This is a genomic window from Immundisolibacter sp. (assembly GCF_050250495.1).
Lineage (GTDB): Bacteria > Pseudomonadota > Gammaproteobacteria > Immundisolibacterales > Immundisolibacteraceae > Immundisolibacter.
Genome location: NZ_JBFWOM010000004.1, coordinates 1 through 114,494 on the forward strand (window position 1 = coordinate 1; position 114,494 = coordinate 114,494).

The 114,494-nt window shown below is 68.8% G+C and carries 97 protein-coding genes and 3 tRNA genes (1 of these 100 running past the window's edge); 40 read left to right on the forward strand and 60 right to left on the reverse strand.

The features are described from left to right. On the reverse strand, nt 1-701 hold a 701-nt coding region (locus tag AB7F93_RS04360), incomplete at its 3' end, for an aromatic ring-hydroxylating oxygenase subunit alpha (protein ID WP_428301664.1). Nucleotides 702-739: 38 nt separating this feature from the next. Continuing rightward, entirely contained in the window at nt 740-2,098 is a 1,359-nt protein-coding gene (locus tag AB7F93_RS04365; RefSeq protein ID WP_428301665.1) for an aromatic ring-hydroxylating oxygenase subunit alpha, read from the reverse strand. 363 nt (nt 2,099-2,461) lie between these two features. Here AB7F93_RS04365 and egtB point away from each other — a divergent pair, with 363 nt between their 5' ends. Next, nucleotides 2,462-3,676, forward strand: coding sequence for an ergothioneine biosynthesis protein EgtB (egtB, locus tag AB7F93_RS04370; RefSeq protein ID WP_428301666.1), 1,215 nt, complete (start codon nt 2,462-2,464; stop codon nt 3,674-3,676). Then, the gene (gene egtD / locus AB7F93_RS04375; RefSeq protein WP_428301667.1) at nt 3,673-4,638 is read left to right on the forward strand and encodes an L-histidine N(alpha)-methyltransferase; all 966 of its coding nucleotides are present in this window, start codon (nt 3,673-3,675) and stop codon (nt 4,636-4,638) included. Before egtB ends, egtD begins: the two co-directional genes overlap by 4 nt. 3 nt (nt 4,639-4,641) lie before the next feature. Here egtD and AB7F93_RS04380 read toward each other — a convergent pair whose 3' ends face one another. From AB7F93_RS04380 to AB7F93_RS04395, 4 genes are all read right to left on the reverse strand, one after another. Next, nucleotides 4,642-6,063: a Y-family DNA polymerase gene (locus AB7F93_RS04380; protein ID WP_428301668.1), complete on the reverse strand. Its 1,422-nt coding sequence runs from the start codon at nt 6,061-6,063 to the stop codon at nt 4,642-4,644. Further along, entirely contained in the window at nt 6,002-6,679 is a 678-nt protein-coding gene (gene imuA, locus AB7F93_RS04385; RefSeq protein ID WP_428301669.1) for a translesion DNA synthesis-associated protein ImuA, read from the reverse strand. The genes AB7F93_RS04380 and imuA overlap by 62 nt, the downstream gene beginning before the upstream one ends. Then, nucleotides 6,676-7,269, reverse strand: a complete 594-nt coding sequence (lexA, locus tag AB7F93_RS04390; RefSeq protein WP_428301670.1) for a transcriptional repressor LexA — start codon at nt 7,267-7,269, stop codon at nt 6,676-6,678. Before lexA ends, imuA begins: the two co-directional genes overlap by 4 nt. A 358-nt stretch (nt 7,270-7,627) precedes the next feature. After that, nucleotides 7,628-9,409 carry a lysophospholipid acyltransferase family protein gene (locus AB7F93_RS04395; protein ID WP_428301671.1) on the reverse strand — a complete coding sequence of 594 codons (1,782 nt, stop codon included), beginning with the start codon at nt 9,407-9,409 and terminating at the stop codon, nt 7,628-7,630. Nucleotides 9,410-9,581: 172 nt separating this feature from the next. On the opposite strand from AB7F93_RS04395, the gene AB7F93_RS04400 reads away from it, so the two are divergent. The 6 genes from AB7F93_RS04400 (at nt 9,582) to mtgA (ending at nt 16,676) form a co-directional block, all read left to right on the forward strand. Further along, the gene (locus AB7F93_RS04400; protein ID WP_428301672.1) at nt 9,582-10,274 is read left to right on the forward strand and encodes a queuosine precursor transporter; all 693 of its coding nucleotides are present in this window, start codon (nt 9,582-9,584) and stop codon (nt 10,272-10,274) included. A 104-nt stretch (nt 10,275-10,378) separates the two neighbouring features. Beyond that, the gene (locus tag AB7F93_RS04405; RefSeq protein ID WP_428301673.1) at nt 10,379-11,404 is read left to right on the forward strand and encodes an efflux RND transporter periplasmic adaptor subunit; all 1,026 of its coding nucleotides are present in this window, start codon (nt 10,379-10,381) and stop codon (nt 11,402-11,404) included. A gap of 7 nt (nt 11,405-11,411) precedes the next feature. Next, the gene (locus AB7F93_RS04410; protein ID WP_428301674.1) at nt 11,412-14,480 is read left to right on the forward strand and encodes an efflux RND transporter permease subunit; all 3,069 of its coding nucleotides are present in this window, start codon (nt 11,412-11,414) and stop codon (nt 14,478-14,480) included. 47 nt (nt 14,481-14,527) lie between these two features. Further along, nucleotides 14,528-15,511, forward strand: coding sequence for an NADPH:quinone oxidoreductase family protein (locus AB7F93_RS04415; RefSeq protein WP_428301675.1), 984 nt, complete (start codon nt 14,528-14,530; stop codon nt 15,509-15,511). Then, the gene (locus AB7F93_RS04420; protein WP_428301676.1) at nt 15,508-15,969 is read left to right on the forward strand and encodes a methyltransferase family protein; all 462 of its coding nucleotides are present in this window, start codon (nt 15,508-15,510) and stop codon (nt 15,967-15,969) included. Before AB7F93_RS04415 ends, AB7F93_RS04420 begins: the two co-directional genes overlap by 4 nt. Then, a complete protein-coding gene (gene mtgA / locus AB7F93_RS04425; RefSeq protein WP_428301677.1) occupies nt 15,966-16,676 on the forward strand; it encodes a monofunctional biosynthetic peptidoglycan transglycosylase in 711 nt (236 codons plus the stop codon). Before AB7F93_RS04420 ends, mtgA begins: the two co-directional genes overlap by 4 nt. A 122-nt stretch (nt 16,677-16,798) precedes the next feature. On the opposite strand, the gene AB7F93_RS04430 is transcribed toward mtgA, so the two are convergent. The 6 genes from AB7F93_RS04430 to AB7F93_RS04455 form a co-directional block, all read right to left on the reverse strand. Beyond that, nucleotides 16,799-17,989, reverse strand: coding sequence for an LLM class flavin-dependent oxidoreductase (locus AB7F93_RS04430; RefSeq protein WP_428301678.1), 1,191 nt, complete (start codon nt 17,987-17,989; stop codon nt 16,799-16,801). A 51-nt stretch (nt 17,990-18,040) separates the two neighbouring features. Then, a complete protein-coding gene (locus AB7F93_RS04435) occupies nt 18,041-18,874 on the reverse strand; it encodes an N-acyl homoserine lactonase family protein (RefSeq protein WP_428301679.1) in 834 nt (277 codons plus the stop codon). 35 nt (nt 18,875-18,909) lie between these two features. Continuing rightward, nucleotides 18,910-20,511, reverse strand: a complete 1,602-nt coding sequence (locus AB7F93_RS04440) for a long-chain fatty acid--CoA ligase (protein WP_428301680.1) — start codon at nt 20,509-20,511, stop codon at nt 18,910-18,912. Between the two features lie 70 nt (nt 20,512-20,581). After that, complete coding sequence (locus AB7F93_RS04445; protein ID WP_428301681.1) at nt 20,582-21,637, reverse strand: acyl-CoA dehydrogenase family protein; 1,056 nt, start codon at nt 21,635-21,637, stop codon at nt 20,582-20,584. 7 nt (nt 21,638-21,644) lie between these two features. Beyond that, the gene (locus AB7F93_RS04450; protein WP_428301682.1) at nt 21,645-22,802 is read right to left on the reverse strand and encodes an acyl-CoA dehydrogenase family protein; all 1,158 of its coding nucleotides are present in this window, start codon (nt 22,800-22,802) and stop codon (nt 21,645-21,647) included. 83 nt (nt 22,803-22,885) lie between these two features. Further along, nucleotides 22,886-23,134, reverse strand: coding sequence for a SemiSWEET transporter (locus tag AB7F93_RS04455; protein WP_428301683.1), 249 nt, complete (start codon nt 23,132-23,134; stop codon nt 22,886-22,888). Nucleotides 23,135-23,220: 86 nt separating this feature from the next. Here AB7F93_RS04455 and bphC point away from each other — a divergent pair, with 86 nt between their 5' ends. The 3 genes from bphC to AB7F93_RS04470 all read left to right on the forward strand — a co-directional run bounded on the left by bphC (nt 23,221) and on the right by AB7F93_RS04470 (nt 25,574). Next, on the forward strand, nt 23,221-24,132 hold the full coding sequence (gene bphC / locus AB7F93_RS04460; RefSeq protein ID WP_428301684.1) for a biphenyl-2,3-diol 1,2-dioxygenase: 912 nt from the start codon (nt 23,221-23,223) through the stop codon (nt 24,130-24,132). A gap of 83 nt (nt 24,133-24,215) precedes the next feature. Next, nucleotides 24,216-24,572 carry a diacylglycerol kinase gene (locus AB7F93_RS04465; RefSeq protein ID WP_428301685.1) on the forward strand — a complete coding sequence of 119 codons (357 nt, stop codon included), beginning with the start codon at nt 24,216-24,218 and terminating at the stop codon, nt 24,570-24,572. A gap of 114 nt (nt 24,573-24,686) precedes the next feature. Then, nucleotides 24,687-25,574: an NAD(P)-dependent oxidoreductase gene (locus tag AB7F93_RS04470; protein WP_428301686.1), complete on the forward strand. Its 888-nt coding sequence runs from the start codon at nt 24,687-24,689 to the stop codon at nt 25,572-25,574. Nucleotides 25,575-25,602: 28 nt separating this feature from the next. On the opposite strand, the gene AB7F93_RS04475 is transcribed toward AB7F93_RS04470, so the two are convergent. After that, nucleotides 25,603-27,171: a class I adenylate-forming enzyme family protein gene (locus AB7F93_RS04475; protein WP_428301687.1), complete on the reverse strand. Its 1,569-nt coding sequence runs from the start codon at nt 27,169-27,171 to the stop codon at nt 25,603-25,605. Between the two features lie 172 nt (nt 27,172-27,343). Next, entirely contained in the window at nt 27,344-28,366 is a 1,023-nt protein-coding gene (locus tag AB7F93_RS04480) for an LLM class flavin-dependent oxidoreductase (protein WP_428301688.1), read from the reverse strand. Nucleotides 28,367-28,420: 54 nt separating this feature from the next. Between AB7F93_RS04480 and AB7F93_RS04485 the strand changes: the two genes are divergently transcribed. Beyond that, nucleotides 28,421-28,861 carry a GNAT family N-acetyltransferase gene (locus AB7F93_RS04485; protein ID WP_428301689.1) on the forward strand — a complete coding sequence of 147 codons (441 nt, stop codon included), beginning with the start codon at nt 28,421-28,423 and terminating at the stop codon, nt 28,859-28,861. A gap of 236 nt (nt 28,862-29,097) precedes the next feature. Here the strand turns inward: AB7F93_RS04485 and AB7F93_RS04490 are convergent, their stop codons facing one another. Next, nucleotides 29,098-30,576 carry a class I adenylate-forming enzyme family protein gene (locus tag AB7F93_RS04490; RefSeq protein ID WP_428301690.1) on the reverse strand — a complete coding sequence of 493 codons (1,479 nt, stop codon included), beginning with the start codon at nt 30,574-30,576 and terminating at the stop codon, nt 29,098-29,100. Beyond that, the gene (locus AB7F93_RS04495; protein ID WP_428301691.1) at nt 30,573-31,487 is read right to left on the reverse strand and encodes a lysophospholipid acyltransferase family protein; all 915 of its coding nucleotides are present in this window, start codon (nt 31,485-31,487) and stop codon (nt 30,573-30,575) included. Before AB7F93_RS04495 ends, AB7F93_RS04490 begins: the two co-directional genes overlap by 4 nt. A gap of 80 nt (nt 31,488-31,567) precedes the next feature. Here AB7F93_RS04495 and AB7F93_RS04500 point away from each other — a divergent pair, with 80 nt between their 5' ends. The 4 genes from AB7F93_RS04500 (at nt 31,568) to AB7F93_RS04515 (ending at nt 35,763) form a co-directional block, all read left to right on the forward strand. Further along, nucleotides 31,568-32,470 carry an SMP-30/gluconolactonase/LRE family protein gene (locus AB7F93_RS04500; RefSeq protein ID WP_428301692.1) on the forward strand — a complete coding sequence of 301 codons (903 nt, stop codon included), beginning with the start codon at nt 31,568-31,570 and terminating at the stop codon, nt 32,468-32,470. Between the two features lie 45 nt (nt 32,471-32,515). Further along, nucleotides 32,516-33,313 (forward strand): CBS domain-containing protein, encoded by a 798-nt coding sequence (locus AB7F93_RS04505; protein WP_428301693.1) that lies wholly within the window; start codon nt 32,516-32,518, stop codon nt 33,311-33,313. Nucleotides 33,314-33,410: 97 nt separating this feature from the next. Continuing rightward, nucleotides 33,411-34,493: an amidohydrolase family protein gene (locus AB7F93_RS04510; protein ID WP_428301694.1), complete on the forward strand. Its 1,083-nt coding sequence runs from the start codon at nt 33,411-33,413 to the stop codon at nt 34,491-34,493. A gap of 52 nt (nt 34,494-34,545) precedes the next feature. After that, a complete protein-coding gene (locus AB7F93_RS04515) occupies nt 34,546-35,763 on the forward strand; it encodes an aromatic ring-hydroxylating oxygenase subunit alpha (RefSeq protein ID WP_428301695.1) in 1,218 nt (405 codons plus the stop codon). A gap of 37 nt (nt 35,764-35,800) precedes the next feature. Here AB7F93_RS04515 and mgtA read toward each other — a convergent pair whose 3' ends face one another. Beyond that, a complete protein-coding gene (mgtA, locus tag AB7F93_RS04520) occupies nt 35,801-38,338 on the reverse strand; it encodes a magnesium-translocating P-type ATPase (RefSeq protein ID WP_428301696.1) in 2,538 nt (845 codons plus the stop codon). A 107-nt stretch (nt 38,339-38,445) separates the two neighbouring features. Here mgtA and AB7F93_RS04525 point away from each other — a divergent pair, with 107 nt between their 5' ends. The 3 genes from AB7F93_RS04525 to AB7F93_RS04535 all read left to right on the forward strand — a co-directional run bounded on the left by AB7F93_RS04525 (nt 38,446) and on the right by AB7F93_RS04535 (nt 41,327). Further along, the gene (locus tag AB7F93_RS04525) at nt 38,446-39,438 is read left to right on the forward strand and encodes a lysylphosphatidylglycerol synthase transmembrane domain-containing protein (protein ID WP_428301697.1); all 993 of its coding nucleotides are present in this window, start codon (nt 38,446-38,448) and stop codon (nt 39,436-39,438) included. Nucleotides 39,439-39,558: 120 nt separating this feature from the next. Then, the gene (locus tag AB7F93_RS04530; RefSeq protein ID WP_428301814.1) at nt 39,559-40,464 is read left to right on the forward strand and encodes an SDR family oxidoreductase; all 906 of its coding nucleotides are present in this window, start codon (nt 39,559-39,561) and stop codon (nt 40,462-40,464) included. After that, complete coding sequence (locus AB7F93_RS04535; RefSeq protein ID WP_428301698.1) at nt 40,464-41,327, forward strand: MaoC/PaaZ C-terminal domain-containing protein; 864 nt, start codon at nt 40,464-40,466, stop codon at nt 41,325-41,327. The genes AB7F93_RS04530 and AB7F93_RS04535 overlap by 1 nt, the downstream gene beginning before the upstream one ends. Nucleotides 41,328-41,336: 9 nt before the next feature. On the opposite strand, the gene nadA is transcribed toward AB7F93_RS04535, so the two are convergent. From nadA to AB7F93_RS04625, 18 genes are all read right to left on the reverse strand, one after another. After that, nucleotides 41,337-42,404 carry a quinolinate synthase NadA gene (gene nadA, locus AB7F93_RS04540; protein ID WP_428301699.1) on the reverse strand — a complete coding sequence of 356 codons (1,068 nt, stop codon included), beginning with the start codon at nt 42,402-42,404 and terminating at the stop codon, nt 41,337-41,339. Between the two features lie 219 nt (nt 42,405-42,623). Beyond that, the gene (gene glcF / locus AB7F93_RS04545; protein WP_428301700.1) at nt 42,624-43,844 is read right to left on the reverse strand and encodes a glycolate oxidase subunit GlcF; all 1,221 of its coding nucleotides are present in this window, start codon (nt 43,842-43,844) and stop codon (nt 42,624-42,626) included. Between the two features lie 70 nt (nt 43,845-43,914). Beyond that, nucleotides 43,915-44,946, reverse strand: coding sequence for a flagellar motor protein MotD (gene motD, locus AB7F93_RS04550; protein WP_428301701.1), 1,032 nt, complete (start codon nt 44,944-44,946; stop codon nt 43,915-43,917). A gap of 10 nt (nt 44,947-44,956) precedes the next feature. Next, a complete protein-coding gene (locus AB7F93_RS04555) occupies nt 44,957-45,697 on the reverse strand; it encodes a flagellar motor protein (protein WP_428301702.1) in 741 nt (246 codons plus the stop codon). A 26-nt stretch (nt 45,698-45,723) separates the two neighbouring features. Beyond that, nucleotides 45,724-46,464 (reverse strand): RNA polymerase sigma factor FliA, encoded by a 741-nt coding sequence (locus tag AB7F93_RS04560; protein ID WP_428301703.1) that lies wholly within the window; start codon nt 46,462-46,464, stop codon nt 45,724-45,726. Then, the gene (locus AB7F93_RS04565) at nt 46,461-47,342 is read right to left on the reverse strand and encodes a MinD/ParA family protein (RefSeq protein ID WP_428301704.1); all 882 of its coding nucleotides are present in this window, start codon (nt 47,340-47,342) and stop codon (nt 46,461-46,463) included. The genes AB7F93_RS04560 and AB7F93_RS04565 overlap by 4 nt, the downstream gene beginning before the upstream one ends. Next, on the reverse strand, nt 47,335-48,537 hold the full coding sequence (gene flhF / locus AB7F93_RS04570; protein WP_428301705.1) for a flagellar biosynthesis protein FlhF: 1,203 nt from the start codon (nt 48,535-48,537) through the stop codon (nt 47,335-47,337). The genes AB7F93_RS04565 and flhF overlap by 8 nt, the downstream gene beginning before the upstream one ends. Before the next feature lie 28 nt (nt 48,538-48,565). Next, a complete protein-coding gene (gene flhA / locus AB7F93_RS04575) occupies nt 48,566-50,632 on the reverse strand; it encodes a flagellar biosynthesis protein FlhA (RefSeq protein WP_428301815.1) in 2,067 nt (688 codons plus the stop codon). A gap of 42 nt (nt 50,633-50,674) precedes the next feature. Next, entirely contained in the window at nt 50,675-51,811 is a 1,137-nt protein-coding gene (gene flhB, locus AB7F93_RS04580) for a flagellar biosynthesis protein FlhB (protein WP_428301706.1), read from the reverse strand. Nucleotide 51,812: 1 nt separating this feature from the next. After that, on the reverse strand, nt 51,813-52,589 hold the full coding sequence (gene fliR, locus AB7F93_RS04585; RefSeq protein ID WP_428301707.1) for a flagellar biosynthetic protein FliR: 777 nt from the start codon (nt 52,587-52,589) through the stop codon (nt 51,813-51,815). Further along, nucleotides 52,589-52,858 carry a flagellar biosynthesis protein FliQ gene (gene fliQ, locus AB7F93_RS04590; protein ID WP_428301708.1) on the reverse strand — a complete coding sequence of 90 codons (270 nt, stop codon included), beginning with the start codon at nt 52,856-52,858 and terminating at the stop codon, nt 52,589-52,591. Before fliQ ends, fliR begins: the two co-directional genes overlap by 1 nt. 7 nt (nt 52,859-52,865) lie before the next feature. Then, nucleotides 52,866-53,603 (reverse strand): flagellar type III secretion system pore protein FliP, encoded by a 738-nt coding sequence (gene fliP, locus AB7F93_RS04595; protein WP_428301709.1) that lies wholly within the window; start codon nt 53,601-53,603, stop codon nt 52,866-52,868. Further along, entirely contained in the window at nt 53,600-53,974 is a 375-nt protein-coding gene (locus tag AB7F93_RS04600) for a FliO/MopB family protein (protein ID WP_428301710.1), read from the reverse strand. The genes fliP and AB7F93_RS04600 overlap by 4 nt, the downstream gene beginning before the upstream one ends. After that, entirely contained in the window at nt 53,974-54,294 is a 321-nt protein-coding gene (gene fliN / locus AB7F93_RS04605) for a flagellar motor switch protein FliN (RefSeq protein ID WP_428301711.1), read from the reverse strand. The genes AB7F93_RS04600 and fliN overlap by 1 nt, the downstream gene beginning before the upstream one ends. After that, nucleotides 54,294-55,286 carry a flagellar motor switch protein FliM gene (locus AB7F93_RS04610; protein ID WP_428301712.1) on the reverse strand — a complete coding sequence of 331 codons (993 nt, stop codon included), beginning with the start codon at nt 55,284-55,286 and terminating at the stop codon, nt 54,294-54,296. Before AB7F93_RS04610 ends, fliN begins: the two co-directional genes overlap by 1 nt. Next, nucleotides 55,286-55,795: a flagellar basal body-associated FliL family protein gene (locus AB7F93_RS04615; protein ID WP_428301713.1), complete on the reverse strand. Its 510-nt coding sequence runs from the start codon at nt 55,793-55,795 to the stop codon at nt 55,286-55,288. The genes AB7F93_RS04610 and AB7F93_RS04615 overlap by 1 nt, the downstream gene beginning before the upstream one ends. A 182-nt stretch (nt 55,796-55,977) precedes the next feature. Continuing rightward, on the reverse strand, nt 55,978-57,933 hold the full coding sequence (locus AB7F93_RS04620; protein ID WP_428301714.1) for an acetoacetate--CoA ligase: 1,956 nt from the start codon (nt 57,931-57,933) through the stop codon (nt 55,978-55,980). A 72-nt stretch (nt 57,934-58,005) separates the two neighbouring features. Then, a complete protein-coding gene (locus AB7F93_RS04625; RefSeq protein WP_428301715.1) occupies nt 58,006-58,242 on the reverse strand; it encodes a CDGSH iron-sulfur domain-containing protein in 237 nt (78 codons plus the stop codon). Between the two features lie 136 nt (nt 58,243-58,378). Here AB7F93_RS04625 and AB7F93_RS04630 point away from each other — a divergent pair, with 136 nt between their 5' ends. The 6 genes from AB7F93_RS04630 (at nt 58,379) to dusA (ending at nt 68,612) form a co-directional block, all read left to right on the forward strand. Continuing rightward, nucleotides 58,379-59,992: a type I restriction-modification system subunit M gene (locus AB7F93_RS04630; protein WP_428301716.1), complete on the forward strand. Its 1,614-nt coding sequence runs from the start codon at nt 58,379-58,381 to the stop codon at nt 59,990-59,992. After that, nucleotides 59,982-61,730, forward strand: coding sequence for a DUF559 domain-containing protein (locus tag AB7F93_RS04635; protein ID WP_428301717.1), 1,749 nt, complete (start codon nt 59,982-59,984; stop codon nt 61,728-61,730). Before AB7F93_RS04630 ends, AB7F93_RS04635 begins: the two co-directional genes overlap by 11 nt. After that, the gene (locus AB7F93_RS04640; protein ID WP_428301718.1) at nt 61,730-63,139 is read left to right on the forward strand and encodes an ATP-binding protein; all 1,410 of its coding nucleotides are present in this window, start codon (nt 61,730-61,732) and stop codon (nt 63,137-63,139) included. The genes AB7F93_RS04635 and AB7F93_RS04640 overlap by 1 nt, the downstream gene beginning before the upstream one ends. Before the next feature lie 244 nt (nt 63,140-63,383). Then, on the forward strand, nt 63,384-64,385 hold the full coding sequence (gene rhuM, locus AB7F93_RS04645) for a RhuM family protein (RefSeq protein ID WP_428301719.1): 1,002 nt from the start codon (nt 63,384-63,386) through the stop codon (nt 64,383-64,385). Continuing rightward, nucleotides 64,382-67,561 carry a type I restriction endonuclease subunit R gene (locus AB7F93_RS04650; protein WP_428301720.1) on the forward strand — a complete coding sequence of 1,060 codons (3,180 nt, stop codon included), beginning with the start codon at nt 64,382-64,384 and terminating at the stop codon, nt 67,559-67,561. The genes rhuM and AB7F93_RS04650 overlap by 4 nt, the downstream gene beginning before the upstream one ends. A 28-nt stretch (nt 67,562-67,589) precedes the next feature. Continuing rightward, nucleotides 67,590-68,612 carry a tRNA dihydrouridine(20/20a) synthase DusA gene (gene dusA / locus AB7F93_RS04655; protein ID WP_428301721.1) on the forward strand — a complete coding sequence of 341 codons (1,023 nt, stop codon included), beginning with the start codon at nt 67,590-67,592 and terminating at the stop codon, nt 68,610-68,612. Between the two features lie 154 nt (nt 68,613-68,766). Here dusA and AB7F93_RS04660 read toward each other — a convergent pair whose 3' ends face one another. From AB7F93_RS04660 to AB7F93_RS04685, 6 genes are all read right to left on the reverse strand, one after another. Continuing rightward, nucleotides 68,767-69,960 (reverse strand): acyl-CoA dehydrogenase family protein, encoded by a 1,194-nt coding sequence (locus AB7F93_RS04660; RefSeq protein WP_428301722.1) that lies wholly within the window; start codon nt 69,958-69,960, stop codon nt 68,767-68,769. A 71-nt stretch (nt 69,961-70,031) separates the two neighbouring features. Then, nucleotides 70,032-71,537 carry a 4-hydroxyphenylacetate 3-hydroxylase family protein gene (locus tag AB7F93_RS04665; protein ID WP_428301723.1) on the reverse strand — a complete coding sequence of 502 codons (1,506 nt, stop codon included), beginning with the start codon at nt 71,535-71,537 and terminating at the stop codon, nt 70,032-70,034. A 91-nt stretch (nt 71,538-71,628) separates the two neighbouring features. Further along, entirely contained in the window at nt 71,629-73,515 is a 1,887-nt protein-coding gene (gene feoB, locus AB7F93_RS04670; protein WP_428301724.1) for a ferrous iron transporter B, read from the reverse strand. Next, entirely contained in the window at nt 73,512-73,781 is a 270-nt protein-coding gene (locus AB7F93_RS04675; RefSeq protein ID WP_428301725.1) for a FeoA family protein, read from the reverse strand. Before AB7F93_RS04675 ends, feoB begins: the two co-directional genes overlap by 4 nt. A gap of 203 nt (nt 73,782-73,984) precedes the next feature. After that, nucleotides 73,985-75,055 carry a 3-deoxy-7-phosphoheptulonate synthase gene (locus tag AB7F93_RS04680; RefSeq protein WP_428301816.1) on the reverse strand — a complete coding sequence of 357 codons (1,071 nt, stop codon included), beginning with the start codon at nt 75,053-75,055 and terminating at the stop codon, nt 73,985-73,987. Nucleotides 75,056-75,177: 122 nt separating this feature from the next. Next, nucleotides 75,178-75,252, reverse strand: a tRNA-Val gene (locus tag AB7F93_RS04685). Between the two features lie 146 nt (nt 75,253-75,398). On the opposite strand from AB7F93_RS04685, the gene gltX reads away from it, so the two are divergent. The 9 genes from gltX (at nt 75,399) to AB7F93_RS04730 (ending at nt 88,613) form a co-directional block, all read left to right on the forward strand. Then, nucleotides 75,399-76,814, forward strand: coding sequence for a glutamate--tRNA ligase (gene gltX / locus AB7F93_RS04690; RefSeq protein ID WP_428301726.1), 1,416 nt, complete (start codon nt 75,399-75,401; stop codon nt 76,812-76,814). A 41-nt stretch (nt 76,815-76,855) separates the two neighbouring features. Continuing rightward, nucleotides 76,856-76,931, forward strand: a tRNA-Ala gene (locus tag AB7F93_RS04695). Between the two features lie 44 nt (nt 76,932-76,975). After that, a tRNA-Glu gene (locus tag AB7F93_RS04700) sits at nt 76,976-77,051 on the forward strand. Nucleotides 77,052-77,842: 791 nt separating this feature from the next. After that, a complete protein-coding gene (locus tag AB7F93_RS04705; protein ID WP_428301727.1) occupies nt 77,843-79,738 on the forward strand; it encodes a thiamine pyrophosphate-binding protein in 1,896 nt (631 codons plus the stop codon). Next, the gene (locus AB7F93_RS04710) at nt 79,735-80,544 is read left to right on the forward strand and encodes a citryl-CoA lyase (RefSeq protein WP_428301728.1); all 810 of its coding nucleotides are present in this window, start codon (nt 79,735-79,737) and stop codon (nt 80,542-80,544) included. The genes AB7F93_RS04705 and AB7F93_RS04710 overlap by 4 nt, the downstream gene beginning before the upstream one ends. A gap of 13 nt (nt 80,545-80,557) precedes the next feature. Next, nucleotides 80,558-81,352 carry a hypothetical protein gene (locus tag AB7F93_RS04715; RefSeq protein ID WP_428301729.1) on the forward strand — a complete coding sequence of 265 codons (795 nt, stop codon included), beginning with the start codon at nt 80,558-80,560 and terminating at the stop codon, nt 81,350-81,352. Between the two features lie 29 nt (nt 81,353-81,381). Then, nucleotides 81,382-83,523, forward strand: coding sequence for a TonB-dependent receptor plug domain-containing protein (locus AB7F93_RS04720; RefSeq protein WP_428301730.1), 2,142 nt, complete (start codon nt 81,382-81,384; stop codon nt 83,521-83,523). A gap of 33 nt (nt 83,524-83,556) precedes the next feature. Continuing rightward, on the forward strand, nt 83,557-84,495 hold the full coding sequence (locus AB7F93_RS04725; protein ID WP_428301731.1) for an ABC transporter substrate binding protein: 939 nt from the start codon (nt 83,557-83,559) through the stop codon (nt 84,493-84,495). 23 nt (nt 84,496-84,518) lie between these two features. After that, nucleotides 84,519-88,613 (forward strand): EAL domain-containing protein, encoded by a 4,095-nt coding sequence (locus tag AB7F93_RS04730; protein ID WP_428301732.1) that lies wholly within the window; start codon nt 84,519-84,521, stop codon nt 88,611-88,613. Between the two features lie 45 nt (nt 88,614-88,658). Here the strand turns inward: AB7F93_RS04730 and AB7F93_RS04735 are convergent, their stop codons facing one another. Both AB7F93_RS04735 and AB7F93_RS04740 read right to left on the reverse strand, forming a co-directional pair. Continuing rightward, the gene (locus tag AB7F93_RS04735; protein ID WP_428301733.1) at nt 88,659-88,988 is read right to left on the reverse strand and encodes a hypothetical protein; all 330 of its coding nucleotides are present in this window, start codon (nt 88,986-88,988) and stop codon (nt 88,659-88,661) included. Continuing rightward, nucleotides 88,988-90,184, reverse strand: a complete 1,197-nt coding sequence (locus AB7F93_RS04740) for an aromatic ring-hydroxylating oxygenase subunit alpha (RefSeq protein ID WP_428301734.1) — start codon at nt 90,182-90,184, stop codon at nt 88,988-88,990. Before AB7F93_RS04740 ends, AB7F93_RS04735 begins: the two co-directional genes overlap by 1 nt. A 285-nt stretch (nt 90,185-90,469) precedes the next feature. Between AB7F93_RS04740 and aqpZ the strand changes: the two genes are divergently transcribed. Continuing rightward, nucleotides 90,470-91,159 (forward strand): aquaporin Z, encoded by a 690-nt coding sequence (gene aqpZ / locus AB7F93_RS04745; RefSeq protein ID WP_428301817.1) that lies wholly within the window; start codon nt 90,470-90,472, stop codon nt 91,157-91,159. Between the two features lie 90 nt (nt 91,160-91,249). Here the strand turns inward: aqpZ and AB7F93_RS04750 are convergent, their stop codons facing one another. After that, entirely contained in the window at nt 91,250-91,858 is a 609-nt protein-coding gene (locus tag AB7F93_RS04750) for a DUF2058 domain-containing protein (protein ID WP_428301735.1), read from the reverse strand. Nucleotides 91,859-91,948: 90 nt separating this feature from the next. Beyond that, complete coding sequence (locus tag AB7F93_RS04755) at nt 91,949-92,461, reverse strand: Rrf2 family transcriptional regulator (RefSeq protein ID WP_428301736.1); 513 nt, start codon at nt 92,459-92,461, stop codon at nt 91,949-91,951. A gap of 127 nt (nt 92,462-92,588) precedes the next feature. On the opposite strand from AB7F93_RS04755, the gene hcp reads away from it, so the two are divergent. Further along, nucleotides 92,589-94,250, forward strand: coding sequence for a hydroxylamine reductase (gene hcp / locus AB7F93_RS04760; RefSeq protein ID WP_428301737.1), 1,662 nt, complete (start codon nt 92,589-92,591; stop codon nt 94,248-94,250). Nucleotides 94,251-94,424: 174 nt separating this feature from the next. On the opposite strand, the gene AB7F93_RS04765 is transcribed toward hcp, so the two are convergent. From AB7F93_RS04765 to AB7F93_RS04825, 13 genes are read right to left on the reverse strand one after another with little or no spacing between them, the layout of a single operon-like run. Then, nucleotides 94,425-94,967 carry an aromatic-ring-hydroxylating dioxygenase subunit beta gene (locus AB7F93_RS04765; protein WP_428301738.1) on the reverse strand — a complete coding sequence of 181 codons (543 nt, stop codon included), beginning with the start codon at nt 94,965-94,967 and terminating at the stop codon, nt 94,425-94,427. Then, nucleotides 94,964-96,289: an aromatic ring-hydroxylating oxygenase subunit alpha gene (locus AB7F93_RS04770; protein WP_428301739.1), complete on the reverse strand. Its 1,326-nt coding sequence runs from the start codon at nt 96,287-96,289 to the stop codon at nt 94,964-94,966. Before AB7F93_RS04770 ends, AB7F93_RS04765 begins: the two co-directional genes overlap by 4 nt. A gap of 11 nt (nt 96,290-96,300) precedes the next feature. Next, a complete protein-coding gene (locus AB7F93_RS04775; RefSeq protein WP_428301740.1) occupies nt 96,301-96,777 on the reverse strand; it encodes an aromatic-ring-hydroxylating dioxygenase subunit beta in 477 nt (158 codons plus the stop codon). Beyond that, nucleotides 96,777-98,054 carry an aromatic ring-hydroxylating oxygenase subunit alpha gene (locus AB7F93_RS04780; protein ID WP_428301741.1) on the reverse strand — a complete coding sequence of 426 codons (1,278 nt, stop codon included), beginning with the start codon at nt 98,052-98,054 and terminating at the stop codon, nt 96,777-96,779. The genes AB7F93_RS04775 and AB7F93_RS04780 overlap by 1 nt, the downstream gene beginning before the upstream one ends. Before the next feature lie 58 nt (nt 98,055-98,112). Next, nucleotides 98,113-98,937: an alpha/beta fold hydrolase gene (locus AB7F93_RS04785; protein ID WP_428301742.1), complete on the reverse strand. Its 825-nt coding sequence runs from the start codon at nt 98,935-98,937 to the stop codon at nt 98,113-98,115. A gap of 35 nt (nt 98,938-98,972) precedes the next feature. Next, nucleotides 98,973-99,788 carry an AmmeMemoRadiSam system protein B gene (locus AB7F93_RS04790; RefSeq protein WP_428301743.1) on the reverse strand — a complete coding sequence of 272 codons (816 nt, stop codon included), beginning with the start codon at nt 99,786-99,788 and terminating at the stop codon, nt 98,973-98,975. 1 nt (nt 99,789) lies between these two features. Then, a complete protein-coding gene (locus AB7F93_RS04795) occupies nt 99,790-100,068 on the reverse strand; it encodes a subunit of meta cleavage enzyme (protein ID WP_428301744.1) in 279 nt (92 codons plus the stop codon). Next, the gene (locus AB7F93_RS04800) at nt 100,065-101,243 is read right to left on the reverse strand and encodes a Rieske 2Fe-2S domain-containing protein (RefSeq protein WP_428301745.1); all 1,179 of its coding nucleotides are present in this window, start codon (nt 101,241-101,243) and stop codon (nt 100,065-100,067) included. Before AB7F93_RS04800 ends, AB7F93_RS04795 begins: the two co-directional genes overlap by 4 nt. A 15-nt stretch (nt 101,244-101,258) precedes the next feature. Further along, entirely contained in the window at nt 101,259-101,762 is a 504-nt protein-coding gene (locus AB7F93_RS04805; RefSeq protein ID WP_428301746.1) for an aromatic-ring-hydroxylating dioxygenase subunit beta, read from the reverse strand. Then, a complete protein-coding gene (locus AB7F93_RS04810) occupies nt 101,759-103,114 on the reverse strand; it encodes an aromatic ring-hydroxylating oxygenase subunit alpha (RefSeq protein ID WP_428301747.1) in 1,356 nt (451 codons plus the stop codon). The genes AB7F93_RS04805 and AB7F93_RS04810 overlap by 4 nt, the downstream gene beginning before the upstream one ends. A gap of 28 nt (nt 103,115-103,142) precedes the next feature. Beyond that, entirely contained in the window at nt 103,143-104,312 is a 1,170-nt protein-coding gene (locus AB7F93_RS04815) for a Rieske 2Fe-2S domain-containing protein (protein WP_428301748.1), read from the reverse strand. A gap of 29 nt (nt 104,313-104,341) precedes the next feature. Continuing rightward, a complete protein-coding gene (locus tag AB7F93_RS04820; RefSeq protein WP_428301749.1) occupies nt 104,342-105,589 on the reverse strand; it encodes an aromatic ring-hydroxylating dioxygenase subunit alpha in 1,248 nt (415 codons plus the stop codon). Between the two features lie 18 nt (nt 105,590-105,607). Continuing rightward, nucleotides 105,608-106,228, reverse strand: coding sequence for a TetR/AcrR family transcriptional regulator (locus tag AB7F93_RS04825; protein ID WP_428301750.1), 621 nt, complete (start codon nt 106,226-106,228; stop codon nt 105,608-105,610). A gap of 146 nt (nt 106,229-106,374) precedes the next feature. Between AB7F93_RS04825 and AB7F93_RS04830 the strand changes: the two genes are divergently transcribed. The 3 genes from AB7F93_RS04830 to AB7F93_RS04840 are packed head-to-tail and all read left to right on the forward strand — an operon-like array spanning nt 106,375 to nt 109,299. Then, the gene (locus AB7F93_RS04830; protein ID WP_428301751.1) at nt 106,375-107,487 is read left to right on the forward strand and encodes a fatty acid desaturase; all 1,113 of its coding nucleotides are present in this window, start codon (nt 106,375-106,377) and stop codon (nt 107,485-107,487) included. Between the two features lie 37 nt (nt 107,488-107,524). Then, entirely contained in the window at nt 107,525-108,814 is a 1,290-nt protein-coding gene (locus AB7F93_RS04835) for an aromatic ring-hydroxylating oxygenase subunit alpha (RefSeq protein WP_428301752.1), read from the forward strand. Then, nucleotides 108,811-109,299 (forward strand): aromatic-ring-hydroxylating dioxygenase subunit beta, encoded by a 489-nt coding sequence (locus tag AB7F93_RS04840; RefSeq protein WP_428301753.1) that lies wholly within the window; start codon nt 108,811-108,813, stop codon nt 109,297-109,299. The genes AB7F93_RS04835 and AB7F93_RS04840 overlap by 4 nt, the downstream gene beginning before the upstream one ends. A 22-nt stretch (nt 109,300-109,321) precedes the next feature. Here AB7F93_RS04840 and ilvA read toward each other — a convergent pair whose 3' ends face one another. Together ilvA and smc are read right to left on the reverse strand one after the other, a co-directional pair. After that, complete coding sequence (gene ilvA / locus AB7F93_RS04845; protein WP_428301754.1) at nt 109,322-110,827, reverse strand: threonine ammonia-lyase, biosynthetic; 1,506 nt, start codon at nt 110,825-110,827, stop codon at nt 109,322-109,324. Between the two features lie 20 nt (nt 110,828-110,847). Further along, nucleotides 110,848-114,327 carry a chromosome segregation protein SMC gene (gene smc / locus AB7F93_RS04850; RefSeq protein ID WP_428301755.1) on the reverse strand — a complete coding sequence of 1,160 codons (3,480 nt, stop codon included), beginning with the start codon at nt 114,325-114,327 and terminating at the stop codon, nt 110,848-110,850. Nucleotides 114,328-114,419: 92 nt separating this feature from the next. On the opposite strand from smc, the gene queF reads away from it, so the two are divergent. Continuing rightward, nucleotides 114,420-114,494, forward strand: partial view of a preQ(1) synthase gene (gene queF, locus AB7F93_RS04855; protein WP_428301756.1) — the 5' end (the start) only. Its footprint extends 348 nt past the window's final position; the window shows 75 of its 423 coding nt (coding positions 1-75); it begins with the start codon at nt 114,420-114,422; its stop codon lies off the right edge, out of view.

Here is a 114,494-nt window from a genome sequence, read left to right on the forward strand (position 1 = left end):
TTGCGGCGGCTGACGATGTTCATGAAGCTCGGGTGGCAGGACGTCAGGTGATAGGCATCGATGCAGTTCTCGACCTGCATCTTCCAGTTGGCGTCGTAGGTGTAGGTCGACACGCCCGGGATGGCCTCAACACCGTCCGGCCCCTGGTCCCACACCAGATCCAGCAGCTTCTTCGCCTCGCCCAGATGCTCGTCCAGCGTCGGCACGTCGTCCGACAGGCTCGCGAACAGGAAACCCCGGTACTGGCCGAATTTGATGGTCTTCAGGTTGTGATCCAGCCGGTTGAACGGCTCGGCGTAGCAGCCGGCGTCCTGGTCCTTGATGTAGATGCACTGACCGGCCGTGTCGAACGCCCAGCCGTGGTACGAGCACACCCACTGCTTGGTGTTGCCGGACCGGTGGTGGGCAATGCGCGCGCCCTTGTGCGCGCAGGAGTTGACGAAGGCCGACAGCTTGCCCGCCTTGTCGCGCGCCACGATGATCGGCTGGCGGCCAATCCAGGTGGTGTAGTAGTCGTTCGGGTTCGGGGCCTGGCTCTCCAGACCCACGAACACCCAGTTGCGCTCGAAGATGTATTTCATCTCCAGCTCGAACACCGCCGGGTCGCGGTACAGGTCCCGGTGCACCCAGAATTCGCCCTGGTCGATGTTGTCGACGATCAGCCGGTCGATGTCACTGAACTTCAACTCTTCCGCTTTCATGTGCTGGCTCCTGCTCGTCCGCAATCCTTGTTGATGACTCAGCCCCGGCCTTCGGCCTTGAGCCCGTCCTTGATGAACTGCTTCCACGCCCGGTAGCCGCCGAACATGACCGTCTCGTCCTGCATGGCGAACGGCCCGGTGGAACTGGTGGCCGGCGTGAAACCGATCTCGGCCGCCCGTTCGTCGGCGCCGTTCACCACGTTGGTCACGCCGCGGTAGTAGCCCTGCATGGCGTCGAGCGCGAGCGCGCGGTAACCGATCTGGCAATCCTCGTAGGCGATGGTGTCATCCGGCGTCGCCATGCCCGAGGTGTTGAAGAAGTCCTCGTACTGGCGGATGCGGATTTCCCGCGCCGCGTCGCTCTCGCCCTTGGCGCCGAGGCAATAGATGGTCATCTCGGTCTTGTCCACCGACAATGGCCGGATCACGCGCATCTGCAACGACGCGTTCTCGGCGAACTGCACGTTGGGATAGATGGTGAGGTTGCGGCCCCCGTACATCCACTTCGCCTTGTTCGCGCCAACGCGGGCAACCAGTTCGTCGTGGTGCTGGTGCAGACCGCGCTCCTCGGGCGCCGGATTGTCGAAGATGCCGACCGCGTGCCCGCGTGGGAAGGTGTAGCCGCCGCCCTTCACCGCCGCCATGGCGGCAAAGTCGATCGACTTCACCTGCTTGTTACCGCTCTCGCCGGCCTTGCGACGGCTGACGATGTTCATGAAGCTCGGGTGGCAGGACGTCAGGTGGTAACCATCGATGCAGTTCTCGATCTGCATCTTCCAGTTGGCGTCGTAGGTGTAGGTAGACACGCCCGGGATGGCCTCGACGCCGTCCGGGCCCTGGTCCCACACCAGATCCAGCAGCTTCTTCGCCTCGCCGAGATGCTCGTCCAGCGTCGGCACGTCGTCCGACAGGCTCGCGAACAGGAACCCCCGGTACTGGCCGAATTTGATGGTCTTCAGGTTGTGATCAAGCCGGTTGAACGGCTCGGCGTAGCAGCCGGCGTCCTGGTCCTTGATGTAGATGCACTGGCCGGCGGTGTCGTAGGCCCAGCCGTGGTACGAGCACACCCACTGCTTGGTGTTGCCGGACCGGTGGTGGGCGATGCGCGCACCCTTGTGCGCGCACGAGTTCACGAACGCGCCGAGCTTGCCCGCCTTGTCGCGCGCCACGATGATCGGCTGGCGGCCAATCCACGTCGTGTAGTAGTCGTTCGGGTTCGGGGCCTGGCTCTCAAGACCTACGAAAATCCAGTTGCGCTCGAAGATGTATTTCATCTCCAGCTCGAACACCGCGGGGTCACGGAACACGTCGCGGTGCACCAGAAACTCGCCCGTGTCCGCGACCCGGTCAACGACCAGCCGGTCAATGTCGGGCGTCGTCAGGTCGTTCGGCTTCATCGTCGTTCATCCCCTTGCATGAAAGGCACTGGCACCAGACAGCACCGGATCCAGCGCTGCGGACAGGAGGTCGACGACCACAAGGCGCCATCGGCCAACCTCGGCATCCATGCCGGGACATCGTCTTAAACGGCCGCTTAGTCTAACCGCGCATGGCCGCTGCCGCCATGTCGGCACCCGTCCCGGCGGGGCGTGCGATTTGCGCCGGCCAGGCCTTTCAGGGTACTTAAGCCTGCCGTCAACGACGACCGCGCAGCCACACCACGAGGGGGATGACCCATGGCGAGCGTCGCTCGCGAACGCACCGGCATGGCGCCGGGTTCAAACTGCAGCGCAGCCGACCGATACCGATCGGTCCGCACCTTGAGCACGCAGCTGGTGGCGCCCCTCACGGCCGAGGACATGGTGATTCAGGCCATGCCCGATGTGAGCCCGCCGAAATGGCATCTGGCGCACACGGCGTGGTTCTTCGAGACCTTCGTGCTGGCGCCGCAAGCGCCGGGCTACCGTGTTTTCGATCCGCGCTTCGGCTTTCTGTTCAACTCCTACTACAACCAGATCGGCACGTTTCACGCGCGCGCCCGACGCGGACTGCTGTCGCGGCCCACCACGGCCGAGGTGCTGGCCTACCGCGCCCACGTCGATCGGCACCTGCTGGCGTTGCTGGATGAAGCGCCGCCCGCTGTTCTCGCGAACGTGTTGCCACTCATCGAGCTTGGCCTGCACCACGAACAGCAGCACCAGGAACTGCTGCTGATGGACGTGAAGTACAACCTTCACTGCAACCCGCTGTTCCCCGCCTACCGCGACGACCTTGTCGCCCATCCGGCCGCGGCGAGCGACCCGGCCGAGTTTTTGCGCCAGGCCGGGGGCGTGGTCGCGATCGGCCATGATGGTGAGGGCTTCGCCTTCGACAACGAGTCCCCGCGCCACCGGGTACTGCTGGATCCCTACCGCCTCGCCGACCGATTGGTGACCTGCGGGGAGTACCTCAAGTTCGTCCAGGCCGGCGGCTACCGCACGCCGGAACTGTGGCTGTCCGACGGCTGGGCCACCGTACAGGCGCAGGGCTGGCAGGCGCCGCTGTACTGGCATGCGGACGGCGATGTCTGGCAGGTGTTTACGCTCGGCGGCCTGCGGCCGCTCGATCCCGCCACACCGGTGAGCCACCTCAGCTTCTACGAGGCCGACGCCTTCGCCCGCTTCGCCGGCCGCCGGCTGCCGACCGAGTTCGAGTGGGAAGCCGCGGCGGTGCGGGCTGGCGCGGACCCGGCCATCGGCAACTTTCTGGACGGCGCACCGGTCGAACCGACAGCGCCGCCGACTGGCGCGGGATTGAGGCAACTGTTCGGAGACGTCTGGGAATGGACCGCCAGTGCCTACCTGCCCTACCCGCGCTACCGCCCTGCGGCAGGCGCGGTCGGCGAGTACAACGGCAAGTTCATGTCCGGACAAATGGTGCTGCGCGGCGGATCGTGCCTGACGCCGAGAGGACACGCGCGCGCCACCTATCGCAACTTTTTTCCGCCGGATGCGCGCTGGGCGTGCGCCGGCCTTCGACTGGCGGATGACGCATGAATACGCTCGCCAAACTGCGCCTGCACGATCTGGCGCCGCCACAGGATGATTTTCTCGCCGCCGTGCTGGACGGCCTCGGCCGCGCCCGCAAGACGCTGCCGTGCAAGTTCTTCTACGACGAGGCCGGCTCGGCACTGTTCGACGCCATCTGCGACACGCCCGAGTACTACCCGACGCGCACCGAGCTTGGCATCCTCACGGCAGCGGCGGGCGACATCGCGGATCTCGCCGGCCGCGGCGGCGTGCTGGTCGAGTACGGCAGCGGCAGCAGCCGCAAGACGCGGCTATTGCTGGATGCCCTCGCGCCGGCGCTGTACATGCCGATCGACATCTCCCGCGAGCACATGCTGGGCGCCTGCCACACGCTGGTGCAGGACTACCCTGCCCTGCACCTGATGGCGGTGTGCGCCGACTACACCCGCCCGCTGCGCCTGCCCGCGGTGGCGCGCGGCGGCCAAAGGCGACTCGCGTTCTTTCCGGGCTCCAGCATCGGCAACTTCGCGCCGCTGGAGGCGCTGCGGTTCCTGAAGAACGTCGCCCAGCAACTGGCGACGGACGACGGCTTCCTGATCGGGGTCGATCTCAAGAAAGACCCGGCCATCCTGAACGCCGCCTACAACGACGCGGCCGGCGTGACGGCGGCCTTCAACCTGAACTTGCTGGCGCGCTGCAACCGCGAGCTGGGGGCCGATTTCGACCTCGACGCGTTCGCCCATCGGGCCTTCTACAACGAAGCCGCCGGCCGCATCGAAATGCACCTTGAAAGCACCCGCGAGCAGCGCGTCGAGATCGCCGGGCAGCGTTTCGGCTTCGCGGCCGGCGAGACCATCCACACCGAGAATTCGTACAAGTACCGGCCGGACGAGTTCCGCCATCTGGCCGTGCAGGCCGGCTTCGAGCCGCAGCAGCTGTGGACGGACGTCGACACGCTGTTCGGCGTGCTGTACTTGCGAAGGCGCTGAGCCTCAACCAAACAGGCCGTGCAGGTACCAGCCGCCGCCCGGCCGGCGCTCCTGATAAATCCACAGCCGCCGGCCGCTGCGCTGCGCCGCAACGTAGTAATCGCGCGCCACGTCGGCGCTGTCCCACCAGCCACCCTCGATGCGCTCGGGGCCGCTGAGCAGCGTGAGCCGCCCGTCGAGACACGGCCGACCGGCCACCACCCGCAGGCGCTGCGGCGCGCGCAGCAGCCACGCCGGGCGGCCGGCCATGGGCGTCGCGGCCTCGCCCTCGCCAACCGCGCAGCGGCGCCAGGCGCGCTCCGGGCGGTGATCGGCGGTGGCGCTCATGCCGGTAACGGCCGCGTCACCGAGCCGCGCGCGCAGGCGGTCCAGCAACTGTGGCAGCGGCTCGCCAACCTGGGCATCGAACAGATCCTGCCCGCCCGCGCGGGCCTCGACCAGCACGTCGGTGGACAGCGTCAGCCGCTCGACCGCCGCGGGCAACGCGGTCTGCGCGAGACGCTCCGCGAGCAGCGCCTGCAGCACGGCAACGCCACGGGCGGGCTCGGTCAGGCGCAGCGGCAAGGCCACCGCTGGCGCGTCGGCGAAGGCCAATTCAAGCGTCAGTGCCTGCACCCAGCGCTGCCGGGCGTGCAGAAAACCGCGCAGTTCAAGCAGCAGCCGCGCCACCGCAGGCAGCAACTGCGCGGCGCAGTCCGCGGGTGCCGGCAGATCCAGCGTGCGCACAAAGGTGGGCGGGGCACAAAACGGCGCGATCGGCTGGGGGACAAGACCCAACAAGCGGTCGAGCGCCGCCAGCAGCGCCGGCCCCAACCGTCGGCCCAAACCCGCCCGCGGCAAGCGCCGGCAGTCGCCGATGCTGCGAAGGCCAAGCCCGTGCAGGCGCTCGATGAGTCGCGCGTCGACGTCCAGCCAGCGCAGCGGCAGCGGGCCCAGCGCCGCCGGCAGCGCGTCTAGCGTGAGCACCTGCGCACCCGGCCGATGCCGCGCCAGCAGCGCGGCCGCGCCCGGCGTCGGCGCGCAGGCCAGATTCACCGTGTGGCCGAACGCCGCAAGCTCACGCCGCAGCCGGTCGAGCAGCGCGTCGAGGCCGCCGAACAGACGCCGGCTGGCGCCGATTTCGAGCACCAGGCAGTCGTCGGCAAGCGCTGCGGCGTGGGATGTGAACTGCCCGGCCCAGACCAGCAGCGCGTCGCGCGCCGCCGCCTCGGCCGCGGGCGAACGGGCGACAAGTTCAATGTCAGGGCACAGCGCCTGCGCCGCCTGGGCGCGCAAGCCGGGCCGCACGCCGGCCTCGGCGGCCGGCGCGTTGACGGCGTGCAGCACATCGCCGCGCGCGCCGCCCACCACGGCGCGCGGACCCTCAGCCGCGGACGGCAGCGCCTCCAGTGGCAGATTCGGCACTACCAGGGCCAGCCACAGCATCGGTGGGGCACTCCAGGATGACAGTTGCGCCGGGCCGGCCGCCGCGTCGCTTGCGCACGCTGACAGCCACGCCCTGCGGCGCGGGCGTGATCTGTAAACGCAGCGCCGCCGGCGACTGCGCCGGGCTGCCGGCCTGCGGCAGCAGCAGCGCCATGAAGGCGCCGCCCGCCTGCGCCGCCAGTTGCAGCCGCCGTACCGCGCGCGTGGCTATGCACGGCAGCCACAGCAGCACCGCCGCACACGCGCCACTGCGCAGCGTCTGCTCGGCGGCCCACAATGCCTGGGCGGCGTCGGGCGGGTCGACGACCAGCAGATCGGCCAGTGCAACACCCCCGGCGGCGAACGCGGGGGGATACGGCACGTGCGGCGGGGCGATCAACGCGATCGTCCCCTTCAGTTGCCGCAGCACTGGCAGTAACAACGCCAGTTCCCCGCAGCCGGTGTCGGCCAGGCCGAGCTCGCACACCACGCCGCGCGGCCAGCCGCCGCCGAGTGCCGCGTCGAGCTGCGGATGACCGCTCGCGATGCAGTCCTGCGCCAGGCGCCCGGCACTGCCGCGCCACAGGCGTGGGTCGGCCAGCAGCGCGGCCAGGCCATCGCCCGGCGCGGCACTCACCCGATGGCGCGGATCACGCCAACGCCGAGGCCTTCGATCACGAAATCCTGCTTGCGGGTGTCGACCTCGATCGGCGCGAAATCGGGGTTTGCCGCCAGCAGCGTCACCTTGCCGCCCTTGCGCTGAAAGCGCTTGACCGTGACCTCGCCGTCGATGCGCGCCACCACCAGATCGCCGTTGTTGGCCTTGGGCGTGGCGTGCACGGCCAGCAGGTCGCCGTCGAGAATGCCGGCATCGCGCATGCTGAGGCCGCTCACGCGCAGCAGATAGTCGGCCTTGGGCTTGAACAGCGCACCGCTGACCGGCTGACTGCCCTGCAGGTGCTCCTCGGCGAGCAACGGGCTGCCCGCCGCCACCTGGCCCACCACCGGCAAACCGGTGGCGCGTTTCAAGCGGATGCCACGCGAGGTGCCAGCCATGAGATCGATGGCGCCCTTGCGGGCCAGCGCGCGCAGGTGCTGCTCGGCGGCGTTGATGGAGCGAAACCCGAACTGGCGGGCGATCTCCACCCGCGTCGGCGGCATGCCGGCGTCCGCCACCGAGGTGGAGATGTAGTCGAACACCTGCTGCTGCCGTGTGGTCAATTTCATGTCTTTATCTCCATTCCCGTGCGCGCTTCGGATATTAGATAACGCTAATGAATTTTTCCACAAGCGCGCTGCGGACCCTTGGCCGCAAGTCCAGTTCTTTGACTGTTTCAGGGCAGTTCGGCGAAGGCGTCGGACATCGGCACTAGGCTTGAACCTGCTTTGACCCGCGCAATGATCGAATGGCAGCAGCAACCCGCCGCCCCGACAAGGAGTGCAGGGGACTGCGGCCAAGGGATGAGATCAGCCTCGCACTGCGGCGAGTTCAACGGACGCAGGGATCATGCGGTGCCAAGCTCGGCCGCCGTGCCAGCACCGCGGCAGGCAGCGTCCGGACCGGCCTATCGCAGGGGCGGGCGTCTTACGCCGCCGCGGCAGGCGCGTGCAGTGCCAGGAAGGCCGCCGCGCCGTCTGCGCCCATGTAGCGGCGCAACAGCCGCGGGTCGGTGCGACGCAGGTCCACCAGCAGCAGGGCATCCAGCACGTCGCCGAAATCGCGGTCCACGTTCCAGGCCAGCACCTCGCCGTTCAGCTTGAGGTAGTGACGTAACAACACCGGCAGGCTCTTGCCGTCGTCCTCGATGGCCGACACCAGGCTGGCTACCGCGTCCATGTCGCGCAGCAGGCGCTCACCGATGGAAGCCGGCAGGACACCCTTCGGCCGTGGGCGGAAATTGCCGCGCACCGCGCCGCCGAATGGCGAATCCGCCCCATCGCGCCCCAGGTACTGCGCCATGACGCTGCGCGAGGCATCGCAATAACTGCGCGCCACGCTGACCGGCCCCAGCAGCCGCGTGTAGTGCGGATTGGCAATGAGATAGCGCCCGATGCCCTGCCACAGCAGCAGCAGCGGCTGGAAATCGCGCTGATAGTCGGCCGCCACGAACGACCGGCCGAGCTCCAGCGCCGCGCCGAGCGACCCCAGCACGCCGCGCTGGAAACGGAACAGGCTCGCGATATACAGCCCGCGCGGCCCATGCGTCGCCAGCACGCGGTCGATCGGCGCCAGCCGGTAGGCGCCCACCACGCGCTGCCGCCGCTGATCCCACAGCCACAGGTGCAGGTAGTGCGCGTCGTAGCGGTCAATGTCCGTCGCCTTGCCGGTGCCCTCGCCCGCCGCTCGGAACGTCAGCTCCCGCAGGCGGCCGATTTCCTGCAGCAGATGCGGAATCTGCTCGGCCGTTGCCAGGTAAACCGCGAAGTCACCGTGAACAAGCAGGCGGCTTTCAGACGGCAGACCTGCCACCTCGGCCGCCAGCTGCTGGGCGGGAAGCCCGGCGACGACGGTCTGGACACGTCGAGCCCTGATGCGCCGCCGCGCTGGCTCGGCCTGCCGCCGCGCCAGCGCGTAGACCTTGAGGCGCAGAAAGGCCGTGCACGCGGCGTCATCACCCAGGCTGCCGAGCGCGTCGGCGACGATCGGGCGGCCGAATTCCACGTGCAGCGGACGGCGGTGACTGTTCAGCAGCTCGCGGACCAGCAGCGCCGTGCGCAGCTGCGCCGAGACCAACCCGGCGAGCTGGAACAGCGTGCTGTTGCGGCCGCCAATGAACACCGGCAGCACGGTCGCCTGACTGCGGCGGGCGAGCCACGCCGCGGCGGGCTGCCAGGGTGGATCGGTCACTGCGCGCTGGGTCAGATGCCAGTGCGACACGGCGCCGGCCGGAAACACCAGCAGCGCGCCACCCGTGTCGAGCCACGCCAGGGCCTGGCGCAGCGGCTGGCGATTGCGCCGCGCCGCGGCCGCGCCGCCGAACGGGTCGACGTGAATCATGAGCGGGTCCAGTTCCGGGATGCGACCCAGCAGGTGGTTTGCCAGGATGCGCAAATCCGGCCGGCGCCGGCGCAGCACCTGAGCGAGCGCCATACCCTCCACCCCGCCGAACGGGTGGTTCGCCACGATCACCAGCGGCCCCTGGTCCGGCACTTGCGCCAGATGCTGGGCATCAACGCTGGCCTCGACCCCGAGCGTGGCGAGCGCGGTATCGAGGAAATCACCCTCGCCGACCTGTTCACGCGCGCGGCGGTAAAGCGCATCGAGGCGTTTGAGGCCGCTCAGACGTTCGGCCGTAGCGAGCAGTGGTGTGGCGATCACGCCGGCCACGCCGGCTGGACGCGGCAGTTGCAGGGCCGATTGAGTCATCGTCGGCAGACACCCGGATGGCGCTTTCGGAGCGAAAGCGCCGGGCATGTTCCGCACCAGCGATGACCCGTTGGTGACCGCCGCGTGACCGAACCGCGACAGCAACGGAAGCCGGCACGCTGCGTGCTAGCATCCGGCGCGCACCGCCCCTGCCGACACCCGAGACCGCTCGATGACCGCCCCTGCACCGCGGCGCAATTACCGCTACTTCGATCTGGTGATGGCGGCCTTCGTGTGCGTGCTGCTGTGCGCCAACCTGATCGGCGTGAGCAAGGTCACGCAGGTCGGCGGCTTCGCGTTCAGCGCCGGCAACCTGTTCTTTCCGCTCAGTTACCTGTTCGGCGACATCCTGACCGAGGTGTACGGGTACGCGCGCTCAAGGCGTGTGGTGTGGGCGGGGTTCGGGGCGCTCGCCTTCGCGGCGGTGATGAGCGCCGTGGTGGTGCACCTGCCGGCGGCCGACGGCTGGACCGGCCAGGCCGTCATCGAGGCCGCGTTCGGGTCCACCTGGCGCATCGCGCTCGCTTCGCTGGTCGGCTACTGGTGCGGTGAGTTCGTCAACTCCTTCACGCTGGCGCGCATGAAGGTGCTCACGCGCGGCAGGTATCTGTGGACGCGCACCATCGGCTCGACCATGGTCGGCGAGGCGGCCGACACGCTGGTGTTCTACCCGCTGGCGTTCTACGGCGTGTGGGACACGCCGCTCCTGCTGGCCGTGATGGGCGCGAATTACTGCATCAAGGTGGGCTGGGAAATCGCCGCCACGCCGGTGACGTACCGGGTGGTGAACGCCCTCAAGCGCGCCGAGCAGGAAGACTATTTCGACGACCAGACGGACTTCAATCCGTTCACGCTCCGGGTCTAGCTGGCGCCCCCGGGCGGCGTGCTACCCTGCCGCGCCTTCAGGGAGGAGCGCGGGCGGACATGCCATTACGTACCTGTTTTTCTGCGAGCCGGTACGTCGTTGCGATGGCCGCCGTTGTGCTGCTGGCCGCCTGTTCGAAACCGCAGACCGAATCCGCACCGCCGCGCCCGGTGCGCGCCGTACAGGTGCCGGCGGGCGGTCAGGTTACGGATCAACGCTACGCCGCGCGCATCGAGCCGCGCCACGACGCGGCGCTCGCATTCGAGGTCGGCGGGCGCATCAGCGCGCGGCTGGTGGACGTGGGCGATGCGGTGGCCGCCGGCGCCGTGCTCGCGCGCCTTGACGACAGCGACCTTCGCCTGCGTGAGCGGGATCTTGCATCCCGCCTTGCGGCGAGCGAGGCCGAGCGCGCCGACGCCGCGACCGCGCTGCGCCGGGCGACCGACCTTCGGCCCAAGGGGTTCGTCAGCCAGGCGGAGCTTGACCGCGCCCGTTATCGCAGCGAGGCCAGTGCCGCGCAGGCCAAGGCCCTGTCGGCGCAGCTCGCGCTCGCCCGGCGCGAGCTCGGCTACGCGGCGTTGATGGCGCCCGCGGCCGGCGTGATCACGGCGCGCACAGTGGAGGCCGGCCAGGTCGTCAGCGCCGGGGAGGCCGCCTTCACGCTGGCGCAGGCGGGCGAAATCGACGCCGTGTTCGACGTGCCGGAAGCGCAGCGCGCCGCCCTGCCGGACACCGTGCAGGTGACGCTGTGGACGCAGCCCGAGCATGCCCTCACGGCACGCGTGCGCGAGGTGGCGCCACAGGCCGAGGACGCGAGCCGCACGGTGCGCGTGCGCGCCACGCTGCCGGTTTTGGACACGCCGCCGGCACTTGGCAGCAGCGCCAGCGTCAGCTTCGACACGCCGGCGCCACTGCTGGCCATCCCGGCCAGCGCCGTGCTCAAGCGCGACGACGGCTCCGCAGCCGTATGGGTGATGGATGCCGAGCGCGCGGCGCGGCTGAAACCCATCACGCTCGGCCCGCTGCAGGGCGACCAGGCCAGCATCGCGAGCGGCCTTGCGCCCGGCGAGTGGGTGATCACGGCCGGCGTGCACGACCTGCGCGACGGCCAGCCCGTCACGCTGCCCTGACCAGCCCGTGACGCGCTACAACCTGGCCGAATGGGGCCTGCGCCGCCCTGCGCTGACGGCTTATCTGATCGGCCTGATCCTGCTGACCGGCACGGTGGCGTTCCTGAACCTCGGCCAGACGGACATGCCCGACTGGACCATGCGCAACATGCCGATCCGCGTGCTGTGGCCGGGCGCCAGCGCCGAGCAGATGGAGCAGCAGGTGATCGACAAGATCGAGCGCAAGCTGCAGGACACGCCGTATCTGGACAACCTGATCAGCGCGTCGAAGCCCGGCGAGGCGTGGATCTGGGTCAACCTCGAAAACACCATGACCGACCCCAAGGGCAAGGTGCCGGACATCTGGTACCAGGTCCGCAAGAAGGTCAGCGACATCCGCGACACGCTGCCGCCCGGCGTGCAGGGACCGTACTTCAACGACGAGTTTGGCGACGTCTACCCGCTGGTGTACGGCGTGTGGGGCGACGAGTTCAGCTACGCGGAACTGAAGGACCAGGCCGACTGGCTGCGCGAGGAGCTGCTGCGCCTGCCGATCGTGGAGAAGGTGGTGCTGGTGGGCGCCCAGCCGCAGCGGGTGTATCTGAACCTCTCGACGGCGCGCCTGGGCAATCTGCGCGTAAGCCCGCTGGCGCTGACCGACGCCATCGCCGGCCACAACGCCATGCAGCCGGCCGGGCAGATCGAGAACGCGGGCGACCGCATCCGCCTGCGTATCGATGGGCAATTCGCCACGGCCGACGACATTGGCCGCGTGCCGGTGCGGGCCGCCGATGGCCGTTTGCTCGCCGTGAGTGATCTCGCCGAGGTGACGACCGGTTACCAGGATCCGGCCGAGCAGGTGATGCGCGTCAACGGCCACCGGGCGGTCGGCCTTGCCATTTCCATGGCCGCCGGCGGCAACGTGGTCGACCTGCGTCGCGACGTGGTGGCGCTGATGCAGCGCCTTGAACCGGGCATGACGCTCGGCATGCACGCCACGCTGGTGGCCGACGAGCCGCAGGTGGTCACGCACACGCTGAACAAGTTCCTGGTCAAGCTGGCGGTGGCGATCGGCATCGTGCTGCTGGTCAGCTACGCCACGCTGGGCTTGCGCTCGGGCCTGGTGGTGGCGACCGCGTTTCCGCTGGTGCTGGGCGCCACGTTCGTCGCCATGCAGGCGCTGGATGTTGATCTTCAGCGCATCTCGCTCGGCGCGCTGATCATCTCGCTCGGCCTGCTGGTCGACGACGCCATCATCATCGTCGAGATGATGCTGGTGAAAATGCGCCAGGGCCTGGACCGCTTCCACGCCGCAAGCGCCGCCTACACCAGCACCTCGCTGCCCATGCTGACCGGCACGCTGGTCACCATCGCCGGCTTCCTGCCGATCGCCCTCGCCCACTCACCCATGCGCGAGTTCATGTTCGGCCTGTACGGCGTGATCGCGGTGGCGCTGCTGGTGTCCTGGCTGGTGTCGGTACTGTTCACGCCGTATCTCGCGTACCGCATGTTGCCGGCGCGGCTCGACCACCACACCGAGGTTTACGACACGCCGTTTTACCGGCGCCTGCGGGCGCTGGTGCGCGCCTGCGTCGATCGGCGCTGGTGGACGCTGGCGGCGGTGGCCGGGCTCTGCGCGCTGGCGGCACTGATCAGCCCGCAGGTCGAAAAGCAGTTCTTCCCGCTCACCGACCGGCCGGACCTGATCGTCGAAACCTGGCTGCCGGAGGGCAGTTCATTCGCCGCCAACGAGGCGCTGGCGAAGGACATCGACCGGTTGCTCGGCAGCGAGCCGGGCGTGGTGCGCTGGGCGAGCTACGTGGGTTCCGACACGCCGCGCATCTTCACGGACCTGTGGATCGAGCTGCCGGCGCACAACGTCATCAAGACCTACGTCCTGACCACCGACCGGCCGACGCGCGACCGGCTGCGCGAAAGCCTGCGCACGCGCATCGCCAACGAGGTGCCCCAAGCCCGCGCGCGGGTGAACGTGTTCCCGTTCGGCATTCCGGCGCCGGCATCGATCGAGTACCGCGTCACCGGGCCGGACAAGCGGCGGCTGCACGACCTCGCCGCGCAGGTACGCAGCGTGCTGCACGCACACCCGCAGACCAGCGGCGTGCGTTACAGCTGGCGCGGGCCGGTGGCGACGGTGCGGGCGGAACTCGACCACGCGCGGCTGGCGGCGCTGGGTCTTTCCGCGCAGCGGCTCGGCGAATCGCTCGACATGCTGCTGTCCGGCCGGCCGATCACCCAACTGCGCCAGGGCGACGAGACCATCGACGTGATGCTGCGTCTGACCGACGACGAGCGCACGCGCCTGGGTTACCTGCCGAACGTGCCGGTGCCGCTCGCCGACGGCAGCAGCCTGCCGCTCGGCCAGCTCGCGCAGCTTCAGCCGGCGCTGGAAGACGGCGTGATCTCCCACTACAACCGCGTGCCGGCCATCATGGTGTACGCCGACCTGCCCTGGTACGTGCAGCCGCTCGACATCGACGTGCAGATCAAGGATCAGCTCGATGCGATTCGCGCCCGTCTGCCGCTCGGTTATCACGTCGAGATCGCCGGCATCGGCGAGATCAGCGCCGAGATTGATGAGGCCATCGGCGCGGCCATGCCGATCATCGCGGTGGTCATCGTCACGCTGTTGATGGTGCAGTTGCATCACCTTGGCTTGACCGCACTGGTGGTGGCTACGGCGCCGCTCGGGCTGATCGGCGTGCTGTTCACGCTGTGGGCGGTTGATTTGCCGCTCGGGCTCGTGGCGCGGCTTGGTGTGCTGGCGCTGGCCGGCATCACCATGCGCAACACGGTGATCCTCGTGGACCAGATCCGGCAGGACGTGGCGGCCGGCCTTGGCCGCTACGAGGCGGTGATCGAGTCGACCGTGCGGCGCTTTCGGCCCATCGTGGTGACGGCCGCCGCGGCCATCTTTGCGCTGATTCCGCTGATGAACGACCCGTTCTGGGGCCCGATGGCCTATGCGATGATGGGCGGGCTGGCGCTCGCCACGGTGCTCACCGTGCTGTTCGTGCCGGCGCTATATGCGGCCTGCTTTCGGGTACGGCCGTCGCCTCCGTCGCTGGTCGAGGACTGATTCGGTCCGTCGCGGTGACGCATTCCACCCCGCGGGATGTCCTCACGATGAAAGCCTGGCTGGTCGAAGACTGGTGCACGCCCGAGCAGATGCGCTGGGCGGATCTGCCACTGCCGGAACCCGGCCCGGGGCAGGTCCGCGTCAAGGTGGCCGCCGCCGCGCTCAATTTTCTCGACACGCTGATGATGGCCGGGCGCTACCAGGAGCGCCCACCGCTGCCGTTCACGCCGGGTGTGGAACTGTCGGGTGTTGTCGATGCCGTCGGAACTGGCGTCGAACTCGCCGTCGGCGCGGGCGTGTGCGGCCTCGTGAGCTACGGCGCGTTTGCCGAATACGCCTGCGTCGACGCCGCCGACCTGTACCCGGCGCCGGACGGCATCGATCTTGAGACCGCCGCCGCGCTGCCTGTGGTCTACGGCACCGCGCATCACGCGCTGGTCGCGCGCGGCCGGATGCAGGCCGGCGAAACGCTGCTGGTACTTGCCGCGGCCGGCGGCGTGGGGCTTGCCACGGTGCAGCTTGGCCGGGCGCTCGGTCTTACCGTGCTGGCGGCGGCCGGCGGCGCGGAGAAGTGCGCGCTCGCCAGCCAGAACGGCGCGGCGCAGGCATTCGACTACACCGTCCCCGACTGGGCCGAGCAGGTCAAGGCCGCCACCCAAGGACGCGGAGTGGACGCCGTGTTCGACCCGGTCGGCGGCGACTACAGCGCCGCGGCGCTGCGCCTGCTGGCGGTTGGTGGCCGGCTGCTGGTCGTCGGCTTCGCGGCCGGCGCCATTCCACAGATTCCGGCCAATCGGCTGTTGCTGAGGGATCTGTCCGCGGTCGGCGTGGTGTGGGGTCCGTGGCGACGCCGCCACCGCGCAGCCGCCGCGGCGCAGATGGCGAGCCTGTTCGACCTGTGGCGCGCGGGCGCCATCGCGCCGCTGGTGTCGCAGCGCCGGCCGCTCGCCGAGGCGCCGGCGGCGATTGCCGATCTTGGCAGCCGGCGCACCACCGGCAAGGTTTTGCTGATTCCGGGAGCCTCCGTATGAGTGCCGAGAAACCGCGTGTCCTGATTCCGCCGCCGATCCTGTACGCGGTCGCGATTGGCCTCGGCCTGTGGCTGGAGCGCCCGCTGCCGTGGCCCCTGCCTGGCGGTGCGCTGCGCTTCTGGGCCGGCGCGCTGTTGGTCGCGCTCGCCGTCGTGCTGTTCGGCTGGTGTTGGCGGGAGCTGCGCGCGCACCAGACCACCATCAACCCGCACCGCGCGGCCAGCAATCTGGTCAGCAGCGGCCCGTTCAGGTTCAGCCGCAACCCCATCTATGTCAGCCTCACGCTGCTGCACGTGGGTGTCGGCCTGCTCGCCTCCAGCACCTGGGTGCTGCTGATGCTGGCGTGGGTACTGCCCGTAATGCAGCATTTCGTGATTGCGCGCGAGGAAGAGCACATGCGCTGGCGTTTCGGGCAGGAATACGCGCACTACTGCGAGCGGGTGCGCCGCTGGGTGTGAAGCGCCGCGGCCGCCTGTGGCGCACCCTGCGCCGGGCTTTGCTGTACACGCTGCTGACCTGGCTCGTGGTGACCGTCGGCGCCGTCCTGCTGCTGCGGTGGCTGCCGCCGCCGACCACCTCGTTCATCCTGCAAAATCGTATCGAGGCCCTGCGCGCCGGTTACGGTTTCTACCCCTACCCCTACCGCTGGGTCGATTACGAGCGGATCGCCCCGGTCATGGCGCTCGCGGTGGTCGCGGCGGAGGACCAGCGGTTTCGCGAACACCACGGTCTCGATCTGACCGGCATCCGCCAGGCGATCCGCGACAACCAGTACCGGAACCGCCCGCGCGGCGCCAGCACGCTCACCCAGCAGACCGCCAAGAACCTGTTCCTGTGGCGCACGCAGAGCTGGCTGCGCAAGGGCATTGAGCTGTACTTCACCGGCTTGCTGGAGTTGCTGTGGCCCAAGCAGCGGATACTTGAGGTCTATCTCAACGTCGCCCAGTTCGGCGGCAGCGTGTTTGGCGTGGAAGCCGCCGCGCAGACCTACTTCAAGCGCCCGGCCTCGCAGCTCACCCGCGAACAGGCCGCGCTACTCGCCGCCGTGCTGCCGTCGCCTTCGCTGCTACACGTGGACGCACCGTCCGATTACCTGCGCCAGCGCCAGCGCTGGGTGCTGAACCAGATGCAGCGCCTGGGACCGGGCTACTTGCAGGGGATCTGACTCAAGCCGCCCGGAGCGCACTTGGTCGCGGCCTGCAACACGGTCGCGCCGCCGCACGCCGGATCGAAAAAAGCCGCGCCGGGGCCAACCCCGACGCGGCTTTTGCACGACGCGAACGCGATTCAGTCGTTCCAGTTCGGCAGGATCTCGGTCGCCCACAGCTCGAGATTGCGCATCTGGATGTGGTGCGGGATCGGCCCCGGGTACTGCCACATGAGGAAGTACTCCGGGTTGTGCTTCTTGACCATGTTCTCGATCTGCCGGTTCACCTGGTCCGGGTTGCCGACGAACTCGAAGCCTTTCTCGCACAAGTAGTTGTAGTCGCACTCGGGGCCGATGCGGCCGGTCTCGCCCTTCCTGCGGAAGGCCTCGTTGAAGCCGATCGGCGCGAACCAGGCCGGCCAGACGAAGCCGTTGCCCATGGCGGCGTACTTGTGCGCCTCCGCGGCGTCGTCCAGCACCAGCGTGTCGCGGAAGATGCCGATGTTCTGGCCGAGTTTGTAGTCGCGCCCGGCGGCCGCGGCTTCTTCCTGATACGCCCGGAACAGGTCGCTCAGCACGTCGTCGTCGGTGGCCAGCGCAAACGGCGCGATGCCCTCGCGGGCGCAGAAGCGGAACGTGTCCTCGCTGAACGAGAACGGCTGGAAGATCGGCGGGTGCGGCTTCTGGAAGGTCTTCGGCGCAATGCCGATCTCGGTGATGATGCCGTCGGCGTTCTGACCCTTGCCGAAGCGGTTCACCACTTCGTGGTTGAACTTGAGGCCCTCCGGCGGAATGGTCCAGTGCTCGGACTTGTGGCTGAAGGTCTCGCTGGTCCAGGCCTTCTTGATGATCTCGTAGTGTTCCAGGAACAGGCGGCGGTTCTTCTGGTCCACCTCGGACTTGTCGGACATGGTGCCGCCAACGCCGTAGGTCTGACCCAGCACGTCCGCCCAGCGCTTCTGGTAGCCGCGGGCGATGCCGAAGAACGAGCGCCCCTGCAGCATCTGGTCCAGCATGGCGATGTCTTCAGCCAAGCGCAGCGGGTTGTGGAACGGAATCACGTTCGCCATCTGGCCGAGGCGGATGCGCGTGGTCTGCATGCCGAAGTACAGACCCAGCAGGACCGGGTTGTTGGACTGCTCGATGCCCTCGATGTGGAAGTGGTGCTCAGTGAACGCGGCGCCCCAGAAGCCGGCCTTGTCGGCGAATTTGATCTGCTCTGACAACTGCCAGAGCATGTTCTGGTAGTTCTGCGAGTTCTGCCCGGCCATGCCCTTGTGGGTCTGCGACACGGTGCCGACCGACGGCAGGTAAAACAAAATGAACTTCACGGTTCCGACCTCTAGGTAAATAAAACAGTTCTGCGCCGCATTCCGTGCGGCTCAGTCGTAGGTGCCGCCGACGCGCAGCTTCGGTTCCTCGCGCAGCGGCGTGTCGCCCTCGTGGCATAGCTTGTGATCGTGGCCCGGCATCACGCAGGCGTTGTGTGCGCGCGCCAGCATCTTCAGCTTGTGCAGCGAGTGCTTCCAGCGCACCAGATCGTTCGAGATGATCGATCCGGTCTCGTGGTCGTAGCTGTCCTTCATGTAGCAGGCGTCGGAGGTCAGGATGACCGTGCCGGCGTGCTCCAGGTGCACCATCAGCGCCATGGTGCCGGCGGTGTGGCCGGGCGCGCTCACGGCGTGCACGTCCTTCAGGATCTCCGTGTCGCCGCCGAGCGTGGTGAAGCGCAGGCCCGGCACGTCGTAGTCGCAGCGCAGGAAGAAGTGCTCGTCCTTGGGCATGTTGGCGGCGGCGGCGTACTCGTCCTGGTGCACCAGAATCTTGGTGGACGGGCAGGTGTTCCACAGCTTGGCGTTGCCGGCGTGGTCCACGTGCAGGTGGCTCAGGAACACGTAGTCGATGTCTTCCGGCCCGAGCTTGTGGCGCTTGAGCGTGTTCTCGAGCAACTGCTCCTCGGTGTAGTCGTCATAGGGCGCCAGCGCCTTGTACTCCGGCAGCCACTGGTCCTCCCAGTGGCGGTGGATGGCGGCGTCGAACAGGATGCGCCCGTCCGGGTGGTCGATCAGGAACGTGAACGACGGCACCTCGCACCAGACCTTGTTCTTTTGGTGGTTGGTCTTGGTCAGCATGAGCTCCGGGTGACCGGTGATCAGCAACTCCAGGTCAGCGTGCATGTTGCCGTGGTGCAGGGGGCGAATCTTGATGCCGCGCATGGTTTGATTTCTCCTCGTTGGGTAGGTCGATGCCGTCAGGCGCTTTGGCGCAGGTCCTGCTCGACCTGCTCGCGCAGCGCGCGCTTGTTGATCTTGCCGACGCCGGTCTTGGGGATGGCGTCCACGATCAGATAGTGATCCGGCAGCCACCACTTGGCGAATTTCGGTTCGAGCCACGCGCGCAGCTCGGCGGGGCCGACCGTCGCACCGGGCTCGGTGACGACATAGGCGCAGGGGCGCTCCAGCCACTTGTCGTCCGGCGCCGCCACCACCGCCGCCTCGCGCACCTGCGGGTGCGAGACCAGCGCGTTTTCGAGATCGACCGACGAAATCCACTCGCCGCCGCTCTTGATCAGGTCCTTGGCGCGGTCGACCAGGCGCAGCACGCCGTCCGGGCTCACGGCGGACATGTCGCCGCTCTTCCAGAAGCCGTCGACGAAGCCGTCGCGCGTGCGCTCGTCGCGGTAGTACTCGGTGGTGCTCCACGGCGTGCGCACGTAGATCTCGCCGATCGCCTGGTCGTCCCAGGGCACCGGCCGGCCGTGCTCGTCCAGTACCTTCAGTTCCGTGCCGGGGCAGGGAATGCCCTGACGCACGCGGGTCGGAATGTGTTCGATGGCCGGCTTTTGCAGCAGCTCGCGGCCGATGTGCACGCAGGTGGCGAGCGGCGTCATCTCGGTCGAGCCCCAGGCGGTCAGCACCGGGAATCCGCATTCCTTCAGGAAAAACTCCATCACTGCCGCGGGCGTCGCGGAGCCGCCCAGCATCAGCCCGCGCATGCTGGACAGATCGCGCGGCTGGCGCTTGAGCTCGGCCACCATGTCGATGCCGATGCTGACCGCCGCCGCGGCAAAGGTGACCCGCTCGGCCTGCATGAGATCGAGGATCACCGGCGCGTGCGGGCGCTCGCCGGGCAGCACCATCTTGGCGCCCATGCAGGCGGCAGCGAACGGCAGGCCCCAGGCGTTGGCGTGGAACATCGGCACCACCGGCAGCAGCGTGTCGCGCTCGCAGATGTCGAGCACGTCGCCGAGGCACTCGGTGATGGTGTGTAGATAAATGTCGCGGTGGGTGTAGATCACGCCCTTGGGCATGCCCGTGGTCGCCGACGTGTAGCACATGCCAGCCGGCGTGCGTTCCGGCAGTTCGTGGAACGGAAATTCCGGGTCGCCGTCGCGGATCAGGTCCTCGTACGCCACCACGTTCGGGAGCGTGGTCGGCGGCACGCGATCGGCCAGCACCACGAAGGTCCTGACCGTCTTCAGCTCGCCGACAATGCGCTCGAAGGTCGGCAGCAGGTCCGGGTCCACGAACACGGCGCGGTCTTCGCTGTGGTTCAGGATGTAGACCACGTGCTCGTCCGCCAGACGCAAGTTCACCGTGTGCAGCACGGTGCCGGCACACGGCAGCGCGAAGTACAGCTCGAAGTGCCGGTAGGTGTTCCAGGCGAACGTGGCGACCCGGTCGCCGGGGTGGATGCCGAGGCTCGCCAGGCGGCTTGCCAGGCGCCGCGCGCGGGCGTCGAGGTCCCGATACGTGTAGCGGTGCAGCGACCCGTCCGGCAGGCGGGTCACGATCTCGTTGCCCGGAAAATACTTGGCTGAGCGCTCCAGCAGCAGGCGAATGTTCAGCTCCACCGCTCGTCCTCCTCAATCGTCCGTGTGGCTGCGCGGCGCGGCTTTTGGTCTGCTTATCCGGGCGCGGCGGTCAGTCTGCCACAGCGCCGCTGGCGGTAGTCGCCGGCCACAGCGCGTCGGCACCGGCGACCGCCAGGCGCTGCCCGAAGCGCCGCGCCCACAGCGCCTCGCTGCCGGCCTCATCCCGCCAGGCCCACAGCCGGCGCGTGGCGTGCTGCAGCGAGTATTCCTGCGTGAAGCCCATGGCGCCGTGCACCTGGTGCGCGATGCGGCACGCGATGCCGGCGGCCTTGCCGGCGCGAATCTTGGCCACGGCGATTTCGTCGATCGCCGGCCCGCGCTCGGCCACCGCCGCGGCGTGATCCACCGCCGAGGTCGCCGCCACCACTTCCGCCGCCAGGATGGCGAGCTGCTGCTGGATGGCCTGAAACGCCGCCAGCGCCCGGCCGAACTGCTTGCGCTCGCGGGTGTAATCCAACGACTGTTGCAGTGCCCGTTCGAGCGCGCCCGTCATCAGCGCCGCGCGCAGTAGGGCCGCGCGGGCGTTGAAGGCGTCGTCCGTCACGCCCGTGGCGTGCAGGCGATCGGCGGCGAGCGCGAGGTCGAGCAGCACGTCATCGCGCGCCTCGCCGGCCAGGTTGTCGCCGGCTTCGAGCGTGTACTCGCCGGGCGTCAGTACGGCCACCTGGCCGTCCAGCAGCAGCACCAGCGCCGCGGCGTGGCGCACTGCACCGACACGCCCCAGCGTGCCGTGTACGCGCAGCCCCCCCGCAGCGGGTAACACGGAAATCTCGCCGGCGCTCGCCGCCGCCAGTACACCTTCCATCGGCCCCAGCCCGGCGCTCGCCAGCAGCCAGTTGGCCAGCATGACGCTTTCCGCCAGCGGCGCCGGCGCGCAGTGCCGGCCGGCCAGTCGCAGCAGCGCGCACTGGTCCGGCAGCGTGAGACCGATGCCGCCGTGCTCCTCCGGCACCGCCACCAGCGGGTAGCCGAGTTCCTCCAGCACCTGCCACAGGGCGGCGTCGAAGCCGCCGGCGTCGGCCGCCTGCACGCGCTCGGCGGTGCAGTGGTCGGTGAGCACGCGCTCCAGGGTATCCAGCAGCATCTGGCGGGTATCGTCGCTCATGGCGCGCTCACCGAAGGCCGAGGGCGCGGGCCACGACGCCGCGCAGGATTTCGTTGGTGCCGCCGCGCAGCGTGAAGCCCGGCGAGTGCAGGATGGCCTGCGCCAGCAGTTGATCGAGCCGCCGCCGGGCGTGCAGCGAGGGCGCAGTTTCAACCAGCAGGCGCACGCGCTCGAACACCTCGCTCTCGAAGCGCGTGCCGAGATCCTTGACCAGCGCCGCGGCCACGTCCGGCGCCTCGCCGCGTTGCAGCGCCGCGGCCACCGACAGCGACATGCGCCGCAGCGACCACAGCTCCGCCGCCAGCTCGCCGATGGCCTGCGCGGTGTGTGGGTCCGGGTCCGTGCCCACCACGCGCAGCAGTTCCTGCAGCAGCGGGAAGGTGGACATGAAGCGCTCCGGGCCGGAGCGCTCGAAGGCGAGCTCCGAGGTCACCTGATGCCAGCCCTGGCCAATCTGCCCCAGCACGCGCGAATCGGGCACGAACACGCGGTCCATCACCACCTCGTTGAAGTGGTGGGCGCCGGTCAGGATCGGCACCGGGCGGATGCTGATGCCGGGGGTCTTCAGATCGATGATGAATTGCGACAGACCCGCGTGGCGGTTCTCGCCGAGCGGCTCCGTACGGCACAGCACGAAGAACCAGTCCGCGCGGTGTGCGTTCGACGTCCACAGCTTGGTGCCCGTCACTTCCCAGCCGCCGTCCACCCGCTCGCCGCGTGTGCGGACCGATGCCAGATCCGACCCGCTGCCGGGCTCGCTCATGCCAATCGCGAAGAACACCTCGCCGGCGACCAGCTTCGGGAGGAAGTAGTTTTTCTGTTCGTCCGTGCCGTAGCGCAGCAACGACGGGCCGGTCTGCCGATCGCCCACCCAGTGCGCGGCCACCGGCGCGCCGACGGCCAGCAGCTCCTCGTTGACCACGTAGCGTTCGAGCGCGGTGCGGGCGTGGCCGCCATACTCGCGCGGCAGGGTCATGCCGAGCCAGCCGTTGGCGGCCAGGCGCCGGCTGAAATCGGGATCGAAACCACCAAGCCAGGCGTCGCAGTGCGGCGTGAAGCGGCCGGCGGCGAGTTCGTCCGCGATGAAGGCGCGCACCTTCGTGCGCAGCACCTCACATTCCGACGGCAACTGCGCCGGTTCGAGCTGGATGCCTGGAATCGACAAGAGCTTCTCCCCACAAGGCCCGGCCCGTGTAGACCGCGGCGAATCTGACTGAACGCATGGTAAAGCACGGCACCTGTGCCGCGTCAGCCGTGGCGCAGCTTCAGGATCAGGATCGCCCCTGCCAGCACCAGCGTCACGGCGTTCGCAGCGATCAACGGCAGGTCGCCCGTCAGCAGCCCGTAGACCAGCCACAGCGCGACGCCCGCCGTGAAGATCACGTACATGCGCAGCGAGATGCCGCGCGTGTCGCGCGTGGCGAGCGTGTGCAGCACCTGCGGCAGGAAGGCGGCCGTGGTCAGCAGCGCCGCCAGCAGGCCGAGCGCGGTAATCATGGGCGGCACCGGGCGCAAGCGTTGTTCGTTATCATCGGCGTTTCTCGCCTTCCGTTCGGGAAGGCGGTCCCCACGGAGGAGTCAGCATGGCGAAGGTAACGGAATTCGGCTACTTGGGCATTGGCGTCAAGGACGGCGACGCCTGGCGCGAATTCGCGAGCCAGGTGGTCGGCATGGAAGTGCTGGACGAAGGCGACGGTGATCGCTTCTACCTGCGCATGGACAACCAGCACCACCGCATCGTGGTGAACCTGCACGGCAACGACGACATGGATTTCATCGGCTGGCGCGTGGCCGGTCCCGAGGAATTCGACGAGATGAAGCGTCAGCTCGACGCCGCCGGCGTCGACTGGAAGCAGGCGGACGGCGAGGAGCGCAAGGAGCGCATGGTGCTCGACCTGCTGAAGTTCAACGACCCGGGCGGCAACCCGACCGAGATCTACCACGGCCCGCGCGTGGAAACCTTCCTGCCGTTCCATCCCGGTCGGCGCATGTACGGCCGTTTCCTGACCGGCGCCGGCGGCGTGGGTCACTGCATCCTGCGTCAGGACGACGTGCAGAAGGCGTACCGCTTCTACACCGACGTGCTCGGCATGCGCGGTTCGGTGGAGTACAACCTGCCGATCCCGGGCACGCCCATCATCGCCTCGCCGGTGTTCATGCACTGCAACGAGCGCGACCACTCGGTGGCGTTCCTGGGCGCGCCGATGGAAAAGCGCATCAACCACCTGATGATCGAGGTGGAGAACATGGATGACGTCGGCTACACGCTCGACATCGTGCGCAAGCGCAAGATTCCGGTCGCCATCCAGCCCGGCAAACACAGCAACGACCAGATGTGGTCCTTCTACATGGGCAACCCGTCCGGCTGGCTGTGGGAGTACGGCTGGGGCGCGCGCAAGTCGACCCACCAGTCCGAATACTACGTGGCCGACGTGTGGGGCCACGGCGTCGAGGCCACCGGCTTTGGCATGGACCTGGAGATGCAGGCCGGCTGACCTACCGTCACGGCGACGCAGTCGCCGGGTGGTATATGTGCAAACGCCCCGCTAGTCGGGGCGTTTGTTTTGGGGGATGGTGAATGGGCCTGGCGAGGATTGCGCGCGCGACGGGGTACTCCTTCAAGGGCCTCCGGGCCGCCTTCGCGAACGAGGAAGCATTCCGACAAGAGGTGTTGATCGTCGTGATCCTGAGCCCGCTCGCGCTGTGGCTCGGCCGCACGGCGGTCGAGCGCGCGCTGCTCATCGGCAGCCTGCTGCTGCTGTTGATCGTGGAGCTGCTGAACTCCGCCGTCGAGGCGGCCATCGACCGAATTGGTCTGGAGCGGCACGAACTGTCGGGTCGCGCCAAGGACCTGGGCTCGGCGGCGGTGTTCGTGGCGCTGGTGCTCACCGGGACGGTGTGGTTGTTCATCGCCGCTGCCCACTGGTTTGCGTGATATGGCGCAAAGGGACGATTTCGCACACGGCGCGTCGACTTGTGCCTACCATTCGCTAGCGATCATCGGCCAAGCCGGTCCAGACGACGGGCCTGGGCCAGAACGGGAGACGGCATGACGACGGGATACGTGGGACTCGGCAGCATGGGCCTGCCGATGGCGCTCAACCTTCGGAAAGCCGGTTTCGACCTCGGCGTGGTCAGCCGCAGCCGTGGCCCGGTCGAACAGGCGCTGGCGGCCGGCGCCCACGAGGCGAGCAGCTATGCGGGGCTGGCCGCGGCGAGTGACGTGGTGTGCACGTGTCTGCCCATGCCGGCCGACGTCGAGCGCGTGTACCTGGAAGCCGACGGCCTGGTTGCTCATGCCCGACCGGGCACGATCCTGATCGACCACAGCACCGTTGGCCCGGACACCTGCCGCAGGATCGACGCCGCCGCCCGGGCGCGCGGGGTGGATTTTCTGGACGCGCCGGTGTCGGGCGGCCCGGCCGGGGCGCAGGCCGGCACGCTCGGCATCATGGTCGGCGGCGAGCGGGACGTGTTCGAGCGCGCCCGCCCGGTGCTGGACGCCATGGGCAAGACGGTGGTCTACATGGGCGCCACCGGCAGCGGCGCGGTGGCCAAGCTGATCAACAACCTGCTGGTCGGCGTGCACCAGCGCGCGCTGATCGAGATGCTGCTGGTCGGCCAGAAGGCGGGCGTGGATCTCGACGCGCTCTACCAGGTGCTGATGGGCAGCAGCGGGCGCAGCGCGATCCTCGAAATGATGTACCCGCGCCTGAAGGCCCGCGACATGGCGCCGCGATTTCGCACCGAACTTCTGCACAAGGACCTGCGACTGGCGCTCGAAACCGCCGCCGAGTGCGGCGTGCACAGCGCCACCGGCGAGACGGCGCTCGCTGCCATCGAGGCCGCCATGAATGCCGGGCACGCGCGCGCCGACACGCTCGCCATGCTGCTGCCGCTGGAGCAGCAGGCGCAGATGCGGCTGTTCGACGCCTAGCGGTTCCCGGCGCGTCCCGCGATTGCGGCTAGCCGCTCGCCAGCTGCCGCAGCGCGCGCCGGTTGGTCTTGCCGCTGTTGCCGCGCGGCAGCTCGTCCAGGAACTGATACGCCCGCGGGCGCTGATAGCCCGGCAGGTCGGACGCGGCCACGTGCGCGTCGAGTGCCGCGGCGTCGAGCGCCGGGTGCTTCCGCACCACAAACGCCACAATGCGCTGCCCCCATTCCGGGTCCGGCAGGCCGACCACGGCGGCTTCCGCCACGTCCGGGTGCGCCAGCAGCGCGTTCTCGACCGGCCCCGGCATGACGTTGATGCCGCCGGAGATGATCATGTCGTCCACCCGGCCGCGGACGTAGAGATACCCGTCGGCGTCGAAGCTGCCAAGGTCACCGGAGCGCCACCACGGGCCGTGGAATTTCTCGCGCGACAGCGGCGGGTCGCACCAGAATTCCTGTGCGACCGATGGCCCGGCGATGAGGATTTCGCCTTCCTCGCCGGGCGGCAGCTCGTCGTCGGGGCTGCCGCCGACCGCCACCACGCGCACCTCGGAATTCAGCAGCGGCCTGCCGACGCTCTCGATCTTGGCGGCATTCTGCAGGTCTTCCGGGAACATGGCCGTGCCGCCGGACACTGCCGTCTCGGTGGTCGAGTAGCAGTTGATCACGCGCGGGGAAATACGCTTGCGGATAGCTTCGAGCGTCGGCAGGTCCATCACCTCGCCGGCGAAGCCCACCTGGCGTAGCGACGACAGGTCGTAGCTCTCCACGTCCTCGCGAAGCAGCAACCGCCACATGGTCGGCACCAGCAGCAGGTTGGTGAGGCGCTCCTCGGCGATGCTGCGCAGCACGCGCTTCGGGTTCCAGTGGTCGTGGAACACCTGCCGGGCGCCGATGTTGAAGTACGGCAGCGCCAGGTTCGACCAGCCCATGAAGGACGTGGTGAACATGTTGAGCGTGCTGCTGTGCGGCGTCAGCCCAAACGGGTACACCGCGGCGCGGCAGCTTTCCACGAGCTTCGCGTGCGTGTGCAGCACGCCCTTCGGGATGCCGGTGGTGCCGGACGTGAGCACGATGGCGGCCAGATCGTGCCCCGCCAGCGCCATCGGCTCGAAGTCGAGCGGGTAGCGGTCGAGGTCGTCCGGGATCACCGGCTCGTTGCCCTCACGCACGAGCGGCGGCGGCGTGGCCTCGCTTCGCGCGCGCACGTAGCCGGTGATCAACGGCACCTCGGCGCGAATCTGCGCCACCTGCTCGGCGAACACGCCGTCGTAGATCAGCGCCCGCGGCGAGATGCGCTCCAGGGTCTTGACCAGAATCGGCAGCTTCTCGCGCACGTGCAGCGCCACCGGCACGGCGCCGAGCTCCCAGCAGCCGTAGAGCGCGATCGGGTGGATCGTCGACGGCAGCATCATCAGCGCCACCCGGTCGCCCTTGCGCACGCCCTGGCGGTACAGCAGCGACGCCGTCTGCTGCACACGCTCCAGCATCTGCCGGTAGGTGTAGCGGTGCTGGCTGTCGATCAGCGCTTCGTTGTCGGCGTGGTGGCGGGCGGTGCGGTGCAGCGCCTGGCGCAGGTTCGGGCCGCGGGACTCGGGCATGGAGGGTTCTCCTCGCAGGGCCGGGTTCGATCCGGCTCGGTGTTTGTGTAGGGGGAGTCATCCATGACGGGGCGCAGGTCCGTGCATGGACCGTAGCCAAGGATAGCCGTAGCCACAACTCTCGCACGAACTGCCCGCCCCGCGGCGGACAGAGGCAGTCCGACGATGCGCCTTATCCGCTGAGGCCGAACGCCTCGGCGATGAGCTGGTACGACCGCTCGCGGTCCGCGTAGTGGTAGGTCACGGTGACGATGCTGACCTCGTCCACGCCGTATTCCGCGACCTGCGCCTCGATCTGCTGACGGCAGTCGTCCGGCGTGCCGATGATGGAGTGATCCAGCACCTGCTGGTACTGGGCGCGCTCGCCGGCGCTCATGCCGGCCAGCAGGCGATCCACCTCGTCCAGGCTCGGCAGGTCGATGATGCGTCCGCGGGCCAGCGCCTGGTGTATCCACATGCTGCGCGTGCCGGCGATGCGGTACGCCTCCTCGCGCGTGGGGGCGCACACGGCGGCCACGGCGATCATGGCGCGCGGCTCACGCAGGCTCTTGGACGGCTGAAACGCCCGCCGGTAGGCCTCGACGATGGCCGGCGAGCGCGCGTGGGTGCCGATGAACAGCGCCAGCACGAAGCCACTGCCGAGCTGGCCCGCAACCTCCGCGCTGCCGCCGCTCGAACCCAGCATCCAGAACTGCGGCACGCCGCCGTCTTCCGGCACCAGCCGGATGCCGTGGAACGGGTGCTGATCGGGCAGGTCGTTGTTCAGATACCCCATCAGGTCGAACACCTGGCGCGGGTACAGATCCGGGTTGATCGGCTGGCGCGGATAGGCCAGCGCGGCGGTTGCCATGCCGTCGCCGCCCGGCGCCCGGCCGAGGCCAAGATCAATGCGGCCGGGATAGAGCACCTCCAACATGCGGAAGGTCTCGGCCACCTTGTACGGCGGGTAGTGCGGCAGCATCACGCCGCCGCTGCCGACGCGGATGCGCCGCGTGTGGGCGGCGATGTGGCCGATCAGGATTTCCGGGCACGGGCCGGCGTAGCCCGGCGTGTTGTGGTGCTCGGCGAGCCAGTAACGGTGGTAGCCGAAGCGCTCGCAGGCCTGCGCCAGACGCAGGCTGTCGTGCGGGCCGCGCGACGGGCGGCCGCCGTCGTGGATGGGGGACTGGTCGGTGACGCTGAGTTTGAGGGTCATGAGGGTGCTTCGTGCTTGAATGGCGGCCATTTTAACGCCCGCCCCTCCCGCCCCATGCCGCCGTACACCGTCACGCAAGTCCGCTGGCCGCAGCACGCGGCAGCGCTGCTCGCCATCCGTCGCGCCGTGTTCGTGGACGAACAGGGCGTGCCGGAGGCGCTGGAAGTGGACGGCCGCGACGACGGCGCCTGGCATCTGCTGGCGCGGGATGCGGCCGGACTGCCGGTGGGCTGCGCGCGGGTGCTGGCGGACGCGCACATCGGGCGGCTCGCGGTGCTGCGGTCGGTGCGCGGGCAGGGTGTGGGCCGGGCGTTGCTGGATGCGGCGGTGGTGCTCGGCCGGCGCCTCGGCATGGGCGACCTGCACCTGCACGCGCAGGTGCGGGCGCGCGGGTTTTACGAGGCGGCCGGCTTCATCGCCGAGGGCGACGAGTTTCCCGAAGCCGGCATTGCGCATGTGGCGATGCGGTTACCAGCTGGTGCGACGGCGGACTGAGCATCGTTCGGCCCGACGGCGGGCCTCCCACAAGGAAAGCAACCCCTGTGGGCGACTGTGGGAGCGGCGCCCTCGCCGCGAACGGGTCTTGCGAGGCCCCACGGCAGACACCGGTTTGAGGCAGGGATGCCGAGACGCGGACGAGGGTTGAGTCCCTCGTCCGCGGAGCCTGTCGCGGACCCGTACCGCGACAGGCGAGCTGAAAAATTCCACGGAAGGAATTTTTCAGCGTCAACTCAAGCCTTTCGCAGCACTTCCTTGTTGATCTTGCCGGTGCGCGAGCGCGGCAGGTCCTCGGCGCGGATGTCCACCTGGCGCGGCACCTTGTAGTCCGCCAGCAGCGTCCGGCAATGCTCGATGACGTCGGCCGCGGTCAGCGCCGCGCCGGCCTTGGGCACCACCACCGCCTTCACCGCCTCACCCTTGAGGCCACCGGCGACGCCGATCACGGCCACCTCGGCCACGGCCGGGTGCTTGTAGATGGCGTCCTCCACTTCCGGCGCGTACACCTTGAGGCCGGCCACGTTGATGACGTCCTTCTTGCGGCCCTGGATCCACAGGTAGCCGTCGGCGTCGAATAGGCCGATGTCGCCGGTGCGGAACCAGCCGTCCGGCATCATTTCGGCGGTGAGTTCCGGGCGACGCCAGTAGCCCTGCATCAGGCTCGGGCCCGACAACCACACCTCGCCGCTGTCGCCGGCCGGCACGTCCTGCCCCTCGTCGTCCACGATGCGCACGCCGGCGTACGGCAGCCGATGGCCAACGGCGCCGTACTTCTCGGGCGGGAACACCGCCGGCCCCAGCACCACCAGCGGGCCGGTCTCGGTGAGCCCGTAACCCGACGCCAGGCCGATATGCGGCCAACGCGCGTGGAACTGGTGCAGCATCTCCGGCGAGGCCGTCATGCCGAAGGTCAACAGAGACCTGAACGTCGGCAGCCGATGTTCACCGCGGCTGTGCAGCAAAGCGTGCGCCATTGGCGGCACCATGTGCGCCAGCGTCATGCCGTGCCGCTCGGCGGCATCCAGGAAACGCGACGGCACGAAACGGTCGAACAAGACGAGCGTCATACCCGAGCGCATGGCCGTGCCGAGCAGCATGGGACCCGAGATGTGCGACATCGGCACCGCGAGCCCGTACACGTCACCCGGCGTGATCGACAGCGCGTCGATCATGGCGAACATCGAGTGCGTCAGCGCATCGTGGCTGAGCGCCACGCCCTTGGGGCCGCCGACGGTGCCGGACGTGTACAGCACCACCGCCGTGGCGGTCAGTGCGTCGAGCGCCTGCGGCGCGAGGAGCGCCGCCTGACCAGTCCGCTCCACCTCGGCCACCGTGTGCACGGGCAACGCATCACCCTTGATGGCGAGCGCCTCGCGGGCTGCCGGCAGGCTGTCGTTGGCCACCACCAGCAGGCGTGGCTGAAGGTCCGCCAGGATCTCGGCCAGCTCGTCGGCCTTGAGCACCGGGTCGAGCGGCACGAATACCGCGCCGAGCGCCACGGTCGCGTAATAGCCGTAGGCGAAGTCCGGGCCGTTCGGCAACAGCATGGCGATGCGCTCACCGGCCTTCACGCCCAGGCGCGCCAGGCCGTCCTGCCAGTGCCCGGCGCGCTGCGCCAGCCCGGCAAAGCCGATGCGCTCCTCGTTGAACAGCAGCGCCGTGCCGTCCGGCCAGCGGGCGGCGGCGTCGGTCAGTTCGTGGGCGATGTTCATTGCCGTGCCTCCTTCCTCATCTCGCTGCGGCGCGGCCGCCAGCGGTTGTGGTTCCACATCCATTGCTCGGGGTACTGGCGCACCCAGGCGCCGAAAATGCGGTGCAGCTCGGCCGTGATGGTCCGCTCATCGGCCTTGCGGTCGCCGCTCGCGACGGCATCGAGTGCCGGCTCGAACACCAGCCGATGCCCGCTGCCGACGCGCACCGCGTACGCCGGCACGATGGCCGCGCGCGTGCGCAGGTGCAGCGACGCGGTGCCCGTGGCGCACCAGGCCGGCTGGCCCAAGAAATCCACCTTCACGTCTGCCGAGCGCCGGTCGGCGACGATAAACAGGATGCCATTGCCGCGCAGCAGCTTCAGGCACGCGTGCGCGTGCTCGCGGCTGAGCGGCGTGTTGTAGAAGGTGACTCCCATGCGCGTCACCGCCCCGGCCTCCGCGGCGTTCGCCACCGGGTTGCTCGGCAGGCGCAGCAGCGAGCCGGTGCTGTGGCCGCGCTCGTTGAGATAGCGCGGCAGCAGCGTCCAGCCGCCGAGGTGCGCGGTGGCCAGCAGCACGCCCTTGCCGGCGGCGAGTGCGGCGTCGAGGTGCTCGATGCCCTCAACCTCGCACCAGTCGGCAACGGTCATGCCGTGCGCCTGCGGCAGCCAGAACAGCTCGCCGAAGCCCCGCGCCGAGTGCTCGAACACGCCGCGCACGATGGCCCGGCGCTGTTCGACGGACAGCGTGTCGCCATAGACCAGACGCAAATTGCGGCGCACCAGGCGCCGCCAGCCGCCGCCGAACGGCCGCATCACCGCGGCCATGACAAGACACCAGCGGCGCAGCGCCGCGGGCGTGGGCTGGATGGCGATCAGCCACACCAGCGACGAGAACAGCAGCCGCTGCACGGCAAGCAAAAACGGATTCAATGGACGATGGCCCGGATTGGCACGGGGGCGCCCGACCGGGCCGGGCCGCGGGGGCGATTTCGGTGCAATGATACCGGTCGATGCCCGGCGCCAAGACCGGCACGCACTACACCAGCGAGGAGAACGCGATGCAGACACTCACGTCCGTGGTGTACCTGGAGGGCCTCGTGTTCGGCGAATGCCCGCGCTGGCGGGACGGCGCCCTGTGGCTGTCGGACATGTTCGGCGGGCGCGTGCTGCGCTCGACCGGCGCCGGCAAGGCCGAAACCGTGCTGGAGATCAAGGGCGGGCGGCCGTCGGGACTCGCGTTTCTCGACGACGGCAGCCTGCTCGTGGTGTCCATGCTCGACCGCAAGCTATTGCGCCGCTGGCCGGACGGGCGCGTCGAACCGTTTGCCGATCTCGCCCCGCACGTCGCCGGCGACATCAACGACATGGTGCGCGCGCCGGACGGCGGCGTGTTCGTCGGCAATTTCGGCTTTGATCTTTTCGCCGGCGCCGAGGGCCGACTGACCAACCTGCACCACGTCGATAGCGCAGGGAAGGTGCGCGAGGTGGCGACTGAACTCAACTTCCCGAACGGCATGGTGATCACGCCCGACCGGCGCACGCTGATCGTGGCCGAGACCTTTGCACACCGCCTGACCGCGTTCGACCTCGACGGCGGACAGCTGCGCAACCGCCGCGTGTTCGCGCAGCTCGGCGACTACGCGCCGGACGGCATCTGTCTGGACGCCGCGGGCGCGGTGTGGGTCAGCGCCTTCGTCGGCGACGCGTACCTGCGTGTCGAGGAAGGCGGCAACATCACCCACCAGGTGCCGCTGTCCGGCCGGCGTGCGGTGGCCTGCAACCTCGGCGGCACGGACGGGCGCACGCTGTTCATGGTCACCGCCGACACGGACGTGGAACGGCTCGCCCGGGGCGATTCCAGGGCGCGGGTGGAGACGACACGTGTCGAGGTGGCGGGAGCCGGATCGCCGTGACGGCGCCCTGACGCACAGCACGCCCAGCGTCCGGAGGACGACCCGATGAACCAGAAATTCATGATCGGCCTGCTGGTGGCCGGCGCGGCGCTGGCGGCCGTGTCATTTGGACTGCGCGCGGCGACAGGCGGCAGGCTCGAAGTCAAGACCATCGACCTCGCCTTCCTGATCGTGCCGGTGCTGCTGTTTGCACTCGCCAGCGGCAAGCTCACCGGCATCGATCTGTTCGGCGTCAAGGCGGACCTGAGCGCGCTGTGGGAGAAGGCGGCGACCACGCCCATCAAGGCGCAGATCAGCAAGTCTCAGTCCACCGGCGTGGCGGACGCGGTGCAAACCTTCGAGATGGCCGCCAAGGGCGGTCTGAGCGAATTGCCGCGCCTGGTGGATCGCAAGACCCAGGCGCTCGCTTTCACGCTGTCCGGCGGCGGCTACTACGGGCCGGCCATCCAGCGCTACTTCGAGGCCCTGTCGGGCAGCAACCAGTTGCGCGTGATCGTGATCAACGAACCCGACGGCCGCCTGTTTGGCGTGTTCGACGCGCCAGAGCTGGTGGCGGCGCTGCGCTTCTCTGGCGATGCCGGTTACGCGCAGTTCGAACAGCTGCTGAATGGCTCCGACCAGGCCTCGCGCGACGCACTGGCCCGCCTGCCGGGATTCATCGGCGCCGCGATGGCCACCTCCTCCGGCACGTCCAAGCATGAGGCGCTGCGCGGTATGGAACGGGCCGGCGTGGACATCCTGCCGGTGATCGACGACAAGCAGCGCTTCATCGGCACCGTCAGCCGCGCCGCGCTCACGGCCAGTCTGATCCTGTCGATCACCGAGCAGATCGGCGCCCGCTGAGCATTGCAGGGGCGGTTGCGCAGTACGGGCAACGCGCGCTACCGTCGCGCACAAGAACGAACGTTCGGCCATTCACGTTTGCGAGGAGAACGCACACATGGACGCCACCGCCCTGCGCCCGGCCGTCGACGCCGACGGCCACATCATGGAATCGCTGGCCGAGATGGCCGAGTACGCGCACCCGGCGGTGCGCGAGCTGTGCGTGAACCCGCAGAATTTCTTTCGCACGCCGTTCCCGACGCTGGATGGCGTGCACTGGCCGAAGCCGTCGGTATTCAAGGCCGAAGAAGGCGTGATGGGCGACCAGGAGCTCGCCAGCAAGCACCGCAAGGGTTCCGCCGAGGACTGGCTGGAGTTCCTGAAGAACGCCAACGTCGAGTACTCGATCATGTACACCAGCGAGGGCCTGACGGTCGGCCAGATTCGTGAGGAGGAATACGCGATCGCGGTCTGCCAGGCCTACAACGACTACGTGGCCGATCGCTACCGGCGCGTGAGTCCGAAGCTGCTGCCGATGGCGCTGATCCCGATGCAGAAGCCGGCTGCGGCAGTGGAAGAACTGCGCCGCGTAGTCAAGGAGCTGAAGCTGCCCGGCGCCATGCTGCCATCCACCGGCCTGCCGCTCGACCTTGGCCACGAGTACTACTGGCCGATCTACAAGGAGGCAGCGGACCTTGGCTGCGCGCTTGGCGTGCACGGCGGCTCGAACGTCGGGCTTGGTCTCGGCTCGGTCAACTCGATCCTGCCCTCGCACGTCATCCACCACCCGATGGGGCTGATGATCGCGGCCGTGTCCATGATCCACAACGGCCTGTTCGAGAAGTACCCCGGCCTGCGCGTCGCCTTCACCGAGGGCGGCTGCGGCTGGACCACCGTGCTGCTCGATCGCATGGCGCGCAACGCCGAACTCGGCATGATGGGCGCCTACCGCACCTTCGAGCACTACTGCCAGAACGGCCAGATCCTGATCGGCTGCGAGCCCGGCGAGGGCACGCTGCCGTATCTCATCAAGCGGGTCGGACCGGACGCATTTGCCTTCTCGACCGACTACCCGCACGAGGTAGACTTCCGCGCCGTGCGCAAGGAAATCGAGGCCGCCTACGCCCAGCCCGACCTCACGCTGGAAGAAAAGAACAAGCTGCTTGGCGACAACGCGCGGCGGTTCTTCAACCTGAACTGACCGCGCCGGTCAACGCGCCATCGCGCTTGCCGCGCCTCGGGAGCACCAAGCCATGAAACCCGACGACAGCTTCGCCGCCTCGCTGCCGCGCTGGCCCGCGGCCTTCAACGAAGTGCCCAAGTGGGTCTTCGAGGACGCCGACGTGTTCGCCCTGGAGCTCGACCGCATCTTCCGCGGCCCGGTCTGGCACCCGGTGGCGCACGAGGTCGAATTGCCGAACCCCGGCGACTACAAGACCGTTACCGTCGGACGCACGCCGCTGCTGGTGATACGCGGCGATGACGGCGTGGTCAGGGCGTTTCACAACGCGTGCACACACCGCAGCACCAAGCTGGCGATGAATTTCCGTGGCCACACCGGCGACATCGAGTGCCCCTACCACCGCTGGGTGTTCGACACCCAGGGTCAGTTGCGCGCCTGCCCCGGCGAGGCGGAGTTCCCGCCCGACTTCAAGCGCGCCGACTACAACCTCGCCGAGGCGCGCAGCGCAAGCTACGTCGGGCTGCTGTTCGTCAGCCTGCACGCCAGTCCCCCACCGCTCATGGACTGGATGGGCGCCATGGCGGGCCCGGTGCGGGACGCGCTCGGCGGTGACGGGCGCCTGAAACTGCTCGGCTACCAGAAGGTGCGCTATCAATCGAACTGGAAGATCTACATCGACAACGACGCCTTCCATGCCCCGTTGCTGCACGCGGCCTTTCGCATCCTGCGCTGGCAACGGCCCACCGGCCGCCAAAGCCGCCTGCCGGCCGGACACATGATGATCCTGTCCGCGGTGGACGAGGCGCCAGACCACGGCGGGCTGCTGCGCGACCCGAGCGTCATCGAATACCAGGGCGGCGCCGCGCCGCGCAACAAGGCCGCCGAGCAGGGGCCAGGATCGAGCCTGCTGGCGTTCTGGCCGCTCACCGCCATCGCCAACCATCTCGACATTTTCAACATCCGCTATGCCAATCCCGTGGGACTGGACCAGGTCGAGGTCCACTACGCCTACTTCGCCCATGCCGACGACGACGCGGACCTCGTGCGCCACCGCCTGCGCCAGTCGTCGAACATGATCGGCCCGAGCGGCTTCGTGAGCCTGGAAGACGCCACCGTGTTCATGCGCATCCAGCAGGCACTGGAAACCGATCCTTCGCGAACCTTCTTCCTGAAGGGTTACCGCGAGGGTGCGGACCTGACTGAAACCAAGCAGAACGACGAAGCCCCGAACGCGCTGTGGTGGGAGCACTACCGGCAGATGATGGGGTTCACCCGAGAAGCGGGATGAAATACAAGCCTTACCGCACTCCGCTCCTTGGCTTTGTTCATGAGAGCCCCGCGAACAGCCTCCGCTTGGCGAGCTCCGTACACATCACGTAGCCGGCGGTAATCGCCAGCACCGCCGCCAGCACGTTCGCCGGCAGCGGCGTGAACTCGAACAGCGCGTGGCTCGCCGGCAGGTAGGGCAGCGCGATCGCAACGCCGGTCAGCGCCAGCGTCAGACTCCACAGCAGCGTGCCCGGCCGGCTGCGCCAGGCGGGGCGGGCGGTGCGCACCACCAGCAGCACCCACAGCTCGGTCAGCAGCGACTCCACGAACCAGCCGGTGCGAAAGAGGGCCGGTGCGCCATCGGTCAGCCACAGCAGCAGCGCAAAGGTGAGGCCGTCGAACAGCGAGCTGATGAGGCCAAAGGTGAGCATGAAGCGGCGGATGGCGGCCACGTTCCAGCGGTGCGGCGTCTGCACGGCCTCCGCGTCCACCCGGTCGGTGGCGATGCCCATCGCCGGCAGGTCCGAGAGGAAATTGTTCAGCAGGATCTGCTTCGGCAGCAGTGGCAAAAACGGCAGAAACAGGCTCGCCGCCGCCATACTGATCATGTTGCCGAAGTTGGCGCTGGTGGTGGTGTAGATGTACTTGAGCGTGTTGGCGAAGGTGCTGCGGCCGAACTCGATGCCGCGGCACAGCACGTCAAGATCGTGCTGCAGCAGCACGAAATCGGCCGCCTGCTTGGCGACGTCCACCGCCTGATCGACCGAGATGCCGGCATCGGCGGCGTGCAGCGCCGGCGCGTCGTTGATGCCGTCGCCCAGATACCCCACCACGTGGCCGGAGCGCTTCAAGGCCAGGATCAGGCGCTCCTTCTGGTTCGGGTCGACCTCGGCGAACAGGTCGGTGTCGACCACCCGCTGCCACAGCGCCTCGTCGCGCATGTCGTCGATCTGCGCGCCGGTCAGCACCACCGGTTCCGCGATGCCCACCTCGCGCGCCAGGTGCGCCGCCACCAGGCGGTTGTCGCCGGTGATGATCTTGACCGCCACGCCCAGACGCCCGAGGTCGGCCAGCGTGCGCTCGATGCCGGGCTTGGGCGGGTCGAAGAACAGCAGAAAGCCCTCGAAGCAGAGGCCGGTCTCGTCGCTGGCGTGGTAGGCGGGTTTGACTTCGAGCGGGCGGCTGGCGACGCCGAGCACGCGGTAGCCCTGTTCGCTCCACGCGGCAAAGCGCTGTTCGAGGACGGCGGTTTGCGCGTCGTCCAGCGGAATTTCGGCCGCACCGACGCGCAGGCGCTCGCATACCGCCAGCACGCTGGCGAAGGCGCCCTTGGTCAGCAGCGTCGACGTGCCGTCCGGCCCGGCGGCGACGATGGACAGGCGCTTGCGCAGAAAGTCGTAGGGGATTTCGTCGAGCTTGCGCCAGGCGGCCGGGTTCAAGCCGGCCGGCACGCCGGCCGCCTCGATGGCGGCGTCGAGCGGGTTGTCGATGCCGGTCTCGAAGTGGGCGTTGAGGTAGGTGAGCTGCGCCACCCGCGCCGAGGGCTGCCCATCGCCACCCAGTGCGCCGTCGAGCTTGATCACCCCCACCGTCAGCGTGCCGGTCTTGTCGGTGCACAGCACATCCATGCTGCCGAGGTTCTCGATGGCGGCGAGCCGGCGCACGATCACGCCCTGACGGGCCATGGCCCGCGCCCCGTGCGACAGCGTGAGGGTCATGATGGCCGGCAGCAGCTCCGGCGACAGCCCCACCGCCAGCGCCACCGAGAACAGCAGCGCCTCCACCACCGGCCGCTCGAAGTGGACGTTGATGGCAAACACCGCCAGCGTCAGCGCCACCATCACCTGCGTCAGCAGCGCGCCGAAGCGGCGGATGCCAAGCTCGAACTCGGTCGGCGGCGCGCGCCGGCGCAGGCGGTGGGCGATGGCGCCGAACGCCGTGCCGGCACCGGTCTCGACGATCAACGCCCGGGCCGTGCCGCTGCGCACCGAGGTGCCCATGAATACGCAGCCGTGGCGCTCGGCGAGGCCGGCCTGCGGCGGCGCCGTGCCGGGGGTTTTCTCGACCGGGAAGGTCTCGCCGGTCAGCACCGCCTCGGTGACGAAAAAGTCCTTCGCCTCCAGCAGCACGCCGTCGGCCGGGATCAGGCTGCCGGCGGCCAGCTGCACCACGTCGCCCGGCACCACTGCCTCGGCCGGCAGGCTCACCGTCGCGCGGTCGCGCAGCACCGTCACCCGCGCCGCGACCTGTTCGCGCAGCGCCGCCACCGCCGCCGAGGCGCGGTACTCCTGCACGAAGCCGAGCCCGCCGCTGCCGAGCACGATGCCGAGCACAATGGCGGCGTCGAGCCACTCGTGCAGGTAGAGCGACAGCAGGCCGGCGAACAGCAGGATCAGCACCAGCGGATCGGTGAACTGCTTCAGCAGCAGCGCCAGCGGCGCCAGCGCCGGGCCTTCCGGCAGGCGGTTCGGGCCGTGCTCGGCAAGGCGGCGGGCGGCTTCGGTGGCGCTCAGGCCGCCCGCTGTGCTGCGCAGCGCTTGCAGCAGGTCGTCCGGCGACCGGGACCAGTAGGCTTCGCGCGCGGCGTCGGGCATGGCTCGGGGCGGCGGTCGGGTGGGCAGGGCGTGGGCAGTATAGTGACGGCGCCTTGCCGCCACGCCCCGCGCCGACTGCGTTCGTGCCCGCAACCGCTCCGCCCGCCGTGACCCGCCCGCCGGCCGACCGCGCACGGCGTCTCGCTCGTGCCGCCTGGCTGTTCGGCGCGCTGCTGTTGCTGGCGGTGCTGGGCGTTGGCCTGCACCTTGGCGAACTGCACGAGGTGCTCGCCCTGCTCGCCGAGTTGCGCTGGCCGTGGCTCGCTGCGGCGCTGGCGCTGCAGGCGATGACCTATGTCTGCGCCGCCGGCGTCTGGCAGCGGGTATTGGCGCGCCTTGGCGAGACACGACCGCTGGCGGGCCTGGTGCCGCTCAGCCTGGCCAAGCTGTTCACCGATCAGGCCATGCCGAGTGGGGGGCTGAGCGGCAACATCCTGTTCGTGCATGCCATGCGCCGGCGCGGTGTCGCGGCGCCAGCGGCGATGGCCGCACTGGTCGTGAGCATGATCGGCCACTACCTCGCCAACCTGCTGCTGGCGGCGCTGAGCGGCCTCGCCTTGGCGCAGTACGACCTGCTGCACCCGGCGTTGACCGCGTTGCTGCTGGCCTACGGCGCCTTCGCGGTGCTTCTGATCGGGGCCGTGTGGGCGGTGGCGGGCGGCCGCGGCCTGCCGCGCTGGCTGCCGGGGCGTCGCTCGCCGCGCGTGGCGCGCCTGCTGGATGCGCTCGCGCGCACCGCCCCCGGCGTGCTGCGCGGGCGGGTGCTGCTGGCGGTGGGACCACTGCAGGCCGCAATCGTGCTTTTGGACGCCGCCACGCTGTGGGTCATGCTGTGGGCGCTCGGTCAGGCGGTGGCGCCGGCGTTGGTGCTGGCGGCGTTCGTGTGCGCCAGCCTGGTGATGGAGATGGGGCCGATCCCGCTCGGTCTTGGCAGCTTCGAGGCCACCTGCGTCACCGTGCTGGGGCTTGCCGGCGTGCCGCTGGCGGCGGCGCTCCCGGCCACGGTGCTGCTGCGTGGCTTCACGCTGTGGCTGCCGATGCTGCCCGGGCTTTGGCTGACGCGCCGCGAGCGGCGGCGCACCACCGCGCCCACGACCTGACTTGCCGAACCCCGGCGCGGGCCCGGTTTCCGGGCCCTACAATCGCTGCCCGCAGCGCAAGTCCCCTTGCACAAACCGCCAATCGCGACCGAGAACCACTGGAGAAACCCCATGCCCGGCATGCTCGACAACAAGGTCATCATCGTCACCGGCGGCGGTGGCGCCATCGGCGGCGGCATTGCGCGTCTCGCCGCCGCGCAGGGCGCGCGGGTGGTGGTCAACGACATCGGCGGCTCGGTGGGCGGCGATGGCGCCGACGCCGGACCCGCCCAGCGCATGGTGGACGAGATTCGCGCCGCCGGCGGGCAGGCCGTGGCCAGCACCGCGAGCGTCGCCTCCTGGGACGGCGCGCAGGCCATGGTGCAGACGGCGCTCGACGCCTACGGCCGCGTGGACGGCGTGGTCAACAACGCTGGCATCCTGCGCGACGGCATCTTCCACAAGATGTCGCCCGAGGACTTCGAGGCGGTGATCCAGGTGCACCTGTTCGGCTCGTTTTATCTCAGCCGCGCCGTGGCGCCGCTGTTTCGCGAGCAGGGTGCGGGCGCCCTGGTGCACATGACGTCCACGTCCGGCCTCGTCGGCAACGTCGGCCAGGCCAACTACGCGGCGGCCAAACTCGGCATCGTCGGACTGTCGAAGTCGATCGCGCTCGACATGCAGCGCTTTGGCGTGCGCAGCAACTGCATCTCGCCGTTCGCCTGGAGCCGCATGATCGGCGCCATCCCCACCGACACGCCCGAGCAACAGGCGCGCGTCGAGCGCCTGAAGCGCATGACGCCCGACAAGATCGCGCCGGTGGCGGTGTTCCTGCTGTCGGACGCGGCCACCAAGGTCAACGGCCAGATCTTCGCCGTGCGCGCCAACGAAGTGTTCCTGATGTCGCAGTCGCGCCCGCTGCGCTCCATCCACCGCGACGGCGGCTGGACGCCCGAGCAGCTGGCCGAGCGCCTGCCGGCGGCGTTCGCCGAGCAGTTCTACCCGCTCGCCGTGTCGGCCGACGTGTTCGCCTGGGATCCCATCTGATGGCCATCGACTACGGGCGCCTGCTCGCCTGGCCGGTGCCGGAAATCCGCCAGGCCTACAGCGTGCGCGACAGCCAGCTCTACGCGCTCGCCGTGGGCCTCGGCGCCGACCCGACCGACACCCGCCAACTGCCCTTCGTCTACGAGCAGTCCCCCCAGGCGCTGCCCACGCAGGCCGTGGTGCTGGGCTACCCCGGCTTCTGGATGAAGGATCCGGGCACCGGCGTCGACTGGGTGCGCCTGGTGCACGCCGAGCAGGGCCTGACGCTGCACCAGCCGCTGCCGGCCAGCGGCGAGGTGATCGGCCGCACCCGCGTCATCGGCATCAACGACAAGGGCCCGGGCAAGGGCGCCATCGTCTACAGCCGGCGCACCCTGCACGACGCCACCAGCGACGCACTCATCGCCACGCTCGACAGCAGCACGTTTTGCCGCGGCGATGGCGGCTGCGGCGGCAGCGATGCGCCGCCGATGACGCTGACCGCCACGCCGGAGCGCGCGCCGGACGCCGTGTGCGCACTCCCTACCCTGCCGCAGCAGGCGCTGCTGTATCGGCTGTGCGGGGACTTCAACCCGCTGCACGCGGACCCCGCGGTGGCGCGCGCCGCCGGCTTCGACCGGCCCATCCTGCACGGCCTGTGTACCTTCGCCGTGGCCGGCCACGCGCTGCTGCGCGAGGCGTGCGGTTACGACCCGGCGCGGCTCACCTCAATGCAGGCGCGCTTCTCGGCGCCGGTCTACCCCGGCGAGACGCTGCGCACGGAAATCTGGCGCGAGGCGGACGACGTCGCGTTTCGCACGTGGGCGGTGGAGCGCGACATCGTGGTGCTGAGTCACGGCCGGGCCGGGATCAAACCTGCCTGAGCCTGACGCTCAGGCGTCTCCCGCAGACTGCAATTTCTGCCGGCGGGTGAAGTCGAGCATCCGCTCGATCGGCAGCCGGGCGCGGGCGCCGATGGCGGGATCGACGTGAATCTCTCCAGCGCCGGTTTCGAGCGCGTGCAGCAGTGCCGTCAGGCTGTTCATGGCCATCCACGGGCAGTGCGCGCAGCTGCGGCAGGTGGCGCTCTTGCCGGCGGTCGGCGCCTCGATTAGGCGCTTGCCGGGCGCGAGCTGGCGCATCTTGTGGAAGATGCCGCGATCGGTGGCGACGATGAACTCGTCGGCGTCCATGTCGCGCACCGCCTGCACCATGCGGCTGGTGGAGCCGACCACGTCGGCCTGGGCGATGACGCTCGCCGGCGATTCCGGGTGCACCAGCACCTTGGCTCTGGGGTGCTCGCGGCGCAGCGCTTCGAGCTCCGTGCCCTTGAACTCCTCGTGCACGATGCAGGCGCCGTCCCACAGCAGCATGTCGGCGCCGGTCTGCTCGCGGATGTAGGCGCCAAGATGCTTGTCCGGCGCCCACAGAATCTTCTGCCCCTTCGCGTGCAGGTGGTTCACGATGTCCACCGCGCAGGACGAGGTGACCATCCAGTCGGCGCGCGCCTTCACCGCCGCCGAGGTGTTGGCATACACGACCACGGTGCGGTCCGGGTGCTGGTCGCAGAACGCGCTGAAACGATCCACCGGGCAGCCGAGATCGAGCGAGCAGGTCGCCTCCAGTTCCGGCATCAGCACGCGCTTTTCCGGGTTCAGGATCTTGGCCGTCTCGCCCATGAAGCGCACGCCCGCCACCACCAGCGTCGAGGCCGGGTGTTCATTGCCGAAACGGGCCATGTCGAGCGAGTCCGACACGTAGCCGCCGGACGATTCGGCCAGCGCCTGCAGCGCGTCATCCACGTAGTAGTGCGCCACCAGCACGGCGTCCTGCGCCTTCAGCAGCGCTCGAATGCGCGCTTCGAGCGCCGCGCGCGCGGCGCCGGCAGGCTCCGGGCGCTCCACGTCCGCGGTGCGCGGGTAGTCGTTGACCGGGGTGGCGTACTGGGTGTCGGCGGGCATGGGGGCTCCGGGCGCAGCGGAAATCGGTGCCTAGATTGGCATTCGGCGGCGCGATTGCAAGGCCGGCGCGGGAGGCGCCGGTTCATATCCGGACCGTAGCATCCATGTGTGGGAGGCCCGCCCTCGGGCCGAATGACGTGGCGCGGAGCTACGAAGATTCGCGGCGGGGGCGCCGCTCCCACAGCGATATCGCGGGCTGGTGCATCACTGAGCGCCGAGCTACGCGGCGACGGGGTCGAACAGCTCGATCCAGTGCCGCACCGGCACCGGCGCCGCGGCCTCCAGGTGATGCAGGCAGCCGATGTTGGCGGTGGCGATCAGATCCGGCCCAGCCGCAGCGAGGTTGTCGAGCTTGCGCCCGCGCAGTTCGTGCGACAGCTCGCGCTGCAAGAGTGCGTAGGTGCCGGCCGCGCCGCAGCACAGATGGCCATCGGCGACCGGCAGCAGCTCGAATCCCGCCCGCCGCAGCAGGCCCTCCACCACGCCCGACAGGCGCTGGCCGTGCTGGAGCGTGCAGGGGCTCTGGAAGGCAATGCGGCGCGGCGCGTCCCGTGCTGGCGTGAGGCCGGCGACATCCTCGGCGGCGATGACCTGCGACAGATCGCGCGCCAGCGCCGAAACCCGCGCTGCGCGGTCCGCGTAGACGGGGTCGTCCGCCAGCAGGCGGCCGTAGTCCTTCACCTGCACGGCGCAGCCGCTGGCGGTGACGACGATCGCCTCGGCGCCCGCCGCGATCTGCGGCCACCAGGCGTCGATGTTGCGGCGCATGAAATCGCGCGCTTCGCCGGTGGCGGTGAGGTGGTGGCTGATGGCGCCGCAGCAGCCGGCAGCGGGGGCGGTTTCCAGCGTGATGCCGAGCTGGTCGAGCACACGTTGCGCGGCGGCGTTGATGCGCGGTGCCAGGGCGTCCTGCACGCAGCCGGCAAGCAGCAGCATGCGGCGCGTGTGACGCGCGGTCGGACGCGGCCCCGCGGCCTGCGCAGACGGGATCATTGCCTTGAGTGTTGCCGGCAGCAGCGGACGCAGCGTGCGACCTACGCCAAGCAGGGCCCCGAAGCGGCCCGGGTGGGGCAATACGGCCCGCAGCGCGCGGCGTAACAGGCGTTCGGGCGCGCCACGCGGCACCGCCCGCTCGGCAAGCTCCCGGCCAAAGTCGAGCACGCGCCCGTACTCGACGCCGGCCGGGCAGGTGGTCTCGCAGGCCCGGCAGGTGAGGCAACGGTCGAGGTGGGATTGCAGGCTCGCCGGCACGGCGCCGGTCTCGATGGCGCCCTTGATCTGGTAGATGCGCCCGCGCGGGCCGTCGAGCTCGTCCCGGCGCACCTGGAACGTGGGGCAGGTAACGTTGCAGAACCCGCAGTGCACGCACTTGCGCACGATGCGCTCGACGGCTGCACCCTCGGCGCTGGCGCGCACGTGTGCCGGAAATCGCGTCTGCATGAACTCCCCAGGGACTGGCTCGCCGCGCGGCGGGCGCCAACCTTAGCAGCTTGCCGCAGCGCGTTCCGGGCTATAGCGCAGGCGCCACCTGCGGCAGCATGGGCGCCGGCACGAACGACGGCACCTCGCCCGCGGCGCGGCGCTCGGCCGGCCAGCGTGCACTCACGTGAAAGGACGGTGCGGTGCCCTGCCCTGCGTCGGCGCTGGGTGCGCTGGCGGACATGATGCCGAGCGCGCTCGGCAGCTCGTGCGGCAGGCGCAGGCCAACGTCGTCCGGGCCCTGCCTGGCCCGCGTCAGGTACTGCTCACGGGCGGCGCCCGCGTCCGGCGTGGCGAGCACCACCAGCACCACTCGCCGGTTGCGCGTGCGGCCGTCCTCGCTGGCGTTGTCGGCAATCGGCCTGTACTCGCCGTAGCCCGCCAGCGACAGGCGCAGCGGGTCGATGCCGCGCTCCAGCAGGCGGTGCACCATGCTGCCGGCGCGCGCGGCCGACAGGTCCCAGTTGGACCGGAACTGGCTGGTGCTGATGGGCACGTTGTCGGTGTAGCCCTCGACGCGCATGGCGTTCGGCACCGTGGACAGGATGTCGACCACCCGGTCGACGATCGGCAGCGCGTCGGTGCGCACCTCGGCCCGGCCGGAGTCGAACAACACCGCCGAGCGGATTTCGAGTTCCAGCCACTGGCGGCCCTCGCGAATGCTGACCAGCTCCTCGGCGATCAGCGGCCCGAAGGCCTGCGCCAGCTCGTTGGCCACCTGTTCCAGGGCTGCCTTCCCGTCGCCATCGCCCCCACCGGCGCCACTCTGGGCCTTCTTGCGGGACGCTTCGATCACGCGGTTCTGCGCCATCGGCGGCAGCTCGACCGCCATGCCGGACGGGCTCTTGACGATGTTGCCGATCTGGATCGGCATCAGCGACTTGGTCGGCGAGCGAAACGCCGCGATCATCGAGTCCGACAGCACGCGGTACTTGCCCTCGTTGACCGACGACACGGAGTACATCACGACGAAGAACGCGAACAGCAGCGTGATGAAGTCGGCGTACGAGACCAGCCACCGTTCGTGGTTCTCGTGCTCCTCGTGCTTTTTCTTGCGGGCCACGGCGGCAGGCTCAGTGCAGGTAGCCGTGCAGCTTCATTTCGATGTTGCGCGGGTTCTCGCCGGCGGCGATGGCCGCCAGCCCTTCGATGGTCAGCTCCTTGAACTGGCTGCGGTGGTGCACCACGCCCTTGATCTTGGTGGCCATCGGCAGGAAGAACAGGTTGGCGAGCGCCACGCCGTAGATGGTGGCGACGAAGGCCACCGCGATGCCGCCGCCGAGCTTGCTCGGGTCCGACAGGTTCTCCATCACGTGGATGAGACCCATCACGGCGCCGATGATGCCGATGGTCGGCGAGTAACCGCCGAAGCCGTCGTACACCTTGGCGGCAGTGTTCTCCTGGTGCTCGGCCGCGGACAGCTCCACTTCCAGCACGCCGCGGATGGTATCCGGCTCGCTGCCGTCGACCAGCAGTTGCAGGCCCTTCTTCAGGAAGGGATCGGTCTCGGCCTCGGATGCAGTTTCGAGCCCCAGCAGGCCCTCGCGGCGGGCCACATTGCCCCACTCGACGATCTTGTCTATGGCGCCCTTGAAATCGAGCTTGGGCGGCATGAACACCCAGCCCGCCATCTTGAGCGCATTCAAGAAAATCGGCAGCGGGGTTTGCACCATCACCGCGCCGACCGTACCGCCGCCGACGATCAGGAACGCCGTCGGCTGCACCAGCGAGCTCAGGTGCCCGCCTTCGAGCGCGTTGCCGCCGATGATGGCCAGGAACGCCATCACCACACCGGCGAAACTCAAAATGTCCATGGGTCAGACCTCGTGCCGCCGGGCGCTCAGGCGCCGCCGCCCAGGCGCGCGCGCAGCCGCACCAATGCCTGACCGTGGATCTGGCACACGCGCGACTCGCTCACGCCGAGCACCTCGCCGATCTCGCGCAGGTTCAGCTCCTGCTCGTAGTAGAGCGACATCACCAGCTTCTCGCGGGGCGGCAGCAGGTCCACGGCGGCGGCGATGCTGGCGCGCAGGTTGTCTTCCTCCACCTGCGCCTGCGGGCCGGGCCCGCTGTCGGCAATGCCGTTCTCCCACGGCTCGTCTTCTTCGTTGCCGAGGTCGGCAAAGCGCACCACGCCGAACTCGGACGCCTCGCGCACCAGCGTGTAGTAGCTGTCGAGATCCATGCCGAGGTGCCGGGCGATCGCCTCCGGCGAAGCCTCGCCGCCGAGTTCGCGCTCGGCCGCGCGCGTCGCCTCGGTGAGCTGACGCAGCTTGCGCAGCGCCGTGCGCGGCAGCCAGCCGCCGCGGCGCAGCTCGTCGAGCATGGTGCCGCGGATGCGGATGCCGGCGTAGGTCTCGAAGCTCGCGCCCTGGCTGTCGTCGAAACGCCGGGCGGCCTCCATCAGGCCGATCATGCCGGCCTGGATGAGATCGTCCACCAGCACGCTCGCCGGCAGGCGCGCCAGCAGGTGATAGGCGATGCGCTTGACCAGCGGCGCGTGCAGGTGCACCAGGCGGTCCACCTCCTTGGCCGAAACCTCCGGGCTGGCGGTTTTCTTGTAAGCCAGAACTGCGCTCATGCCGAACCTCCCAACGCAACCTCACGGGGCTGCACCACACGCTCGAAGAAGAACTCCAGATGTCCACTCGCGCCGCGCGGGCGCGGCCAGCGCTCCACCTGCTCCGCCAGCTGGCGCAGCGCGAACGCCGCCGGGCTGCGCGGGTAGGCCTCCAGCACCGACGCGCGCTGTTGCACGGCCCGGCGCAGGTAGTCGTCGAACGGCACCACGCCGGCGAACTCCAGCACCACGTCGAGGTACTGGTCGCACACGGCGAGCAGCTTGCCGAACAGCTCGCGCCCGTCGCGGGCGCGACGGACCATGTTGGCGAGCACTCGGAACCGGCTCACACCGTGCTGGGTGCTCAGCAGCTTGATCAGGGCGTAGGCGTCGGTCAGCGAGGCCGGCTCGTCGCACACCACCACCAGCACCTCCTGCGCGGCGCGGGCGAAGCTCATCACCTGTTCCGATACGCCGGCCGCGGTATCCACCAGCAGCACGTCAAGATCGGCCGCCAGTTGCCCGAAGGCGTGGATGAGGCCGCCGTACGCCGCCGGCGGCAGGTCCGCCATGCCGGGCACGCCGGACGCCGCCGGCACGATGCGAAGTCCGGCCGGGCCATCGAGGATGATCTCGTCGAGCTCGCGCTCGCCGCGCAGCACGTGCTCCAGCGTGTAGCGCGGCTTCAGGCCCAGCAGCACGTCCACGTTGGCGAGGCTGAGATCGGCGTCCAGCAGCATCACGCCGCGCCCGCGCTGGGCGAGCGCCACGCCAAGGTTGACGGACACATTGGTCTTGCCGACGCCGCCCTTGCCGCCGGTGACGGCGATCACCTGCACCGGGCGGGCCGCGCGCAGGCCGCGCAGTCCCTGCGCCTGATCGAAAGCGGCCTCAAGCATGGGCAGCCACCCGCTGCGGCCGGACGATCGGCGCCGGACTGACCTGCGGTGAGCGCACCGTGCGTGCCTGCACGCGCTGTGCGGCGAGGCTCACCAGATCCCGCGCCCGCGCCGGGCGCAGATCCTCCGGCACGCGCTGGCCGTCGGTGACACAGGCAATCGGCAGGCCGTGGCGAATCACCGCCGACAGCGTGCCGCCGAGGCTCGGGCACTCGTCGAGCTTGGTCAGCACGCAGCCGGCGAGCGGCAGCGCGCCGAACGTGGTGATGGTTTCGTCCAGCATGGTCTCGTGGGCGTTACTCGCCAGCGTGAGGTAGCCGCGCAGGCCCTCGCGGCGCAGGCTCGCCAGCGCCTCGCCCAGGCGCAGGTCGCGCTGGCTCATGCCGGCGGTGTCGACCAGCACCAGGCGCTTGTTGGCGAGCGCCGCGAGTGCCGTCGCCAGATCGTCTGCCGAGTCGACCATCTGCACCGGCACGCCGAGCAGGCGGCCGTAGTTCTGAAGCTGTTCGTGGGCACCGACGCGGTAGTTGTCGGTGGTCAGCAGGCCAAGATGCCGGGCGCCGTGCTCACGCACGAAGCGCGCGGCGAGCTTGGCTACCGTGGTGGTCTTGCCGACGCCGGTCGGCCCGAGCAGCGCCACCACACCCCCTTCGGCCAGCATGTCGTCGCTCGCGATCGGGATGCGGGCGACCAGATGCTGGCCCAGCAACTCGCGCCAGGCAGCGCCCATGTCCTGTGTGTCGCCAAGCTGGCCAAGCAACTCGCCGATCAGCGCCGGGGCGAGACCGAGCTGTTCCAGGTGCTGCGCGAGCTGCGCCTCAAGCGGCGTGCGCCGCAGCGCCGCCGACTGCCGCAATTCCGCCTCCAGCAGCGCGCGCAGGTTGGTGAGCTCGCTGCGCAGTTGCGAGATGGCCGGGTCGACCGCCCAGGCGAGGCGGTCGAGATCGGCCGGAGCCCGCAGCTCGTCGCTCGCCGCGCGCGGCAATTCCCGGCCGGTGCCGGCCGGCAAGGCGTCGCCGTCGCCGGCCGCCGCCAGGCGCTCCACCAACGCCGCGTCGTAGTCGTCCGCCGCGATCACCTCGACGCCGTCCGGCAGGCGGCGGCTCGACAGGATCACCGCCTGCGCACCCTGCGCCTGACGCACCTGGTGCAGGGCCCGGCGCATGTCCGGGGCGCTGTAGCGCTTGATCTGCATACCCGTATCTCCGTGTCGTGGTGGACGCTCAGCGTCCACCGATGTTCGCGACCACCCGCACCTGGCGGTTCTCCGGCAGCTCCTCGTAGGCCAGCACCTTGAGGTCCACCGCCAGGTGCCGCACGAAGCGCGCCAGCCACAGCCGCAGCGCGTTCGGCGCCACCAGCACCGCCGGCTGGCCCAGCAGTTCCTGGCGCTGCGCCGCGTCGGCCAGCAGGCCCCGCAGGCGCTCGGCAAGTCCAGGCTCCAGTCCCAGCGCGCCGTCGCCGCCCTGCACGGCTTTTAGCAACAGGCGTTCCAGATCGGGGTCAAGCGTCATCAGTGCTAGCTCTGCGGCCATTCCGAAGATCTCCTGCACGATGCCGCGGCCGATCGCCACCCGCACCAGCGCCGTCAGAACGTCGGGATCCTGACTGCGCGCGCCGTGCTCCGCCAAAGACTCGGCGATGGTCCGCAGATCGCGGATCGGCACGCCCTCTTGGAGGAGATTCCGCAGCACGCGCAGCACCGTGCCGAGCGGCAGCACCTTCGGCGTGAGGTTCTCGACCAGCTTCGGCGCCTGCGCGGCGAGCCGATCGAGCAGCTGCTGCACTTCCTCGTGGCCGAGGAGTTCATGGGCTGATTTGGTCAGCACCTGCGACAGGTGCGTCGCCACTACGGTGGCGGCGTCGACCACGGTGTAGCCCGCCATCTGCGCCTGCTCGCGAAGACCCCTCTCGATCCACAGCGCGTCGAGGCCGAAGCTCGGGTCCTTGGTGGCGATGCCCGGCACCGGCGTCGTGACGTGCCCCGGGTTGATGGCCAGATCCCGCTCCGGCATCAGCTCGCCCTGCCCGGCCGTGGCGCCCATCAGCGTGATGCGGTAACCGCCCGGCGGCAGGTCCAGGTTGTCGCGGATGTGCACCGGCTGCAGCAGGAAGCCGAGTTCCTTCGACAGCTTCTTGCGCACGCCCTTGATGCGCGCCAGCAGCTCGCCGCCCTGCGCCTTGTCGACCATCGGGATCAGTCGATAGCCGACTTCGAGGCCCACCAGGTCCACGCCGGCCACCTCGTCCCAGCCGAGTTCCTTGTGCTCCTCGGGCGCCGGCAGGGCCTGACCGTCGGCGGTCTTGTCCGCCGCAGGCGCGGCCGTGCGACGCTGGTGCAGCCGCCAGGCCGCCCAGCCAAGACCACCGCCCAGGCTCAGAAACGCGAAGTGCGGCATGCCCGGCACCAGCCCCAGCACGCCAACCAGGCCGCCCGCGATGCCGAGCGCGGTCGGGTTCGCCAGCAACTGGTTGCTGACCTGCGTGGAGACGTTGGCCGACTGCGACACGCGCGTCACCAGGATCGCCGCCGCCACCGACAGCAGCAGCGACGGCACCTGCGCCACCAAACCATCGCCGATGGTCAGCAGGCTGAACACGCGCAGCGCATCGCCGGCCGCCATGCCGTGCTGGCCCATGCCGATGGCGATGCCGCCCAGGATGTTGATGACCAGAATCAGCACGCCGGCCATGGCGTCGCCGCGCACGAATTTGCTCGCGCCGTCCATGGCGCCGTAGAAGTCGGCTTCCTGGCGCACTTCCTCGCGCCGTGTCTGCGCCTGCTGCTGGTTGATGATGCCGGCCGAAAGGTCCGCATCGATCGCCATCTGCTTGCCGGGCATGGCGTCCAGCGTGAAGCGGGCGTTGACTTCCGACACGCGCCCGGCGCCCTTGGTGACCACCGCGAAGTTGATGATCATGAGGATGATGAACACGATCAGACCGACCGCGTAGTTGCCGCCCATCACGAACGCGCCAAACGCCTCGATCACATGCCCGGCCGCCCCCGGCCCGGTGTGGCCGTGCAGCAACACCAGACGCGTGGAGGCGACGTTGAGCGCCAGGCGCAGCAATGTGGCGACCAGCAGCAGCGTCGGGAACACCGCAAAGTCGAGCGGGCGCAGCGCGTACACCGCCACCAGCAGCACCACCAGCGACAGCGCGATGTTGAACGTGAACAGCAGGTCCAGCAGCAGCGGCGGCAGCGGGATCAGCATCATGCCGAGCAGCGTCAGCACCAGCAGCGGCGTGCCGAGGCCAAGCCCCGCCAGCGCGCGCCAGTTGCCCATGCGAAGCGTTGCAGTCGTCACGTCAGGTTCTCCTCAAGACCGTCAATGCGCCACGCCGCCGCGTGGACGTTGCAGTTCGTCCGGCACGGCGAGCGCCGGCAGGTCGCCAAGGCCGTGCTGGCCGGCGCGCAGCTGGTACACCCAGGCCAGCACCTGCGCCACCACGGTGTACAGCTCGCGCGGCACCTCGGCGCCGAGCTTTGTCGTGTAGAACAGCGCGCGCGCCAGCGGCGGCTGCTCCAGGATCGGCACGCCGTGCTCCCTGGCCGCGGCGCGAATCTGCTGCGCGACAAGATCCGCGCCCTTGGCGACCAGCCGCGGCGCGCCGTCGGCGCCCACGTCGTAGCGCAGCGCCACCGCGTAGTGGGTGGGGTTGGTGATGACGACGGACGCCTTCGGGATGTCCTGCATCATCCGGCGGCGGGACAGCTCCTGCTGGCGCTGGCGGATGCGCCCGCGCACCTCCGGCCGGCCCTCGGATTCCTTCATCTCGTCCTTGATGTCCTGGCGCGTCATGCGCAGCTGCTTGGCGTGGTTCCAGAGCTGGAACGGCACGTCCACGGCGGCGATCAGCAACAGGCCCAGCGCGGTCACAAAAAACGCCTTCGCGGACAGACCGAGCGCGTGCACGATGGCGCCCGGCATCGGCTCGCTGCCGAGCGCGAGCAGCGCCGGCGCCATCTGCCGCACCACCAGCCACGCGATGCCGCCCAGCACCACAAACTTGGCGAGCGCCTTGCCCGTCTCGACCGCACCCTGCGCCGAGAACACGCGCTTGAGGCCCTTGGCCGGGTCCAGGCGCTCGAACTTCGGCGCGAGGTTCTCGGCCGACAGCAGAAAGCCACCCAGCAGCATCGGCGCCGCCGTGGCGATCACCAATGCCAGCAACAGCCACGGCGCGAGCGCCCACAGCGCCTGCCCGCTGGCGGCGCCGAGGTGCGACACGAGCGCCGCCGGGTCGAGCGCCGCGGCGCGATCGATGGTGAAACCGCCGCGCATCAGGTCGATGAATACCGACCCCAGATGCCCGCCGAGCGCCCACAGGCCGCCCGCGCCCAGCAGCACCAGCGCGGCGGAGTTCAGTTCCCGCGAGCGGGCGATCTGGCCCTTGTCCCGCGCGTCCTTAAGACGCTTGGGCGTGGCCTTTTCTGTGCGTTCCTGCCCGGTCTCTTCGGCCATCTCAGCGGCCTCCGAACACGCCGGCCAGGCGTTGCGTCGCCTGCCCGAATATGCCGTCCCACTGGCCGGTCAACGCGGGCAGGGTCATCAGCACCACCAGCAGCCCCACCAGCAGCGACACCGGAAAGCCGACCGCGAACAGGTTCAGCTGCGGCGCGGCGCGGCTGACCACCGCGAACACCAGGTTCACCACCAGCAGCACCGTCACCGCCGGCAGCGCCACCAGCAGACCGAGCGCGAACATGTCGGTGATGAAGCCGGCTACGGCGCGAAAGTCCGAAAATACGAGCCCCACCGGCCCCACCGGCAGCGTGGTGAAGCTGCGTGCCAGCAGCTCCAGCAACAGCAGATGGCCGTTGCCGGCCAGCATCAGCAGCAGCGCCAGCATCACGTAGAGCTGGGACAGGATCGGCACGCTGACGCCGTTTTGCGGGTCCACCATGGACGCGAACCCGAGCCCCATGCCGAGCGACACCATCTCGCCGGCAAAGGTGAGCGCGGCCAGGAACAGTTGCAGCAGAAAGCCGCCCAGCACGCCGATGCCGACCTGCTGAAGCGCAGTCATAAGCCCGAGCGGCGACAGAAAATCGACCGCCGGCATGGGCGGCAGGGTCGGCACCAGCAGCGCGGCCAGCGCCACGGCAATCGTGATGCGCACGCGCACCGGCACGCTGCGCGCGCCGAACAGCGGCGCCGCCAGCAAGAACGCCGACAGGCGCAGGAACGGCCACACGAACTGGCCGACCCAGGCACCGATGGCGGCGCTGTCGACGTCCATCAGCCGATCATTCCCGGAATGGAGGTCACCAGACGCTGCGTGTAGTCGACCAGCGTCTGCAGCAGCCACGGGCCGGTGATTACGAGAAGCACCGCCATCGCCGCGAGCTTCGGCACGAAGCTCAGCGTCATTTCGTTGATCTGCGTCGCCGCCTGCAGCATGCCGATCACGAGGCCCACCACCAGCATCGCCAGCAGCGGCCCACCGGCCAGCAGCAGACACATCCACAGCGCCTCGCGGCCGACGTCGAGCACGGTTTGCGGGGTCATCGCGCGCTCACCGGTAAAAGCTGCCGGCGAGCGTGCCGAGCACCAGCGACCAGCCGTCGACCAGCACGAACAGCATGATCTTGAACGGCAGCGAGATGATCATCGGCGACAGCATCATCATGCCGAGCGACATCAGGACGCTGGCGACCACCAGATCGATGACCACGAACGGCACGAACAGCAGAAAGCCGATCTGAAAGGCGGTCTTGAGTTCGCTGGTCACGAACGCCGCCACCAGCAGCGTGAACGGCACCGCGTCCGGGCTCTCGAAGCTCGCGTCCTTGCCGGCGATGCGGGCAAAGGTGGCGATGTCGCTCTCGCGCGTCTGCGCGAGCATGAACTGCCGCAGCGGCGCGGCGGCCTTTTGCGCCGCGTCCGGCAGCGCGAGTTCTTCTTTCAGGTACGGCTGCAGCGCGTCGGTGTTGATGCGCTCCAGCACCGGCCCCATCACGAACAGCGTCAGCAGCAGCGCCAAGCCGGCCAGAATCTGCGCCGAGGGCGTCTGGCCGGTGCCGAGCGCCTGACGCAGGATGGCGAGCACGATCACGATGCGCGTGAACGACGTCATCGCCAGCAGCACGCCCGGCAGCAGCGTCAGGAACGTCATCACCGCCAGCACCTGCAGGCTCACGCTCCAGGTCTGGCCGCCACCGGCGGCCTGCGTCAGCGTGAGCGCCGGCAGGCCGGTCGCGGCGAGCGCCGACAGCGGCGCCAGCAAAATCAATCCGAGCGCGAGGCGCTTCATGCCGCCCCCTGCGCGTTGCGGGCGTCGTCGAGCGCGGCGGCGAACGGCGCGGCATCCGCCTGCTCACCGATCACCAGCAGCGTCTGCACTCGGCCGGGCGCAACGCCGACCAGCACCTGCCGGCCGGCCACTTCCACCAGCACTGCCCGTTCGCGCGTGCCGAGGCTCTGCGCCGCCAGCACGCGGATGGCGCCGCTCGCCCCGCCGCGCACCTGCAGGCGCTTCAGCACCACGAACAGGCCGCCGATCAGCCCCACCACCAACAGCAGGCTGACCAGCATCTGCCCGCTCGCGGCCAGCGCTGCCGACCCCGACGGCACCGCCGCGATGGCCGGCAGCGGCGCGAACAGCAGGAGCGCCGCTGCGCGCATCAAACAGCTCCCGCCGCGCGCGCCGCCGGGCTCACCACCTCGGTGAGGCGAATGCCGAACTTGTCCTCGACCACCACCACTTCGCCGCGCGCCACCAGCGTTCCGTTGGCCAGCACGTCGAGCGGCTCGCCGGCCACGCGGTCGAGTTCCACCACCGCGCCCTGGCCGAGCGCCAGCAGGCGGCCGATGCTCATGCGCGCCTGGCCGACTTCCACCGTCAGCGTGATCGGGATGTCCATGATCATGCCAAGACCCATGTCGGCGCCGCCGCCCGGCAGCGCGGACGGGGCGTTCGCCCGTTGTTCCAGTTCGAGTTCCATCAGACCCGCTCTCCTTCGTTGCCCGGCGCACCCTCAGCCGCGGGACGGCGCACGCGGCCCGTCACCGACACGGCGTTGTTGCCGTTGAAAACTCCAAATTCGCCCGCGAACAGCGGCTTGCCGGCGGCTTCGAGCAGGGCGCCGTCGCCGCGCTCGAAGGTCAGCACCTCGCCCACTTCCAGCGCCAGCACGCGCCGCAGCGTGGACTGCCGGCGCGCCACCACGGCCTTGAGCGGCAGCGGCGCGTCCATCACCCGCCCGCGCAATGCGGCGCGCCAGCCGCTGTCGTCCGGCACCGCCGCCGGAGTGCCCGCGCGCAGCGCCGGCCACACGCCCTGCAGGGCCGACATCGGCAGCGCCAGATGAAAATCGCCGCCGCCGCCGAGCAGCGCCACCTCGTAGCTCTGCACCAGCACCAGCTCGGCCGGGTCGATCAGGGACACCAGCAGCGGGTCCACGTCGCTTGCCGCCACGGCCGGGGCGAGCGGCAGCACCGGCGCCCAGGCGGCCTGCAGCTCCGGCAGCAGCAGGTCGACCAGGTTGCCGAGCATGCGCCGCTCGGTCGGCGTCAAATCGCGGCTACCGGGCGGCGGCGACGCGCGCCCGCCGCCGAAAAAGCTCTCCACCACCGTGAACAGCAGCGCCGGCTCCAGCACCAGCACGCCAGACCCCGCCAGCGGGGCGATGTCGAGACCGCGCACGCTGGCGCGCTCCGGCAGGGAATGCACGAGATCCCGGTACTCGCGCGCCCGCGAGCCGCGCAGCGACACCAGCGTGTCGCGGCCGAGGTAGCGGGTCAGAGTGCGGGTGAGGCCTTCGCAGAAGTACTCGGTGATGCGCGTCAGCGCCGGCAGGTCGGCGCCATCCAGCACCGGCACGCGGCAGGTCAGGTCGTAGGGTTCGGCCGCGGCGCCGGTGGACGTGCGCGCCGCCGGCGCGGCATCCAGCAGCGCGCTCAGCTCGTCCTGCGACAGCAGCTCGTCGCGCGCCATCACTGCATCACGAAATTGGTGAAGTACAGGCCGTCGATCTTGCTCGAACCGCCCTGCTTCTTGAGGATGCCCTTGACAGTGTCGAGCGCCTTGGCACGCAGCGCGTCCTTGCCCTCTCGGCTGCTGAGCGTGGCGTAGTCGACGTCGCTGAACAACATGATCAGCTGGTCGCGGATGGCTGGCATGTGCAACTTGATGGCTTCCGCCACCTTCGGGTCGCGGCTGCTCACCTCGACCGAGACTTGCAGAAAGCGGATGGTGCCGTCGTCCTCGAAATTGACCACGAAGGGCGGTTCGAGGGGCGTGTAGACGGGTGGCGCCACCACCTTCTCGGCCTTGGCGTGCTTGGCGTCGGCCGGCTCGGCCTTGCCGCCCAGCAGGTACACCGTACCGCCGATGGTGGCGGCGATCAGGGCCAGCGCACCGCCGCCGATCATCAGCCAGGGTTTCTTGCCGCCCTTCTTCGGCGCGTCGCCGCCGAGGTCCAGATCCGCTTCCCGAGTCGCCATGCCTGATCCGCTCCTGTGTGAGGATTCGGCGGGGCCAAAGCAAGCGGGATGCCAGATTATTTTTAGCTTTATTTCATGATGTTAGAAATAAATGACGCGGCATTTGCCATTTCGCAGGCACGTCACGGCCCGGAACGGCGGCGGATCGACGGGAATTTGACGGCGTGCCCGGCCGCCGCCCGTCAGCTTCGCCGCCGCTCGCGCGCGGCCGGAAACAGACCCGCGAATTGCCCGACGGCGTCCGGGTTGGCGAGCGCGTCCAGGTTCTTCACCGGCCGGCCGTGGATGGCCTCGCGCACGGCCAGTTCCGCGATCTTGCCGCTGATGGTGCGCGGGATGTCCGGCACGGCAATGATGTGCGCCGGCACGTGACGCGGGCTGACGTTGCTGCGGATGGCGTCGCGAAGACGCTTTTGCAGCGCCTCGTCCAGCGCCACGCCCGCGGCGAGGCGCACGAACAGCACCACCTCCACGTCGTCGCCGATGTCGTGGCCGACGGCCACCGCCTCCAGCACCTCCGGGTGACGTTCGACCTCCCGGTACAGCTCGGCGGTGCCGATGCGCACCCCGCCGGGATTGAGCACCGCGTCCGAGCGGCCGTACACCACCATGCCGCCGCGGGCGTTCAGCGCCACGTAGTCACCGTGGCACCACACGCCGGGGAATTTCTCGAAGTACGCCGCCCGGTAACGGGCACCGTCCGGGTCGTTCCAGAACCCGACCGGCATGGACGGGAACGGCTGCACACACACGAGCTCGCCCTTCTCGCCGAGCAGCTCGCGGCCGGCCTCGTCGTACACGCGCACCGCCATGCCGAGCGCGCGCGCCTGCAACTCGCCGCGGTACACCGGGCCGATCGGGTTGCCGGCGATGAAGCAGCCGCAGATGTCCGTGCCGCCGCTGACGGACGCCAGCAGCAGGTCGGCCTTGATGTCGCGGTACACGTAGTCGAAGCCCTCCGGCGCCAGCGGCGAACCGGTCGACAGCAGCGTGCGCACGGCGGTGAGATCGTGGCTGCGCATGGGCCGCACGCCGGCCTTCTCGGCCGCCGCCAGATACTTGGCGCTGGTGCCGAACACCGTCACCCGCTCCTGCTCTGCGATGTCGAACAGCTCCGCCGGGCGCACGAACGGCGCGCCGTCGTACAGCACCAGCGTGCAGCCCACGGCGAGCGCGCTCGCCAGCCAGTTCCACATCATCCAGCCGGTGGTGGTGAAGTAGATGAGGCGATCGTCGCGCTTCAGGTCCGTGTGCAGCACGTGCTCCTTCTGATGCTGCAACAGCGTGCCGCCGGCGCCGTGCACGATGCCCTTCGGCACGCCCGTGGTGCCGGACGAATACAGCACGTACAGCGGGTGGTCGAACGGCAGCGGCGTGAAGGCCGGCGCCGTACCAGCGTGCTGCGCCAGCAGCGCATCCCAGTCGTGCAGCAGGACCGGAGCGTCCACGACGCGCCACGGCCCGTACGGCACCGCCACCACGTGCTCGGCCGTCGGGAGACCCGCCAGGATTTCCGCCACCGCCGCGCGGCGGTCCTGCGGCTTGCCGTTGTAGTGATACCCGCCGCACACGAACACCACCTTGGGCGCGATCTGCCCGAAGCGGTCCAGCACTGCCCGCGCGCCGAAATCCGGCGAGCAGGACGACCACACCGCACCCAGACTCGCCGCCGCCAGCATGGCGACCATCGCCTCCGGAATGTTCGGCAGGTAACCCGCCACCCGGTCGCCCGGCTGCACGCCGAAAGCGCGCAGCGCCGCCGTCATGGCACCCACCTGCGCCGCGAGCTCGGCATAACTCAGCTCGCGCCGCGTGCCGGTCTCGTCGCGGAACACCAGCGCCGGGTGGTCGTCCCGGTACCGCAGCAGGTTCTCGGCAAAGTTGAGCGTGGCGCCCACGAACCAGCGCGCGCCCGGCATCCGGCGCGCATCCTCCAGCACCGCCCGCGGCGGGGCGTGGTGCACGATGCCGCAGAACTCCCACACCGCCTGCCAGAACGCCGCCGGCTGCGCCACCGACCAGTCGTAGAGCTGCGCGTAATCCGCCCCCGGCCGGTAGCGGGCGATGAAAGCACTGAGATTCGCGTCCGCAATGCGTTGTGCGGACGGCTGCCACAGGGGGGTGTCGGTGTCGGTCATAAAGAGATCCAGAAACGACAACGCCCGCGCTTTCAACCGAAAACGCGGGCGCCGGGTGTCAGCGGGAAAGCGTCAAAGCGCGCGGTGCGAACCGTCGCAGAACGGCGGCGTCTTGGTGTGCTTGCAGCCGCACCAGGCCAGCGTCGCCTTCTCCGTCACCGCGTGCTCCAACGGCACGAACGCCGTGCCCTTGTGCGCGCCGTCGCAGAACGGCTGGTCGCCGGACTTGCCGCAGGCGCACCACCAGTAGGTGCCGGGCTCGGTTTCCTCGACGAAAGGGCTCTTCTGGGCAATCTGCGGATCGGCCATCGGTTTCTCCTTCTGGTGGCGTTGTGCCGCGCGGCGCGCGCGGCGGCCATCAAACACCGCGCCGCGCGGGCGTGTCAACGTGAGGCGCTGGCACAATCCCGGCCCGCATCGTCTTGAAAAAGGCAGCCCCTCGAAGATGGCGAAGAAAGCAAACAACCCGCAAGCACTGCTCGGCTACGAAGCCCAGCTCTGGCAGATGGCCGATGCGCTGCGCGGCAGCATGGACGCCGCCGAGTACAAGCACGTCGTGCTCGGGCTCATCTTTCTCAAGTACATCTCCGACGCCTTCGAGGAGCAGCACGCCCGGCTGGTCGCCGAGCAGGCGCAGGGCGCCGACCCGGAAGACCCGGACGAGTACCGCGCGGCGAGCATCTTCTGGGTGCCGGTCGAGGCGCGCTGGGCGCACCTGAAGGCGCTGGCCCGGCAGCCCGGCATCGGCCAGATCGTGGACGACGCCATGGCCGGCATCGAGCGCGACAACCCGGCCTTGAAGGGCGTGCTGCCCAGGGACTACGCCCGCCCCGCACTCGACAAGCAGCGCCTCGGCCAGCTGATCGACCTGATCAGCAATATCCGGGTCGGCGACGAGGCCAGCCGCGCCAAGGACGTGCTCGGCCGCGTCTACGAATACTTCCTGTCGCAGTTCGCCAGCGCCGAGGGCAAGAAGGGCGGCGAGTTCTACACGCCGCGCTGCGTGGTGAAGCTGCTGGTCGAGATGCTCGAACCGTACCGCGGCCGCGTGTACGACCCCTGCTGCGGCTCGTCCGGCATGTTCGTGCAGTCGGTGGAGTTCATCCGCGCGCACGCAAACGGGAATGGCAACGGCGGCAAGGCCCCCAACGGATCGAAGGCCGACATCTCCATCTACGGCCAGGAGAGCAACTACACCACCTGGCGCCTGGCGCGCATGAACCTCGCCATCCGCGGCATCGACTCGGGCCAGATCGCGCACGGCGACACCTTCCACCAGGACCGCCACCCGGATCTCAAGGCCGACTACATCCTCGCCAACCCGCCGTTCAACATCTCCGACTGGGGCGGCGAGCGCCTGCGCGACGACAAGCGCTGGCAGTACGGCGCACCGCCCGCCGGCAACGCCAACTTCGCCTGGGTGCAGCACATCGTCCACCACCTCGCGCCCGCGGGCGTTGCCGGCTTCGTGCTCGCCAACGGCTCGATGTCGAGCAATCAATCGGGCGAGGGCGAGATACGCAAGAGCCTGATCGAGGCGGACCTCGTGGACTGCATGGTCGCCCTGCCCGGCCAGCTCTTCTATTCGACGCAGATCCCGGCCTGCCTGTGGTTCCTGGCGCGCGACAAGCAGGGCTCCCCTCTCCCGCGCGCGGGAGAGGGGCTGGGGGAGAGGGCACGCGACCGCCGCGGCCACGTGCTCTTCATCGACGCCCGCAAGCTCGGACCGCTCGTGGACCGCACCCACCGCGAGCTGACCGACGAGGACGTCGCGCGCATCGCGAACACCTACCACGCCTGGCGCGGCGAGCCGGAGGCCGGCGAGTACGCCGACGTGCCCGGCTTCTGCAAGAGCGCATCGCTCGACGAAGTACGCAAGCACGGCCACGTGCTCACGCCCGGCCGCTACGTCGGCGCCGAGGCGCAGGAGGACGACGGCGAGCCGTTCGCGGAGAAGATGCAGCGGCTCACAGCGACGCTGCGCGAGCAGCAGGCCGAGGCGTTAAGGCTCGATGCGGCGATTGCCGCCAACCTGAGGGAGCTTGGGTATGGCTGGTGAGTGGCCGCAGACGCCACTTTCTGACCTGACGGATTCCGACACGCCGGTGACTTATGGCGTCGTGAAGCCCGGCGATGAGGATGCAAATGGCATCCTTTTCATTCGAGGTGGAGACATTGCCGACGGACGCGTCCTCACAGACCAGCTTCGAACAATTTCGAAGAAGGTCTCAAATCAGTATAAGCGGACGCTTCTTCGTGGCGGCGAAATCGTGATGTCGCTGGTTGGGAACCCCGGCCAAGTCGCAATAGTTCCAGAGTCGCTTCGGGGCGCAAACATCGCGCGGCAAGCTGCGCTAATACGTCTGCGCGAATGCGTGGATTCGCGCTTCGTCATGTACTTCTTGATGTCGCGCATCGGTCAAGATGCCCTCGGTGCTCATTCACGAGGGTCGGTTCAGCAAGTCATTAATCTGCGGGACCTTAAGACGCTTCGCATTCCGACGCCGCCGTTGGCCGAACAACGCGCCATCGCCCACATCCTCGGCACGCTCGACGACAAGATCGAGCTGAACCGGCGGATGAGCGAGACGCTGGAGGCGATGGCGCGGGCGCTGTTCAAGTCGTGGTTCGTGGACTTCGACCCCGTCCGCGCCAAGCTGAATCCCCCCTCTCCCCCCGGGAGAGGGGCCGGGGGTGAGGGCGCCAAACCCCCTCTCCCCGCAGCGCTCATCGCCTTCGCCCGACAACTGCGCGGCACCGCCACCGATGCCGAGACCCTGCTGTGGCGACTGCTGCGTGACCGCCGCGTCGCCGGCGCGAAGTTTCGCCGTCAGCATCCGTTCCCGCCCTACATCCTGGATTTCTATTGCCATGAGCACAGACTCGCCATCGAACTCGACGGCGGGCACCACAGCGAGGAAGCGCACCAGAGTCGTGATGCGCAACGCTCGGAATACCTGGCGCGATACGGGATTCGTGTGCTCCGTTTCTGGAACAACGAGGTATTGCAGCAGACCGAAGCGGTGATGGAGGCGATTTACCAGGCGGTGAGCGGTGGCGGGGAGCCCTCACCCCCAACCCCTCTCCCGCAGGGAGAGGGGAGTGGCAGCCTGCCCCAAGCCCTCGCCGACCTCTTCCCCGCCCGCCTCGTCGACTCCGAACTCGGCGAGATTCCGGAGGGGTGGGGGGCCAAGCCCATCGGCGGACTGGCAGAAATCGTCGGTGGGAGCACGCCGAAAACCGAACGGGCCGAGTATTGGGAGGGCGGCACACACCACTGGGTCACCCCGAAGGACCTGTCCGGGCTTTCAATGCCGGTGCTGCTCAACACCGAACGCAAGATCACCGACGCCGGCTTGGCGCAGGTCAGTTCCGGCCTGCTGCCTGCAGGAACCGTTCTGCTTTCGTCGCGCGCACCAATCGGCTACCTCGCCATTGCTGAAATGCCGGTCGCGATCAATCAGGGATTCATCGGGATGAAACCGCGACCCGGAATATCCAACCTCTTCCTGCTTCGCTGGGCCGCGGCAGCGCACGACGAAATCGTGAGCTACGCCAACGGCTCCACTTTCCTGGAAATCAGCAAGTCGGCTTTCCGCCCCATTCTTGCCGTTGCTCCCCCCACTTCGATCATGGACGCCTTCGACCGGCTGTCGCGTCCGATGTATCGAAAGGTCGTCGAACACGAGCGTGAATCCCGCACCCTCGCCGCCCTGCGCGACACCCTACTGCCCAAGCTCATCTCCGGCGAACTGCGGGTGGCGGACGCTGAGAAATTCATCGGGAAGGTCGCCTGATGAGCACGACGCCGCAACAGATCGACCTCTGGCGGCAGACTCCGTCCGAGCACCAACGGCTGGAGTTCAAGGAGGCAAAGCAGCAGTTCGACACCCGCAAGCTGAACGAATACTGCGTTGCGCTCGCCAACGAGGGCGGGGGCGTACTGCTGCTCGGCGTGGCCGACAAGCCGCCGCGCCCGGTCGTGGGCACGCAGGCGTTTCCGAACATCGTCGATGCCGCCGAGAAGCTCTTCCAGGCGGTCGGTTTCCGGGTGGACATCGAGGCGGTGGCGCATCCTGACGGGCGCGTGCTCGTCTTCCACATTCCTTCGCGGCCCCGCGGTACGGCCTACCACTGCGACGGCAAGTACCTGATGCGTGCCGGTGAGGCGCTGGTTCCGATGAGCGAGGACCAGTTGCGCCGCATCTTCGCCGAGGGCCAGCCCGACTGGCTCGAGGAGCCTTCGCGCACCGGCCTCGACGGGCAGCAGGTCGTGGAGCTACTGGATACGCAGACATTCTTCGAGCTGCTAAAGCTGCCGTACCCGACCGAACGGACTGGAGTGCTGGACCGCCTGGTGCGCGAACGGCTCGTGGACGAGGCTGCCGGTACCTACACCGTCCGCCGGCTCGGCGCGCTGCTGCTGGCGCGGCGCCTGGAGGACTTTCCGGATGTTTCGCGCAAGGCGCCCCGCGTGATTGTGTACACCGGCACGTCCAAGCTGGCGACGAAGCTGGACCAGACGGGCACCCGCGGCTACGCGGTGGGCTTCCAGGGGCTTGTGCGCTTTGTCATGGCGCAGTTGCCGCAGAACGAGGTGATCGAGGACGCGCTGCGCAAAGAGGTCAAGCTGGTGCCGGACGTGGTGATCCGTGAACTGGTAGCCAACGCGCTGATCCACCAGGATTTTATGGTGGTCGGTGCGTCGGCGATGATCGAGGTCTACAGCAACCGCGTCGAGATTTCGAACCCCGGCGAACCGCTGGTGCCGCTTGAACGCTTCATCGACGGCTACCAGTCGCGGAACGAACGGCTAGCGGACGTGATGCGCCGCATGGGCATTTGCGAGGAAAAGAGCAGCGGCATTGACCGCGTGGTGCAGGCGGCCGAGGTGTACCAGTTGCCGGCGCCGGACTTCCGTTCGGGCTTTCGACGCACGACGGTGACGATCTATGGGCCGCGCCCGTTTGAGGAGATGGACCGGAACGACCGAGTGCGCGCCTGCTACCAGCACTGCGCGCTCAAGTGGGTGATGTCGGAGCGCATGACCAACCAGTCGCTGCGTGAACGGTTTCACCTCGGCGACGACAAGGCGGCCATTGCCTCCCAAGTGATCGCCGCCACGACCGAAGCCGGGCTGATCAAGGCGGACGAGAGCGTCGGCGGCTCCCGTAAGTTCGCCCGCTACCTGCCGTTCTGGGCATGAGGTTTATTTAATGGACAGGTCGGCGAGCCGGCATTCAGTCGGTCTTAAAGTCTGTGAATCAGATGGTTATTTATTTAAGGCTTTCCCCATCCGAGGAGGCCGATAAGCCGATGAGCCCGTTTGTCGGCTGCGTTTTTGAACAGGCTGCGTCGACCTCGTTTGAGGCGACAGGCTGGCGAGTTCGCTGCGCCGCCGAGGGCGCCCTCGGCGGCGGCGCCGCGAGCCTGGTCGGGAGAAACGTGTGATGGTGAAGACGGCCGGCGGCCAGGTCCTCGTCTACGAGGCGGCCGACGGCTCGGCGCGGGTGGATGTGCGGCTGGACCGGGAGACGGTGTGGCTGACGCAGCGGCAGATGGCCGAGCTGTTCGAGTCATCGATCGACAACGTCGGCCTGCATCTCAAGAACATCTTTGCAGACGGTGAGTTGGACGAACCGTCAACTTCCGAGGATTTCTCGGTAGTTCAAGCCGAGGGCCGGCGGCAGGTGCGCCGCAGCCTCAAGCACTTCAACCTCGACGCCATCATCTCGGTGGGCTACCGCATCAACTCCAGACGCGGCGTGCGCTTTCGCCAGTGGGCGACCGGCGTGCTGCGGGAGCATCTGACGCGCGGTTTTTCGCTGGACCGGGAGCGCTTCGCGCGCAACGCCGCGGAGCTGGAAACCGCGCTGCAGCTGGTGAAAAAGGCTGCCGCGGGCGAGGCGCTCACCACGGACCAGGGGCGCGGGCTGGTGGAGGTGATCGCCCGCTACACGCAGACCTTCCTGTGGCTGCAACGCTATGACGAAGGCTTGCTGACCACCCCGCCCGGCAGCCCGGGCGGAGTGGTGCCGACGCCGGAGGAAGCTCGCGCCGCCATCGCGCGGCTGAAAGCCGATCTGATGTCCCGCGGCGAGGCATCCGACCTGTTCGGGCGCGAGCGCGGGGACGCCTTCGCCGCCCTCCTGGGCAATCTGGAGCAGACGGTGTTCGGCGAGCCCGCCTATCCCACCGTCGAGACCAAGGCCGCGCACCTGCTCTATTTCGTCATCAAGAACCACCCGTTTTCGGACGGCAACAAGCGCACTGGCGCGTTCCTGTTCGTGGATTTTCTCGCCCGCAACGGCCGCCTGCTGCGCGGCGGCGAGCCGGTCATCAACGACGTGGGGCTGGCGGCGCTGGCGCTGCTGGTGGCTGAATCCGACGCCCAGAACAAGGACGTGATGATCCGCCTGATCGAAAACATGCTGGCGGCACCGGGCCGATGAGTGCCTTCACCGAATCCGTCGTCGAGCAGGCCGCGCTGGCGTGGCTGGAAGCGGCTGGTTGGCAGGTCCGCAACGGCGCCGAGATCGCCCCCGGCGAACCCGCGGCCGAGCGCGACGACTACGGGCAGGTGGTGCTGGCCCGGCGCCTGCGCGATGCGCTCGCGCGGCTGAACCCGGCGCTGCCGGCCGAGGCGCTGGACGACGCCTTCCGCAAGCTGACGCGGCCCGAAGGAGCGGACCTGATCGTGCGCAACCGCGCGCTGCACCGCCTGCTGGTGGACGGCGTGACGGTCGAGTACCGCGACGCCGACGGCAGCATCCGCGGCGCGCAGGCGCGGGTGATCGACTTCGACGACCCGGCGGGCAACGACTGGCTGGCGGTGAACCAGTTCAGCGTGGTCGAGCAAAAGCACAGCCGCCGGCCGGACGTGGTGCTGTTCGTGAATGGCTTGGCCGTAGCGGTGCTGGAGCTGAAGAACGCCGCGGCCGAGAACGCGACGATCTGGAGTGCCTTCCAGCAGCTCCAGACCTACCAGGCCGAGGTGCCGGCGCTGTTCGCGCCGAATGCGCTGCTGGCGGTGTCCGACGGCGTCGAGGCGCGCGTGGGTACGCTCGGCGCCGGGCGCGAGTGGTTCAAGCCCTGGCGGACCATTGCGGGCGAGACGCTGGCCGGCGCGCACGTGCCGGAGTTGCAGGTGGTGATCGAGGGCCTGTGCGCGCCGCGGCGCTTTCTGGACCTGCTGCGCGACTTCATCGTGTTCGAGGATGACGGCGGCCGCATCGTGAAGAAGATGGCCGGCTACCACCAGTTCCACGCGGTGCAGGTGGCGGTGGGCGAGACGCTGCGGGCGGCGGAGCTGCACCGCACGGCCGGTGGCGTGGCCGACCCCGAGGGCCGCTACGAGGCCGGCCGCAAGCCGGGCGGCCAGCCGGGCGACCGGCGCGTGGGCGTGGTGTGGCACACGCAGGGCTCGGGCAAGAGCCTGACGATGGCCTTCTACGCCGGCCGCATCGTCCGCGAGCCGGCGATGGGCAACCCGACGCTGGTGGTGCTGACCGACCGCAACGACCTCGACGACCAGCTCTTCGCCACCTTCGCCCGCTGCCGCGATCTGCTGCGCCAGCCGCCGGTGCAGGCGGAAAGCCGCGCGCACCTGCGCGAACTGCTGGCGGTGGAAGCGGGCGGCGTGGTGTTCACCACCATCCACAAGTTCTTTCCGGAGCCCTCACCCCAACCCTCTCCCGCGAGCGGGAGAGGGGGCAGGATGGAGACGCTCTGCGATCGCCGCAACATCGTGGTGATCGCCGACGAGGCGCACCGCAGCCAGTACGACTTCATCGACGGCTACGCGCGCCACATGCGCGATGCGCTGCCGCACGCCTCGTTCATCGGCTTCACCGGCACCCCGATCGAGCTCGCGGACGCCAACACGCGCGCGGTGTTCGGCGACTACATCAGCGTCTACGACATTCAGCGCGCGGTGCAGGACGGCGCCACGGTGCCCATCTATTACGAGAGCCGGCTGGCAAAACTCTCGCTCGATGAGGCGGAGCGGCCGCAGATCGACCCCCGCTTCGAGGAGGCCACCGAGGGCGAGGAGGTCGAGCGCAAGGAGAAGCTCAAGACCAAGTGGGCGCAGCTCGAAGCCGTGGTCGGCGCGGACAAGCGCCTCGCGCTGGTGGCCCGCGACATCGTCGAGCACTTCGAGCAGCGGCTGGAGGCGCTGGACGGCAAGGCGATGATCGTCTGCATGAGCCGGCGCATCTGCGTGGCGCTGTACCGCGAGATCGTGAAGCTGCGGCCCCAATGGGAAAATAGCAGGGACGGTGCCGACGACGAGCACGGCGCGCTCAAGGTGGTGATGACCGGCTCGGCGTCGGACCCGGCCGACTGGCAGCCGCACATCCGCAACAAGCTGCGGCGCGAGGCTTTGGCCCATCGCTTTCGCGATGCCAACGACCCGTTCAAGCTGGTGATCGTGCGCGACATGTGGCTCACCGGCTTCGACGCGCCGAGCCTCTCCACCCTGTACATCGACAAGCCGATGCACGGCCACGGCCTGATGCAGGCGATCGCCCGCGTGAACCGCGTGTTCAAGGACAAGCCCGGCGGGCTGGTGGTGGACTATCTGGGCCTGGCGCAGGAACTCAAGGCCGCGCTGGCCACCTATACGGAAAGCGGCGGCACCGGGCGCACGGCACTGGACCAGGACGAGGCCGTGGCCGTGATGCTGGAGAAGTACGAGGTCTGCGCCGGTCTTTTTCACGGCTTTGACCGGGCAAAGTGGACCACCGGCACGCCGGCAGAGCGGCTCGGCCTGCTGCCGGCCGCGCAGGAACACATCCTTATCCAGGAGCGCGGCAAGGAGCGCTGCCTGGGCGCGGTGCGCGAGCTGTCGCAGGCCTTCGCGCTGGCGGTGCCGCACGAGGCGGCGCTCGCCATCCGCGACGACGTGGCGTTCTTCCAGGCGGTGCAGGCCGTGCTCGCCAAGCGCGCGCCCGGCGACGCCCGGCCCGAGGAGGAGATCGAGCACGCGGTGCGGAACATCATCTCGCGCGCCGTGGCGCCCGAGGGGGTGATCGACATCTTCGCCGCGGCGGGGCTCGCCCGGCCCGACATCTCGATCCTGTCCGACGATTTTCTCGCCGAGGTGCGCGGCATGCCGCAGCGCAATCTCGCGGTCGAACTGCTGCAAAAACTGCTCAAGGGCGAACTGGCCACGCGCCGGCGCAGGAATCTGGTGCAGGCGCGGTCGTTTGCCGAGATGCTGGAGCAGACGATCCGCCGCTACCAGAACCGCGCGATCGAGGCGGCGCAGGTGATCGAGGAGCTGATCGCGCTGGCGCGGGACATGCGCGAAGCCCAGGCCCGCGGCGAGGCACTGAAGCTGTCGGACGACGAACTCGCCTTCTACGACGCGCTCGAGGTGAACGACAGCGCCGTGCAGGTGCTCGGCGACGAGACGCTGCGCGACATCGCCCGCGAGCTGGTCGCCACCGTGCGCCGCAGCGTGACCATCGACTGGACCCTGCGCGAGAACGTGCGCGCGCAACTGCGCGTCATCGTCAAACGCATCCTGCGCAAGTACGGCTACCCGCCGGACAAGCAGGAGCGCGCCACGCAGACGGTGCTGGAGCAGGCCGCGCTGCTCTCGGCGGCGTGGGCACTGCACTGACCCCACCCAGCCGGCACAATGCCGCGCCATGAACGCCGCCTGCGCCTCACCCTCCCCCGCCCCGCTGTCGCGCCGTCTGTCCGTAGCGCCGATGATGGACTGGACCGACCGCCACGCGCGGTTTCTGCATCGGCTGATTTCGCGCTGCACGCTGCTGTACACGGAGATGGTCACCGCCCAGGCGCTGCTGCGCGGCGACCCGGATTACCTGCTCGCCTACAGCCCGGCCGAGCACCCGGTTGCGCTGCAACTGGGCGGCAGTGACCCCGCGCAGTTGGCGCAGGCGGCGCGCATCGGGGTGGACTTCGGCTATGACGAGATCAACCTCAACGTCGGCTGCCCGTCGGACCGGGTGCAGTCCGGCCGCTTCGGAGCGTGCCTGATGGCGGAACCCGCGCTGGTCGGCGACTGCGTGGCGGCCATGCAGGCGGCAGTCGCGGTGCCCGTGACGGTGAAATGCCGCATCGGTATCGACCGCACGGACCGCGACGAGGATTTGTTCGACTTTGTCGATATTGTCGCCGCGGCCGGCGCCCGGCACTTCACCGTGCACGCGCGCAAGGCCTGGCTGGATGGGCTGTCGCCGCGGGAGAACCGCGAGATTCCGCCGCTGCGGTACGAAACGGTGTATCGCCTGAAGCGCCTGCGGCCGGAACTCGAAATCGTCATCAACGGCGGCGTTACCGATCTCGACCAGGCGCTGGCGCACCTCCGGCACGTGGACGGCGTGATGATCGGCCGCGCGGCGTATCACTCGCCCTGGCTGCTGGCGGATGTAGACCGGCGCGTCTTTGGCGCTGCCACGCCGCTACCCGAGCGCGCGCAGGTGCTCTCACAGTATGTCGAGTACATGGACCGCGAGCTCGCCGCCGGCACGCCGATCACGGCATTGGTGCGGCCATTGCTCGGGCTGTTCCAGGGCGAGCCCGGCGCGCGCGCATGGCGGCGCACGCTGAGCACGCCGGACGCGGCGCGCGATCTGGAGCGCGTGCGCGCCGCCGCGCGGCACGTGCTGGAGCACGGCGAGCCGGCGCGGGCGCCGGCCGCCTGAGGCAAATCCTTCGGCCCGAGGGCGGGCCTCCCACAGCAGGCTCCGCACCGTATTCGGCGCCCCGTGGGAGCGGCGCCCTCGCCGCGAATGGTTCTGCCCACACGATTCGGCCCCGGGGGCGGGCCTCCCACAAGGAGGCCGATGTAGCCGCGCCTCAGATCAGGCCGTGCTCGATGTCCTGCCCCAGGCGAATCTGGCCGTACAGCTCGCCCATGTTGTCGAGGTTCATGCCGGCGTGGCTGTTGACGGCGTGCACGTCGCGCCAGCAGCGCTGGATGACGTTGCCCTCGTGCAGGGCGCTGCCGCCGCTGGCCACGATCAGGCGCTCGACCGCGCGCGTCAGCAGCGTGGTGGCATAGGCGCCCTCGAACAGCGGGCGGGCGCGCAGTGACTTGGTGGTCGGCTGGCCGGCGACAGCGAGCTCCTTGAAGGCGTCGCAGTTGCGCTTCAGCAGCAAGCCGGCGGCGTCGATCTCGGCGGATGCTTCCACCAGCCGCAGCAGCGCGGTCGATTTCTCGCCCTGCTTGCCGCCGCCGAACACCATCATGCGCGACTTCATGCGCTCTTCGAAGCCGTCGAGCGCGGCCTGCGCGGCGCCCCAGGCGGGCGCGATCAGTGAGCACACCGAGGCCGGAAAAAACGGCTGCCGGTACAGCGGACCTGAGTTGATCTCGCGCCCCGGCGCGATGTCCTGCGACACCTTGGTCAGCGAGAACATGCGGTGCGTCGGCACGAAGCAGTGCTCGATGCTGATGTCCTTGCTGCCGGTGCCCTTGAGCGCCACCACGTCCCAGCTGTCGTGGTGAATGCGGTAATCGCCCTGCGGCACCACGCACTGGAAGTACTCCGGCGGGCCGCCGGCCGCGTCCGGCACCAGCACGCCGACCAGCGCGAAGCGCGCGTGATCGCAGCCGCTCGCAAACGGCCAGCGGCCGTCGCGAATCTCGATGCCGCCCGCCACCTGCGTGACCGTGCCGGACGGCACGAACGGCGTGCAGGTCTGCGTGTTGTCGTCCTCGCCCCAGATGTCCTGCTGCGCCTGCGGCGGGAAGTAGCCCAGATAAAAATTGTGGATCGCCAGGATGGCCAGCACCCAGGCGCTGGAACAACAGCCGCTGCGGCCGATCTCGCGCGTGACTTCGAGCAGCGTGTACATGTCGTGCTCGTAGCCGCCAAAGCGCTTCGGCTGCAGGATGCGGAAGAAGCCGGCGTCGCGGAACTCGGCAAAGCTCGCGTCCGGCAGGCGGCCCAGGCGCTCGCAGTCGAGCGCGCGTTTGGCGATCACCGGGGCGAGATCACGGGCGCGGCCGACGAGTTCCTCGGCGCTCGGGATGGGGGAATTGGACATGCAAGTCTCCGTGCGGGCCGCCGTACCGGCGGCCGAAAGTTGAATCGATAAAGCGCCCGACCGGCGGCCGCTCAGGCGCCGCTCTCGCGCAGCAGCCGGTCGACCATGGCCTGGTATTGGCCGCGGCGGGGCGTGAAGTAGTGCAGCTGGCGCGACAGGAACGGGTCGCCGGCAAAGAAGATCTCGTAGATCTCCTGCCGGCCGCCGAACTCGCCGGCCACGGCGTCCCAGGCGAGCTTCATCACCTGCACCCGCTCGCGGGCGCTGGCCTGCTCGTTGCCGAGGAACTGTTCGAGGTCGCCGGCGGTGGCCGGGTTGTCGAAATCGGCCGCGGTTGCGGTCATCACCAGGCTCGAACTGCCCATCAGGCGGATCAGCTCGTTGACCTTGGTGTTCACCTCGGGCAGGAAGAACCGCAGCATCGAGATGCCGACCATGCCGCGGCTTGGCGAGGCAAACAGCGAGGCCGTCTCGCGCGCCACGTCCTCCAGCACGAAGCCGGGGTCGGTCTGCTTGGCGAACTCTTCCTGCGCGTGGACCACGAGCTCCCGGGCGCTCGCCTCGACCAGGCCGTCGGCGATCTCGTTCAGCGCCAGGAACTCGCCCAGCAGCTCCTGGTAGCGCGGCAGCGCACTGCGCCCCAACACGTCCGCCATCTTGCAGGCGAGCCCGGTCATGAAGCGCAGCTTGGCGCGCCCGCGGGCGTTGGCCTGCAGCAGCAGGTAGCCCGGAAAGCTCGGCGCCATCATGTTGTAGGCGACGATGTCGCGGTAGATGAAGACCCGCTCCCAGGGCACCAGCACGTCCTCGAACACGGCCAGCGCGTCGCCCTCGTCGAAACGCTCGGCGAGCGGGCGGTCGTAGCGGCTGCCACCGCGGGCGTAGCTCTCGCGGGCGATGAACTTCAGGCCCGGCGTTGCCACCGGCACGGCGAAGCAGAGCGCGTAGTCCTCCTCGCCCGGCCGGCGCGGCATGAACGGACCGACCCAGATCTCGTTGCTGACCGGCGCCAGCGTGGACAGCATGCGCGCGCCGCTGACGACGATGCCGGCGTCGGTCTCGCGCACCACTTTCAGCGCCCGCTGCGCGGACAGGTCCTTGCCGTAATCGCGCTTGGGATCGACCAGCGTGTGGGTGAGGCAGATGTCCTCGTCGCGGCAGTATTCCCAGTAGCGGATGGCGTTGTCGGCAAACGCCTTGTCCCTGTGCCCCAGCACGTGCGGGGCGATCACCGCCGCGTCGGTGACGAAGGCGTTCATGAAATCCGGCAGGCGGCCCATCAGGCCGTAGGTCGCTTCCTTGCGCAGCGACTCGCCACGCAGGCGCTGCTGCACCTCATCCCAGGTGCGCGCGGGCAGGAAGGAATTGCTGACCGGCCGGCCGTCCTTGGGCGACGCGTAGGTGTAGTCGGCTTGCAGGTCCGGCCGGTGGAAGGCGTCGTAGTGCTCGCCGATGCTGGCGAGGATGCCGGCGAGCGGCGCGTACTGGGTGACATCTCCCACGCGCTGGCCGGCGATGTACAGCGCCCGGTCGTCCTTGAGGCTCGCGATGTACTGCGCGCCTGTCCTGATACCCATGAACGGCTCCTCCCCGTGTTATCGACCATCGTGGTGATGGTTCGGGAGCCGTTTTAGCCCGCCGTGCGACAGCCGGCAAGCGGCGCGGGCGTCAGGCGCCGAGCGCCAGCGCCGCGCGGTAGGTGATGAACGACGCCAGGTACGCGAGCGCGAACAGGTAACCCGCCGTCAGCGCCGCCCAGCGCCAGCCGCCGGTCTCGCGGCGGATCACGGCCAGCGTGCTCAGGCACTGCGGCGCGAACACGTACCAGACCAGCAGCGACAGCGCGGTGGCGAGACCCCAGTCCTGCGCGATCAGCGGCGCGAGCGCGCCGGCGGTGTCCTCGCCGGTGGCCGACAGCGCGTAGACGGTGCCGAGCGCACCGACCGCCACCTCGCGCGCCGCGAGACCCGGCACCAGCGCGATGCTGATCTGCCAGTTGAAGCCGATCGGCTCGAAGATCACCGCGAGCCACCGGCCGAGAATGCCGGCCAGGCTGTACTCGATGGCGGGTCCGGTCGCGCCCGGCGGCGGCGCCGGGAAGCTGGCCAGAAACCACATCGCCACCGTCAGCACGAGGATGATGCCGCCCACCCGGCGCACGAAAATCGCCACCCGCTGCCATAGGCCAATCGCCACGTTGCGCAGCGCCGGCAGGTGGTACATGGGCAGTTCCATCATCAGCGTGCGCACCTGGCGCCGGGCCGTGAGGCGCTTGAGCACCCAGGCCACCGCCAGCGCGCCGGCAATCCCGGCCACGTACAGCGCCAGCAGCACCAGACCCTGCAACTCCAGCCCACCCCACACCTGCCGCCGCGGGATGAAGGCGCCGATCAGCAGCGCGTACACGGGAAGGCGCGCCGAGCAGGTCATCAGCGGCGCGATCAGGATGGTCACCAGCCGGTCGCGCGGGTTGGCGATGGTGCGCGCGGCCATGATGCCCGGGATGGCGCAGGCAAAGCTCGACAGCAGCGGGATGAACGAGCGGCCCGACAGGCCGACGCCGCCCATCAGCCGGTCCAGCAGAAACGCCGCCCGCGGCAGGTAGCCGGATTCCTCCAGCACCAGGATGAAGAAAAACAGAATCACGATCTGCGGCAGGAACACCAGCACCCCGCCTGCACCGGCGATGACGCCGTCCACCAGCAGGCTGCGCAGCCAGTTGTCCGGCAGCAGCGCGGTCACAAAGTTGCCGGCTGAGGCAGTGGCGGCCTCGATCCAGCCCATCGGCGCCTCGGCCCAGGCGAACACGGCCTGGAACACCAGAAACAGCACCGCCGTCAGCAGCAGCGGGCCGAACACGGGGTGCAGCACCACGCGGTCGATGCGGTCGCTGGCCAGGTGCGGCACGGCCTCGTCGAGACCCAAGCGCTCCAGGATGGCGCGCACGGCGGCGTGGTCGCCGCGCGGGTCGGCTTCCGCGCCGGCTTCAATCTCGCCGGCGTAGTCGTGCCGGGGCCAGGTCGCGGGATCGCCCAGCAGCTCGCGCAAATCCACCGCACCGTCGCTCTTCACCGCCACGGTCGGGATGACCGGCACGCCGAGTTCGCGCGACAGCGCGCTGGGGTCGATCTTCAGCCCACGCCGGGCGGCCAGGTCCATCATGTTCAGCGCCACCACGCACGGCAGGCGCAGGCGCTTGGCGGCCAGCACCAGGCGCAGGTTGCGCCGCAGGTTCGTGGCGTCGACCACGCAGACCACGAGATCCGGCCGCTTCTCGCCCGCGGCGCGGCCGAGCAGCACGTCAGCCGTTACCCGCTCGTCGGGCGAGCGCGGGTGCAGGCTATAGGCGCCCGGCAGGTCCAGCACGCGCACGTCCTTGCCGGCGGAGGTGAAGCGGCCTTCCTTGCGCTCCACCGTCACGCCGGCGTAGTTGGCCACCTTCTGGCGGCTGCCGGTCAGCAGGTTGAACAGCGCCGTCTTGCCGCAGTTGGGGTTGCCGAGCAGCGCCACCAGCGGCTCCGCGCGCTGGAAGTGGATGACCGCCTCGCGGTTCACGCCGCGGTCTCGACCAGCACGCAGGCGGCCTCGGCCCGGCGCAGCGCAAACGTGGAGCTGCCGATGCGCACCACCAGCGGATCGCCGCCCGGCAGCGCGCGCGCCAGCAGGCACACCGGCTCGCCGGGAATGAAACCGATCTCCTCCAGCCAGCGGCGCCACTCCGGCATGGCCTCCGGCACCCGCACGTCTACCACCAGCAGCGGCCGGTGCAGTTCCTGCCGGTCCAGCGTCGCTGGCGGCAACACGCGCGCGTTATCTGTCATGACCGATTCGGTGTGGCACAACCCAAGGGCAACCGCGCCGCATCCGGATGGACGCAGCGCCTTAATGATAACGATTATCAGGAACGCCCGTCGCGCCGCACGTCGGTCTGCGGCGAAACGGGCACATCGAGGGCTCGGATGATCCGGCGCCACGGCTTGCCGACATTGACCGGCAGCAAGCCACGCGCCCGGTGTCGATCGACTCAGGCTACCTTGGCGGCGCGCACCAGCGGCAGCAGCTTGCCGTGCATGCCACGCAGCAGCGACTCGGTGGTCGGCCAGTCGATGCATGGGTCCGTTACCGACACGCCGTACCGCAGCTGCGAGAGGTCCGCCGGGATCGGCTGGTTGCCGGCTTCGAGGTTGCTCTCCAGCATCAGGCCGACGATGGAGCGGTTGCCTTCCAGCATCTGGTTGACGCAGTTTTCCAGCACCAGCGCCTGCAGCTCGGGCTGCTTGTTGCAGTTGGCGTGGCTGCAATCGACCACGATGTTCTGTGGCAGCTTCGCCTTGGCGAGCGCCTGCTCGCACAGCGCCACGGCCACGGAGTCGTAATTCGGCCGGTCGTGGCCCCCGCGCAGCACCAGGTGCCCGTGCGGATTTCCGCGGGTGCGGATCACCGCCGACTGACCCTGCAGGTTGATGCCGAGAAAACTGTGCGGGCTCGCCGCCGACTTCATGGCGTTGACGGCGACATCAATGCCGCCGTCGGTGCCGTTCTTGAAACCGACCGCGGTCGACAGCCCACTCGACATCTCGCGGTGCGTCTGGGACTCGGTAGTGCGGGCGCCGATGGCGGTCCAGGTAATGAGGTCATGCAGGTACTGCGGCATGATCGGGTCGAGCGCCTCGGTGCCGGCTGGCAGGCCCATCTCGGCGAGTTCCAGCAGCAGCTCGCGCGCCTTGATGACACCTTCCTCGATGTGGAAGGAATCGTCCATGCGCGGGTCGTTGATGAGGCCCTTCCAGCCGGTCGACGTGCGCGGCTTCTCGAAGTACACGCGCATGATGATGAGCAGCGTGTCCTTGACCTCCTGCGAGAGCGCGTGCAGACGGCGCGCGTAGTCGCGGGCAGCGTCGAGGTCGTGAATCGAGCACGGACCGACCACCACAAAGCGGCGCGGGTCGCGCCGATCGAGAATCGCCTCGACCGCGGCGCGACCTTCCAGCACCGCGCGCTCGGCGGCCGGCGTCAGTGGCAGGCGCCCGCGCACCTCGGCCGGGGTCGGCATGAGCTGCTGCTCGACGACGTTGATATTGGTCAGCTTGTCCATGGGCGGCACGGCCTGGCGGCAGATCGAAACGGGGTGCGGATTGTAGCGACTGGGTCGCGGCGCGGCTTGGCCGGCCCGAAACGCAAAACGCCCGGCAGGGCCCGGGCGTTTTGTTCGAAGACTGGTGGGCGATGCTGGGATCGAACCAGCGACCCCTACCGTGTGAAGGTAGTGCTCTACCGCTGAGCTAATCGCCCCGGGGGGTGTCCCGCCCGGGTATGCCTGGCGGGCCGCGCATTCTAGGCGGCGCCCCGGGCAGGGTCAAACGCCGCGCCTGCAACGGCGGGCTTGCGAATCGGCGTCGCTACAATACCCGCCCCGCCCGCTTCGTCCCGGCTTACGCATGACCGTTCGCAGCCGCTTCGCCCCAAGTCCCACCGGCTACCTGCACATCGGCGGCGCGCGCACGGCGCTGTTCGCCTGGCTGCACGCGCGCCACCACGGCGGCACGTTCATCCTGCGCATCGAGGACACCGACCGCGAGCGCTCCACCGAGGAATCGGTCAACGCCATCCTGGAAGGCATGGCCTGGCTCGGTCTCAACTACGACGAGGGGCCGTTCTACCAGACCCAGCGCTTCGACCGGTACCGGCAGGTGCTGGATCACCTGCTCGACGCCGGCCACGCCTACCGCTGCTACTGCACGCCCGACGATCTCGCCGCCCGGCGCGAGGCGCAGCTCGCGCGCAAGGAAAAGCCGCGCTACGACGGCCGCTGCCGGAATCTCGCCGCGCCGCCGGCGGGCAACCCGCCGTCGGTGGTCCGCTTTCGGAATCCGCAGGACGGCGACGTGGTGGTGGACGACCTCATCCGCGGCCGCGTCGCCTTCAGCAACACCGAACTCGACGACCTGGTGCTCGCGCGCAGCGACGGCACGCCCACCTACAACTTCACCGTGGTGGTGGACGACATGGACATGGGCGTGAGCTGCGTCATCCGCGGCGACGACCACCTCAACAACACGCCCCGGCAGATCAACATCCTGCGCGCGCTCGGCGCGCCGCTGCCGCAGTACGCGCACGTGCCGATGATCCTGGGTCCGGACGGCGCGCGGCTGTCGAAGCGCCACGGCGCGGTCAGCGTGCTGCAGTACCGCGACGACGGCATCCTGCCCGAGGCGCTGCTGAATTACCTGGTGCGCCTGGGCTGGTCGCACGGCGACCAGGAAGTGTTCTCGCTCGACGAGCTGGTGACGAAGTTCGACGTGGAGCAGGTCAACCGCGCCGCGGCGGCGGTGAATCCTGAAAAGCTGCTGTGGCTGAACCAGCATTACCTGAAGACCGCCGACCCGGACCATATCGCCCGCCACCTCAGCCCCTTCATCGGCCGCCACGGCGTCGATCCGGCGCTGGATGGCCCACCGCTGCCCGCGGTGGTCGTGGCGCTGCGCGAGCGGTGCAAGACGCTGGTCGAGATGGCCGACAAGGCGCTGTTGTTCTATCGCGAGTTCGATGGCTACGACCCCGCGGCCGTGGCCAAGCACTTCAGCGCCGCTGTTCTCGAACCGCTGATCGGCCTGCACACGCGCCTTGAGCAGCTCGCCGACTGGCAAGCGCCGGCGCTGCACGCCGTGGTGGAAGAGGTCGCAGCGCAGCACGGCCTCAAGTTCGGTCAGCTCGCCCAGCCGCTGCGCGTCGCCCTGTGCGGCAACGCCGTGTCGCCTGCCATCGACGTGACGCTGCAACTGATCGGCCGCGGCCGGGTGCTCGGGCGGCTTGAACGCGCCGTGCAGTGGCTGCAAAGCCAAGCCGGCGCTTGACACTGCGCCGGCCGGATCAGTAAAGTTCGCGCCCCTTGCATGGGGCCATAGCTCAGCTGGGAGAGCGCAACACTGGCAGTGTTGAGGTCGGCGGTTCGATCCCGCCTGGCTCCACCAAATCCCCCGCGCGGCGGGCGCGAGCCCGCCCGATCGATCTGCAAGTCCCCATCGTCTAGAGGCCTAGGACACTGCCCTTTCACGGCGGCAACAGGGGTTCGAATCCCCTTGGGGACGCCATTCATGCAAATCGCGCGCTTGGCCGGCCAGCACGCCGACCGACGCCAGCGATCCCCGGAGCAATCCGGGCTTCGATGCTTGCCCCCCGGCGAACTCAAGCGCCAGAACCCCCTACCGTCGGCCCTGCGCCGTAGCAATGCGGCGCGGCGGGCACACCCGGGGCTGTCCATGGTTCCAGGCGTCGTCTACGTCCTGCCCTACCGTCTCATCGAAGACAGCAAAAAAGCTGGGCAAAGCTGAACAAAAAAATGAGCGTTCAACCCTAACGAGTCAAACGTATTAGCAAAATTTAATATATGGTGTCTCACGCAAACCGTGAGGCGCCGCAGGGAGGGGCCAGATGCGTGGGGACGACCAGTTGCTGGCGGCCAATAGGTCTTTTGGCGTGGATCACTTTGATTCGCGTTTAGCCATGCTGTCCCGACGCCAACGAGGCATCCGTCTCGACTCGATAGACCGCGCCGAAAAACGCTCATGGGCGCAACCGGAACAAGGGATCGACCAAGCGGTTGCGGCACGAAGCCGGGCCCTGCCCGAGCACCGACATCAGCGCGCTCCCCGCATTCCCCCGGTAAACGGCTCCCGCGCTCGGCATACGCCCGGCCCAGGCGCGCCGGCCCGCTCAGCACGGGATGGCTTGGCCGCCACCGCAGCCCGCGAATCAAACACAGCCGGTCCTCAAACCCAAGCCAGGATTGGCTTCGAAGCGTCCCAAAGGACGCCGCACAGTTCTCGGTGACCGTTACGGTCGCCTCTCCACAGCCCTGCACGTGTCAACGAGGAAGGTAGACATGCGCCCGACGAATCCCCCCCAGTCGCCACTTGCAACGCCGCAGGCCGAGGCCGAGACCACCCTTGAAGGGGGTGAACTGATCGTCCACTACCTGCGCCAGATCGGCGTCGAGTACGTCTTCGGCGTGCTGGGCGGGGCCATCGAGCCGCTGGTGAACGCCCTCGCGCGCGACATGCGCCGCGGCGGGCCGGAGCTGATCGTCGCCCGGCACGAGGCCGGCGCGGCCTTCATGGCCGACGGTTACGCGCGGGAAACCGGCAAGCTCGGCGTGTGCTTCGCCACTACCGGGCCTGGCGCCACCAACATGATTACCGGCGTCGCCGCGGCTTATCACAACCGCAACCCGGTACTCGCCATCACCGCCCAGACGCGGCTGGAAACCTTCGGCCGTGGCGCCATGCAGGAATGCAGCGACACTGCCATCGACACAGTGGGCATGTACCAGCACTGCACCCGCTACAACACGCTGGTGTCACACCCGAAGCAACTCGAAAACAAGCTGATCGCCGCCGTCCTCAACACGGCCCGTGATCCCCATGGTCCAAGCCACCTGGCGGTGCCGCTGGATGTGATGCGCACCCGCATCGACGTCGATCGCGCGGTCGATCTGAACGCCATCTTGCGCAGCCGCCCCGGCATCGATGAGGACGCCACGGCAGCCCTGGCGCAGACGCTGCTAAACGCCCGCCAGCCGGTGTTCTTGATCGGCGAGGGCGCCCGTGGGGCGTGCGGCCGCGTCCTGGCCCTCGCCATGGCGCTGCAGGCGCCGGTACTCGTCACTCCCCATTCGAAAGGCTTTGTCAGCTCGTTTCACCCGTGTTTCCGGGGCGTTTTCGGTTTATCTGGGCACCAAAGTGCCGAACAGGTTCTCGCGGACCCGGCGGTCGATTGCGTCGTGGCTATAGGGTGCAGTCTTGGCGAATGGGCTACGGCAGGTTGGGACCGCACTGCGCTGCTGAACCCCCGCCTGATCCATGTGGACAGCAATCCGGAGAATTTCCGCAATTCGGCCATGGCCCGGCTTCATGTGCTCGGCGATCCAGGCGCGGTGTTTGAGCGTATCGATGCGCTCACCGGAGATGCGGCAGGGGCGCGCAGGGGCAGCGTCGCGCCCCCCAAAGCGGTCAAGCCCACCCTGCACCTCATCGCCGATAAACCCGTACACCCGCTCCCGAATTGCACCTTGGACGACCCGGCCGAGTGGCACTCCGATGCGACGCCGATCAAGCCACAGCGGTTGATGCGCGATCTGCCGGCACTGCTGCCAGCCGGCACCCGTTACATCACGGACGGCACCGCGGCCAAAGGCTGGGCGTTGCACTACCTCCACATTCCGGACCGGCGCGTCGCCGAACGGCGCGCGGCCAGCGGCGCGCTGCAATCCGCGGCCGCGCCCGCGGCCGCGCAGCGCATGGCAGACCGCCGGAAAGAAGCCGCCGGACTGGTCCGAACCTCGATGGAATTCAGCTGTATGGGCTGGGCCATCGGCCACACCCTGGGGGCCGCTTGCGCCCGCCGCGACACGCCGGTGGTGTGCCTGACCGGTGACGGCAGCATGCTCATGAACAGCCAGGAAATCACCGTCGCGGCCGAACATCGGCTGCCGGTGTTTTTCGTCGTGCTGAACGATTCCGCGCTCGGCACCATCCGGCATGGGCAGGTGCTGGGCGGTGCAGAGCAGATCGGCTGGGAGTTGCCTGAGGTCGACTTTGCCCTCATGGCCAAAGCGATGGGCGTCAAAGGCTACGTCGTTCGAACGCCACAGGATCTGCAAGATATTGACTGGCATGGCCTCTGGCAGCGCGGGGAACCGGCCGTGATAGACGTGCGGATCGACCGCGATGCGGTGCCGCCGATCAAACAGCGGATGAAGTCCCTGGGTGTCGGACATTGACCACTCCCCCCAAAGAGGTCATCCACACCCGCATCTGGGAAGAGACCGCCGAGGCCGACAACCCGTTCGCGGCCGTCGCCTGCCATTGCCGCGGGTACGACGTATACGGCGACCTGCTGCACAAGGCAAGCTTCATCGAATACCTATATCTGCTGTTAGTGGGGGAACGCCCGACGCCCATGCAAGCGCAGTTGCTGGAGCGGCTCGCGATCGCGCTCGCCAACCCCGGCCCGCGCGAGGCAAGCGTGCATGCCGCCATGTGCGCCGGCGTCGGCGGCTCACCGGCGGCCGCCATGTTGATGGCGGCGCTCGGCGTCGGTGCCGGCAACCTCGGCGGCGGCCACGAGGTGCGGGTGGCGCTGGAAGCATGGGAGCAGTTCGGCTGCGATATCGCGGCCTGGCAGACATTCTTCAATGACCCGCCCAAGCCACAGCGCGCAGACATCTGGACCCCAATGGAACATGCGCCGGGGTTCGATCCACATGGCGTAGGTTGCGCCACACCGGTACTGCAAACATTGCAGGCACTTGCTGCGCTTGCGGCGGGCCCGCACCTGCCCTGGCTAGCCGAACACCGACTCACGCTGGAAGCCGTCGCCAAGGCACCGCTCGCCATGTCCGGCGTCGCCGCGGCGGCTTGTCGGGACATGGGCCTCGACGCCGACCAGGGCGAAATGCTCTACCTGTTGCTGCGCCTGCCCGGCGCCGCAGCTCACGCGCTGGAGCAGAAGCACTCCGGCTTCAAGCGCTTTCCGTTCTTTCACGGCGCGGTCAAGTACGTCGGGGCACGCGCCGATAACCCGTGACGGGGACCGTGCCATGACCAACGCCACACTTCTTGAGTACGAAGACCACTGGCCGACCGAGCTCGGCGGCGTTTCTGTCGTCGATGGAACGGTCACGTTCCGCGGGCACGACCTGCTGAACGCGCTCGAAGACCTGAGCTGGATGGACCTGCTGATGTATGGCATCACCGGACGCCGCTTCAGCCAGGCCCAGCTCGAACTGTTTCAGGGCTTGTGGAAAATCTCCGTCAGCTACCCGGAGCCGCGCATCTGGAACAACCGGGTCGCAGCGCTGGGCGGAAGTACGCGCAGCCCGGGTGGATTGTCACTGGGCGCAGCGATTGCAGTGACCGACGCCGCCATCTATGGCCAGCGGCCAATGATCGGGGCTTTCGATTTCCTGCAACGGGCACACGCGGCCCATGAACACGGCACAGTACTTGAGGATTTTATTACTCGCGAGCTGAAAACCCATCGCACCATCCCCGGCTACGGCAGACCCATCCGCAGCGTGGATGAACGTTTGGCGCCTGCCGAGCGTTTGGCAAAGCGACTCAGTCTGTGGGGTGGGCCCTACACGCAACTGTCTGTTGAGGTCGCCGAGGTACTGAAGGATTACCGCATGGGCATGAACGTCGCGGCGATCGCAGCGGCGCTTTATGCCGACCAAGGCCTCACGACCACCGAATACAACTACGCGACTCTGCTCGCGTTCAGCGCCGGTCAGATTGTTTGCCACATGGACGCGCGCGCTCACCCACCGGGAGCATTATTCCCATTGCGGTGTGATCGCATCGCTTACCAAGGCCCGTCTCGGCGCGGCTGGTAACACTGCCAAGCTTTTCATGGAGTCCGGTTATGCCGCTGGAAAATGTACTGAAGCGACGCGGTCACTACATTGTCGCGACTTTATTTTCTACGCTCGGCGGCTTCGCCAGCTTCTACGTCAGTGCGCAGACCGATGACGAAGCGGCGCTCGCCGAAATTTACGGCAGTGCCGAGATGGTGAGCATTGCTACCGGCATTACGCAACCACTGCGCCAAAGCCCCGCCATTGCAAGCGTTGTCACAGCGGAAGACATGGCGGCCATCGGCGCCACGGAACTGAACGAAGTGCTGGAAACCATTCCTGGACTGCACGTGGGCGTGTCTGGTGTCGGATACAAGCCGATTTTCTCGGTCAGAGGCATTCATACCCAGAGCAATCCGCAGATCCTCGTATTGATCAACGGCCTGCCGATCAAGAACGTATTTGACGGCTCGCTGGGTTCCTCATGGGGCCGCATGCCGGTGACCGGCATCGCGCGTATCGAGGTCATCCGAGGCCCTGGCTCGGCGTTGTACGGCGCGGACGCCTTTTCGGGCGTGATCAACATCATCACCAAGACAGCGGCCGACGTGCGGGGCCTGGAAGTCGGCGCCCGGGCAGGCTCGTTCGACCGAAATGACCAATACACGCAATGGGGCGGCGATGTGGGCGGCTTCGCCTCCTATTTTTATCTCGAACGCCAACGCAGCGATGGCCAGAGCCGCACCATCACTGCTGATGCTCAAACTTTTCTGGATGGCGTGTTGGGGTCAAACGCATCTGTCGCCCCGGCGGCAGTTAATCTCAACGCAGACAATATCGAAGCACGGGCTGACATCAGTCGCGGATTCTGGCGACTTCGCGGGGGCTATCAGGAAGTTAATGACATCGGGGTTGGCGCTGGTGTTGCCCAAGCACTGGATCCGACGGGGCGTGGGGACGGACGGCGCTTGAGCGCCGACCTGAGCTATGACAACGCATCGTTCGGAAAAAGCCTTGGCCTGACTGGTACTCTGAGCTACTACAATGTCGAAAATGTTGCGCGACTGACCTTATTCCCGCCAGGTGCCTTCGGAACGGTATTCCCCGGCGGCTTCCCCAACGGGGTGATTGGCAATCCCGACGTCTACGAGCGTCACTACCGGGGTGAGTTGAGCGCCCTGTACACTGGCATCGACAAACATCGGCTGCGTCTCGGCGGTGGATATCGCAAGGAAGACCTGTACAAAGTAGAAGAAAGTCGAAACTACACCGTGGTTGATCTTGGCCCTCCGTTTGGCACGGTACCCTTCCCGCTCGGCGGACTTGTCGACGTCACCGATGTTGCCGCCTTTGTGCGCGAGGAAAACCGCACGGTTGCGTACGCCTTTCTGCAGGACGAATGGAACTTCCGCCGCGACTGGACGCTGACTGCCGGTCTGCGGATGGATGATTACTCCGACTTTGGCACCACGCTGAATCCCCGATTGGCGCTGGTCTGGCAGACGAGCTATACCCTGACGACCAAGCTGCTCTATGGCCGCGCCTTCCGCGCGCCGTCTTTCGGCGAGCTTTACAACGTCAACAACCCTGCCAATATCGGCAATCCCTCCCTGGACCCCGAAACCATCGACACAGTTGAACTCGGCTTCGACTGGGATGCCGGCCGCGGCGTCCGCGCGGCGGTGAACGTTTTCTACTACCGCATGGACGACATCATCCGCTTTTCGACCGATCCGGCGCCGGCCACCAGCGCCACCGCCCAAAACACCGGCAAACAAACCGGCTACGGCCTGGAAGCGGAGCTGTCCTGGCAGGCGTCGCGGCGCCTGCGCCTGTCCGGCAATTACGCCTATCAGAAATCTACCGACGAAGCGGCCGACGACGACGTGGGTTTCGCGCCGACCCACCTGGCGTACGCGCGGGCGGACTGGACCTTCACGCCGCAGTGGGGCGTGTCGAGTCAGGCGGTTGGAGTGTTCGACCGCAAGCGTGCGCCGGGGGACACCCGATCCAAAGTCGACGATTACGTATCGTTCGACCTCACGCTGCGCGGGCAGCGGCTGTTCGGCGACGACTGGGGCATGCGATTATCTGCCCGCAACCTTTTCAACAGCGACGTGCGCGAACCCAGCGCCTCGGCGCTCATCCCGAACGATCTGCCGATGGCCGGGCGCAACGTGTTTTTAGAACTCAGCAAGGCGTTTCCTTGATCGCTCCGGCCTGCCCTTGGCTCGGTTGAACGAATGCACCTCATGGCGCAGCGGATTGCCGGGGGCTTGCGCGGGCGGGGTTTGCCTGGCCGGCTGATCGCGTTCGCCGCGCTTCTCGCGACCGGACTGTCCGCGGCGGCGGCGGACGTGCTTGCCATCGTCCCGGACGTGAGTGAACCGTACCGGGCGGTGCTGTATCAGATTGTCGATGGCATGCGCCGCAGCGCCTCCGTGCGCCTGGTGCAGATTCCATCCGGGGCCGACCCGGGCCAGCCGGCGCTGACAGTGGAGGGAGAACGGGTGGTGATCGCGCTGGGCGGCACCGCTGCACAGGCAGCCGACGCGCTGCGCACACGCCTGCCCGTGGTGGCGGGCGCGGTGGTGGCGCCGACCGGAATGCCGCCGCTACCGGGAGTGAGCCTGGAGACCGACCCGGAAGCGCTGTTCAAGCATCTGACCGCCCTGCTGCCGACCATCCGTACGGTGCACTGGCTGTACCGCCCGGAGCGCAGCGGCTGGATGCTCGATCGTGCGCAGGCGGCCGCCCGCCACTCCAGGCTGAAGCTGGTTGTCGTGGCCGTCGACAACGCCCGCTCGGCCGCGCAGCGCTATCAAGAAATTCTCGACCGCGCCGATAGCCAGACTGACGCGGTGTGGCTGAGTCAGGATCCGGCGCTGATCGGGGCTGATTCGACCCTGCCGGATATTCTTGGCCGGGCCTGGGCGCGCAATATCGTGGTTTTTTCGGGGTCAGTGCAGCACGTGTCGCACGGGGTGCTGTTCGCGCTTTATCCGGACAACACGGCAATGGGTGAGAACCTGGCGCGCCTGGCGCTTGCCCATGCCGGCGGAGCGCCGTTCACCTTCGAGCCCAACCGTGAGCTACAGAGCGCAATCAACCGACGCACCGCGGAACATCTTGGCATCGCGCCCGAACTCGCGCGGTATGACCTTGTGCTGCCGGCCCGCTGAGCCCCACTGCGACCATTGACCCCATGAACCCGCTGCGCCCGCTGATCGATCGAGTCGCCGCCCTGCGCAGCGACGTGCTGATCATGTTGGTGTCAGCGGCCGGCGTATTGCTGCTGGCCGCACTGGCCGCGGGTGGCATTTCGTGGATTTCCGTCAACCGTGCACGCGGCGACCTGCTGAACCAGGGACGCTTGCTGGCGGAGCGGTACGCCGCGCAGTCCACCCTCGCCTTGCTGTACGGTGCCCCGGACAATGCTCGGACGGCGAGCGACGGCTTGCTGCGATTCCCGAATGTGGTCGGCGTCGCCATCTATGACGCCGACGGCTCGACGCTGCTGCAGGAAGGCAACGTCGGCGCCGCCCGTCCGCAGCCGCAAGGAGCGTGGTCCAGCACCACGGCCGCGCGCATGGTCGAGGACGGTAGCGAGCGCTGGCTGTTCCAGGCACCGGTGTTTGTGGGTGCCGCCAGCGCGGAGTTGACGGCGTTCGGCGAACCCGCCTCGCCCCCCCAGTATCAGGGGCAGGTGACGGTCGCCGTGAGCAAGGCGGCGCTGCGGCAAATTGCCCGCGACATCATCGTATCCGCGGCAACCATGAGCGCGCTGACAGCGCTGGTGCTGCTGCCGGCGCTGCTGTACATCCTGCAACACATCTCGCAACCGATTCAGGCTCTCGCACGGGTGATGGCGAGGACCGAGACCGGCGACCTCACGGCGCGGGCAAGGCTTGCCGGCCCAGAGGACGTGCGCCGCATGGAGCACGCCTTCAACAGCATGATGGACAGGCTGCAAGAGCGCGACCGTGAGCTGGTCGAGGCCCGCGACGTCGCCCTCAGCGCCGCGCGTCTTAAGGCGCAGTTCACCGCCAACGTGAGCCACGAAATCCGCACGCCGCTCAACGGCCTGCTCGGCATGCTGACCCTGCTGCGTGAGACGCAGCTCACGGCCAAGCAGCGCGAGCGCCTGACCATCGCCGAGGCATCCGGCCACACGCTGCTGACCCTCATCAACGACATTCTGGATTTTTCGCGCCTGGAATCGGGCCGGGTCGATCTCGAAGCCATTCCGTTCGACCTGCCCACCAAAATTGGCGAAGTGGCCGCCCTGTTCGAGCTGCAAACCCGCAACAAGCAGATCAGCCTCGACGTCGTCATCGCGCCCGACGTGCCGCAGTTCGTGACGGGCGACCCGGTGCGCCTGGGCCAGGTGGTGACCAACCTCATCGGCAACGCCGTCAAGTTCACCAACGCGGGCGGTGTCACGGTCGAGGTCGACTGCGTGCCGGACGTCGGCAGCCGCGTGCGCTTTCGGGTGACGGACACCGGCATCGGCATCGCCGAACAGGACATTGGCCGAATCTTCCAGTCCTTCACCCAGGCCGACAGCTCCACCACGCGCCAGTTCGGTGGCTCGGGTCTTGGCCTGACCATCACCCGCCAGTTGGTGGAACTGATGGGTGGTGAGATCGACGTGCACAGCACCCCGGGACAGGGCAGCACGTTCAGTTTCTCGATGCCGCTTGAGCGCGCGCAGATCCCGGACGACTTCGACACGAACAGGGGCGTCGAGACGGCGGCTCTGGAGCCGGCGGACAGCCTGCACGTGCTGGTGGCCGAAGACAACGCCACCAATCAACTCGTCGCCAAGGGCCTGCTCGAAGCCTGCGGCTGCGAGGTGACGGTGGTCGCGGACGGCCAGGCGGCGGTCGACGCGTGGGCCCGGGGCCGCTACGACATGATCCTGATGGACTGCAACATGCCCGGCATGGACGGGCTTGAGGCAACCCGCCAAATCCGCGCCCAGGAGGCGCCCGGCGCGCGGCTCCCCATCGTGGCCATGACCGCCAATGTCGACGCCGAGCTGATCCAGCAGTGCTACGCGGCCGGCATGGACGACGCCCTGCCCAAGCCCATGCAGCTGCGCACCGTGCGCTTGCTGTTGGCGCGGTGGACAGGGCCGGAGACGCTGCCGGCACCGGCCGAGCCGGAGCCCGCCGACACACTCGACGCGGCCCACGCAGCCGCCGTGGTGAACACGGCGCTGCTTGGCGAATTGCAAAGCGCGCTCGGCGATGCGCTGCCGACGGTGATCCGCACCTTCGTCGCGGACTCCGCGGTGTACTTCCAGAACCTGCGCGGGGCGGTGCTGGCCGGCGATGCCGGACGCATCCGCAGCCTCGCGCACACGCTCAAGGGCAGCGCCCGCAACGTCGGTGCGGAACAGATCGCCGAGCTCGCCGACCGCATCGAGCACCTGGCCGGCGGATCAACTCCGGACCTTGCCAGCCTGACGCGCCTCAGCGACGATTTCGACTCCTGCCACGACGCCGCACGCGAGGCGCTGGCGCAGTGGACAGTCGCCCGGCTGGCGGGCAACCCGGCCGACATTCCCCAGTCCGGGTTCACGGTGCTGCTGGTGGAAGACGACCGCAGCACGCGGCTGGCCCTGCGCGGCGTGCTGGACCAGGAAGGCTACCGCGTGGTCGAGGCCGGCGACGGCGAAGAAGCCATGCAGCTGTACCCGCGCGTGCGGCCGGATCTGGTGCTGCTCGACGCCCGCCTGCCGCGCCAGGACGGCTTCACCACTTGCCGCCAGATGCTCGCCATGCCGCAGGCGCAGCGCACGCCGGTGCTGATGATTACCAGCCTCGCGGATGAGGTGTCGGTCGAGCGGGCATTCCGCGCCGGCGCCGCGGACTTCATCACCAAGCCGATCAACTTTGGCGTGCTGCGGCGGCGCGTGAGCCGCCTGCTGGAAGCCGGAGCTTCGGAACGACACGCGCACCGCCTCGCCTATCACGACGCCCTGACCGGGCTGCCCAACCGGGCCGGGTTCCGCGAGCGGCTGCGTCAACTGCTGGAGCGCGCCGGGGCCGACACCAAACTGGCCGTGATCGCGCTGGATCTTGATCGGTTCAAGATCCTGAACGAGAGCCTGGGCCACGACGTGGCCGACGACGTACTGGTGCAGCTTGCGGACCGCATCCGCCGCCAGCTGCGCGCGGACGACCTGCTCGGGCGCGTCGGCAGCGACGAGTTCGCGCTGGCCTTCGAGGTGGAATCCGCCGACACGGCGCGGCTGGTGGCCGACAAGGTGCTCGCCAGTGTCGCCCTGCCGCTGCACGCCAATGAACAGGAGCTGGTGCTGAGCGCCAGCATCGGCATCGCCCTGTACCCCACGGACGACCGCGACCTCGACAGCCTGATCCGTCACGCCGAGACGGCGCTGAATCAGGCCAAGACCGCCGGCGGCGGCCAGCAGCATTTCTGGCAGACGCACATGAGTGTGGCCGTGCGTCGGCGCCTGGACATGGAAACCGACCTGCGCAAGGCCATCGAGCGCTCGGAGCTGGTGCTGTTCTACCAGCCGCAGATGAACCTCACCAGCGGTATGGTCACCGGCGTCGAGGCACTGGTGCGCTGGCAGCATCCGCAGCGCGGCCTGGTGTCGCCGCTCGACTTCATCCCGCTGGCGGAAGACACCGGCCTCATCGGGCCGATCGGCGAGTGGGTGCTGCGCGAAGCGTGCCGGCAGAACCGGCTGTGGCAGGCGCACGGGCTGCCGCCGCTGCGCATGGCGGTCAACGTGTCCGGCCACCAGCTGGCGGCGCCCGAGTTCGTCGACACCGTCGCGCGGGCGCTGCTGGAGACCGACCACGCGCCGCAGCGCCTCGAAATCGAGGTGACCGAAACCACCCTGATGCGGAACCTCGAAGCATCCGCCGAGGTGCTGAGCCGCCTGCGCGGCCTTGGCGTGCGGCTGTCGATCGATGACTTCGGCACCGGGTACTCGTCGCTCGGGTACCTGAAGCACCTGCCCGTGCAGACGGTGAAGATCGACCGCTCGTTCGTGGCGGAACTACCCGAGAACGCCCACGACGCCGCCATCACCAACGGCGTGATCGACATGGGCCACAACCTCGGCCTCGAAGTCGTCGGCGAGGGCGTGGAGACCGCCGCCCAGCTGCGCTACCTGCGCGAGCGCGGCTGCGACATGATCCAGGGCTACCTGCTGCACGCGCCGACCACGGCGGGCGGCATCGAGACCTGGATCAAGAACAACCGGCGGCCGAACGTCGCTGGCCTCGGCGTCATCAAGAACCCCAAGGCGCGCTCCTGAGTCGGCGCGCCACCGTAGTCGATCGGCGGCCGGCCGCCAGGGCCGTCAGTACGCGACCGAGAACTCCTGCCACGGCCACGCGTCGAGCGGCCAGGGGTTGAAGAACAGCTCCACCGCCACCGAAATCTCCACCAGCGACAGGGTGAGATTCAGCAGGTTCGTTTCCGGCGCCGGCAGATCGTGCAGCGCAAAGCCGTTCAGGTACTGGATCGCCTCATCCAGGCGCGGCTTCACGGCCTTGTAGAAGCGTTCGAGCTCGCCCTGCGTGCTGTGCATGCGCCGCGCGCGCCGCTCGTGCTCGGTGGCCAGGCACCAGTCCGCCGCGAACGGCTCCCACGCGGCAAACTGCGCCGGCAGCATCGGCTCGGCGGCCATCAGGCGGCCAGCCACTGGTTGATCACGTGCATCTGGTGCCGCAGCGCGATTTCAAGCTCGCTGATGGTGATGTGCGTCAGCGCGCCCGACTCCATCATCTGCTGCGTCGCCTCCAGCGTGCTGAAGTCCTCCAGCACCGCATCTCTGAGCAGGATCTTGGTGTGCTCCTGCGCCAGCAGGCCGCCGGCGTGCTCGGCCCGCAGCTGGTAAATGTCCATGGTCCAGCGGGTGCGGTTCTCCGAGATCGGCCAGAAGTTGTAGGTGAAGTACCAACCGGGCCCGGTGTCGCAGAAAAAGTTCGGAAAGAACACGTTGATGTCGAACCACCAGTTGTCGTCCGCGTTCGGGTTGATGCCCGGGAACTGGTCCTTGGCGGTGGCAAACGTCGGCCCGTACTTGCCGACGATCATGCCGACTTCGGGTGGGCGGTAGTTGGGATTGGCCCACGCGGACAGCGACCGGTGCGGCCCGTGGAAGCGCGCCGAGGTCAGCGCCGCGCTCGGGTTCTGCGGCGCGGCCGCCGAATTCGGCAGCGACGCGCGGTGCACCATGATGGCGTGGAACGCCTCCTGGAAGGCATCGATGGCGACCTTCCAGTTCACCCGCGGCGTTGCCTCGTAGCGGGCAATGCGCGTGCAGCGGTCGAACGGGAAATGGTCGATCTGGTCGGCCATGCCGCCCAGGTACTCGCGCAGGCTCTGCGCCGGCTTTGCCTGCGCGTGCACGAACACGAAACCGTTCCACGTATCCATCGTGACCGGCATCAGCCCGAGCTTGCAGCGGTCCGTGCCGGGCGGGAAGTACTCCTCCCCGGCCATGTGCTTCAGTTCCCCGTCGTTACCGTAAACCCAGCCGTGGAAACCGCAGGTGAAGCCCCTGGCGTTGCCGCTTGGCTGCTGCGCCACCTTGTTGCCGCGGTGCGTGCAGATGTTGTGGAACGCGCGCAGGTCGCCGTCCGCGCCGCGCGTCAGGATCACCGACCAGCCGAGCACCTCCAGATCGACCACGCGGTAGTCGCCGGGATTCGGAATGTCCTCCTCGCGCGCCACCTGCAGCCAGGCTCGCTTGAATACCTTCTCGCGCTCGCGCTCGAAAAATGCCCGGCTGACATAGGGCTCGACCGGCAACGGTCCGTCGCCCATTGCCGGGACGTCAGTGGGGTATTTGGTGACAAACGGCTGTTCGGTGGCGCCCATCGGGGTTCTCCGTGATTTCGATAACACGCGCCGCGGCCGGCGCACTAGAGAAGTCCAGATAGTGGCCAGTCAACGATCGTTTGGCAAGCATTCGCCGGGCCTGCGCCAAGGCACACGCAACCAACAGACAAACGCTGCCGGTACCGAACTGGACAGATCTGCACAAGGCAGCGTAAAAGGCCGTTGGGGTCGACGCTGCAATCGGCCCACCCTGGCACCGGGCACGTGCCACATGCTGCCCGGACGCCGGTCCTGCGCAGCCTTTCAGCCTTGGAGGCCTCAACGATGAAAGCACTCGGCGCGGAATTTCTCGGCACGTTCTGGCTGATCTTGGGTGGTTGTGGCAGCGCAGTGCTCGCGGCTGCCTTTCCGGACGTCGGCATCGGTCTGCACGGCGTGTCGCTGGCGTTCGGCCTGACCGTACTGACCATGGCGTTCGCCATCGGCCACATCTCAGGCTGCCATCTGAACCCGGCGGTATCCATCGGGCTGTGGGCAGGCGGGCGCTTTCCGGCATCGCAGCTGCTGCCCTACATCGTGGCGCAGGTGATCGGCGGCCTGTGCGCCGGGGGCGTGCTGTACATCATCGCCAGCGGCGCCGCGGGCTTCGATGCCAGCGCCGGCTTCGCGTCGAACGGCTACGGTGCGCACTCGCCGGGGCAGTATTCGCTGCTCGCGGCGTTGGTGACGGAAGTCGTGATGACCATGTTCTTCCTCATCGTCATCCTCGGCGCCACCGACAAGCGCGCACCGGCCGGCTTCGCGCCGATCGCGATCGGTCTGGCGCTGACGCTGATCCACCTGATCAGCATCCCGGTGACCAACACCTCGGTGAACCCCGCACGCAGCACGGGCGTCGCGCTGTTTGCCGGCGGCTGGGCGATCCAGCAACTGTGGCTGTTCTGGGTCGCGCCGATCGTGGGCGCGCTGCTCGGCGCGCTGGCGTATCGGTGGATCGGGTCTGAGGATCGCTGAGGGCACCTGCCGCGAGCAGGCCGCGACTCAGGTCCGCGCTTGCTCCTGGGTGCTGATGCCTGACGGCGTAGCGGCCAGGCCGCTACGCCGTCACCACACCAGATCGTCCGGGACCGGGAAATCGGCGTAGGGGTCGGCGGCTCCGTCGGCCGGCTGATCCGCTGAGGGGTTCAGATTCACCACCCGCGCGGCGTCGCGCTGGGCGATCTTCTCGGCAATCGGCGGGGGCACCAGCTCGAAACCGCCGCCGAAACGCACGATCGCGAGCGCGCCCTTCAGCACCTGCTGACGCTGCGCCTCATGCAGCGGCAATTTGCGGATCTTGCTGCCGTCCAGAAACTGATACGCCGACTCGGCGCCGCGTCGGTCGAGCCGGTGCGCCTCTACAAGCTGCCGAATCTCCGCCGCCAGCGCCTTGCGCGCCAGCTGCTCGTCGCGCTTGCGGTTGCGCTCGCGGTCCGCGTCGGCCTTCTGCTGCGCCTGCTGCTGGGCGCGGTCCACGGTCGGCGGTTTCTCGCCGCGCTTGGCAGCATCCCGCTTCTGTTGCTCGGCCCGGCGCAACTGCTCGGGCTTCGCCAGCCCGGCTTTCAGCAGCTGCGCCTGCAGCGGATTCACGATCTTTCCACCGTTTTGCTGTTTAGCCATTGTCGTCCCGGCGCAGCGGCGACGCCCGCCACCTTGCAAAGTTGATGTCCGCATCCGGTGCCCGCGCGGACAACGAACGCCCCCGCACCGGCCACCACGGCGCCGATTATCGTCGACTCGCCCATCGCTAACGGCGACGACGCCTCAAGCGCGCGGCGAGCCCGCCTTGCGCAGGCCGCCCGGGCGCTGCCTCAGGGGCACCTCCTCCGCCGCCGCCGCCGGCAGCGCACGCACCGTCATGTCGGCCAGCGTGTAGCGGTCGAGTTCCGCCAGAAACGCGCGCGTCGCGCCCATCAGCACGCCAGCCAGGCCGCACTGCGGCAGGATGCGGCAGGTGTTGGTGGCGGCGTTGAAACACTCGACCAGATCGAAGCCGGGCTCCGTAGCGCGCGCCACGGCACCGATGTTGATGTCCTGCGCGGGCCGCGCCAGCCGCAGCCCGCCCTGCTTGCCGCGGCTGGTGCTCACGTAGCCGTGGCGCCCCAGCCAGTGCACCACCTTCACTAGGTGGTGGCGCGAGATGCCGTAGTAGTCGCTGAGTTCCGTGATCGTGACCCGCCGCTGCGGCTGCTGGGCGAGGTAGATCAGCACCCGAAAGCAGTAGTCGGTGAACAGCGTCAGTTGCATGTGGGCGATCTCGGTGGCGGCGCGACGCATTATTGGGCAGCTTCGATTTGCGGCTGGACGCGGAACCTGACCGGCGTCAAGGCCTGCCCTTAATGATGCATTCAGGATGCATCTTAAGTCGCCCGGCCGGGCGGCCCGCACCAGCCCGGAGAGCCCCATGTTTTGTTACCAGTGCGAACAGACCACGCGCAGCCGCCGCGGCGATGGCTGCGCCAACAGCGTCGGCACCTGCGGCAAGGACGCCGCCACGTCCGACCTGCAGGATCTGCTGATCTACCTGTGCAAAGGCATCTCGATGTACGCCCACCGGGCGGCGCAGCTTGGCGCGCGCGACCGGGACGTCGACGTGTTCGTCATCGAGAGCCTGTTCACCACGCTCACCAACGTCAACTTCGACCCGGCGCGCTTCACGGCGCTGATCGGCAAGGCCACCGCCGTGCGCGAGCGCGCCCGCGCCTGCTACGAGGCCGCCTGCGCCGCGGCAGGCCGCACGCCGGAAAGCCTCGCAGGTCCAGCCAGCTACGACCCCGGCAAGGCGCTCGATCAACTGCTCGCCAACGCCGGCCAGGGCGCCATCACCGTGGGCCTGGAGCGCGACGGCGCCGACATCATCGGCCTGCGGGCGCTGGTGCTGTACGGCATCAAGGGCGCGGCGGCCTACTTCGAGCACGCGCACGTGCTGCAGCAGGACGATCCGGCCATCTACGCCGAGTTCCACCGCCTGCTGAACTTCCTGGCCGAGAACCCGGCGGACGTGAACGACCTGCTGGGCCGCGCGCTCGACGTCGGCGCCCTCAACTACCGCGTGATGCAGAGCCTGGATGCCGCCGCCACCGGCCGCTACGGCCACCCGGAGCCGACCGAAGTCCGCACCACGCCGCGCGCCGGCAAGGCCATCCTGGTCAGCGGACACGACCTGCGGCATCTGGAACAGATCCTGGAGCAGTCGCAGGGCCAGGGCATCCACGTGTACACCCACGGCGAGCTGCTGCCGGCGCACGCCTACCCGGGCCTGAAGCGCTTTGCGCACCTGGCCGGCAACTACGGCACCGCCTGGCAGAACCAGCAGACCGAGTTCGCCGACTTCCCCGGCGCCATCGTGATGACATCGAACTGCCTCATCGAGCCGCAGGCGGCCTACCGCGGGCGGATTTTCACCAGCGGCCCGGTCGGCTGGGCGGACATCCCGCACGTCGCAGACGGCAACTACCGGCCGGTGATCGACGCCGCGCTCGCCGCGCCCGGCTTCGCGGCCGACTCCGCGCCCCGCCACGTCACGGTCGGCTTTGCGCGCAACACCGTGCTCGGCGCCGCCGAGCAGGTGGTCGGCGCCGTCAAGTCCGGCGCGCTCAAGCATTTCTTTTTGATCGGCGGCTGCGACGGCGCCAAGCCCGGCCGCAACTACTACACGGAGCTTGCCGAACAGGTGCCGCAGGACTGCGCCATCCTGACGCTCGGCTGCGCCAAGTACCGCTTCAACGACCACGACTTCGGCAACATCGGCGGCCTGCCGCGCCTGCTGGATGTCGGCCAGTGCAACGACAGCTACTCGGCCATCCAGATTGCGCTCGCGCTGGCCGACGCCTTCGACTGCGGCGTGAACGACCTGCCGCTGTCGCTGGTGCTGTCGTGGCTCGAACAGAAGGCCGTGGCGGTGCTGCTGACGCTGCTGCACCTTGGCGTGCGCACCATCCGCCTCGGGCCGAGCCTGCCGGCGTTCCTGACGCCGCCGGTGCTGCAGGTGCTGGTCGATACGTTTGGACTGACGCCGATCGGCGAGCCCAAGGCTGACCTCGCTCAAATGTTGAGCGCCGCCTGACGCGGCCGTCACCCCCGGCGCCAGATTGTTTGGCGCCGGGTTCTCGTCCTGTTGCAACCGCCGCGGAATCGGCTCTGGGCGGGGGTGGGAGGAACGGCCACGGCTACCGGACCGGACTACCCCATCCCGTGGGCAGGGCAAACGCCGTGGCCGCGCCGGACGTGGGCTTTCCCGTCAAATGAAAAAACTGAGGTTCGGCTGGCGTACGCTCACCTGATCGAGCTGCGCGAGACGCGACGCCAGCCGCAGTCCCTCCGGCGTCTGCACCAGCAGGTCAACCCGCCGCGCGCTCAGGATGGCCGGCTCCGGCTCGGTCGAGCGCACCCGCAACACCAGCACGTTGCTGAGCGCCTCGATGCCGTCCGCGACGCGGCTTGCGCGGATGTTGGTCACGAAGTGCCGGGCGATGGTCGGCGGGTTCTCGGCGATGGTGAAGCTCGGCGTGCTCAGCTGGCGCACGCGGATGGCGAGGCTGTCGGCGTCGTCGTCGAAATACGGCGTGCCGCGACCGTAATGGCGCGGCCGGGCAGCGTCGAGAAAGGCCGGCGCCATCACCCGGTACCGAATCTGCGGCGCCAGCAGCGCCTGCCAGGCCGGCAGGTCGCCGCAGCCCAGGCAGTCGGACTCGTGATTCAGGAACTCGTACACGGCGCGAAAGTCCGCGTCATCGAGCGGCGTGCCCTGCGGCGTGGCGCGTTGCAGCGTGGGTGCATTCATGCCGGCGCCTCCCCGCGCATCATCTTTTGCCAGTGCATCAGCAGCGCGAATTCGGACATCTCGGAATAGGTCGACGGGTACGCCGTACCGGGCCCCTTGAAGTCCGCAATCGGCTTGTCGCGGTAGTAGCGCGTGCCGCGGAAGTCGACCGGATAACGCGTGCCGATCGTGCCGCGGCAGCCGCGATTGATGGCAGCCCAGGCCTCGGCGTCGTCCTGATCGAACGTGCCGCCGACACTGAAGGTGCGGATGCCGATCTCGTAGCTCGCCTGCTTGAACTCCTCGGCGGCTTCCTTCTCGATCAGCAGCCAGTTCCAGACCTCCGTTTCCTGCGCGCCGAGCGGCTGCCAGGTGCGCAGGTTGCAGAACGGCACCGGCGCGGACTTGCCATCGAAGCGCACCGAGCTTTCCACCCAGGACGTGTTCGGGAAGTTGGTCATCACCTTGGTCAGGCCGCGCGCCATGAAGTGCTGCTGGTTGGCGTTGAGCACCTGCCGGTACAGCGGCACCAGGTCCGGCGAGAAGCCGGCGTAGTCCGGCGCGTCCGGCGGCAGCTCCAGGAAGATGCAGCTGTGGCCCTTGCCGATGACCACCGCCGGGCTGTGCATCAGCTGCTGCACCACCACGTCCTGCGGCACGTTCAGGGTGAGGTAGGTGATCGGGCCATGCACGCTCGCCGCGTGCGGGCCATCGGCGCCGAAGTTGAGCGCGCCGAGCTTCCAGTTGGCCTTGAACACCCAGCGCTGCGGCGGACCCAGCACCTCCATGCCGGCCGGGCTGCGATTGGCGAAAAGATCGATGTAGAAGCGCGAGTCGCCGAGGTAGTCGTCGAGCGACGGCGCGTCCGCGTCCCAGGTGCCGAAGATGAGGCCGGCATAGGTGGCCACCTTGGCCATCGGGATCAGGTTGTCGCCGGCCTGGCCCACCAGGGCGGCGATCTCGGGCGGGTACGCCGCCTGCTTGAGGCTGCCGTCCAGGCCAAACACCCAGCCGTGGTAGGGACAGCGAAAGGTCTTGGCGTTGCCGGCGTCGGCCCGGCACAGCTGCGTGCCGCGGTGGGAGCAGCTGTTGTGGAAGGCGCGGATGCGGCCGTCATCGCCGCGCACCACCAGCACCGGGTCACGGCTCAGTTGCCGGGTGACGTAATCACCGGGCTGCGGAATCTCCGTTTCGTGCGCCAGGAACAGCCAGCTCTTCGCGAAGATGCGTTCCTGCTCCAGTTGCCAGATGGCCTCGTCGGTAAAGATGGCGCGCGCGGCCGTGCCGGCCTCCACGTCCACCCAGTCGCCGTGGGTGCGCAGCGTGTCTCGCGGTTGATTCACGTCCGTGTGCCTCAGATGAGAAACGTCAGGTTGTCGAAGGCCTCGTCGCGCTGCTGCAAGGTGACCACCTTCTCGCGGATGCGAAAGCCGTCGCCCGCCGGCTGCAGGCGATAGCGCACCACGCCCGACAGCAGCGCCTGCCGGTGCCGGCGCAGCAGCGCCAGGATCAGCCGGCACTCGACGCGGATGTCCGTGCTTTCGGCGTCCGCTTCGACCAGCACATTGCCGACCAGGCGCGTGGTCTCGGTCGGCGGCTGCTGCGCCCAGAAGGCGCGGCTGCCCATGCGCGTCAGCCGCTCGCGAAGGCGCGCCGCGTTGTCGTACACCAGCGCCACCGACTGCTCCGGCGGGCCATCGTGGCCGGACGGCACCCAGTACACGCCATCGTCGGTGAAAAGATCGACCCACTCCGGGTAACGACGCTCGTCGAGCAGCTTCGCTTCGAGGTACACAAAGCGCTCCACCGCCGCCGGGTTCACGTCGCTCATCACGCGCCCTCCATCAGCTGCAGCCAGCGCCGCCATATGCCGCGGTGGGCGGTTTCGTCGGACACGTGTGACTGACGCCCGTCGGCGCCCACCGGCTCTTCCTGATCAAGGCCGCGGTCGTAGTACAGCCACTCCATCGCGGGGGTGCGCAGCATGCCGTCCCACTGGCGCTGGAACATCTCGATGTCGTCCGGCGCACCGAAGCTCGCCGGGCCGTAGAAGTCCTCGTGGGCGCGGATGCGTGCGGCGTTGATCTCGGGCGCCACGTCTTCCAGCGTCACCGGGTAGGCGAACACTTCCGTGCGGTCGAAGCTCACCGGGTGGATGACGCGAATCTGGTTGTTGATCAGCACCAGGTTCGGGTAGACCAGCAGGTTGAAGCCGTCGCCGCCGTTGCAGGTAATGACCGCCTCGGCGTAGTCCGGCCGGTCCGCGAAGCGGGCGCGCACGGCGTCGTGCCAGTCCTGCTCGGATTTGGGCTTCTCGGCGCCGAGGATGGCCTTTCGGTCGAAGGCGCGAAAGTCGATCAGCGCGTGGCCGTTGCCGAGCGCCACGCTCTTGGCCGGCGACTGCGGCCCGACGATGAAGCCCATGCCGCGGCCGATGCGCGGCTTCAGCACGTCCTCGAAGAAGCTGTGGTGCACCAGGCCCGGGTGGTAGCCGTCCATGGAGTTTTCTACCTGCTGCTTCCAGTTGCCGCGAAACTGGTAGCGCGTGACGCCGGTTTCGATGCGGATGTTCCCGCTCGGCGACAGGTCCGCGAACAGGTCGAAGAACTCCGCCGCGGCGCCGAGGTGCTCGGTGAGCGTCGGCACCTCCGGTGTGAGACTCGCGAACACGAAGCCGCGGTAGCTGTCGACCCGCGCTGCGGCTACGAGGCCCATGGCCGCCTCGTCGAAGGCCTTGCCCTGGCGGTCGCGTATCGGCACGGCGGTGAGTCGGCCCGTCATGTCGAACGACCAGCCGTGGTACGGGCAGATCAGCTGCCGGCAGGTGCCGCGCGTGTGGTCGTCCGCCAGCAGCACGCCACGGTGGCGGCAGGCGTTGATGAACACGTGCAGCAGACCCGCCGTGTCGCGCGTCAGCAGCACCGGCTGGGTGCCGAGCGTGGTCGCCTTGTAGCTGCCAGGCGTGGTGACCTCGCTCTCGTGCCCGACGTAGACCCAGGTACGCGAGAAGACGCGCGCCATCTCCTGCTCGAACACCGTCGGATCCACGAACGCGCGCCGATGCACGCGGTGCGGCTCGACCCAGCGGGCGATGGTTTCGTCGTTCACGCTGCCTCCGGATTGCCGGGATGCAGGCCCGCGCCGATCACCGGCGCAGGCCGGTGGCTCAGTGCGACTTCACGAACGCCGCGACGGCGGCGCTGAAGTCCTGCGGGTACTCGATCATTGCCCAGTGGCCGCAGTGCGGCACGATGTAGCCCCAGGAGTTGTCGATGATTTCCAGGAACCGGTAGGCGATGTCGAGCGGCACCACGAGGTCATCCTTGCCGTTCACCACCAGCGTCGGCTGGGTGATGCGGGCGATGAATTCCTCCGGATAGAACAGGCCGCCCTGCTTGCGCACCCAGTCCATGGTGGCGGCGTAGGAGGCCTTGTTCTTGGGGTCGACCGAGTTCTTCCAGCGGTACTGGACCATCGTGTCGGTGATCTCGAACTTGTCGTTGGCGAGCGTCTTGATCAGCCGGATCATGCCTTCGGGCGTGTAGTCGTAGCCCAGCACCGGCTGCAGGGCCGGCGTGATCTCGGCATTGAGGCCGGCGCTGCCCATCAGCACCAGCTTGTCGACCAGCTCCGGGTACTCGACGGCCACGCCCATGGCCGTGGCGCCGCCCATGGAATTGCCGACCAGGCTTGCCTTGCTGTAACCGAGCGCCTTGATGAAGCCGGCGATGTGGTCGTAACGCGCCTTCTGCGAGTACTCGAAACCCGCCGGGTCCGGGCTGTCGCTGTTGCCGAAGCCGACCATGTCCACGGCGATGGTGCGGAACTGCTTGCCAAACAGCGGCAGGCAGCCGAACCAGTTGCCGTAGCCGTTGGCGCCGGCACCGCCGCCGTGGATCAGGATCAGCGGCTCGCCGCTGCCTTCCTCGATGTAGCAGGTCTTGATGCCGTTCACATCGATGTATTTCTTCTCGTAGGTCGCTTCTTGCATCACGTACTCCTGGTTGGTGTGATGGTGGGGAAAGTTCAGGCCGCCGCGAGATTCATCGCGAGCGCGCCCATGCCGGTAAACCAGCTCTCGATCGGCTCGTAGTACAGCGTCTGCCCGCGGGCGCCGGCCACGGTGCCGGCCATGGCAAGCCAGCACATGATTTCGAGCCCGCCGTTGCCGGCGTTTTCGAGAATGTGCTCGGTGCTCCAGGTGGCGATTTCCGCCGCGCGGCCTTCGGTCAGCAGCCCCAGCACCTGGCGGTCGAAGTCCGCATTCACGCGGCCCATGCCGGGCGTGGCGATCCAGTGCGACAGGCCGCCCGTGCCGAGCACCGCCACCCGCTGCCGGCAGTCGGCACTGCGGATGTAGGCGCCGATGGCCTCGCCGAGCGCGTAGCAGCGTGCCGGTGACGGCGGCGGTGTGCGGTTGATGTTGACCAGCAGCGGCGCCACCGGGATGCGCCCGCCGGGGTTGATGATGCGCAGCGGCAGCGCGATGCCGTGGTCCGGCTCCAGCGTCTCGGCCCGCGCGAGGTCGAAGCCCGCGCCGTCGAGGTGCCGCAGCAGGCCGTCGGCGAACACGCCCGCCCCTGCCATCGGCTCGCGCGGAATGTCCATGTCGCCGAGCGGCGTGTAGCTGTCGGCGCAGCCGAGCGCGAAGGCCGGCTGCAACCGGTAGCCGAGGTTCACCATGTGGTCGGACGTGATGTACAGGATCACGTCCGGCCTGGCGCGCGCCACCTCGGCCGCGATGCGCTGAAAGCCCTCGATCACACGCTGCGCCTGTGCGCGCACGGGTGCCGGGTCCATCACCACGTGAGACGTTGCGCAGGCGGCGACGATGCGGCCCATGTCAGCAGCTCTCCACGAGTTCCGGGTAGTGGCGCACCGTCATGTGCGCCGCCATGTAGGGCTTCAGCACCATCTGGTAGTGCATCTGCAGGATGGGGTGCATGCCGAGCTGCGTGAGCGCCGCCATGTCGCCTGCGCCGAGCGCCGTCGCGTGTTCGGAGTCGACGCCGGCCTCGGCCAGCACCGCGGCGCGATCGGTGACGTACCGCTCGCGCAGCGCCGGTTCGTGCACCAGCCGCTCGACCAGCAGGTTGATGCGGCGGGCCTGATCGGCGCTCATGCGCCCCCCTGCACGTGGGCGAGGGTCTGCACGCCGCGCTGGCAGCGGCTCGCCAGGCGCCGCCATTCGAGGAGGTTGCGGTCCTGCTCGAACAGCTGCTCTTCGAGCCAGCCCCAGTCGTCCGCATAGAAACCCTGCATGGCCTCGCGCGCCCACAGGTCGTCGTCGTTGATGCCGCGCAGCGCCAGCGGCTCGTGCAGCGCCTCGCACTCGGCACGGAAGGCGGCCTCGGCGGCGGCATCAGCCACGCCGATTTTCTCGATCACCTGGTAGTACATGTGGTGGTCGGCATCGTGCGGCGTGTAGAACTCGTACTGCACCATGTCGAGTTCGGGGTGGTTCTCGACGCTGAGAATTCCCGGCATCCACAGCGAGATGGTGTGGATGGTGTTGTGCTTGCCGGTCGGGGCGCGCGTGCGCAGCACGGTCTGCCCGCCGAGCGTCGACTCGAACAGCGGCCGGTAGTGCTTGACCATGTTGTCGACCACGCCACGCGGCGCGGCCGGGTCTTCACGAAGGTCGAGCTGCAACTCGCCGGCGCTCGCAAAGCCGAGCGGCAGCGCCGAATCGCGCCCGGTGATGAACGGCGAATCCTTGTGGATGAAGATGTGCGTGGTATCGAAGCCGTTCTCGGCGCCCAGACGCCAGTTGGCCTTGACCAGCCGGCGGATGCCGTAGGCGGCGCGGTCGGGGTCGAGGAAGCCGGGCGGCAGATCGGTGCCAAGCGCGGGCGGCGCGGCACCCGGCGCGAGGTCACCCATGAACACGAACACCATGCCCTTGGCTTCCTGGACCGGATAGGTCTTGAGCCCGCGGGTACCGATCATCCGGCTCGACGGGTCGGTCAGGATGTCGCACAGCTTCCCGTCCGCCCATTGGTAGGTCCAGCCGTGGTACCAGCAGGTGACGGTGTCCTTGCTGTAGCACTCGGGCTTGCGCGACAGCGGCACACCGCGGTGCAGGCACTGGTCCTTGATGCAGTAAATCGCGCCTTCGGTACGGCGCAGCAGCAGATCCTCGCCCAGCAGCTTGCCGGGCTTGACCTCGCCCTCGGCGAGGTCCGACGCGTACATCACCGGGTACCAGTGGTTGCGAAAGCCGAGCTTGGCCTCGAAGTACGGACGCCAGTCGCGAATCTGCTGGCCGATCTGGGGGTTGACGAGCGGTTTGTTCACGCGCGGGGCTCCGGGTCAGACGTGGTACAGGTCGAGCGTGGTGTCGAGCAGGTCGTTGGTGAGGACGATGGTCTTGCGGGCGATGCGCCAGCCGCCAGACTCAAGGCGCAGCGTGTGCCGGTAGCTGCCGGCGTAGGACCAGGTGCGGCGGTTGCGGTACACCTGCGTGTGCCAGCGCGCGGCAAGCTCGGCCGTGGCGTTGTCGCACGCCAGCACGCGCAGACCGCCGACGAGGTGTGAGGTGCGCGGCAACGGCACGGACGCCGGCGAGTCGCCGCGGCTCCAGCGCCAGGCGCGATCGGACAGCGCCGGGCGGCCCTCCACGTAGAACAGGGACACCTCGCGGTGCGGGTCGGCCGTCAGGCGGTGCTCGGCATCCCAGGCCGGCGCCCACAGCACGGCGTCCTCGGTGAACAGCGCCAGCCAGTCGTCCCAGCGCTGCTCGTCAAGGCAGGCGGCCTCGTCCAGCAGCACGCCGGTCAGCGCCTGCCAGGTGGCAAAGTCCGGCGCGCCGCTCATCGCGCACCCCGGGCGTCGCCCGCGCTCATCAGGCGCAGCCACTCGTCGTACTGACTCATGGTGCAGCCCTCGTAGCCGATGATGCCGCTGCTCTCCAGCGGAATGCCGAGCCCACGGGCGACCGCGTCGTCACCCACGGTGCGGTTGTGCAGGCCAAAGGCGATGAAGCTGTCCTGCGCCTGCGAGCCCAGCGCGCCCTGGTGGCACTGCTCGAACTCCTCGTTGTCGTCGGGCGTGCCCATGCCGCTGCCCATGAAGAATTCCTCGAACTGCCGCAGGCGCCGGCTGCGCTCGTCGGCGCTCTCGGTGACCGGCGCCAGGCAGTAGAAGGTGATCTCGGTGCGATCGACCGCCACCGGGCGGAAGCTGCGGATCAGCGTCGCCATCTGATCCAGCATGTGCAGGTTCGGGTACAGCGACAGGTTGCGGAAGATGCTGGTCATCCACTCGGCACGCGCGGCGCCGAAGCGCGCCTCGAGCTGCGCGCGCTGGCGGTAGATCGGCCGGTCCTGCGGGTTCGGAAAGTTGAACCAGATGCTGGTGTGCCCGTGGCCGAAGGTCCACTGGCCGCCGCGCTTCTCGTGCATCTTGTCGATCTGCATGGTGCGCACGGCGGCGGCGCGCTCGTCCTTGCGCTTGGCGACGCCGAGCAAGGACTTGTGTGCGTAGTCGGGATGCAGGCCGTCGCCGCCGCCGTTTTCCAGCATCAGCTTCCAGTTGCCGTGGTAGACGCAGGTGGAAGCGCCCGGCAGCACGGTGATGCCGTCCGGGCACTGATCGACCAGCATGTCGATGAACACGGCGGCACCGCCGAGGTGCTCGGCAAGGCTCGGCACGTCGGCACCGAGGCTGCCAAACACGAAGCCGCGGTAGCTTTCGAGCCGCGCGATCGGCGTGAGCCCGACCCGATCGGTCGAGAAATCCGCCGGGTAGCCGTGCTCGGCTCGCTGCACCCAAAGCGCCTTGCCATCGGCGCCAAAAGTCCAGCCGTGGTAGCTGCATACGTGCTGTTTTCGGTTGCCGCGCTCGGTGCGGCACAGGCGCGCGCCGCGGTGCGCGCAGGCGTTGATGAAGCCGTGCAGCACGCCCGCGCCGTCACGCTGCACGAACACCGGCCGGCGACCCATGTGGGTGGTGAAGAAATCGTAAGGCCGCGGCAGCTGGCTCTCGTGGCAGACGAACTGCCACGAGCGCTCGAAGATGCGTTCTAGCTCCAGCTCGAACAGCTCCGGGTCCGTGTAGACGGAGCGGTTCACACGGTACACGCCCTGGTCCGGGCGACGATCGAACAGACTGGCCAGATACTCGGCGCTGCCCTTGTCGACCGGCGCGCGGGCATGCGGTGCGTTCATGCGGTGTCTCCGGCGCGGCGGGCGGCGGTCAGCCGTGCCGCCCGATGGTCTGGATGCCGCGGTTCTGCTCGCTGGCCAGCTTGCGCCAGGCCATGATGCAGGCGTCGGCCTCGAACAATTGCTCTTTCAGCCAGCCCCAGTCGTCCTGGTAGAACGGCTGCGTGGCCTCGCGCGCCCAGATGTCGTCGTCGTTGAAGCCATGCGCGTAGAGGTCCTTCCACAGCGCCTCGTACTCGGCGGCGAACTCGGCGTCCGCGTCCGGCCCCGCCACCACCTTGGTGGCGCAGTGGATGTACCAGTGGCTGTCGGCGTCGCGCGGTACGTACCACTCGAAGTGGATCATCGCCGGGTCCGGGAACGGGTCGACCTTGAGCACGCCCGGCATCCACAGCGAGATTTCATGCGCGATGCGCTTGTCGCCGCCGTGGATGGCGCGACACACCACCTCGCCCTTCACGCTGCCCTCGAAGTGCGGCACGCCGCGCTCGGCGAGCAGGTCGAACACGCCGATGTTGCCGCCATCGGTGTGGCGAATCTCGAACAGCGGCTCGTCGCTGTTGGGGTTGGGCGCAAAGCCCAGCGGCAGCATGGTCTGGTTGCCGCGGATCAGGCGCGAGTCCTTGTGGATGAAGATGTGCGTGGTGTCGAAGCCGTTCTCGGCGCCGATGCGCCAGTTGGCGTTCACCACGCGGCGGAACGGCTGCACGCGGCGGTTCGCATCGGTGAAGCCGGGCGGCAGATCGCGCGCCAGCGGCGATGGCGTGCCCTCCCCCAGAAACACGAACACGAGGTTGCCGGCTTCCTCGACCGGGTAGCTCTTCAGCGCGCGGGTGCCGATCAGCTTGCTCGACGGGTCGGTCAGGATGTCGCACAGCTTCCCGTCAGCCCACTGATAGGTCCAGCCGTGGTACCAGCAGGTCACGGTGTCCTTGCTGTAGCACTCGACCTTGCGCGACAGCGGCACGCCGCGGTGCAGGCACTGGTCCTTGATGCAGTACACGCGCCCGTCGATGCGGTTCAGCAGCAGGTTCTCACCGGCCAGCTGGAACGGCACCGGCTTGCCCTCGGCCACCTCGGCGCTATTGAGGGTGGGATACCAGTGGTTGCGAAAACCGAGCTTGGCCTCGGCGTAGCCGCGCCAGTCGCGGATGCGCTCCAGCACCTGCGGGTCGACCAGCGGGGCAACGGGCGTGTTCATGCGTGTTCTTCCTTGAAGGTGGGGGCGAATCAGAAATCCATCAGGCCGCGGTAGCCGCGCCAGAAGGCGCGGATCAGGGCCTCGTCGACCAGGCTTTCGGAGCTGTCCACGCCGCGTCCGCCGAGCGCGTCGTAGGCGTGCTCGCCGGACGCGCCGACGATGCCCTGCTGCACCAGCTGCGTGGCCTCGCCGTCTTCCATGGAGATGTAGCCGGCCGGGCCGACCAGGTTGGCCTGCTTGATGCGCATGGCGCGCACGTCCGGCGTGTCGTCGACGTAACCGAAGAAGTGGAACACCAGCTCGAACGCGTCCACGCCCTTGGGCACGATCTGGCGCACCGCCAGCGTGTTGTGGATCTGCTGCAGGACCATGCTCGGGAACAGCGACTGGATGTGGTTCGTGAACACCGGTTCGAGCTCCAGGTGCACGTCCAGCAGCGAAGGGTCGGCGAGTTTCACGTTCTCGTCGTAGGTGCGGATCTTGCCGGTCTTGTACTCGCCAAGGTCCTCGTCCTCGATCTTCCACACGCGAAGGATGCTGTGCACGCCGCGCTCGCCGCCGAGCGTGCAGGCGCCGCCCATCGATGAGCGGTACACGCCGAAGGTGGCGTGGAACAGGTGCAGCAGCGAGGCGTGGTACGGGTCCTTGGTGTTCTCGGTGTACAGCTTCCAGTTGGAGTGGATGTACTGGCGCGACGTGCCGAGGAACTCGACCGGCCCGATGAACACCCGGTCCACCCAGCGCAGCATTTCCGGGCCGAGGTAGGTTTCCAGTGGCGGCGTGGCCGCGCTGAAGCTCGCGAATACCAGCCCCTTGCAGCGGGCCACGCGCAACTGCTGCAGGCCGTGTTCGGCAAGATCGAAGTCGGCCGGATAGCCACCCTTGCCGCCAAGGCCCTTGCGAAAAGGCACGCCGACCAGCGCGCCGGAGGCGTCGTAGGCCCACTGGTGATAGACGCAGGTGTGCGTCTGGCTGTTGCCGCGCAACTCGCGGCACACCAGCGCCCCGCGGTGCGCGCAGCGGTTGACCCAGGCGTGCACCTCGCCCGCGGCGTCGCGCGCCACCACCACCGGCGTCTGCCCGACGTAGGTGGCCTTCCAGTCGAAGGGCTTCGGCAGCTCCGCCTCTAGCGCGACGAAGTTCCAGGTCGGCCCGCGGAAGATGCGTTCCTGTTCCAGCTCGAACACGGCAGGGTCGCTGTACACCCAGTACGGCACCTCGGCGACGTCGTCCGGCCAGGCGCGGTCGGGCACAGGAGTGGCGAGCGGCTGATTCATGGCGAATCTCCGGGTGGGTCAGGACGGTGTCGACTGAATGCCGCGCAGCAGCAGGCGCAGCACGTGCGCCGCCACCTGCTCGGGGTCGTCGTGTTCAGGCTTGTAGCCGGGGAACAGCGGGCGCAGCGCGCGCACCTCGTAGTGGTGCAGCACCAGCGCCAGCAGCGAGTGGGCGAGCAGCGTCGCGTCCTGCCGCGGCGCGATTTCGGCAAACAGGTCAACGGTCGCCTGGAACTGACTGGCGAACAAGGTGGATGCCTGCAGCTCCATCTGCTCGGCATCGCCGGCGAGCTGCTCGCGCTTCATCAGGCGCACGAAATCGTGGTTTCCGGCGACGAACGCGCAGTACTCGCGCACATAGGTGGCGAGTCGCGCGTGCGGATCGTCGCTGCCGTGCAGGACTTCCAGCGCCCAGTGCTGCGCCGCGCGGCCGTAGGCGCGGTCGAGTACCGCCATGTACAGCGCGCGCTTGCTCGGGAAGTAGTGATACAGCGTGCCGATGGTGAGCCCGGCGGCGGTCGCGATCATGCGCATGGTGACGGCGCCGTAGCCCTCCGTCGCGAACAGCGGCAGCGCCTGCGCGAGGATGCGGTCGTGGCCGAGCGATTCGGCCGGCGTGGGCAGGGCGGTAGTCGACAAAAGGCAAAAGCTCCAAGGAGGGCGGCGGTCGCGGCGGTCGGGTGCTGGCCACAGCGCAGGAGTGTTGCCGCCGTTTGGCAAAAAAAGCTACCCTCGATTTGACCGTCAATCAAGCGATTGATCGAAAAAATCCGGGGAGCTTGCCGATGGCCGCACATACCGCTTCGGGGCACGCGCCGACAGGTTGGTTCGCGCTGCCGGCGATCATGGTACTGGTCGCCTTGGCGGGCTTGTGGCGCGGCGGTGCGTGGGTGTGGCTGGGTATCGCGCAGCTGCCCGTGCTGGCGCTGATCGACACCCTGCTTGGCCCGGACACACGCCCCCGCGCCGCGTTATCGCCGGTGCTGGCGGATCTGCTGCTCGTGCTGCAACTACCGCTGGTGATGGCGCTGTGGGCGGTGTTCGCCTGGCGCGTCGGGCCCGGCGCCGCGGCGCTGCACGGCGCGGACTGGCTAGGCCTCACGCTGTCTACGGCATTTGTCACCGCCTATGGCGCGTTGCCGGCGTCGCATGAACTCGGCCACCGCGACGACGCGCTGCGCCGGCGCGTCGGCAACCTGCTCGACACCTTCCTGCTGGCGCCCTACGGCGTGCTGTCACACAACCACGTGCACCACCTCAAGCTCGACACGCCGATCGACGCCGAAACCGCGCGTCGCGGCCAGCGCCTGTACCGCTTCATGGTCTACATGGGCTGGAACCGCCACCTCGAAAGCTGGCGCGTGGAGGCGGCCCGCCTGCGCCGGCTGGGCGTGTCGCCCTGGTCGTGGCGCAGCGCCGTGTGGCGCGGCTTTGCGCAGTACGCGCTGGTGCTGACAGCAGTGGGCGCCGTCGCCGGCGCGCGCGGCGTGGCGCTCGCCGTGCTGGTATCGGTGCTCGCCCTGCTGATGCTGACGGCGCTGTCGTACTCGCAGCATTACGGCCTGACGCGTGTGCCGGATTCGCCGGTACGCGTCCACCACGCCTGGAACCACCTGTACCCGCTGACGCGCGGCGGCATGTTCGAGATCACCACCCACTCGCAGCACCACATGGACGTCAACGTGCGCTACTGGGAGCTGACGCCGCTGCCGGACGCGCCGCAGATGCCAAGCGCTTGGGCCTGCCTGCTGATCGCGCTGATTCCCCCGCTGTGGGCGCGCGTGATGCGCCCGCGTCTTGCCGACTGGGACCGCCGCCATGCGGTGGCCGAGGAGCAGACGCTGGCCGCCCGGGCCACCGCCGCGGCCGGCTGGGCGCCGCTGACCGAATCCGTCTGAGCCACTCCACGCCCCACCTCACGCACAGAGCAACGCCATGCCGAACCATGACCCGCTGGCCTTGATCGTCGACGCGCCGCAGGCGCACCGGTACCTGGTGCACAAGCGTGCCTTCGTCGACGCGGCGCTGTTCGAGCGCGAGATGGACGCGATCTACGGCCGCCTGTGGCTGTACGTCGGCCACGACACGGAAATCCCGACACCCGGCGATTTCGTCACCCGCACCGTGGCCAGGCGGCCCCTGCTGTTCGTGCGCGGCGGCGACGGCGTGCCGCGCGTGTTCCTGAACAGCTGCACGCACAACGGCGCCAAGGTGTGCCGCGAGGAATTCGGCAACCGCCGCCACTTTGCCTGCGCCTACCACGGCTGGGTGTTCGACCACGACGGCGCGCTGTGCGACGTGCCGGGCGAAGCCGCGTTCGGCCCGCAGTTCGACAAGGCCGACGAGGGCCTGATCCCGCCGCCGAGCCAGGACAGCTACCGCGGCTTCACCTTCGTCAGCTTCGCGCGGCGCGATGATCTCGTGGACTACCTCGCCGGTGCCGCGCAGTACCTCGACATCCTGTGCGCGACCAGCGCCGCCGGCATGCGGGTGCTGCCGGGCACGCACGTCTACGCCTCGCGCGCCAACTGGAAGATGCTGCCGGTGAACGTGATCGACGGTAACCACTTCATGCCGACGCACGTGACGTACCTCCAGTACCTGCGCGAGCGCGGCAGCGAGATGAAGGAGCCGATCCGTGACTTCCACGAGGCGCATCTCGGGAACGGCCACACGGTGTTCGAGTACGAAGCGCCGTGGGGCCGTCCGCAGGGCAAGCCGGACCCGGCCTGGAGCGACGCCGTCAACGCGCAGATCACCGCGCGCCGCGAGGGGCTGATAGAACGCCTCGGGCCGGAGCTTGGCGACCGCATCGCGCGCAAGAACCGCAACCTCGTGATCTTTCCGAACCTCATCATCAACGACATCATGGGCACCACCATCCGCGTGGCGGAGCCGATCAGCGCCGGTTACATGGACGTGAGCGCGTGGCAGTTCTGCCCGGCCGACGACCCGCCCGAACTCGCCCACGTGCGTAACGAGCAGTTCCTGACCTTCCTGGGCCCCGGCGGCTTTGCGACGCCAGACGACATCGAGGGCATGGAAGCCTCCCAGCGCGGCTACGCCACCCACCGCGAGGCGCCCTGGATCAACTACTCCAAGGGCATCGCGGCGGAGCTCGCCGGCGGCTTCACGCGGCCCGGCGAATCCGACTTCATGATGCGGGCCTTCTTCAATGCCTGGCGCGGGTATCTGGGCATCGACTCGTTCGCGGAGGTCGCATGAACACGACCGACACCACCCGCGCCGAGGTCGAAACCCTGCTGGCGCGCGATGCCTGGCTGCTCGACACCTGGCAGCTCGACGAATGGCTCACGCTGTTCACGCCGGATGCGCGCTACGAGGTGCCGAGCACGGACCGCCCGGACGGTGACCCGGTGCAGAGTCTCTATCTGGTGGACGACGACTACCGGCAGCTGTGCTTTCGGGTCAAGCGCTTCAACCTGCCGCAGGGCCACGCCGAGCAGCCGCATTCCCGCACGCAGCGCCTGGTCACCAACGTGCTGCTGCACGGCGAGCAGGCCGGCGTGCTGCGCGCGACGGCGGCGTTTCTGATCGCCCGCACGCGGCACGGCGTGCAGGACCAGTTCGTCGGCCGCTACGAACTCGCGCTGGCACGCCAGGGCGGCGAACTGCGCTTCCAGCGTCGGCGCGCGCTGCTGGCGATGCCAGGGCTACGCCCGGTGGGGACGGTCGGGATAATCATCTAGCTTTTTGGCCGACTCTCCGGCTTCAGGCCAGAAACAGCCGGTAGCCGGCGCTGTCCGTCTCGTCCACGCACTCAAGGCCTGTCTCGGCCAGATGTGCCTTGAAACGCGCCCGCTCGGCCGGCGGCACCTGCAGGCCGACCAGCGCCCGGCCATCGGCTGCGCCGTGGTTGCGGTAGTGGAACAGGCTGATGTTCCAGTGCGCGCCTAGCCGCGCCAGGAAGTGCGCCAGCGCGCCGGGACGCTCGTCGAAGGTGAAGCGGTAGACCACTTCGTCCGGCAGCTTGCCGTGGCCGCCCACCATGTGCCGCAGGTGCAGCTTGGCGGCCTCGCTGTCGGTGAGGTCCACCACCGCGTAGCCGCGCCGGCGCAGGTCCGCGAACAGCGCCTCGCGCTGACTGGCGGCGGTGCGCACGCCGACGTACACCTGCGCGGCTTCGGCGCTGGCGTAGCGGTAGTTGAACTCGCTGATCTCGCGCGCTCCGATGGCCTCACAGAAGCGCACGAAGCTGCCCGGCCGCTCCGGGATGGTGGCGGCGAAGATGGCCTCGCGCCGCTCGCCGATCTCGGCCCGCTCGGCGACGTAGCGCAGGCGGTCGAAGTTCATGTTGGCGCCCGAGCACACGGCCACCAGCGTCTGCCCGTGGCAGCGCTCGCGCGCCACGTAGCGCTTGAGGCCGGCCAGCGCCAGCGCGCCGGCGGGTTCCACGATGGCGCGCGTGTCCTCGAAGGTGTCCTTGATGGCGGCGCAGATTTCGTCGTGATCGACCAGCAGCATCTCGTCCACGTACTCGCGTGCCAGGCGAAACGGCTCGCGGCCGACTTGGCGCACGGCGGTACCGTCCGCAAACAGGCCGACGCTTCGCAGGCTGACGCGCCGGCCGGTTTGCAGCGAGCGCGCCATGGCGTCAGCGTCGTCGGATTCCACGCCGACGATCCGCACCTGCGGGCGCAGGCGCTTCACATACGCCGCAATGCCGCCGATGAGGCCGCCGCCACCCACCGGCACGAAGATGGCATCGAGCGCGCCCTGGCGCTGTCGCAGCAGTTCGGCGCCAATGGTGCCTTGACCTGCGATGACCAGCGGGTCGTCGTAGGGATGCACGAAGCTCAAGCCCCGCTGCTCGGCGAGCGCCAGCGCGTGGCGCGAGGCGGCGGCGTAGTCCTCGCCGAACAGCAGCGTCTCGCCGCCCAGGCGCTGCACGGCGTCGACCTTGATCTGCGGCGTGGTGACGGGCATCACGATCAGGGCGTGGCTGCCGAGGTGGTGCGCCGCGAGCGCCACGCCCTGCGCGTGGTTGCCGGCGGAAGCCGTGACCACGCCGGCCTTGAGCGCGCTGCGCGGCAGGTGCGACATCTTGTTGAAGGCGCCGCGCAGCTTGAACGAGAACACCGGCTGCAGGTCCTCGCGCTTGAGCAGCACGCGGTTTTTGAGGCGCAGCGACAGGTTTTCTGCGGTGTCGAGCGGCGACTCGATGGCCACGTCGTAGACCCGCGCGTTCAGCGTCAGCACCAGGTAGTCGCGGGCCATGGGGCTTCCGTGTCGGGCGCTCAGGAGGTGGCGAGCGCCACCGCCTCGTCCACGTCCACCGCCACCAGGCGCGACACGCCGGGCTCGGACATGGTGACGCCGGTGAGCTGACCGGCCATTTCCATGGTGGTCTTGTTGTGGGTGATGACGATGAACTGCACCCGCGCCGACATCTCGCGCACCAGCGCGCAGAAACGGCCGACGTTGTGGTCGTCGAGCGGCGCGTCCACCTCGTCCAGCATGCAGAACGGCGCCGGGCTCAGCTCGAACAGCGCGAACACGAGCGCGATCGCCGTCAGCGCCTTCTCGCCGCCGGACAGCAGATGAATCGAGCTGTTCCGCTTGCCGGGCGGGCGGGCGACGATGCCGACGCCGGTTTCGAGCAGATCATCGTCCAGCAGTTCGAGGCGCGCCTCGCCGCCACCGAACAGGCGCGGGAAGGCGGCCATGAAGCCGGCGTTGGCGGCATCGAAGGTTTCCTTGAAGCGGCTGCGCGTCTCGCGATCCATGCGGCGGATGGCCTGCTCCATGGTCTCCAGCGCGGCGGCAAGATCCGCATGCTGGGCGTCCAGATACGTCTTGCGCTCGGCGAGCTCGCGCTGCTCGTCGATGGCGGCGAGGTTGATGGCGCCCAGGCGCTCGATGCGGCGGACAAGGTCCGCGATGGCGAATTCGAGCGCCGCCTCGTCGCGGTCGGTGGGTGCTTCCGCGATCAGGCGTCCGGCGTCGGCGTCGAATTCCTGCACCTGCCCGATCAGCGCCTCGAGACGCGTGGCGAGCTCCGTCACTTCGAGCCGCCGGGCCTCCACGTCGGCGCGGCGCTCCTGCATACCGCGCTCGGCCAGCAGGCGCGCCTGGTCGCGCTCGCGCAGCGCGTTCTCCGCCGTCGCCAGCGCGTCGCGCGCGGCGGCGAGCTGCGCCGCCGCCTGCTCGCGCGCCGTGAGTTGCGTTTGCAGTTCGGCCTGCACGGCCGCGAGCGGCGCGGCGCTCTCGTCGCGTTCGGCCAGCAGCGCGGCGTGGCGCTCGCGGATGCCGCTGCGCTGCGCCTGCCAGCCAAGCAGGGTCTGTTCGAGCGTAGCGATTTCAGTGCGCGCCGCCTGCGCGCGAAGGCGCAGCGTCTGCTGGCGCTCGCGCACGGCCTCCTGCGCCGCGCGCGCGTCGCGCACCGCCTGCTCGGCCGCGCGGCGCGCGGTCTCGCGCTGCTGGCGCTGCCCGGCAAGCGTCGCCTGCTCGTTGCGCGCCGCGTCGCGCGCGGCCTGCGCGGCGGCGAGTTCCGCGGTGTCGGCCGCGGCCTGTCGGTCGATCTCCGCAAGGTCGGTGGCAATAGCCTGCCGGCGCGCCTCGACGCGCTCGTGGTGGGCCTGCGCGGCGGCCTGGCGGGCCTGCAACTCCGCCACCTGCCGCAGCCCGGCACTGTGGCGCTGCCGCGCTTCGCCGCGCGCCTGCTCGGCCTGCGCAAGTGCGCCGCGCGCCACGCCGCGGGCGGCATCGAGCGCGGCGAGTTCCTGCTCGCCCTGCGCCAGGGCGTGTTGCAAGTCCGTGATCGCGGCGCCACGTTCGAGCACGCCCTCGCCCTGCCCTGTCGCCGGCAAAGCCAGCCAGTTGCGCCCGACGCGCGCGCCGTCCGCGGTCACGAAGCTCTCGTGCGCCGGCAGCGTGTGGCGACCGGCCAGCGCCTGCGCGAACGTGCCGGCACGGCGCACGCCGCCGATCAGCGCCGCCAGATCGACCGCGCTGTGCACGGCGCGCAGCAGGTCGCCGTCGGACGGCTCGGCGGAGCGCGATTCCACGAGCAACAGACCCGCGGCCTGGGCCAGTTCATCCGCCGGCAGCGCGTCCAGACTCGCCACCACCCGCGCCGCGATCCACGGCCCGAGCGTGGCTTCGAGCGCAGTGCGCCAGGCCGGCTCGGCATCCAGCGCCGCCAGCAGCACCGAGGTCTCGATGCCCCGCCAGGCGAGCCAATCCTCGGCGGGTTTGCTGCCGGCGAGCGCCGCCTGTTGCAGGGTTTCGAGCGCCGAAAGACGCCCGCGCTGCTCCCGCAGCGTGCTTTGCAGCCGCGCAGCGTCGGTGCCAATGCCGTCGAGCTGGGCGCGCAGACGCGCGATGTCGGCCTCGCTTGCGGCGAGTGCCGCATCGGCAGCGTGCGTATCCGCCTGCGCCGCAGCGAGCGCATCAGCCAGCGCCGCGGTGTCGACGCGTGTCTCCGCCGCGAGCTGCGCGAGTTCGCGGTCAAGACGCGTGCGCCGTTCGCCAAGCCGCGCCACGTGCTCCGCCACGCGCCGGGCACGCTCCTGCTCCAGCCGCTCGCGCTGGGCAGCGTCGCCCGCCGCGCTCGCCACGGCGTCGTGGGCGCGGCGGGCATCGTGCAGCCCCGCCTCGGCGGCGGACAGCGCCTCGACGGCTTGCGCGAGTTCCGCGTCGAGCCGCCGGTGCTCGTCCTCGCCCGCGTGCTGCGCGGCGGCGAGCTCGCGAAGGCGCGCATCGGTGTCCGCACACTGCTGGTCGATCCGCGCGGCGCTCGCGTCGAGCCGCGCCAGTTCCTGCGCGGTCCGGTCGCGCTGCTGCTGCATGGCGGCGATGGACTGCTCCAGTCGCGCCACTTCAGCGCCGACTTGGTACCACGCCTGCTGCGCCTCGCCCGTCACGCCAGTCGCGGCCGCCTGCGCCTCGCGCGCGGACTCCACCTGCGCCTCGGCCGCGCGCTGGGCAGCAGCCGCCTGCTCCTGCGCGGTGAGGGCGGCTTCGAGCGCGCGGCGGCGCTCGTCGGTGGCCGCCTGCAGCGCGCGCAGCCGGAATCCCAGCAGATGTCCGCGGGCCTGGCGCTCGGCGGCGCGCAGCTCGCGGAAGGTCTCGGCCGCCCGTGCCTGGCGCTCCAGCACCGTCAGGCGCTTGCCGATCTCGTCCCGCACGTCGTCCAGGCGCGCCATGTTGTCGCGCGTGTGGCGGATGCGGCCGGCGCTCTCCTGGCGGCGCTCCTTGTACTTCGAGATGCCGGCCACTTCCTCGATGAAGGCGCGCAGTTCTTCGGGCCGCGCCTCGATCAGGCGGGCGATCATGCCCTGCTCGATGATGGCGTAGCTGCGCGGCCCAAGGCCGGTGCCCAGAAAGATGTCCGTGATGTCGCGCCGGCGGCAACGGCTGCCGTTGAGGTAGTACATCGACTGGCCGTCGCGCGCGAGCTGGCGGCGCACGGCGATTTCCGCATACGCCGCCCAGGCGCCGCCGAGCGTGCCGGCGCTGTTGTCGAAGACGAGCTCGACGCTCGCCTTGCCGACCGGCTGGCGCGCGCTCGACCCGTTGAAGATCACGTCCGCCAGCGCGTCGCCACGCAGTTGCCGGGCCGAGCTTTCGCCGAGCACCCAGCGCACCGCATCCACCACGTTCGACTTGCCGCAGCCGTTCGGCCCCACGACGCCGGTCAGCGCGCCGCGCAGGTGCAGCGTGGTGGGATCGACGAAGGTCTTGAAACCCGCCAGGCGAATCGTCTTCAGCTTCATGCCGGGTGCTGTTCCTGACGACCGTCCTGCGTGTTGACCGGGCGCGGACCGGTCCGATAATGCGCGCCCCTGACACCCACATGGAGAAGCGCGTGGCGAGTTCACGCCCCCATCGCTCGAAACAGGCCCCGGTCGCATCCGCCGGCCTGCTGGAGACCTTCCCGAAC

Coding starts and splice junctions, on each gene's coding strand:
- AB7F93_RS04365 (WP_428301665.1), bottom strand. CDS start 2,098: ATGAAGCCGAACGACCTGACGACGCCCGACATTGACCGGCTGGTCGTT.
- egtD (WP_428301667.1), top strand. CDS start 3,673: ATGAATACGCTCGCCAAACTGCGCCTGCACGATCTGGCGCCGCCACAG.
- AB7F93_RS04380 (WP_428301668.1), bottom strand. CDS start 6,063: ATGCTGTGGCTGGCCCTGGTAGTGCCGAATCTGCCACTGGAGGCGCTG.
- lexA (WP_428301670.1), bottom strand. CDS start 7,269: ATGAAATTGACCACACGGCAGCAGCAGGTGTTCGACTACATCTCCACC.
- AB7F93_RS04395 (WP_428301671.1), bottom strand. CDS start 9,409: ATGACTCAATCGGCCCTGCAACTGCCGCGTCCAGCCGGCGTGGCCGGC.
- AB7F93_RS04400 (WP_428301672.1), top strand. CDS start 9,582: ATGACCGCCCCTGCACCGCGGCGCAATTACCGCTACTTCGATCTGGTG.
- AB7F93_RS04405 (WP_428301673.1), top strand. CDS start 10,379: ATGGCCGCCGTTGTGCTGCTGGCCGCCTGTTCGAAACCGCAGACCGAA.
- AB7F93_RS04415 (WP_428301675.1), top strand. CDS start 14,528: ATGAAAGCCTGGCTGGTCGAAGACTGGTGCACGCCCGAGCAGATGCGC.
- AB7F93_RS04420 (WP_428301676.1), top strand. CDS start 15,508: ATGAGTGCCGAGAAACCGCGTGTCCTGATTCCGCCGCCGATCCTGTAC.
- AB7F93_RS04435 (WP_428301679.1), bottom strand. CDS start 18,874: ATGCGCGGCATCAAGATTCGCCCCCTGCACCACGGCAACATGCACGCT.
- AB7F93_RS04445 (WP_428301681.1), bottom strand. CDS start 21,637: ATGAGCGACGATACCCGCCAGATGCTGCTGGATACCCTGGAGCGCGTG.
- AB7F93_RS04455 (WP_428301683.1), bottom strand. CDS start 23,134: ATGATTACCGCGCTCGGCCTGCTGGCGGCGCTGCTGACCACGGCCGCC.
- bphC (WP_428301684.1), top strand. CDS start 23,221: ATGGCGAAGGTAACGGAATTCGGCTACTTGGGCATTGGCGTCAAGGAC.
- AB7F93_RS04465 (WP_428301685.1), top strand. CDS start 24,216: ATGGGCCTGGCGAGGATTGCGCGCGCGACGGGGTACTCCTTCAAGGGC.
- AB7F93_RS04470 (WP_428301686.1), top strand. CDS start 24,687: ATGACGACGGGATACGTGGGACTCGGCAGCATGGGCCTGCCGATGGCG.
- AB7F93_RS04475 (WP_428301687.1), bottom strand. CDS start 27,171: ATGCCCGAGTCCCGCGGCCCGAACCTGCGCCAGGCGCTGCACCGCACC.
- AB7F93_RS04480 (WP_428301688.1), bottom strand. CDS start 28,366: ATGACCCTCAAACTCAGCGTCACCGACCAGTCCCCCATCCACGACGGC.
- AB7F93_RS04485 (WP_428301689.1), top strand. CDS start 28,421: ATGCCGCCGTACACCGTCACGCAAGTCCGCTGGCCGCAGCACGCGGCA.
- AB7F93_RS04490 (WP_428301690.1), bottom strand. CDS start 30,576: ATGAACATCGCCCACGAACTGACCGACGCCGCCGCCCGCTGGCCGGAC.
- AB7F93_RS04500 (WP_428301692.1), top strand. CDS start 31,568: ATGCCCGGCGCCAAGACCGGCACGCACTACACCAGCGAGGAGAACGCG.
- AB7F93_RS04505 (WP_428301693.1), top strand. CDS start 32,516: ATGAACCAGAAATTCATGATCGGCCTGCTGGTGGCCGGCGCGGCGCTG.
- AB7F93_RS04510 (WP_428301694.1), top strand. CDS start 33,411: ATGGACGCCACCGCCCTGCGCCCGGCCGTCGACGCCGACGGCCACATC.
- AB7F93_RS04515 (WP_428301695.1), top strand. CDS start 34,546: ATGAAACCCGACGACAGCTTCGCCGCCTCGCTGCCGCGCTGGCCCGCG.
- mgtA (WP_428301696.1), bottom strand. CDS start 38,338: ATGCCCGACGCCGCGCGCGAAGCCTACTGGTCCCGGTCGCCGGACGAC.
- AB7F93_RS04530 (WP_428301814.1), top strand. CDS start 39,559: ATGCTCGACAACAAGGTCATCATCGTCACCGGCGGCGGTGGCGCCATC.
- AB7F93_RS04535 (WP_428301698.1), top strand. CDS start 40,464: ATGGCCATCGACTACGGGCGCCTGCTCGCCTGGCCGGTGCCGGAAATC.
- nadA (WP_428301699.1), bottom strand. CDS start 42,404: ATGCCCGCCGACACCCAGTACGCCACCCCGGTCAACGACTACCCGCGC.
- glcF (WP_428301700.1), bottom strand. CDS start 43,844: ATGCAGACGCGATTTCCGGCACACGTGCGCGCCAGCGCCGAGGGTGCA.
- AB7F93_RS04555 (WP_428301702.1), bottom strand. CDS start 45,697: ATGGACATTTTGAGTTTCGCCGGTGTGGTGATGGCGTTCCTGGCCATC.
- AB7F93_RS04560 (WP_428301703.1), bottom strand. CDS start 46,464: ATGAGCGCAGTTCTGGCTTACAAGAAAACCGCCAGCCCGGAGGTTTCG.
- AB7F93_RS04565 (WP_428301704.1), bottom strand. CDS start 47,342: ATGCTTGAGGCCGCTTTCGATCAGGCGCAGGGACTGCGCGGCCTGCGC.
- flhF (WP_428301705.1), bottom strand. CDS start 48,537: ATGCAGATCAAGCGCTACAGCGCCCCGGACATGCGCCGGGCCCTGCAC.
- flhA (WP_428301815.1), bottom strand. CDS start 50,632: ATGGGCAACTGGCGCGCGCTGGCGGGGCTTGGCCTCGGCACGCCGCTG.
- flhB (WP_428301706.1), bottom strand. CDS start 51,811: ATGGCCGAAGAGACCGGGCAGGAACGCACAGAAAAGGCCACGCCCAAG.
- fliR (WP_428301707.1), bottom strand. CDS start 52,589: ATGGACGTCGACAGCGCCGCCATCGGTGCCTGGGTCGGCCAGTTCGTG.
- fliQ (WP_428301708.1), bottom strand. CDS start 52,858: ATGACCCCGCAAACCGTGCTCGACGTCGGCCGCGAGGCGCTGTGGATG.
- fliP (WP_428301709.1), bottom strand. CDS start 53,603: ATGAAGCGCCTCGCGCTCGGATTGATTTTGCTGGCGCCGCTGTCGGCG.
- AB7F93_RS04600 (WP_428301710.1), bottom strand. CDS start 53,974: ATGCGCGCAGCGGCGCTCCTGCTGTTCGCGCCGCTGCCGGCCATCGCG.
- fliN (WP_428301711.1), bottom strand. CDS start 54,294: ATGGAACTCGAACTGGAACAACGGGCGAACGCCCCGTCCGCGCTGCCG.
- AB7F93_RS04610 (WP_428301712.1), bottom strand. CDS start 55,286: ATGGCGCGCGACGAGCTGCTGTCGCAGGACGAGCTGAGCGCGCTGCTG.
- AB7F93_RS04615 (WP_428301713.1), bottom strand. CDS start 55,795: ATGGCGACTCGGGAAGCGGATCTGGACCTCGGCGGCGACGCGCCGAAG.
- AB7F93_RS04620 (WP_428301714.1), bottom strand. CDS start 57,933: ATGACCGACACCGACACCCCCCTGTGGCAGCCGTCCGCACAACGCATT.
- AB7F93_RS04625 (WP_428301715.1), bottom strand. CDS start 58,242: ATGGCCGATCCGCAGATTGCCCAGAAGAGCCCTTTCGTCGAGGAAACC.
- AB7F93_RS04630 (WP_428301716.1), top strand. CDS start 58,379: ATGGCGAAGAAAGCAAACAACCCGCAAGCACTGCTCGGCTACGAAGCC.
- AB7F93_RS04635 (WP_428301717.1), top strand. CDS start 59,982: ATGGCTGGTGAGTGGCCGCAGACGCCACTTTCTGACCTGACGGATTCC.
- AB7F93_RS04640 (WP_428301718.1), top strand. CDS start 61,730: ATGAGCACGACGCCGCAACAGATCGACCTCTGGCGGCAGACTCCGTCC.
- rhuM (WP_428301719.1), top strand. CDS start 63,384: ATGGTGAAGACGGCCGGCGGCCAGGTCCTCGTCTACGAGGCGGCCGAC.
- AB7F93_RS04650 (WP_428301720.1), top strand. CDS start 64,382: ATGAGTGCCTTCACCGAATCCGTCGTCGAGCAGGCCGCGCTGGCGTGG.
- dusA (WP_428301721.1), top strand. CDS start 67,590: ATGAACGCCGCCTGCGCCTCACCCTCCCCCGCCCCGCTGTCGCGCCGT.
- AB7F93_RS04660 (WP_428301722.1), bottom strand. CDS start 69,960: ATGTCCAATTCCCCCATCCCGAGCGCCGAGGAACTCGTCGGCCGCGCC.
- AB7F93_RS04665 (WP_428301723.1), bottom strand. CDS start 71,537: ATGGGTATCAGGACAGGCGCGCAGTACATCGCGAGCCTCAAGGACGAC.
- AB7F93_RS04675 (WP_428301725.1), bottom strand. CDS start 73,781: ATGACAGATAACGCGCGCGTGTTGCCGCCAGCGACGCTGGACCGGCAG.
- AB7F93_RS04680 (WP_428301816.1), bottom strand. CDS start 75,055: ATGGACAAGCTGACCAATATCAACGTCGTCGAGCAGCAGCTCATGCCG.
- gltX (WP_428301726.1), top strand. CDS start 75,399: ATGACCGTTCGCAGCCGCTTCGCCCCAAGTCCCACCGGCTACCTGCAC.
- AB7F93_RS04705 (WP_428301727.1), top strand. CDS start 77,843: ATGCGCCCGACGAATCCCCCCCAGTCGCCACTTGCAACGCCGCAGGCC.
- AB7F93_RS04715 (WP_428301729.1), top strand. CDS start 80,558: ATGACCAACGCCACACTTCTTGAGTACGAAGACCACTGGCCGACCGAG.
- AB7F93_RS04720 (WP_428301730.1), top strand. CDS start 81,382: ATGCCGCTGGAAAATGTACTGAAGCGACGCGGTCACTACATTGTCGCG.
- AB7F93_RS04725 (WP_428301731.1), top strand. CDS start 83,557: ATGCACCTCATGGCGCAGCGGATTGCCGGGGGCTTGCGCGGGCGGGGT.
- AB7F93_RS04730 (WP_428301732.1), top strand. CDS start 84,519: ATGAACCCGCTGCGCCCGCTGATCGATCGAGTCGCCGCCCTGCGCAGC.
- AB7F93_RS04735 (WP_428301733.1), bottom strand. CDS start 88,988: ATGGCCGCCGAGCCGATGCTGCCGGCGCAGTTTGCCGCGTGGGAGCCG.
- AB7F93_RS04740 (WP_428301734.1), bottom strand. CDS start 90,184: ATGGGCGCCACCGAACAGCCGTTTGTCACCAAATACCCCACTGACGTC.
- aqpZ (WP_428301817.1), top strand. CDS start 90,470: ATGAAAGCACTCGGCGCGGAATTTCTCGGCACGTTCTGGCTGATCTTG.
- AB7F93_RS04750 (WP_428301735.1), bottom strand. CDS start 91,858: ATGCGGACATCAACTTTGCAAGGTGGCGGGCGTCGCCGCTGCGCCGGG.
- AB7F93_RS04755 (WP_428301736.1), bottom strand. CDS start 92,461: ATGCGTCGCGCCGCCACCGAGATCGCCCACATGCAACTGACGCTGTTC.
- hcp (WP_428301737.1), top strand. CDS start 92,589: ATGTTTTGTTACCAGTGCGAACAGACCACGCGCAGCCGCCGCGGCGAT.
- AB7F93_RS04765 (WP_428301738.1), bottom strand. CDS start 94,967: ATGAATGCACCCACGCTGCAACGCGCCACGCCGCAGGGCACGCCGCTC.
- AB7F93_RS04775 (WP_428301740.1), bottom strand. CDS start 96,777: ATGAGCGACGTGAACCCGGCGGCGGTGGAGCGCTTTGTGTACCTCGAA.
- AB7F93_RS04785 (WP_428301742.1), bottom strand. CDS start 98,937: ATGCAAGAAGCGACCTACGAGAAGAAATACATCGATGTGAACGGCATC.
- AB7F93_RS04790 (WP_428301743.1), bottom strand. CDS start 99,788: ATGGGCCGCATCGTCGCCGCCTGCGCAACGTCTCACGTGGTGATGGAC.
- AB7F93_RS04795 (WP_428301744.1), bottom strand. CDS start 100,068: ATGAGCGCCGATCAGGCCCGCCGCATCAACCTGCTGGTCGAGCGGCTG.
- AB7F93_RS04805 (WP_428301746.1), bottom strand. CDS start 101,762: ATGAGCGGCGCGCCGGACTTTGCCACCTGGCAGGCGCTGACCGGCGTG.
- AB7F93_RS04810 (WP_428301747.1), bottom strand. CDS start 103,114: ATGAACGCACCGCATGCCCGCGCGCCGGTCGACAAGGGCAGCGCCGAG.
- AB7F93_RS04815 (WP_428301748.1), bottom strand. CDS start 104,312: ATGAACACGCCCGTTGCCCCGCTGGTCGACCCGCAGGTGCTGGAGCGC.
- AB7F93_RS04820 (WP_428301749.1), bottom strand. CDS start 105,589: ATGAATCAGCCGCTCGCCACTCCTGTGCCCGACCGCGCCTGGCCGGAC.
- AB7F93_RS04830 (WP_428301751.1), top strand. CDS start 106,375: ATGGCCGCACATACCGCTTCGGGGCACGCGCCGACAGGTTGGTTCGCG.
- AB7F93_RS04835 (WP_428301752.1), top strand. CDS start 107,525: ATGCCGAACCATGACCCGCTGGCCTTGATCGTCGACGCGCCGCAGGCG.
- AB7F93_RS04840 (WP_428301753.1), top strand. CDS start 108,811: ATGAACACGACCGACACCACCCGCGCCGAGGTCGAAACCCTGCTGGCG.
- ilvA (WP_428301754.1), bottom strand. CDS start 110,827: ATGGCCCGCGACTACCTGGTGCTGACGCTGAACGCGCGGGTCTACGAC.
- smc (WP_428301755.1), bottom strand. CDS start 114,327: ATGAAGCTGAAGACGATTCGCCTGGCGGGTTTCAAGACCTTCGTCGAT.